Raw genomic sequence first — 86410 nt, 5'->3', positions numbered from 1 at the left:
CAGAAAGGACATTAGAGAGGCAAAAGCACAAAAATAGACCAAAAAAGGCCTGTCGGGACAGAAAAGCTTATGTGGGATACAGTGAATTCATCTCAACCGAAGCGTGGGTGCATTATTCAACGGTCTTATACTTTATCTGGATGGCGAAGTGATCCATGTCCTGGATACCGCTGAGATCGTCCGCGTTGCGCTCAAGTTGTTGGAATCCAGCGATGACAGGATCCGCCTGGGTGTTTCTCCGGAAATGATCGCCGGGATCAAAGCCCGGGACCTGGCCCTCGAGATCCTCTTGCCAAAGAGTGTTGAGATCAAAACATCCTTTGGCCACCAACTGAAGGTCATTAACATCCTCATACCGCTTTCCGGAGAATACGGCCCTGGTCCGGAAATGGCCTCCGCCCTCATCTTTTCCGGCTTTGACGGTTACGCGGACGGTCCCGACCAGAATAATTTTGCCCGCGAAGACCTGCTTGAACTGCAGGAGCTGCTAAAATTCTGATAGCTGATATCATAAGCACTCGCGCAGATCGGTTAGCGGAGCATCTCACCCCGCCAATTCAAGCAGCCACTGGCCCACATTTCCTGCTTGACACATTATTAAGCGGAATATTTTATGTTTTATCAGGTTAAGCGAATCAGGAAGTGAGGTGATATGTCCAAATATGCCCTATGCCTGCTGACGGCCTTTCTGTGTTGTGGAGCCTTGCTCCACGCTGCGGAGGACTGGGCCCAGCACACAAGCCAGAATTACGGTTACATTCTTCAATACCCCTCAGATTGGGAATTCCGTTCCGATCCCGAAACTGGTTTCCTGGAGCTGATCATGCAATCCGAAGTTTCCTCCCTGCCCAGTGTTTTCAACCTCGAAGTGCAGCCTCTGAGCGATTATGACCGGCACCTCGATTTCATGGATTACATGCAGAATGGCCTGGAAGCTGTGACCAGCGAACTGGCCCGCCAGGGACACATCAACATCAAAGTGCTTGCCTCCGAAGCGGATACATTGAGCGGCTTGGCCGCGCACCGGATCATCCTGAATTCCAACCATTACAGCAATCTAACCCTGAGAAGCACGCTCATCAGGATCCGCCAAAAAGACCGGCATTTCCTGCTCAAATGCTCCGGGGAGGAAAGAGCCGGCTTCACCCTGGCGGAACCGGCATTTGAACGCATCATCGGCAGTTTTGGCTTTCAAAGCCTTGGTTCGTCCTATCTGGACGACTACGTCCGGGTGCGGGCAGACCTGAGCGGAGCGGAAACAGTTTTTCACTGGAAGGGAGCGGTTTACAGCTTTATCCCAGGTGACAAGCGCAAGGAACTCTTCGCCGTGGAAGGGTATAACATCGTCCGGGCTGTGCCCAAAGAAAACGGATACAACCTGCTGGGCAAGGAAGTGGCCTTTTTCCTCGACCATCGCACAAACCAGGTGCTAGATAACTGGCGCAATCTCATCACGGGCAGGGATGTGCCTGTGCTGCATGTCTTTAACGACCCTGTGAACCAAGATCTTTCCTTCAATGAGGAAACCATGAGCCTGCTCCCCATGATCCTGCCCTCCATGGACCTGGGAGACAAGCTCGCCTTTTACACCGAAACTTTCCCCTATTATCCCAACCCTCTGCCCCGCAGGGAGTTTCCCCTATCTTCACATAGCGACATCTACCAGGCGGCGGAGTTCGTCCAATACATGGCGGAAAGATCTGATCTGGCTGATCCGGAGTTAAGCAGCGTGCCGGCGACCTACTCCTTCACCAGGATCTATCCCTGGCTGCCCTTCATGCAGATGGCCAACAGCACCGGAAACGTGATCTGGGTCTGCCGCGGACGCAAACTGGAGGGCGGTTTTGCAGACCTGCCGGAATACGTTCGCGAGCATGTATTGGCCGAAAACCCTGAATTTGCCACTGCCCCGGATGCTTGGAGCGAACCCAATGAAACCATCTGGACCCATTTCCGCAAATTGTCCGAACAGGATATAACCGCTCCATGATCCTTTTTCAGCCCTTACGATATGCATATCCCGACCAAGGAGAATAAATGAAACAAACCATACTGGCGCTTTTTATCCTGGCGCTTGGCTCCATGCTCTGCGCCCAGCTGACCATGCCTTTCAGCGACATCCGGCACAGTTCCCGGGACGAATCTGGCAATGTCCATTTGCGCTGGCAGGACCTGAGTATCGGGACCGTTCCCACCCAGAGTTACTCCAGCATCAATGCCGGCCCCTGGCAAGAGATCACCAATGCCGAATACGCGGCCGGCACCAGGGAAGCCCTTGTCCCCTATGAGTTTGGCCAGAGCCTGCGCTACAGACTGCGCATGGAAATGGGCTACATGGATGAAAGCGTCGCCTACATGCACCCAGCTTACCTGGATGCCGACACTTTCCCCCCGCAAACTGACAGGATGGCGCACATCGGCACTGACGCCACGGGCGATTCCGTGATGGTGTATGCCCAGAACCTCGATCTGACCGATTCCTGGTTCGCCTGTGGCCCCACCCGTTTCTATTCAACTTTGGCCAATGTCACGGGATTGTTTCCCACCATGAATACCCTCACCTCCTACAATGTGTATGCCACCACCATCGTCAATCCGGAAGCCCTCGCCGACTCTGTCGCCTTTGCCATGATCCACACTTTCAGCATCCCCGGCGTTGTCTCTTCAGGACTTTATAAGCTCGGGATGGACTCCACCGGCATGCCGACCTTTGCCCGCATTGGAGACATCCAGTCCCAGGTGAGTGGCGGAAAGCTTCATCTGGCCTGCAATATAAGCGATCTGGCCAACGATCCCCAGTTCGGCGCCTGGCCCAATTACAGCAACACATTAATGGTATCCAGCCTGACCATACTGGTTAATATTGACCTAATGACCCTGGAGCCAGAATTTGGCTTTGCCGATTACAGCACCCCCGGTGCGCTCTTATTCGAGGACAACGTCTACCAGGTATTCCAAAACACTCTGCCCCAGCACACCAATGGATCATTTGACCCTGACACTCTTCTTTACAGCTTCGATTACGTGGACCTGGATGAGGATTTCCCCCTGGTCATGGAGATCGAACTGCCCGGCGGCCAGATCCTTGAACCACAGGCCACAGCCTATGATTATGGCCAGCCTGTTCACTATGTGACCCAATTTCCCTATCTGCCGTTTCAAGGCACACTGCGATTCAGCGACAACGGCCTGGATTTTGTGACAGTGGACCTAACCTATGTAAGCTATGCCGATGAGACGATGCCGGCTGCAAAACTCCACTGCCGGATGCCCAATCCCCTGCGTGGTTCCGGGCCTTTTGAGCTCAGATTTTCCGGGCTCGTCAGGGCTCCGCTGCGCGTGGGCGTCTTCAATCTGCGGGGACAAAATCTGGGCGAGATCCACTCGGCCCCGGTCACCGCTCCGGAATTCCAGTTATCCTGGGATGGCAGGGTTTCCGGAACCCGACTGGCCGAGGGGGTGTATTTTTTGCGGATGCGGCAGGGAAGCACGGTCCAAAACCGAAAATTCATCATTATCAATTAAGGAAAAACCAGAGCGAATGTTTATTGATTATGCCAAAGTGCGCGTCAAGGCCGGAAACGGCGGCGACGGAGTGGTCAGCTTCCGCAGGGAAAAATTCATTCCCAAAGGCGGTCCGGATGGAGGCGATGGCGGCCGGGGTGGAAACATAACCGCCATCGGCGACGAGAATGTGAACACCCTCCTGGATTACCGCTACAACAAGCTTTACAAGGCCGAGAACGGCAAACATGGCGCCGGGTCCAAAAAATCCGGGGCCAGCGGCGCGGACACCTTTCTCCGCCTGCCCTTGGGGACTGAAGTCTTTCGCCTGGACGGGGATAAGCGGATCAAGGTTGCCGACATCACCCATCACAACGAAGAGATCGTCATCGCCAAAGGCGGGCACGGAGGCAAAGGCAACAGCAATTTCGCCACCCCGACCAATCAAGCGCCCCGCCATGCCACTCCTGGCCGGCAAACCCAGGAAATGGAACTGGAATTTGTGCTCAAGCTGATGGCGGACGTGGGCTTGGTCGGCTTTCCCAACGCGGGCAAATCCACCCTGTTGAGCGTGCTTTCCTCCGCCCGGCCCAAGATCGCGGATTACGAATTCACTACCCTGGAACCCATGCTGGGCGTGGTGCGCGTGAGCGATTACCAGTCCTTCGTGATGGCGGATATCCCCGGCATAATCGAGGGCGCGCATATGGGCAAGGGCCTGGGACACCAGTTCCTGCGCCACATTCAGCGCACCAGCATCCTGCTCTTCCTGATCGACATTGCGGCTCCCGATCCCGTTTCCGCCTTTCGCACCCTGCGTTCCGAGCTCTATTTCTACGATTCCTTCATGGACAAGAAACCCAGCCTGGTGGTGATCAGCAAGCTGGACACCGTCCCCGAAGACTCGAGGGATGAGGTTTTGCGCGATATCACCGATCAGTTCAAACAGGAATTCATGGTGGAAGTGATGCCAGTTTCCTCGGTGGGCCAGATCAATCTGGAACAGCTTAAGTTCAAGCTGTACAAAATGTTGAGGGAGCTGTGAGCGACAAACTCATCGCCTGGCTGTGCCTGAAATCCGCGCCGGGCCTGAAAATCCGGAGCATCCTGGAACTCCTGCAAAAGTATCCCGATCCCCAAAGCTATGTGGGCAAAGGCGATCACGCCCTATACTCCGATGCCGGCGTCGACCCGTCCGTCAAAGAGCACCTGCGCGGCGCGGTTCCGCACCCCAAACAGGAGCAGATCCGCAAACTCTGCGAGCATTACGGGATAAAGCTGCTCTGCCTTGGCGAGCCGGATTATCCGACCGGACTGGCCAACATCGTCACTCCGCCCTTGGTTTTGTACTATCGCGGGGACCTGGTCAAAGCCCTGAAACAGATTTGCCTGGCCGTGGTGGGAACCCGCAAGCCCACGGCTTACGGCAGGGACATGTGCGCCAAATTGCTTGGCCCGGTCTGCAAACATGAGGTAACCATCGTCAGCGGCCTGGCTTCCGGCATCGATACCTGCGCCCACACCGCCGCCCTCAAAAACGGCGCGCAGACGATCGCCGTCCTGGCCAGCGGAGTGGAAACCATCTATCCCGGCTCCAACAAAGACCTGGCCCGGCAGATCATCGAGCACGGTGCCCTGGTCTCGGAATTCGAACCCGGCACCAAACTCGATCCCTGGAATTTCCCCACGCGCAACAGGATCATCTCCGCCCTCGCGCAGAACGTCTTCATCGTCGAAGGACCCCTTTCCAGCGGTGCCATGCTCACGGCCAAATTCGCCATCGAGCAAAACCGCGACGTGATGGCCCTCCCCGGCGAGATCAACCATCCCAATGCCCAGGGGCCCAACTATTTGATCAAGAACGGAGCGCAGTGCATCACCAGCCCGGAGGATATCCTTTCCGCGCTGGGCTTCGATGCCGAGGTTAAAGACCAGCTTGAGATCATGCCCGAGATCTCAGCCGACGAGCAAAAAGTCTTCGACCTCTTCAAAACCGAGCAGCGCGAGATCACTTTCGACGAATTGCTGGTCCAGACCGGCCACAACTTCGGCAAACTCTCCACCATACTGCTCAATCTTGAGCTCAAAGGTTACATCAGCAAAACCGGGGGCAACACCTTCATTCTAGGATAAATTTCAATATTTATCAATATCTAAGGGGATTTCTGCACACTCGGAAGCCAACATAAAATGATCTCCAGTGTGCACTCATTTCATTCATTCTAGTCGTCATCTGGCAATGTAAGCCTCCATAATTATGGCTACCTCCTCGCCACACACGACCGCAAGAAATCGTGGGGGTCGGACCAACAGGGTCAGTATAAGAGCCGCTTGGCTAAGCAGCATAAGGATCCCACACCCATTCAAATAGATTACCGCTCATATCACAAATACCCAGTTCATTGGCTGATTTTGTTCCCACAATATGCGAAACATAGCCTGGAATCGAGATACATCGGCTCACCGGGCTACATCGACTTTGGTATCATCATTATCACCGACTTTGACGAGACGATCACCGCCCGGTGTATCTCACGTTTTTTCGATTATTATCAAAGCACTGACTAATGAATTTGCAAAAAGGGTGATACCGATTTGCAAAAACCTTGATACAGGAGTCTCACTAAAAACAGCGATTTGCAACGAAATTGATATTATTTGCAATTTCACTTGATACTCTATACATATCTTTCAGGAGCCCTCTCCGCCCTCCTTATCATTACGCTATCAATACGGACTCATTACGGACTTTGTCCGTAATGAGTCCGTATTGACACCGTATTGATAAGGGGAGCCATAGCCGCACTGATCATGTATTTAATTGTTAGCATTGGAGATAAACATCCAGGATGAATGATCTATTACATTAGTATAATTAACTGGTTGATGAATAGTGAGATATTAACCATAGAGCTGGTTCGCGGATCAGATCAGGAGGGTTTTGGCAAAAATCTCAGCCCTGGCCTGGCGGGAAATGCTGTGCAGGGGCAGAGAATTGGCGTAGTGATGGCTTCTGAGGCGAATGAACAATTCGGAGGCTGGTTTGCCAGACTTCAGCAGATCCTCCCAGTGACCGATAAATTCAGCCTTGTTCCAATATAGGTTGATGGCTCGCGCGAGGTCGTGCAATTCGGAGATCTCGGCAAAGGAGAGGGCATCGGAAGCCAGCACCTGGTAGGGCGGATCGTCCATCCATAAATAACCTCTTTGCGAGGCGATATCGCGCATCGGGGTGTGGGGCAGGATCTTCAGCAAACCGAGCTGGATCTCATGCGGAAAGAGGGCCGCGAGTTCATCGAGGGAATTGAAGATGGAGCTGATGTTTTCGCCGGGCAATCCGGCCAGCAGGTCGGCATGGACGCGGACCTGAGTGCGCTGGCGCAAGGCCAGGAGGATGTTTCGGGCTTTGGGCCAGTCGGAGGCGCGTCCGCAGTTTGTGGCGACTTCGGGGTTGGTGGTCTGGATCCCGATCTCAAAGCGGATGCGGCCGGGCGGGGCTTTTTCCAGCAATCGGATGTCCTCTTCAGCCAGCAGGCCCGGGTAGATCTCAAAGTGGAATTCGCAGGATTGGCCTCGCTCCAGGGCATATTTCCAGATCAGGCGGGCCAGGCCGGGATGGGCATTGAAGCTGCGGTCAACGAATTTGAGGGTGCGGGGTTCGAGAGCCACAAGCCTGTCCAGTTCAGCAAAAAGGCGTTTTCGGTCCGCGGACAGGGCTGGATCGAAGCGCGCTTCATTGCGCGTGTCCAAAGCGGAAAGGCAATACACGCAGCGGAAGGGGCAGCCGCGCGAGGTTTCGTAATAGATGAGTTTGTTTTGCAGTGCGGGTTTGTCGCTGGCACGATAGGGAAAGGGCAGGTCCTGCAAATGCGGCGCGGGGGCCTCATGGATGCCCCGGGGCAGGGAAAAGCCTGATTCCGCCAGCAAGCGGAAGATCCCTTCGCCAGGCCCTCTCAGCACAAAATCCGGAGATTCTTGCAGGCTCGGAGAGTCCGCTTCCGGACCGCCCAGGACGATCTTTGCCTTGGGTAAAAGTTTGCGCAGTTCGGGGATGAGCAGTTGGATCAGGCCGCGGTTCCAGACATAGGCAGAAAAGCAGATCACATCAGGCTTCAGGCCGATCAGGGTGGCCAGTATGTCCATGGGTTGCTCGGACAGGGCAAATTCCCTGATCCTCACCCGCATGCCCAAGCCGCGCAAAGAGTTACGCAGGTAATAGAGGGCCGGATTGCTCTGGTACCAGGCGCTGTTGAGCCCCACCAGGCAGATCTTCAGGCCGGGCCTACTTTTTGCTGACAGGGATCCAGATCTCCATCACGGAATCGGGCAGGCCATATTTGAAGCGCTGGTCGTAGAGCTCGAAATCCTGGCTGCCCAACATGACGTATTCGCTTTGGGGCAGCCACTGGTTGTAGATGAAGTGATAGGTCTGCTGGAGGTTTTCCAGGGTGCCAAGATGTTCGAAGACTGCGTGGTCGGATGCCGGGATCAGTAGGGATTCCATTCCGGCGGGAACGTCTTTCAGCTCGGTCACTTCGACTCCGGCCAGATAGGAAAACCAGTCTCCTCCGGGCTCGTCGCCCTCTTCATTAAAGCAAATTCCGTAGCAGCCCTGCGCAAAAAGAGCGTGCTGGACCGCTCGTGCGCGGGGGTTGAAATCTTCCCAAAGCCGGGGTATCTGATTGTCTGCCATAGTGGTGCGGCATTTCATCCCCACCACGGTGAAGGCTTCGCGATGCACGATTCTGGGTTCCATCATCTCTCCTTTGGCCTGCCCGGGCTTTTGCTGGGCAAATCCAAGGCAAATTCTCAGCCCGCTTGCCGAGTGTCAAGAACTTTCAGGTGGACGGGTAGCAAAAAAAGCATTTTACCTGCAATCTCCATTTGCCTGGACGCCAAAGCGCTATATCCTATCTTGTATCTGTCCGAATGAACCACAGGCGGGAGGTAAAATGCCGCTACCTTTTAACATGAACCGCATGCTGGATACAGAACTGCGCTTCCCCCAGCGATTTACGAACATGACACCCAAAAACTACGGCATGCTCTTCTGGAATGAGGGCAACAAAAAATCCTATGACAGCAACCATGCTGTGATCACAGACCACCTTGGCCCGGAATCATCCATCCGCGACATTGAGTTCTTCTATAAAACCAAAGGCATTGCCCCCCGCATCCATCAATCCTATCAAGCCAGGGAACTCGAAAAGATCGGCCCGGCCTTGGAAAATCACGGCTTCAAGATCGAGACCAGAGACGAGCAGTTCTTCATGCATGAGCATGAAAGCACCCTGAGGCCGGTTCCGGAATTGCGGATCGAGCGGCTGCACCATCTGAGCATCGACGTGATGGAAACCATCGCCATCGAGTTCGGAGGCGATTGGACGATCAAAGTGGTGGAGCGCCATCTGCTGCACCCTTCCTATCATCTGTTGGGTGGATTCATCGCCGATGAGCTGGCCTCGCTGGCCTCCGTGAGCGTTTACGCTGGTTATAGCAGGGTGGACGATGTCTACACGCGGGATAAATTCCGCGGGCGCGGTTTCGGCGGAGCCATGATCGACTATCTGGTGAAATACCATAATCAGCTCAGCGAGAACTACTTATACCTTTTTTCGGCTGATCCCGCCGCCATCCGCATCTATGAGAAGGCCGGGTTCACCAAATTGCCCCAGAATTTCCAGTGTTGGTCGGCTTGGAAGGAAATTCAATAAAGCAGCTTGGTTAGAATCCGTTCCTGCACTCTGGAGAGGGCATCCAGTATGCTAATGAAGAACCCGGTTGGAGGGTTTTTTGTCATTTTGTGGAATACTTTCATCAACCAATATCATCCTGAACGCAATTTAATCTTGACATCCACAACCCCTGATTTATATTTGAGCCTTACGTGTGAATAAGTTTATGTTGGCGCGGATGGCTGATCTTGCAGGCTTGCAGGCTGAAGGAGACCAAGATGAAAGTCCTTGCTTTACTGGCACTGCTGCTTAGCTTTGCCATCCTGAACGCCAATTTTGTCAAGAATCAACCCCTTAGCCTCGAACAGCCTGACGGCAGTACTTACGCTGCCTTCGTCACTGGCGACGAATTCCACCGCAACATCCACGATGGCGAGAACTACACCATAATGCTGGATCCCGCCACGGGATATTATGTGTATGCCCTTCCAGACGGAGATTCCATCCGGCCATCGGAATATGTGGCCGGCAGCATCGATCCGTCGTCTCTGGGCATCCCGCCCAAGCTGCGGATCGACCCCCGGATCGTGGAAGAGCGGATCGCCGCCCATCAAGCTGCTTTGGGCACCCCCGATGACCGGGCTCCAACCACCGGCACGATCAACAACATCTTCATCTTTGTCAGATTCGCTGATCAATCCGAATACACTGGACCGATCTCGGATTATGTATCCATGTGCAATTCCACCACCGGAGCCTCGATGCGTGGCTACTTTCTGGAGGAAAGCAACAGCCAACTGACCATTAACACCACCTTTTACCCGGCCCCGGTGGGTGGGATCATCCGCAGCTTCCAGGACAGCCACAACCGCGGTTATTTCCTGCCTTGGAGCGCCTCCAACACCATCGGCTATACCACTGACACACAAGGTTATACCAGGCTGCAAACCATGATGCGGGCCGCGATCGTTTCGGTGAGCGGCAGCATACCAGCCGGCCTGAATGTCGACGGGGACGGGGACGGCAACGTGGACAACATAACCTTCGTGGCCCAGGGTAACTCCTCTGGGATCTGGAACAGCCCGCTTTGGCCGCACCACTGGACCCTGCATCTGGTCACGGCGGTATACATCAACACCAAGCGGGTGTGGGACTACAACCTGCAATTCTCAAACTCCATCGCCCGCGGCGTTATCTGCCACGAGATGTCCCACACCCTGGGATTCCCGGATTTGTATCACTACAGTGACGATTATGACCACCTTACGCCGGTGGGGTCTTGGGACCTGATGGAATGGGATGCCGCCATACCCCAGCACCATCTGACCTACATGAAATGGAAATACGGGAATTGGTTTACCACCATCCCCACCATCACGCCCACATCGACCCCCACCACATACACCCTGACAGCCATAGACCAGAATCCCTTCTCCTGCTACAAGATAGCCTCCACCAACCCCAACCAGTTCTATGTTTTGGAGTACCGCCGCAAAACGGGCACCTATGAAAACTCCATTCCCGCCTCTGGCATCCTGGTGAGCAGGATCATAACGGTTCATGACGGCACAACCCTGCGCGGAAACTCAAACGGGCCACCCGACGAGGTCTATCTCTACAGGCCAGGCGGGACGGTCACGCTTAACGGGACCATCAATTCAGCCCATTTTTCCTCCAACGTATCCCGGACCGCGATCCATACTGGCGCCAATCCGGAACCCTGGCTCTATGTGAACACGACCACCCAGTCGGTGGGAAACCTGGTCATCACCGATATCAGTTCCTCCGGCGGCACCACAATGACCTTCAAAGTGCGCAACTCGGTGCCCAACGTCTGGGACGGCAGCAGCTCCACCAACTGGCATACTGGCTCGAACTGGAGCCTGAACTCCGTGCCGACCAGTTCCCAGGATGTGATCATTCCCAGCGGCCTGACCAATTACCCGGTGGTATCTTCCAATGCCAACGCGAAGAATCTGGAACTACGCAACGGGGCATCCCTCTCGATCGGCGGGGTCGCGCTGAATGTTGCCAACAACGCGGATATCTCGGGATCGCTCACCTTAAGTGCTTCGCTATCAGATCTCTACGTCGGGGGAGATCTGTTCTTCAGGGCAGGATCAACTGCCAGCATTCCCGCGGGCGGATACATCTTCGTCCAAAGCGACGTCGAGTTTCACACCTCCATAAACCTCGCCAGCGGATACCTGCGTTTCTATGGCAACGGCAATTCTTTCATCCGGACCTACACGGCCTCCACCATAGCGGGTCTGAGCCTCTATAAAACAACAGGTTACGTTGCCGTCAGTAATCTGTCCACGTCCCAACTGACCATCAACGGAAGCGTCCTCGTGTATGGTGGGAACATCCTGTATCATAGCTATTCCGGCACTACCGTGGTCAAAGGGAATTTCACTGTTTACGCGGATGCAGCCTGTAGCCTGAATTCCGGCACGATCAGCATGGAAGGCAACGCTTCGCGCAACATCACCTTGACCGATGCCGGGAGTTACTTCAACAACCTGAGGATCAACAAAGACAGCGGCTACACGGTCAACGTTCTTTCCAACATTGAGGTCAGGGGAAATCTGACCATCAACGGCGGTGTGTTCAATGCCAACGATCATACCTTGACCGTGAAAGGAGACTGGATCAACACGCTCGGCCAGGCTGCCTTTACGGAAGGCACATCACGCGTGATCTTCGCCGGCGATGCACATCAATACTGCAATTATTCGGAGAACTTCAACATCCTGGAAACAAATTGCACAGCCGCTTTGCGGGTAAACAGTTCCACCGCGGTGGTCACCTGCGCCGAGTATGACTGGACCGCCGGCGCGATCGACATCCTGGCCGGCACCTTCACGGCCAACGATCTGAGCGACAATGGAATAGCCGGAGGCTGGTATCTGAACGCCGGCGGAACGATAAATCTGTACAATATCGGGGGCTGGGTCGACCTGCGCGGAGACCTCCATATCTTTGGCGGCGAATTCAACGTCTATGGCGGCACCACTGCGTCCTACTGGCCCTTTGCGTCCAATGCCTCGTTATCCATGAGCGGCGGAGTGCTGGATTTCAAGGACCAGGGAATCTATATCTATGAAAACGTGGCGTATACTTTCACCGAAAACATCACTGGTGGCACGATCCGGGTTGCCAGGAACATCCAGATCGATCGTTCGGATTTCACACCCACCGGCGGGCTTATCGAGATGGTCGGAAGCATGGACGCCAGCGTCTCGCATTGGGCGGGTTCGAACCTCTACAGCCTTAAGATCAACAAACAGAGCACCCGTGAGGAAAGCGCGCTGATTGAATCGACCGCAACCGACAAAGAGGGCAACGTCATCGAACTGACCCGCGCCAACACAGTCAACGCCTCCAGCGATCTGGACATCAACGGCTATTTCATGCTCAGCAACGGGACCTTTGTCGCGCCGGCCCAGATGAATGTCCGCGGCAGTTGGTACAACTATGTCGGCGAAGCCGCTTTCAATGAAGGAACCGGCCTGGTGGTCTTTGACGGCAACGCCTCCACGACGATCTATGCCACTGAAGTCTTCAACGCCATCGAACTGAACAAGACCTCATCGACCCTGAATCTGAATCTGCAGAGTAGCAGAAACCTGACCTGCAATTCCTACAACTGGACCCAGGGCGGGCTGAACGTCACGGGCGGCACCTTCACCGCGCTCGATCTAGTCGATTCAGGCGTCATGGGAACGGTCAACCTGACCTCAGGTACCATCAATTATCATCAGGATGCCGGCCAATACATCGACCTGCGCGGAACGATCACCATTGAGGGCGGCACCTTCAACATCCACGGAGGCGTTGGGCCTGCATGGTTCTCCTACATTGACACAGCCACCCTGAACATGAGTGGGGGTATCCTGGATTTCAAGGACGTCGGCATTTTTGTCTCAGCCGCTCTCCCATTCAACGACAATATCAGCGGCGGCACCATCCGCACGACCGGCAACTTTGTATGCAACAGGAGCAATTTCAATCCAACCGGCGGCATCCTGGAGATGTATGGAAGCGTTGACCGCAACATATCCCACGTTGCCGGGGCAAACCTTAATGCCCTGAAGATCAATAAATCAAGCACCCGGGACGGGATTCCGGAAGCGTTGACAGAAACGGACAGGAATGGCCGCAGCCGCGAACTTACACGCAGCAACACCATTACCGCTTCGTCAGATCTGGACATCAACGGCGACCTAACCCTCCAGGCCGGAGTCCTCTCTGCCAACACCAGGACTCTGAATGTTGGCGGAAACTGGATCAATAACGCCGGAACCGCCGCTTTCAATGCCGGAACCAGCACCGTGGTCTTCGACAAGGCCAGCTTGGGGCAAAATGTTTCCGGGACCACCAACTTCCACAACGTGACCGACTCCCACTTTGGCAACGCCCTCGCCTTCCAGGGCAACACCGGGATCGCGGGCACGCTCACGGTCGGCAATATCGTAACCTTCAGTGCTGGCGGCACCATGAACAATGTCGTGAACACGGTTAGCGGAGCCATCCTCGCCTTCTATGGCACAACGATCCACAACATAGCTTCCTACACCGGCGGAGGATCCCTGCGAGCCTGGTCGAACAGCCATGTCGTCATCGCCGATCTCACCCAGAACGGGCTCTACGGATCGTTCATCGCCGACACGGGACACCTGGAATTCCACCAGGGGACGGATCAATACAATGATGTCAATGGCGACATGACCATCGCCAACAACGGCATCGTGGACATCTATGGCGGAAGCATGGATTGCTATATCGGTTACACCAATCCGATCACTTTCACACTCAGCTCCGGTGAGTTCAACGTCAAGGATCGCGGTATCTGGCTCACCTCCACCAATTCCGGCGATTATGCCATCAGCGGAGGAACCATCCGGGCCAACGGAAACTTCTTTGACAACCGCGGCAGCTTCGATCCCACCGGGGGAACTGTGGAACTGACCGGTTCAGGGGACAACACGGTCACCCTGTTGCCCACAAGCTGGTTCTGGACCCTCAAGGTGAACAAGCTGGCAACCCGCGAATCCGGGATTGATCCCATGTTCGAGACCGACCGCGAAGGAAACGTCCACCCCATAACCCGTACCCGCAACCTGACCATCAATGAATGCACCGTCAAGGGCGGATTCATCCAGGACGCGGCCAACGTCGTCTCCCTGGGTGGCACGCTTACGGTCAGCGATGGCTACATCACCAGCATCAACGGCGGCCTGTTGCAGACCGGAGGCTACAACCTGGTCTGCACCGGCAACCTGAACATCAACGGCACCCTGCTCGTCAGCCCCGGCTCCAGCCTGATGATGTCCCACACCAAGAACGTCAACATAAACAGCGGCGGAGAATTCCTGGCCTCCGGGACATCGACCCAGGCGGCCACCGTAACCCACAACGTGAGCGGCTATTACGGCTTCAACGTGGAAAGCGGGGCGACCGTCGGGGCCGCCTACACGGTCTTCGAATACATGAGCGCCAGCGGGATCAACGTCAAAACAGGCTCCCTGGTCAACACCAACTATGCTTTCGACTATTGCACTTTCCGGCTGGGCTTGTCCGGTGGCAGGCTGCTCCAGATCAATAACAGCCAGTCTTTCACCGTCACCGGGGCCTTCTTCCCGACCAACACCTGGAGCGGGGCATACAACGTCACCAAGACCGCGGATAGCGGCCTGGTCTACTTTGCCGGCTGGAGCGGCCCCTTTGGCGGGCCAGCTTTCGAGCAGGACAGCTACAACCGCGTCTGGTGGGAGGGAAGCGGAGTTCCGCCCATCGGAGACCTGGCCATCAGCTACGTCCCCTCCACCAACCGGATCCAGCTGAACTGGACCTATCCCCTGGCCGTAACAGAATTCCGGATCTACCGCGCAAGCACGCCGGACGGGACTTTCAGCCAGATCTCTTCGACCACCGGCACATCCTGGTCGCAGATCGTTCCCGGCGATATCTACTTCTATCGGGTCACGGCCATCGTGCCCTGATCCAAAACCCTGATTAAATCCCAACCAGAGGGGCCCGCGCTTTGCCGGCCCCTCATTTTTTGGCCTTTTCGCGGTTCCTCCTCCAGACGATAACCCCATCTGGCTCCCCTTATCAATACGGTGTCAATACGGACTCATTACGGACAAAGTCCGTAATGAGTCCGTATTGACACCGTATTGATAAGGGGGGCGAGAGTACTCCGGAGGCTCTAAAGTGGTTGACAATATCGGCACTTTCAGCGGACTTGCGCAAAAAAGCAAATCAAGAGGAAGTTTAATGAAGATTTTAGTGCTCAATTGCGGCAGTTCATCGATCAAATACCAGTTTATCGATATCGAGACCCGGAACGTTCTGGCTGAAGGCATCGCCGAAAAGATCGGCGAGGACATCGCGCTGTTCACCTACAAAAGCGAGAAATTCACCAAAAAGAAGCGCGAAATGGTGATCGAGAACCATGAACAGGGTCTGCAGCTGATCCTGGATTCGCTGCTGGACAAGGTCAACGGCGTGATCGGCGACAAGAGCGAGATCGACGCGGTCGGGCACCGCCTTGTGCATGCCGGGGAGCACTATTCGGACGCCGTGGTGGTAACGGACCACGTGGTGGACGTGATGCGCGAATGCATCTCCCTGGCGCCTTTGCACAACCCTGCCAACCTCAAAGGCATCGAGGCCGTCAAGGCCAGCATGCCTGAGGTTCCCCAGTGCGGATTGTTCGACACCGCCTTCCACCAAACGATGCCCACCCACTCCTACCTCTATCCGCTTCCTTTGGATTTTTACAGCACTCACAAGATCCGCCGCTATGGCTTCCACGGCACATCGCACAAATACGTGAGCATGCGGGCCGCGGAGTTTCTGGGCCGCGACATTTCCGGGCTGAAGATCATCACCTGCCATCTGGGAAACGGCGCTTCCATCACCGCGATCGACGGCGGCAAGTCCATCGACACTTCGATGGGCCTGACCCCGCTGGAAGGTTTGATGATGGGCACCCGCTGCGGTGACATCGACCCTGCTTTGCCGATCCACATGCAACAGCATCTGGGGCTTAGCGTCGATGAGGTGAACGGCATATTGAACAAGAAAAGCGGGATGCTGGGCCTCTCCCAGATCTCCAACGACATGCGCGAGATCGAGGATCAGATCCTGCTGCACAACAATCCGCTGGCCATCCAGGCCTTCGACGTATATTGCTACCGGATAAAGAAATACATCGGTTCCTACTTCGCCGCCATGAACGGGCTGGACGTGCTGATCTTCACCGGCGGGGTGGGTGAGAACATGCCCATCATGCGCCAGCAGGTCTGCTCTGATATGGAAGCCCTGGGAATCAAACTCGATGATGAGGCCAACGCCAAGTTCACCAGCGAGATAGAAGACCTCACCGGGGACGGTTCGCGCGTCAAAGTGCTCAAGATCCCCACCAACGAAGAACTGATGATTGCCCTCGAGACGCAGCGCCTGCTATCCAGCTAAGATATTGGCAAACAAGGAGCTGCGTCCGAAAGAAGGATGATTTATGCGCATCGACCTGCTCCTCAACAAACTCTGCCTGACCAAGACCCGCAGCATCGCCAAAACCGCCTGCGACAAAGGGTTGGTGAGCATTAACGGTAAAACGGCCAAGGCCTCGTCCGAGATCAGGGATGGGGACATCGTTCATATGAAGCTCTACGGTTTTGACCACGAACTCCGGATCGACCGCGTCCCCACTGGCAATGTGGCCAAGAAGGACGCCACCCTGTATTATACTTTGCTGAGTCGCAAGGAGATAGCTTCCTGAAGAGATTCCTCTTGGCACTCCTGGCTGCCCTGATCTGGATCTCGGCTCTTCCGGCTGTCTACCAGGTCGCCGCGGTCACGGACAACTTTGTATTGCATACCTCGGATGGCGTTCCCATCGGAAGCGCGGAGTTTTTGGAGGTCCTGAACCAGCGGATGGACGCATTGCAGATGAGCACCGGGGTCTACCTGGACAGCAAGGCGGACATCTATGTGGTGCCGGACCGCTCTTCCTACCAGTCTTTGGCCCGGGGCAAGGGCGCGATCGTGGAATTCAGCAACGCGTTCTACTCCCCGGCCGAAAAGCGCATCTACATCCGCAGCGCCGATCAGATCTGGGAAAACTACGGCGGGATCATCATCCATGAATACACCCATTGGTATCTGGACGAGATCCTGCTAAGCGCTCCGCTCTGGTTTCATGAAGGTTTGGCGACCCGCGAGGGCGGCCAGTTGGGTATGGACCGCTATCTCTACTATGTGCGCGAACGCTTCTGGGGCAACAAGATGGACCTCTTTGAACTGGCCTACCGCTATCCCTCTCAGCGCGCGGAATGGGAGATGTATTACCTGAGCTCCTATTTCGCGGTCAAGCATATGCGGGACAAGGACCCAGAGGCCTGGCGCGGATTCTGGACGATCGTGGCGGATAATTATCGCCAGGGGCAGAAAACCCGCTTCACGGCAGCTTTCGGCCAAGCCTACGGTTCCAGCCTGTACCAGTTCAATCTGGAATTTGCCGCCGCCAGCAAACGGCAGGCCTGGATCTATCTTATCGTGGGCGTTAATTCGATCATCTTCACCCTGCTGCCCCTGCTGCTGATCCTGGCCGCGCTCCGCCGCCGCAAGAGGATGAAAGCCCTGCCAGAACTGGAGATCGAGCCCGATCCTGAACCGGAGCGGAAACTGAACTACATCGTTGAAGGATCCGAAACCGGCAATTCCTCGGAGGATAAGAAGGATCCGTAGCCATCAAGATATCCCCTGGCAGAATTCCCAGCAGGCGGATATTATAGACAATACTGAAACATCCAACAATTGATCAAGCCCTTTTTGGGGCGACATGTGATAGCCTGCAGTGTGGCGTAGCGGAACTGCAGGTGAAAAGTAATGCTCTTAAGTAACCAGGCTGGTCAACTCCAGACAGTGATCGGAAGGCTCTAGATCCAGATTCTGTTAACCGGCATGCTCATCGGTGTCGTCAATAATTCAATACACTTTCTTTTCAATATCTTAAAACTGATGTTCAATCCCAAGCTATCACAACTTCACCAGCTTCATTACCCTCTGAGTCTTGCCATCCAGCTTTATCTGCAGCAGATAGATACCTGCGCCCATATTTCGTCCACTATCATCAAAGCCTTCCCATGTCAGGGCTTGTTCACCTTTGTTTTGGCTGCCCTTGCACAAGGTTCGCACCAATTGCCCTTTCAGGTTAAAGATACTTATCGCCACCTGGGAGGATTTGGCAATTGAATACCCAATGCTGATTTCATGAGAGAAGGGATTGGGATATACGCTAACAGGCATCGCTGCCGGATTTATTGGATCCTGTAAGGCAACCGGATAGTTCCATTCATTGCAGCCGATATCTATCGCCGTGCCGTATATTCGTTGATTGCCATATAGATCCAGTTCCTGAAGGAACAAGCCTGTGGAATCGGGAGTGCCGGCATCTGTGCAAATGGAATTGTTGCCCAGACGGTAGGACATGAAATCAGCGGCATTGCTGCCGCAGAATCCCGGATCGCCGGTCAGGACCACATCATTGAAAGTGATGTCATTCACTGCCGAAGTGGCAAAGCTATCAGGATAGCCCCTGATGAAATTATTCTCAAAACTCACATGCGACACTGTGTTGGGATAGGTGCCCTGGCAGAGTATCTCTACCGGGAGATCATTATCGAAGATGCAATTGGCTACCCGCAGATTACCATTAAGGATGTTAGCAACGTTGCTCCCGCTGTTATTGGCAAAAGTGCAGTTGCTGATAACAGAGGTTGAATCGGTAAAGGAAGCAATGAACACGGGAACATACCCGCCACTTTGGTTGTTGGCAATCAGAACGTTATTCATTATCAGGCGACTATCGGAATTAAAATGTGCTGCTCCGATACTAACCAAGGGCGTGCCCCCATAAGCCATAGTATTATTGATGATCTTCGAGTTTGCCAGAGTTAGTTTGTTGCCATAAAAGTAAAACGTTGCCCGGGGGCTATCTAACTCACTACCGGTATTGTGGCACCCTTCTATGGTTAAATTCCTGATCACCGCGTCTGGCATATTATTATAAAACCCACTCTGGTCATTTGAGCTCTGCCCCTTGATCGTTACATTCTCAAGAGTATAGTTGGTAGGATGATAGTTGTTTGTGACAAATGAAACACATTCTAACGACGCTAATGAGAAGGGGTTGATTATGATATTCTTTATAATAACATCGGTGAATTTACCGCCACCTATAGCACCTGGAAATGTATTATTATCACCAAACTCAATTTCCAGGTTCTCCACTCTACATCCCGATGCAGAGGAAACATTAACAGTAAACTGATATTCAAGGTTTTCGAGTACTGGGTATGATAATGAATCTCCAATCAGATACACATTAGGTTTCAGGTTAATAGGGAAAAACTGCCCATCATCTGTTGAATATACTCCTCTGGTTAAGTGTATGGTTTTGGGATTCAAACTATCCGATTCTACCGTCTGCAGAGCTTTGCAGATTGTTTTAATAGGAGCGGAAATACTCAAACCATCATTGTCATCATTACCGTGGGGCGAAACATATAGATCGTGATTAACCTCAGTTCTATAGCCTCGTTGGATGTCAATAACAGGGAATCCACCCGGCCAATCGGGAACACTTTTTGAATAATATATGTAGTAATCGGAGGTAGGGCATAAAGTTCCCATGTCCAGATAGATACTGGTCTCAAGTCTGGAGTTAGCAGCGATGATATCTTGAGCGTAACCTGCAGTATTATCATACACACTGCACCGGTTATCCTGGTCAAAAATTACCTGCCCATAATAGTCCATTAATATACCACCACCACCTGACGCATAATTACCTTTGATTTGAGTTCCAGCAGCATGGATTGTGCCTTGGTAAACAAAAATCCCACCTCCATTAAAAGCATTGTTTCCCTCTATAACGCAATTGGTTATTTCAAATGCTGCGGCATTAAAAATCACAATACCACCGCCGATATTTACCGGAGCTCCATTGTAATATGTAAGGGGTGAACCCGATCCATTAGTTAGGGTAAGTCCATATATACTGGCATCATTTACGCCTAGTATTGATTTTATAGCTGAACCGCTTTGATTTCCATCAATTATCGTGCTGTCCCGATAGGCAGGATTATCGGTGATTAGTTCCAAGCTGGCTATAGTAATATTCTTCCCCACGTAATCCACGTTTTCAATGTATCTGCCGGGATAAACCAATATCGTGTCCCCATGAGCAGAGGCATCCACTGCTGACTGGATAGTATTGAAGGGCTGGCTGCCATCCGGGGATACTCCCAGCGTGGCGGCAAAGCCCAATGAGGCAACGCTCATAAGGGACGCTATCAGTATGAGTTGCTTGCTTGTTTTCATTCTATCATGATTCCATTTCTTCATATCATTGGGGCGGAGAGTGCTCCGCCCCCAACGTTATACCTGGGTGTGAGAGCCGTGTTTCACATTTCTTCGGCTTTGCGCACCCATCCACGATTCCATGCATAGGACCTATTTCATCAAGACCATTTTCTTGGTTATACTCTTGCCATCATAGCTTAACTTGCTGTAATACAAACCGCTTGCCACCTTACGATTATGGCTGTCGGTACCATTCCAGATTATGCTGCTCCAGCCGGAATCAGCCCTGCCCTGAGCAAGGCACTTCACCAATTGTCCTTTTTGGTTATATATCTCCAGTTTGATGTCTGATGGCTCAGCCAGGCCGAATTTGATAGTTGTGCTGGGATTGAATGGATTTGGGTAGATGCTGATGGCAGGTTCTGAAATAGCCGGAACTTCATCGCTGCCCTTATCCAGCTTCAGCTTATAATAGTGATCCGTGCTATTGAGTTTCAATGGCTTGTTATCATAAGCTCCGCTTCCAGGATTCCATACCCTATAGGACTGAACCTTGTCCACTGCGGCTTTGTTCTCGTAATACGCTAGTATCTCCACTTCGGCATTGGGATCAGTGCCGTCCAATATGTACCCGGGGATTTCCACCAAGCTGTCACAGACCACCGTAGCACCTTTACATACATCATCTACATACAGAGCTACTTCACTTGGCAAGTCATCTGCATCCAACTCCACATAGAAAGGTACATAATCTGCCTTTTCAGTGTAGATATAGTGGCTGGTCAGCTCCTTTTCGACGGGTATCTGATTATCTGCGCCTGTGTTCCAGGTAAACTGAGCATCATTGAAGCACTTTATGATTACCATATCCCCATAGCTCAGGGTTGGTTTTTGACCTGTCTGCATGGCATATATCCAAGGGCTTCCGGGCATTACTTTCTCTCTGACCATGGTCCAGTTCTGAGTCTGAATATACCACAGATCATCAATAATGCTGGCAAATGCATCTTCCGCATTAGCTGTTTCTGCATGGAAGTATCCAAGCCAATTATCATTATACTGATTGTAGGGATCATTTTTAGCTGCAGGTAGAGCTTTAATTGTGATAGGATATTGGGATACGTCTGGGATGATTCCCGGGAAATCAATGTTAACCGGTGTTTGAAGCCCCTGAGCCATTTGGATCTTATAACCCTGCTGGGGAGTTATATTATGAGACTGATCACCAACCCAGTCAAGTAACTGCTCAGAATAGTGGATATCTTGTTGAGGGTCATCCTTTACTTTCCAAGTGATGTCATGTAAAACCATATTGTTCATTATCGGATTAAAGAACACGCCCGCAACATCCGGATCATTGGTAGCCGGATTCCAGATTCTATCCAAAGTGGGGTAGCTCATCCATTTGAGACCATTTCTATCTGAGTATGCGGGGAAGGAATAGTTGATGAATTCGTGTGCTTGTTCGTCATACTGCACCGCACCGATGTCTAATCTATCATATCTGGAAGGACTTACAATTCCGCCGTACCCAGTCATAATCAGAGGGCTTCGAATAACCTCATCCCAATTCAGGGTGTAAGAATGGGTAGATTCGTCAATAGTAATATATGGATTACCGTATGAGACACTTGTGTTGTCTAATATTAATGAACTCGTTTGGGTTGGAGTTAATGTAGTACTAAAATGCGAATAAGATACAGGAATCCGGTTATCCCCCATAAGTACAAGGGGATTATCGTCTTCATCGATGACTATAAACGGTGCATTCGAGGTACCATAATAGAGATTGTCACGATACAACGAAACTGAGTTTGACGCAGCTTGCATATTGGATAGACGTTGTAAGGTCAGGACTCCTCCGCAGTTAATAAAGCTGTTATTGCTTAAAACGGCAATAATATATTCAGATAGATAGAGATTACCTTCGAACTTTATTTCTAAAGGTTGAAAGCAGTTATAAAATGTATTCTCATTTATAGAACATAAATATGAAGATGAGGATATGCCTCCACGCAACGTTATTGCGCTTCTATCTCCTGCTGAAGATAACCCAACGAATTTGTTTTGTTCAATCAACCAATTACCAAAGGCTCTTGCAAGATATATTCCTGCGTCTTGAAATCTATTGTTTCGAATAACGACATCCTGATGAATAAAATAGCCTACCCCGGCACCAGTTGATCCAATATGTGTATTATCAAATAGATTATCGTATAGCTCTATGTTTGCGACACCACTTCCAAGAGCAACAGATGTACTTTCCAAGGTGTTAGGATTATTGCGTATAAATTCATTCCCGCTGATATAAACGTTACTTCCATGGCCCGCAAAATCAGCTTTTATACCATAAGATTGAGATGTATAGTGCTGCGTTATGCTAAAGGTGGAATTAATCACCTTTAACTGGTTTACCGTAAACATATGAGAATCAATTTCTAATGACAAATGATTGTTGTCAAATATACAATTGTTGATATCGAGTATGTTAAAGTACCCATAATTTCCTGATGGTAAAGTAAGAAAAATGCCACGATTTACAACACCATTAACCATGGCAGAGTGTTTTATTTCGAATCCTTGAAGCTTAAATAAACTACTCGTCGTTCCTTTCAGGGTTATAACCGGATCAGATGAATCGTAAGCTATTATTGCACAATCCTCAGGATCATTGTTTGTGCTTTGGATGATTATGTCTGATACTAGATGAGGACCATTACTACCCATGTAATTGAGATTTAGGTTCTCTTGGTAGCCTGATGCATTAGTGTAAACATTGATAACAACACTTGGACTCGGTAGATTGATGGGCAATGTATCATCGAAAGCATGATTGATAGCATCTTGTATGTTTATGTACGGGTGTTCTTCTGATCCATCGGCTCCATTTTCGTTTGCTTCGGAATTAACATACAAATCATAGGCAAAGCACACTCCACATAGTGCAGCAAAGAGACATATCAGCAGAGCCATTTTAACAATAGCTCCGTAACGGGGGGGGGGGTAAAAAGGTCTCGTCTGATTTTGATCATTTTTTTGATCTCCTAATTTATATTTTTGACCTGTGGTAATTCTTAATGCAGACAATCATCATTTCCCGTTTCAATTAACCTAACAAAGAGCATTTCCTAGTTCGTAAACCGATTTAGATTACATAGCTGAAATGCTATTTATTTATATGGCTGCGGTTTGTCAAGCAATTTCTTATCGCCCTCGTTACTCACAATCTATGTAAGGCCAAGCGACCAATTGCATTATTTTCACCTCGTTAATCCAAGTCAAGTTCTTTTTCATCAACAGCTACCTTGCTGCGACTCGACCGGTATCGATCTTTTCTGGATTTCCCTGATCTTTTCCAAGGGCTCTGACAGATAGATCCTGCCACTGGTCCAATCTTCAGAATACCCTTGCAGGATAGCGCCCAGAAGGCGCATGCAGCTCTTTTCGTCGGGAAAGATACGGATGCTCTTTTCCCTGCGCCGGAGCTCTTCATTGAGCCTTTCAAGCGGGTTGGTGGACTTTATCCTGCTCCAGTGGCCGGTGGGGAACTCCAGATACACGGAAATCTCATGATAAGTGTCGTCCAGCCAACTCCCAAGCTTATCTTTCCCTTTGGCTTCGACCACGCTGCACAAATGCCTCCAGGCAAGTTCAAACGATTCCCTCGTTCTTGAGCCCACCAGGTCTTTCAGGAGCGGCAACAACCATAATAGATCGGTCTTTGACACCTTGCTCTGGGCATTGCGCATCCAGTGGACGATACAACGTTGCCTGAGCTGGCCGGGAAAACACTCTTCTATCGACTTGATCAGGCCGTCATGCTCGTCACTGATCCAGAGCTCGCTACGCTTCAAACCACGCTCTTTGAGGCTTTGCAGGAAGTCCTTCCAGTTGTAGTAACTTTCACGGTTCCCCAAGTGAAGACCCAAAACATCACGATGGCCGTCTTCCTTCAGACCAATGGCAATCAATACCGCTGTCGGCCGCACACCCTTCTCTGTCCGGATCTTGGTGTAGATCGCGTCAAGCCAGATATAGGCATACCGATTGTCCAATTCCCTGTTCTTCCAAACTTCCACTTCCGCGTCGATCTGCTTTGCGCAACGGCTTACAAAGCTGCGATCAATGTTTGAAAGCCCCAGATCAACGAACAGCTGATTCATCCTGCGGGTTGAGACACCGGCAAAATAGGCCTCGCTGATGATGCTGATCAAGGCCCGGTCAACCCGCTGCTTGTTCACTCCGGATTTGACGCGCCAATCACCCACTCGATTTGAAAGAGAGCCTTAAAAATTATACTTCAGGTTAATGTGATTAGGGCGAGTTTAATTTTCTAGTACTTTTCCATAATCTGCTTGACACAATAATATGGTCTGGATTAGAGGTAACGGCATAAGTATTTTGCCAGAGCCTGGGAGTTGGTAACGGTTTTTTGAGGAACTTACTCCGGGTATCGGATAAGCTGGTCGAATCTATCGATGGCTGGAATCAAAATGAGAAAACATCATCGCGGATAAGGAGTATGGAGTGGAGCTTGGAGTTTTTCATCTCTATCAGCAGCCAACGTCTCGTTCTCAGGGAACCAGATCTCAAGCCAAACCCGCTTTCGCCTACGTTTTCATCCCATGTGCGGGCAGCTCCCATCATCACGGAATGCCTGCAGTTTGCCAACATACGGCGGATATCGCTTTGAGAGGCAGTGTTTGTCCCCAAGCCGGCAGTCAGTTTCAAAACCAAATCTGTGCGTGTTTCTTCGAAAAGGAACTCGCCGCAGCATGCTGAAAAAACACCAATAAGCAATTCAAACAGGAGCTTGAAGATGAAGAGAATCCTCTTGACCATACTTGTAATGGCGTTTGCCCTCGCGGCCTTCGCTCAAACCGTCATCACCATTGGCACCGACACCCAAAACCATTACATTCCGGTGCATCCCACCTTTGGATACACCTACAGCCAATGCATTTACCTGCAATCTGAGATCAACGTGCCCAACCAACGCATCGAAAAGATCTGGTATTACTGGAACGGATATGAATACGCCGACCTTACCGACCAGTGGGTCATCTACATGGGCCACACCTCAGCCTCCTATTTTCAATCCAGCACCGCCTGGCTGCCTCGGAACAGTCTGACCCAGGTCTTTAGCGGACAGGTCATCACCTCGACCACTGCTGGTTGGATCGAGATCGTGCTGGACACACCTTTCTTTTACAACAACACCCAAAACCTGGTGGTGGCAGTTGAGGAAAACGAACCTGGAAGCGACTCCTCAAACGGCTTTTTCCATTCCAGTTCATCATCATACCGCCGCAGCCTCCGTTTTTCGAGCGACATCATCAATCCCGATCCTGCGGATCCGCCCTCCGGGACCATGCGCTATGGCTATGCCAACATACAACTTCAGCTCAGCGCGATACCCAACGACCCTCAATTCAATCGCAGTCCAGCGGACATCGATTTCGGGCTGGGGAATGTGAATATGCCCTCCGAATGGCAAAACGTGACCGTGAGCAACATCGGAGGGGGAACACTGAGCTTGGCGGCAAGCGCCGTGAGCATCATCGGCACCCAGGCCAGCCAATTCCAATTCAGTACCGCCAATCTGCCTGCAGCTCTGTCCGCAGGGCAGTCCGTGAACATACCGGTGCGCTTCGTCCCCAGTTCTGAAGGGGCCAAAACCGCCACTTTACGCATTGTGTATGACGGCGTGAACTACGACACCGCGCTCAGCGGCGAAGGCCTTCCCGCGGGGCAGGTGACCATTGGTGACGGCAACAGCAACATGAACATTCCCATCTACCCCTATTATGGCTATACTTACAGCCAGAGCATCTATCTGCAGTCTGAGATCAACATGCCCAACCAGCGCATCGAAAAGATCTATTATTACTGGAACGGCAATGAGAACGCGACCTCGTCCGACCTGTGGGACATCTATATGGGTCACATCACTGCCGATTATTTCGATATGTCCCCTCAATGGGTACCCCTGAGCAATCTGACCCAGGTCTTCAGCGGCATTGTTTCCCTGCCCGCGGTTGAAGGATGGGTCGAGATCGTGCTGGCCAATCCCTTTTATTACAACAACACGGACAACCTGTTGATCGCGGTGGATGAAAATAGGCCCGGATATGACTCCAATTCTTCCTACTTCCATTCCACCGCCAGCCAAGACCGCCGCAGCATGCGTTATTCAGACGACAGCATCAACCCCGATCCGGCGAACCCGCCTATGAGCGGCATTGTCCAAGTCTTTGGCTATCCCAATATCAAGCTGCTGTTTGGCGATGCTCCCACCGATCCGATCTTCCAGTACTCACCAACCGACATAGATTTCGGGCTGGTGGCGCAGGACGAGCCAACTGATTGGGTGAATGTGACCGTCAACAACTACGGCGGCGGAATCCTTAACCTGCCCTCCAGCGCGTTGAGCATCATCGGCTCGCACGCGAGCCAGTTCCAGTTCAACCCCATCAACCTGCCAGCGACTCTGGCCGCGGGCCAGTCCGTCACCATTCCCGTGCGCTTCACCGCCACTTCCGAAGGGCTTAAAACAGCCACCCTGCGCATGGTGTATGGCAGCGTGAACTACGACGTAGCCCTCTCCGGGCAGGGGATGTCGGGCAATCTGGTGATCATCGGCAACGGGACCGGGATCGGCTCAGTGCCCGTTTATCCATATTATACCTATACCTATTCGCAATCCATCTACCTGGCCTCCGAGATCGGCATGCCCGGCACGATCGAAAGCCTGGCCTGGTACTGGAATGGAAATTCCGCGATCACGGAGCCCAATATCGACATCTATATGGGCCACACCAGCCTAAGCACTATGGGCAGCAATTTTCTGCCAATTTCTGGCATGACGCTGGTGTATTCGGGGCCCTACTCTGTAGGCACGACAGCGGATTGGCGCAACTTCATCCTGACCACCCCATTCAGCTACAACGGCACGGACAACCTGGTCATCGCGGTCAACGAAAATGGCGGGCCAGCCAATATCTGGTATTCACAGTTGGATGGATTCCACGTATCTTCGGTAACGGGACAGCGCAGCCGGTCGGTTTCCAATGATAACGCGGCTTATAACGCCTCGACAGTAACCGGCGGATACAACCTGACCATCGTCCCAAACCTGATGCTGAGCCTGAGTGGAGGGTCCGTGGGACAGCCTGATCCGCCGATTCTGACCCTACAGGCCAACGGAACCCTTTCCTGGGCAGCCATAGATGGCGCGGCCAGCTACAACATCTACAGCAGCAGCGATCCCCAAGGTACCTTCACCTATGAGGCTAGCACCAATTCCACTACTTGGCAGGCCCCGGATTTCCCGCAGGCGAGGAAATTCTATCGGGTTACCGCCTCGACGGAGCCGGCAGCCAAGATCCTGAAATGACCCCAAGGAAATCATTACCTCCTCGAATGAACCAATTACAACCCCGGTTTAGACCGGGGTTTTTTTATTCATTGAGGCGTTCCGTTTGGAAGACCTTATTCCCGGGGGCAAGAATCACTTGACGTAATCGGGGCATCAGCCAAAAAGGCGAAAATGATGACATTGGGAGAAGACATGTTTGCAGTGAGTTTTGGCAGCGACAACCATTCCGGAGTGCATCCCAAAATCTGGGAAGCAATGCGGAAAGCGGATGAAGGATATTGTGCGGCCTATGGCGACGATGAATTGACCCTGCGGGTCCTGAGAAGCCTGGAAGAGCTGTTCGGAGGAGGCTGCGAGGCGAGTTTTGTGACCACCGGCACGGGCGCGAACGTGATCGCCTTGCAAAACTACGTGCGGTCCTACCATGCGGTGTTCTGCGCCGCCACAGCCCACATCAACGTGGATGAATGCGGCGCGGTGCAAAAATTCACCCAGTCCCGGCTGAAAGTGATTGATACCCCGGATGGCAAACTCACTCCGGAACTGATCTTGCCAAACCTCTTAAATAACCGCGACCAGCACCATTCCCAAGGACGCGTCGTTTCCATCACCCAAAGCACGGAATACGGCACCCTCTACACTTTAGAGGAGTTAAGGGCCCTGGCGGATTTCGCCCACACTCACGAGATGTATCTGCATATCGACGGTGCCCGGCTGGCCAACGCGGCTGCGGCCTTGAACTGCACGATGCGGGAAATGACCAAGGACGCGGGAGTGGACATAGTGAGCTTGGGAGGAGCGAAGAACGGCCTGCTGTTCGGCGAGGCGATCATCAGTTTCCGGCCGGAACTCACTTCCGACCTGCGTTTCTACCGCAAGCAATGCACCCAGCTATTTAGCAAGATGCGCTATATTGCCGCGCAGTTTGAGGCCTATCTGGAAAATGATCTATGGAGAGAAAACGCGCTTAAAGCCAATGCCATGGCCGCTTTGCTGGCATCGCGTTTGCGGGAGATCCCGCAGGTGCGGATCACCCAGCCGGTGATGGTCAATTCTCTTTATGTGGTCCTGCCCCGGGAAACAACTCCGGCTTTGCAGGCAAAATACCATTTCTACATGTGGAACGAGGCCCTCAATGAGGTTCGCCTGATGTGCAGTTATAACACGACACAGGAGCAGATCGAGGAATTTATCCAGACCTTGCGAAAAATGCTCTAGCAACCGGCGGGCTAAACTACAGCCAGGTCCTTGAGTTTCCGGGCCTCGTCCCCTGCAGCTTTGGCAAACAGGGGGGTTTTTTCCTTGAAGATGATCCCCCGCGATGAATTGATCAGGATGTTGGGCATTTCCCGGGTGTCGGTCGCGTCCTGGAGAACGTCCTGGAGGTCTCCGCCCTGGGCTCCGATCCCGGGAATCAGAAAAATCCGGCCGGGCATTAGTTCCCGCATGCGCCTCAAATCCTGGCTTTGAGTGGCACCGACCACGGCGCCGACCTTATCGACGGCAAAGCCGTTGATCCAATCCGACACCCTTTCCGCCATGCCGCCCTGCAGAAAAAAATCCTCCGCCGAGGGATTGGAGGTCAGGGCAAGCGCGAAGGCAAAGGCCCCGTCCCTCTTCAGAACTGGCTTGAGGACATCTGAACCCATCAGCGGGTTGAGGGTGATGGCGTCAAAGCGGAGTTTGTCGAAAAAGCTGACGGCATACTGCTCCATGGTGTTGCCAATATCGCCGGCCTTGCAATCCAGGATCACGGGTATATCCTCGGGAATGTACTCGACCGTGAGCCGCAGAGCTTCCAGGCCCCGGCTTCCGTCGCTGAGATAGAAGGCCAGATTGGGCTTGTAGGCGCAGGCATGGGCATGGGTCTCGTCTATGATGCGGCGGTTGAACTCCCAGATCGGGTTGGCTTCCGAGAGCACGCAATCCGGCAGTTGGGTGACGTCCGAATCCAGGCCGATGCAGACGAGGCTTGCGGTGCTTTGCCAGCGGGCCTGGTATTTAGAGTAGAACGATCTTGACCGCATCGTTGCCATCCGTTTCTTCAAATTCCACGCTGATGATCTCTTCCTTGGAAGTGGGGACGTTTTTGCCCACGAAATCAGCCTTGATCGGCAGTTCGCGGTGTCCGCGGTCGATCAGCACGGCCAGTTGGATCTGTTTGGGGCGGCCGAAATCCATCAGCGCGTCGATGGCCGCGCGCACCGTCCTGCCGGTGTAAAGCACATCGTCGACCAGGATGATGATGGCGTCCTCGATATCGAAACCCAATTGCGAGCCTTTTATCACGGGCTGATGCGAGATGGTGGAAAGATCATCGCGGTAAAGGGTTATGTCCAATATTCCCACGGGAATGTCCTGGCCCTCGATCAGGCGCAGATAGTTGGAAAGCCGCTGCGCCAGAGGCACTCCCCTGGAGCGGATTCCCACCAGGCGGATCTTTTCCAGGCCGCGGTTCTGCTCGATGATTTCATGCGCCATGCGGTGGACGCTGCGCTCCATCTGCGCTTTGTCCATGATCGTGCTTTTTGTCTGCATCTTGACTCCTGATAGTGGTTTATTCCGGTTTGATGACGATCAGAACATCGCCCTTGCCGACCGTGTCGCCCGAAGTGAAAGGCGTCGAAACGACGGTTCCTTCGACCGGGCTGGGGATGTTGTTGTACATCTTCATGGCTTCCAGCACCAGAACTGTTTCGCCGACCTGGACTTTGTCCCCGACCTGTTTGTCATATTTGATGAACATTCCGGGCATGGGGGCATGCACCGGAGTGCCTTCAGCAGAATCTACAACAGGTTTGGCAGGTTTGGGTGCGGGAGCGGGAGCGGGATTGTTCTGGACTGGCGCGGGGGCCGGATTACTGGCTTTGGGAGCCAGGGCCGCGGGGGCTTGCGCAACCGGCGCGGTTCTCACCACGCGCGGATTTCCGCCTTTCTCTGACACTTCAACCTGGTAATAGGTGTCATCCACATATACATCGAACTGGCGAAGACCATCGGGTTTTTCGGTTGGCTGCTTGGCGGTTTTTTCAACCAATTGGCCGGCTCTGGCCTTTTGGCATAGCTCTTCCTGGCGCTTGACTTCTTCGATAGTGAGAGGTTTCATGTCTTCCGGCATGGGTTCCAGATCATACTTGATCCTGAGGAATTTCTTTCCGGTGAGATTGTATAGCGCCACGATCAATTGATCGTCCAGATCCTTGGCCAGGCCTTCGGTCTCGGCCTTCACCTTGTCCATGGCGGGTTCGATCACGTCGCCGGGGCGGACCGTGATGGGTTTTTCTCCGCGGGGATAACCTTTCAGGGCTTTTTTCTGTACTTCTGGGTCAATGGGCAAGGTCGTCTTGCCATAGAGTCCGTAGCAGAGGTCTTTTACCTGTTCGGTGATGCGGGAGTATTCGCCATCTTTGGTGTCAAACAGGGCATTGTTCACGGCTTGGATGCCCACGATCTGGCTGGTTGGCGTCACCAGAGGTATCTGGCCCAGTTCCTTGCGGACCTTGGGGATCTCGGCAAACACGTCGTCCAGCCTGTCGATGGCGTCCATCTGCTTGAGCTGGTTCACCAGGTTGGATAGCATGCCGCCTGGGGTCTGGTGGATGATGACGTCCGTGTCGATGATGGAAAACTTCGTGTTGTCCGCGAAATGCAGGTATTTGGGGATGTCCTTTTCCATTTCCTTGCTGATCTTGTTCAGCAGACGGATGTCGAACCCGGTGTCGCGGTTGGTGCCCAAAAGCGCGTTCACAAAGGGTTCCACGGCAGGATGCGAGGTCCGGTAGGCATAGGGCCCGAGGCAGGTGTCGATGATGTCCACCCCGGCCTCGATGGCTTTGAACAAGGCCAGATCACCCATTCCGCTGGTGAAATGGGTGTGGAAATGCACCGGAACCTTCACAGTTTCCTTCAGCCCCTTGACAATGTCGTAGGCGTCATAGGGAGCCACCAGGCCCGCCATGTCCTTGATGCAGACTGTGTCAGCACCCATCTCCTCAAGCTGTTTGGCTTTTTTCAGATAGTACTCCAGGTTGTAGGTTTCGCCACCCATGCGCTGTTCGGTGAGCGAATAACAGATCGTTCCCTGGAAATGTTTCTTGTTCTTCTTGATGATCTTGACCGCGGTCTGGAAATTGCGGAAGTCGTTAAGGGCGTCGAACACGCGGAAGATGTCTATCCCGTTGTCGCAGGCCCTTTGCACGAAGGCTTCCACCACATCGTCGGCATAGTTTTGGTAGCCCACGAGGTTTTGCCCGCGCAGGAGCATGGAAAAGGGGGTTTTCTTGATGTGTTTTTTAAGGACGCGGATGCGCTCCCAGGGATCCTCTCCCAGATAGCGGTGCATCGCGTCAAAGGTCGCTCCGCCCCATACTTCCATGCTGTAATAGCCAACCTGGTCCATGAGTTCGGCCACATGCAGCATGTCTTCCGTCCTGCCGCGGGTGGCGAACAGGGACTGATGCCCGTCCCGGAAGGACAGGTCCTGGATCTTGATCGGGTTTGCCGCCCTGGGACGGTCGGCTTCGTAGCGCATGGCGCTTTTTTCTACGATTCCATGTTCTGCCATGGTCTCTCCTTTTATCTGCTTCTTTTTATAATTCTGCGTTGGATGATGTCGCGGTATTGCATGGTTTGCTGGCGTCCGTAGGCCTGCCAGACGCTGGGCGCGTTTTCCAGCGGACGGTTGGGGTATTCAAGAACTGATTGTTCCGAGGTCAACATCGCCATCACTCCGGCGATGGCGGCAAGTTCCTTTTTGCTATCGCTCATGATCTGTTATCCCCGTGTTGCCCTTAGGCCGGTATGTTCCCATGTTTTTTGGGCGGCAGGCTTTCGCTCTTGCTGCTCAGGATTTCCAGAGCGTCGATCAGGCGCTTGCGGGTTTCGGAGGGCAGGATCACCGCGTCCACATAGCCGCGGGCGGCCGCCACATAGGGATTGTTGAACTGGTCTTCATAGATCTGGATCATTTCAGCCCGCTTGGCATCTTTGTCTTCGGCCGCGGCTATCTCCTTGCGGAAGATGATGTTGGCCGCGCCCTGTGCGCCCATCACGGCGATCTCGGCCTTGGGCCAGGCAAAAACCATGTCCGCGCCCAAGTGCCTGCTGCTCATGGCGATATAGCTTCCACCGTAGTCCTTGCGGGTGACGACCGTGAGTTTGGGAACGGTCGCTTCGGAGTAGCACCAGAGCAACTTCGCGCCGTGGCGGATGATTCCGCTATGTTCCTGATGCGTGCCGGGCAGGTAGCCGGGCACGTCAACGAAGGTCAGCAGCGGTATGTTGAAGGCATCGCAAAAGCGGATGAAGCGGGTGGCCTTGTCCGAGGCATCGATGTCCAGGCAGCCTGCCAGCACTGTGGGCTGGTTTGCCACTATGCCGACGACGCGTCCGTTGAGGCGGGAAAATCCCACGATCACGTTTTGAGCGTAATACTTGTGCGGTTCGAAAAAGAGGCCGTTATCCGCGATGCTGTGGATGATGTCGCGCATGTCATAGCTCATCTTAGGGCTGTCCGGAATGATCTCATCCAGTTCAGGGCATAGCCGCCAGGGATCATCCGCGCATTCTGTGCGCGGCGCGTCCTCCATGTTGTTGGCCGGCAAAAAACTGAGCAGCATCTTGATCTGCTGGATGGCGTCGGCATCGTTCTCACAGGCGAAATGGGCGTTCCCGCTCTTGCTGTTGTGAGCCATCGCGCCGCCGAGCTCTTCCTGGGTGGTTTCTTCGCCGGTGACCGCGCGGATCACGTCTGGTCCGGTGATGAACATGAAACTGGTGTGCTTGACCATGAAAACGAAATCCGTCATGGCGGGTGAATAGACCGCCCCACCGGCGCAGGGCCCCATGATCGCGGTGATCTGGGGGATCACTCCACTGGCGCGGGAATTGCGGTAGAAAATATCCCCGTAGCCGCGCAGTGCGTCAACTCCTTCCTGAATGCGGGCCCCGCCGCTATCCTGGATTCCGATCAGGGGAAGCCCGCTTTTCAGGGCCATGTCCATGACCTTGCAGATCTTGGCGGCGTGCATTTCTCCCAACGATCCGCCCCGCGAGGTGAAATCCTGCGAAAACGCGAAGACAGGGCGTCCGTCGACCAATCCATGGCCGGTGATCACTCCATCTGAGGGGATCTCGATGTTTTCCATGCCAAAATTATCGCAGCGGTGCTGCACAAACATATCCAATTCACGGAAGGTGCCGGGATCGAACAGCAGGTCCAAACGCTCGCGGGCATTGAGTTTGCCGCCCTGCTTCTGTTTTTCCACGGCCTTTTCGCCGCCCATTTGCAGGATCCTGGCTTCCTTCTCCTGCAGCTTCCTGATCGCGTCCTTGCTTGTTAACATCTCTGTTTACCTCTTGTTCAGGTATGATTCGGGTGTTTTGAAATTGGTTTTTTCACCAAATGCATATATTTTTCCATTTTTGAACAGAGCATTATTTCGTCAAGCAAAAGCGATGTTAAGCTGTCAAGTGCCGGTAAAACCGTGATAATTGCCCCCATGACAAGGCAAAAAAACCAGCCTCTTGTCCATTCATGGCGGCTAGTCTTGGCCTCTGCAGGCAAACTCCTGTGTCATCCCGGCGTCCTTGGCCTCCGCGGAGGAGCGCAGAAAGTGTGTGGGGTGGTTCGTCAGGGATCCAAATGAGTAGTTAGAGCACTGTCATCCCGGCGCAGGCAGGGATCCAGTTCTTTTAATACCAGTTAATTACGATCAGTTTATGTCTGACTGGGTCCGGGCCTGCGCCGGGAAGGCACAGCCTGTCGAACAAGAAATTAAGCTGTCGCCCCCCTTATCATTACGGTGTTAATACGGACTCATTACGGACAAAGTCCGTAATGAGTCCGTATTAACACCGTAATGATAAGGGGGGCCAAAGCAAAAAAGAGGAGTTGGATTGTCCCGAAATGGTCAATGGGAACTGCCCCGGGGCCGAAAGTACGTCAACAAGGTATGGACCCATTGTAGGACCGCTCAGTATTGGGATTCAAAACAACAACTCTTTGCCACTCTTGGCACCGCGATAATCCTCGGCGGCTAATACGGCCTTTCTTGAGGCGGGGTCGGCTGTTCCGCGCGGTTTTGACAATTTCCTTGACGAATCGGCACTTTTCAGGATTAGGTACTTTTTCAAACTAAGATCAACAGGTGGAATACATGCGCAATATCATCATAGCAGGCAATTGGAAGATGAACAAGGACGCCTTCGAGACAGAACAGTTCTGCCTCGATTTGGGAGACTATCTCAAGGATCACGATGAGGAAAGGGTTGTGCCCATCATCGCCCCCGTTTTTCCTTTTCTGGCCAAGGCCCAGTCTTTGCTGCAGGGAATTCCGGCGGCAGTGGCGGCGCAGGATGTAAGCGCCGAAACCGCAGGAGCTTACACGGGTGAGGTCTCGGCCGTGCAGTTGAACTCCCTGGGGCTTTCCTATTGCATCATCGGCCATTCCGAACGGCGCCAGTACCACGGGGAATCTGACGCCCTGATCCGGGAAAAGCTGTTCCGGTTGCGGGAAAACGACCTGATTCCGATCGTCTGCATCGGCGAAACCCTGGCTCAGAGAGAGGCCGGACAAACCGAGAAAGTGATCCTGACGCAGCTTGCCGGCTGTTTCGAGGAAGTGGAGCTGTCTTCCGGCCGTGAGGTCGTGATCGCCTATGAGCCCGTGTGGGCCATCGGCACAGGCAAAACCGCCACATCGGACCAGGCCCAGGAAGTGCACGCGCTCATCCGCGAATGGCTGGACAAGCAATTCGGGCAAGCCATCGCCGCCAATATCCACATCCTCTATGGCGGCAGCGTGAAACCCGGCAACATCCGCGAACTGCTGCTGCAGCCGGACATTGACGGCGGCTTGATCGGCGGGGCTTCTCTGATCCTGGAGGATTTTTGCGCCATGATCGACACCGCCTCCCAGGTGATCAAGATTAGGGGAGCCTAAGGTGCTGGATATCAAATATATACGCGCGAACATCGAAGCCGTGCGGACCGCGATACGCAACAAGAACGAAAAGGCCGATCTGGACGCCCTGCTGGCTGTGGACGAGAATCGCCGCAGGCTCCAATTCGAATTTGACAACCTGAAAGCCAGCCAGAACCAGGTTTCCCAGACCATCGCCCAAAAGAAGAAAGCGGGTGAGGATGCCTCCGGGCTTGTGCAGGAAATGAGCATCGTGGCAGACCGGATCAAAGCCGTGAACGCCTCCCTGAGCGAGGCCAATTCAGCCCTGGACGCGCTGTTGCTAACCATTCCGAACATCCCCCACCCCAGCGTGCCGATCGGCAGCAACGAAAGCAGCAATCTGGAGATAAAGAGCTGGGGAAGCAAGCCCGGCTTTGCTTTCGAGCCTTTGGACCACCTGGGTGTCGCGGACCGGAACGGACTGCTCGATTTGATGCGCGGGGCCAGGATAAGCGGCTCCGGATTCCCCATCTACACTGGTTTCGGGGCCAGGCTGGAACGGGCCCTGATCAATTACATGCTGGACCTGCATGTCGCAAAGCACGGCTACACCGAACTGGCCGTCCCGCTTCTGGTGACCAGAAAAACCATGACCGGCACGGGCCAACTGCCCAAGCTGGAAGCCGACATGTACCACGTGGACGAGGACGACCTGTTTCTGATCCCCACAGCCGAGGTCCCGGTGACCAACATCTATGGGGGAGAGGTGCTTCAGCATTCACAACTGCCTCTGAAATATGTGGCTTACACGCCCTGCTTCCGCCGCGAGGCCGGTTCCTACGGCAAGGACACCAAAGGCCTGCAGCGCTTGCACCAATTCAACAAGGTGGAAATGGTGCGCTTCGTGGAGCCGGAAACATCCTATTCCGCGCTGGAAGAAATGCTGCTGGACGCGGAGGAGGTGTTGCAAGCCCTGGGCCTGCATTACCGCGTGGTCCAGCTCTGCAGCGGCGACCTGAGTTTCGCCTCGGCCAAGACCTACGATATCGAAGTCTGGGCGCCCGGCTCGCAGAAATATCTGGAGGTCTCATCCGTGAGTAATTTTGAGGATTTCCAGGCCCGCCGCGCCCATATCCGCTATCGCGACGCGAGCGGCAAGGTGGGATTCCTGCATACTTTGAACGGATCGGGAGTGGCCACGCCGCGCCTGATGATCGCGCTGCTGGAGACATATCAGAACAGCGGGGGCGGCCTGGACCTACCGCAAGTTCTGGCCCCCTACCTGGGATGACTTCCTCAGCGCAGGGCAAAACTATTCATTGACAATAATATGGACTGGGCAAATAAGGAATATTCACCTTAGAAAGCTCATGCGGTCTCCGGACGGCGAAACAAGAAAAGATTACAAGGATAGGTCGCAATGGATAAAAGAGAGTTCGACATCTTTGAACTGGTCAGGTTAATCCTGAAGCATCGCAGGTTCGTGATCATATTTGTGGCCGTGGTGAGTGTCGCCGCGGTGGTCTACAGCCTGCTCACGCCCCAGATCTGGGAATCGCGGGCCACTTTCTATGTGGTGGGCGACCAAAGCAGCAGCCTGCCTTTCGACATCGCCGGCCTGGGCGGCCTGACGTCACAGTTGCTGGGATCAGAAGGCTCCCAGAATGCCATTAATTCGGTATCAGCAATGACTTCACGCGTCTTTTCTGAGGATGTGATCCGCCGTTTCAAGCTGATCGACTATTACCAGATCACCGAAGCGGATACTCTCAAGGCGATGGACATGGCCCTGAAACGCCTGCGCGAAAAGACTCTCAACATCGGCTACAGCACAGAGACCGGCCTGGTGGGCGTCCGCGTGCAGACCAAAAGCAAAAAGCTCAGCAGGGATATGGTGGATTACTATCTGGAGCGGCTGGATGTCTACAACCGCGAGCAGAAGGTCACGCGCGGCAAGATGAACCGCGAGTTCCTGGAGCAACGGGTAGGCGACACCCGCGCCCTGATCGATTCCCTGCTCCTGGAAGTGCGCGATTTCCAAACCAAACACAACTCCGTTGACCTGGAGGTCCAGACCAAGGCCATGATCGAATCATACGCCGCAGTGGTGGCTGCCAGGATGCAAAACGACGTCGAACTCGAGCTGGCGCGCAGCAACTATTCCGAGAATTCCCCCGTCTATGCGGAACTGAGGAAGCGCGGCGAGGCGCTTTCACAGCAGATCCGTGACCTCGAGGCCGGCAGTAGTGAGCTTAAACCGCGCTACCAGATCAATCTTTCCACCCTGCCAGATCTTGCTTCCCAGTTCGCTCAACTCCAGCTAAACCTTCAGATCCAGTCCAAGGTCTTCGAATTCCTCTATCCCCAGTTTGAGGCCGCGCGGCTGGAAGAACTGCGCGACATGCCCTCTCTGGAGATCCTGGATACCCCGCGCGAAGCGGGATTGCGGGCGCGGCCCAAACGTGCCGTGATCTGCATCATCGCCTTCCTGCTGGCCTGCCTGCTGGCCGTGGTCATCGTCCTGATCATCAATCTTCTCCAAAACAACAAAGACCGCCTGCAGGAGATCAAAAAGTCGCTCTGACAAGGCTTTGGCCATGATCCTCAAACGCCTGCCCCTGATCTTTGCCTGTGCCGGGCTCACAGCCGGGATTGTGGCCGCGGCGGCGGCGATGCAGTCCGTGGAAGCCCATCAGGTCGGCTTTGTGGGCCTCATCCTTGCGGGCTGGCTGCTCACCGGGCTGCTGTTTGGCTTCAGTGTGCGTAACAGCCTGCTGTTCAGCGCTTTGTTCTTTCTCAAGCCCTATCCCCAGAGTTTTATCAGCGTGCTGTTCATCCTGCCTCTCAGCCTCCTGCTCGAGTTTCAACAGGAAAAAAGGCGCAGCCTGTTGTTGCCCCATCCAGCGGCCCTGATAATTCTCTTTGCGGTAGCTGTTTACGGGTTCATGCGAGCCCGCAGCTTCGGCGATTCCTACCTCTATTTCCTCTCCACCGCGATCGTGCCGGGGATCTTTATGCTCCTGGCTGCCAACAGCCGGATCAGCAGAGCGGATTTTACCGCTTGGCTCAAGTTCATTGTCTACGTGGGAGTGGTGCTGGCGGTCATCGGGATCGTCATGGCCCTCCTCAATCCGGCTGAGCGATACGGTTCGCTGTGGATAACCGCCATGAATATTAATGGTTTTTACTTGCTGGCCTTCTTTTTCGCCATCGCCCTGGGGGTCGATTCCAGAGGCTCCGGAAGCCGGCATCTCTGGTACGCCTTTGCCTTTCTGATCCTGATGGGAATGCTCTACACCTACACGCGGATTGTCTTGGTGGGCGTTGCGGTCGGCTTTTTCCTGCTGATGCTGAGGATGAAACGGATGCGCTATGTGGGGATGGGGACCTTGCTGCTTTTACCTTTGCTGATTCCCTCTTCCATGATCAGCCGCATTCAATTGGGCTTCACTTTTGACTATTCGATAATCATCCGCCTGGTGGCCTGGTATTTTTCCATCCAGCAGATTATGCTCCATCCCTGGTTCGGGATCGGCATCAGTGTTTGGAAAGATTGGTACGCGGGCGCAGCGCCAATGGATATCCTCTACGCCGAGCATTCCCACAATATCTTCCTCAAGATCTGGCTGGAAATCGGCGTCTTTGGCTTCCTGGCGTATTTCTATTTGATCGCCGCGGTGCTGAGGCGCTATTATCTCAGGCTGGTAAAGCGCTCTGAGGACAATTTCCACCGCGTTGTCCTGATCGGCCTGGCCGCCCTGCTCGTGGCCTGCCTCACGGACATCTTCATCCAGCAATACCACGTCAGCCTGGTTTTCTGGAGTACTTTGGGCTTTGCCTACGCCCTCTCCAAAAATGAACCACAAATTGAGGAACAATGACAGAGTTTCAAAAACTCGTGGATATAATAGCGCAACTGCGCGATCCCGTTTCCGGCTGCCCTTGGGATGTGAAACAAACCTCCCAAAGCCTGGTGCCGAACTTCATCGAAGAGCTGCACGAAGCCGTGGAAGCGATCGAGGACGGGGATGGCGCTGCTTTGATGGAGGAACTGGGGGACCTCATGCTGCATGTGGTCTTCCAAGCCCAGATCGCCTCTGAGGAAGGCCGTTTCGACATCGCCGACGTCCTCCGCGGCATTGCCCAGAAACTCGTCCGCCGGCATCCGCATGTCTTTGGAGATCTGGATGTTGCGGACGCTGACGCGGTGAAGCTGAACTGGGAACGCCTCAAGAAACAGGAAAAGACCAAGCGCCAAAGCGTTTTGGAGGGTATTCCGCGCTCCCTGCCGGCCCTGATCTACGCTCAGCGGACCCAGGAAAAGGCCGCCTCGGTAGGTTTTGATTGGCCCAACATCACACCCATCCTGGCCAAGCTGAACGAAGAAGAGGCTGAATTGCGCGAAGCCCTTGACTCCGAGGACATTCTGCAGATCCGCGAGGAACTGGGAGACCTGCTATTCACTATTGTCAACCTGGCCCGCAAACTCCATATCGACGCGGAAAGCGCGCTCAAGGAAACAGCCCGCAAATTCCATAAAAGATTCAACTACATCGAAGAACACTACCGCAAAAACGGAGCCGACATCCATGAAGCAAGCCTCGAAGAACTTGACGCCGTCTGGGATCTCGCGAAAAAAGACTGACTATTTCAAATCCCTGCGCCTCTACCTGATCTTCAGCAGTGTGCTGATCTTTGCCGCCTTTGCCGTCTACACCCAGATCCTGATCCAAAACGCCAAACGCGAGCAGGAACACGTGCCCCGCATCTTTGCCAAATACATTGCCTACACGGATGCCTATCTGCGTCAGTCCGAAAAATACGCCCAAACCCTCGGCGAATTGAGCTCCAAGCACTTTGAATCCGCCCAGCAGCCCAATTACGAGGAGGCGATCAGTTCCTACATCCTTTTCGAGTTCATGCCCAACAACCCCATCCCCATCATCATCACGGACGCCAATCTCGAACCGCTGTTCTGGAACCAGGTTGGGGTCTCCCCGGATAGCAGCTTCGTCGACCTCTGCGAGGAATCCCAGCGGAAATTGAAGGCCTTCCTGCCTTTGATGAACTGCACCGAGATAAGCTACGAAGATGAGATCACCAACTTTGTCTATTACGCCCGCCCCACCTCTCTGCAGGAATTCATCAAGCAGATCGACTATTCCCTGGTGGTTACCGACAGACATAAAACTCCGCTCTACTGGCGCAATGTGGGCATTCCTGAAGCTGAGACCTGGGCTCAGATCAGCTCCGAGGAGCGCGCTGTCCTGCGGGAAAGGATCCTGGGAATGGATGAAATGCCGCTCGGCAATGAGGCCGACAACCTTGGCTACATCTACTTCAGCGCGCCCAAATCCCTTTCCCGCATCCGCTATTTCGTGATCCTGGAACTGGCACTGGCAATTCTTTTGATCGGCTTCAGCAGCTATGGCCTCTTGCTTTTGCACCGTACGGAAAAGGACACCCTCTGGATCGGTCTTGCCAAGGAAACCGCGCATCAATTCGGCACTCCGATCACATCCATGATGGGCTGGCTCGACCTGCTGCGGGAAACTCCGCCGGAAGGCTCATGCCGTCCGGATATGAACAAGATCCTCGACTACATGACCACCGACCTGGAGCAACTCAAGATAATCTCCTCGCGCTTCGGCAAAGTTGGCTCGCAGACCAAGCTCAAACCCCTCGAACTGCACAGGATCCTGGAAGAAACAGTGTCCTATTTCCACGACCGCATGCCGCATCTGAGCTCCCGCATCGAGATCCATCTGATCTCCAAGATCGAAGGTATCATGGTCATGCTGGACGCGGAACTCTTCAAATGGACGCTGGAAAACCTGATCAAGAACTGCGTTGACGCCATGTCCGGCAAGGGAGGGAACATAGTGATAACCGCCACCCACAACGCTAAACACGTCTTTCTGCACATCCGCGACGAGGGTAAGGGCATTCCTCATTCCCGCTGGAAAAAGATCTTCGATCCCGGGGTCACCACCAAGACCCGGGGCTGGGGACTCGGGCTCAGTCTGGCCAAACGCATCATCGAAGAATACCACCATGGCCATATCCGTGTCCTGGCCAGCACGATCAACGAAGGCACCACCTTCGAGATAAAACTCCATACCGACCACGCCAAATAGGAGGAAACAATGCATAACCTGCTCAGTTCAGCCCAAATGAAAGCCCTGGACCGGCGCACCATAGAGGAGTTCGGCCTTCCAGCCCGCCTCCTGATGGAAAATGCCGGCAGGGCCTGCGTCGAAACCATCTTTAATTCATATCGCCAGCATCTGCATGGTGGTGTTTGTGTTCTCTGCGGCAGCGGAAACAACGGCGGCGACGGGGCAGTGATCGCGCGCTGGCTGCATGAGGCAGGTTGCGAGGTGGGAATCCTGAGAATCGGCAAAGGCCCCCTCAGCACTGAAACCAAGGCCAACCTGGAACTGTGCCGCGCCCTGGACATTCCCATCCTGAACATCGCCTGTGACGAAGACCTGCCTCTGGCCCTGGAACTGCTCACAGCCAGCACTCTGGTTGTAGACGCGGTTTTTGGCATCGGTTTCAAAGGAAAGTTGGAACCCTGGCTGGATGAGCTTTTCTGCCTGGTCAATTCCTACGCGGAGTTCACCGTGGCGGTGGACATCCCCTCCGGTCTGAACGCGGACACAGGTTATTGCGGGAATTCCATTTACGCCGATGCCACGCTCTGCGTCGAAAGCCTCAAGCAGGGCCATATCCTGGGTCTTGGCAAAGAGGTTTGCGGCCAACTGCATCTTGTCAACATAGGCATCCCCAATTCCTATTACCGAGAACTGGACTGCGTCAAACTCTTCACTGAAGACGATTTCATGCCCCCCATGCGCCATTCCCACTTTCACAAGAACGATTTTGGCAAGGTCTATGTCTTTGGCGGGATTCCCGGCTACACCGGAGCATCCGTCATGGCAGCCCAGGCAGCTCTTCGTGCAGGCTGCGGCTACGTCTACGTCCTCCACCGGATCGAACTGATGGCGGTTTACGCGCTCAAACTCACCGAAGCCTTGTCCCTGGCCATTCCGGAAAATTCCAAGACCGGATTGCCAGACACCAAAACCTTGCTGCACCTGCTTTCCGACGCCTCATCCGTCCTGATCGGCCCCGGACTGGGTCGCGACGATTATGCCCTCAAGCTGCTGGAAACGGTGCTCAAGAACGTGAAAGTGCCTCTGGTGGTGGATGCGGACGGCCTCAACCTGATATCGGAAAACCCGGCGCTGCTGAAATTCGTTTCCCGTCCGAATGTCCTGCTGACGCCGCATTGGGGCGAGTTCGCCCGACTTGCGGGCATCGACAAGGATTTGCTGGAACAGGACTGCCTTTCGCCCTTGCGGAAATTCGTGGACCAGCACCAGGCCCGGGTGTTGCTGAAGAGCCATTTCAGCATCTACCACGATGCGGACTTCACCTGGGTCAACATCTCCGGTAACGACGGACTGGCCACAGGGGGCAGCGGAGACGTCCTGGCTGGCATCATAGCCTCGTTTTTAGCCCAGGGCCTGGAGATCCCGGACGCCGCCATCAACGCCTCATACCTGCTGGGTCACACCGCTGAACTGCTTGCGGAAGAAACAGATACGGCGTCCATTCTGCCCACGGACATCATCGACAACCTGTTCGTGAAAGAAAATCGAGAGGATTGATGTCGGGAAGGATATTCATCCTGCTGGTCCTGCTGGTCCTGTTCCAAGCCTGCACGGGCCAGGCCGATTCACCCAAATCACAAGAAGAAAAAGGAGACAAAGTGAGCAAGCTCGCTGCCATGAACACGCCCATCTTTTGGGCGGAGGGACATCCCGGGAAACTTGATCGGGAAAACTGGAAGATCGAGGTCACGGGCGCCTGCGAACATCCGCAAACCTTGACCTGGAAAGAACTTATAGCATTGCCGCAGGCCGAGGTCGACAGCCGTCTGACCTCCGTGACCCGCTGGTCTGTGCAAGGCCTGTGGAAAGGCGTCTCCCTTTCCGCCCTCCTTCGGGAAGTTGGTATGTTGCCCAGTTGCAAATACATACGGTTCTGGTCCGTGGGCCTGGTCTACGACACCTCCATCCCGGTGGAAATAGCCTTGCTGGAAAAATCCCTGCTGGCGCACAGCTTTGACGGCGAATTCCTGGACGAGGATTACGGCGGCCCCGTGCGTGCCTTCATTCCTTATCTCTGGGGCTATAAATCCGCCAAATCGGTCGTCAAGATCGAACTAATGGAGCTATACGTTTCCGGTTATTGGGAAGTTCGCGGCTACACGGACAGCGCTGAGATCGAACCCGGTCCCTGCCGCGATATCAATGCCGGCGGCGAGATCAAGCGGATCGAAGGCCCTGGGGAAGTGAAGTTTTAAGCTTGAACGTTTCCACCTCTCCCGAACAGGCACCCAAAGCTATTGCCAGTGCAGGCTTTTGCCTTATCCTGTATATACATGGATGTAATTTATGACCAACATGGAGATAAAAATGTTTGACGTAATAGCCGACACTACCCCAACTCCAAAGGCAGCCAGGACTAGTCGATCAAGGCTGAACCTCTTGCCGGGCCTGATCTTCAGCCTGATCTTTGTCGCCAGAATCGGGCTACTGGCCGCCCAGAGCAATCAGGCGGAGTATGACTTGGTGAAGACCTTTAAATTGCCCCAGGCCGCGGTGCCATTGAGCGAACTTAACCAGAAAGAAGAGGTCTATATGAAAGATGGAACTCCTTTCACGGGAATAGCTTATGAACGCTTTGAGAACAAGAGGCTGGCCCGCCTGCTCAGCCTCTATAAAGGACTCCAGCACGGCCCCATGTATCTCTGGTATCCTGACGGCTCCCCGCAGATGAGTGCCAATTACCGCCAGGGCAGGCTGAACGGCAGATTTCTGGGCTGGTACCGCCACGGCGGCGTCATCTACGACATGGTGATCAACCAAACAGGTTACGCGGGGGATTACGTTTCGGACGATGAAACCCGGCGCCTCACCGAAGGCGCGGATTCTGAGGGCGATGGCGATGCCAGGGAATCCAGTCAGGGCGAATAAGATACTGAAAGACATCGCTTTGCGGCAATATGGAACGCGTCTTGTGGCATCCGGTCTGAAGGTTTCGATTGGCATTACCCTGTTTCTGCTTCTCGGTTGCGCTTTGCTATCTGCCAATAAGACCGAGCTGCAGTTGCAGGAAGTTTCCCGCTTTGCCTTCACTTCCCACGACATGGCCACCCGCCGCGAAGCCGTGATCCGCTATCCATATGTCTATCTGCCAAACAGTTACGGCTTCCAGGTCAGCATTTGGGACAGCCTCGCGAATACCTTCACCGAGGTCGCCAATTACGGCGTGCAGGGCAGTGTGCATGAAATGGTCGCCTGGCAGGATTACCTCTTTCTGGCTGTGGGATATGGCTTTATGAGCGAAGTCCAGCCGGATATGGGGGCCCTTTACAAAGTGGACATTTCCGATCCGCTGCATCCCCAGGCCGCGGGACTTATGCCCGTGGGGGAGGAGGAGATCAAATACGGCAACCTGCATATCGTTGGCGACGCCCTGCTGGCTAATGACGAATACTATGGTGGTCTGCATAACCTCGTCCAGATAGACCCCGTAACCCTCAGCATAGTGGGCACTTATCCCGGCCACTACCATTTTGAGGTGATCCGGGGCCAGTATGTCATCTCCCGGCCTTACAATTCCAGCCAGTTCCACCTCTTCGACGTCGATCCCTCCTCCGGCCTCAATTTCCTGGGCTATCTCAGCCTGCCGCACTATACCGTCAACACTTTCCCCCTCATTTTCGACGTCCGGGACAGTTTTGTAGCCACCCAATGCGGCGAAGGGATCAGGATCTGGGACACCGCAAACCTCTTCAACTGGGAATTGCTGTCCATGGTTGAACAGCCATTTTCCGCGCGAGGGGTTTATGCCAGCGGCTGGTTGGTTGGGGCCAATTACGAAGTTGCCGAAGACCTCACCCGCTTCTACATCTACAACCTGACCGAGCCCGCCAACCCTGTCCTGGCCAGCACAACCAACTATCCTTCCGGCCTGGGCTACCCCACGGGCGGGGTGGAAAGAATGACCCCCCAGGGCACTTTCCTCTTCCATTGCAACATGAACCAAGGCTGTCTCTGCCTGGGTTTGGACAACAGCGGCAATCTGTCCTTCAGTGGCAGATGCTACCGCTTCAACCTCACATCCGGCCACGGCCGCAACTACGGTTCTTACATCCTGAGGTCCTCTTTCCGCGGCGGAGTGGCCTGTTTTGACGTCTCCGACCCCCAAAACCCTCACTACGCCTTCACCCTCTGGGATGGACTTTCCGTGCGCTTCGACATCTGCGGCGACCTCATGCTGGCGTTGTTTGACTCCAGTTCTGGAAACCCGCCCACCCAGAGGATCTATGATCTCAGCGACCTGCAAAACCCTCAGTTGGTGGCTTCCTACCCCCTAACCCAGTATGTTACGACCTTTTTCAATTACGATGAGCCCAATGCCTTTTACCAGCTTGACAATTCTGTCCCGAACATCTCAAAGTATTCCGTGCTGAACGATCAGGCCAGCCTCGTCTGCGGGGTTTACCTGCCCGAGCCGGTGCAGAGCCCCACCTTCGTGAACGGCCTGCTACATCTTCTCCGCCCCACTGCCAATGATGGGAACGGGCTCTATACCTGCAGTGGATTTCCAGAAAATGCCCCTCTGCTGGGTGAACTCATCCCCGCTTTCTTTCATCCGGACTACGCCGACATGTATAACGCCGGGGAATTCGCTTTTGTCAGGACTTTCAGCCACAGCCTGCCCGCCCTGTTTTACAATCCCACCACCACACTGATGGTCCGGCCTGACTATTTCGGCTTCGATTTTCGCAATTACGTATGCATCGGCCGCGAGACGGGAGTCAGTTTCTACGATTTCAGTGACGCGACGGGAATCCATGACTGGGTCGCCGAAGACCTCTTCCTGCCCCAATGCTCCTACACTACGGACATCGACTGGGACGACAACTACCTCTATCTCCTTTGCAACGACAACGTCGCCATCTATGCCTACACCATCACCACTGCTGCTGAAGACCCCGTGGCGCCCGCACCATTTGAGCTTTCGAGCTGGCCCAATCCCTTCAATCCCTCCTGCAGCCTGAAGTTCAGCCTGCCCCAAGCCGGCCGCGCCAGCCTGGACATCTACAACGCCAAAGGCCAGAAAGTGCGCTCCCTGCTGGACGGAGAACTTCCCTCCGGGGAAAGCACCTGGGTCTGGGAAGGAAGGGACGATTCCGGCCAGACCCTGCCCTCAGGATTGTATTTTGCCCGCCTCAGCACGGAGCAGGGAAGTTCGATTAGGAAACTGATGCTGATCAAATAAGGGAAGCCGGGGAAGCGTAAAACACATTAACGCGTTCCCCGCCTGGCCAAGAATTGCGCCATTCCCAACAAGGAGTAACATATGACCACAGTGATAAGGTACCTTATCCTGCTCGCGGTCCTGAGCCTCTGCATCGGCTGTTCCTGCAACAAAGCCGAAAAAGACACCGCGGAGGACCGGGCTTGGGATACACCACCCTCCGGATTCCAGACCAACGATTTTGCCTACAAGCTCTACCACGAGGCGGACCAGCCCGGCCAAAACCTCTTCTTTTCGCCCTACAGCATTTCCTCCGCCCTGGCTATGGCCTGGGGCGGCGCGCAGGGCGAAACCGCGGAGGGGATCAAGCAGGCCCTGACTTTTGTTTTGCCTCCCGAAGAACAGCATGAGGCTTTCCGCGCCCTGCAAAAGAGCCTGAACACCCTCGGCGCCGGGGGTAAGGCGGAATTGAACGCCGCCAACGCGCTGTTCGGAGCCCGGGCTAATCAGGATCGCCTGCTGGGAGACTATCTCAAACTCCTGCGCGACCAATATTCCAGCGAGTTGTTTTCGCTCGATTTTTCCGATGCCGAAGGCTCGGCGAAGTTCATCAACGCCTGGGTCGAGAAACGGACCAAAGAGCGGATCAAGGACCTGATCAGACCCAGCCACATCAGGGACAGCAACAACGGTTTGGTGCTGGTGAACGCCATCTATTTCAAGGGCAGCTGGCTGAAGCGGTTCGATCCCAAGCAAACACGCCCGGACAGGTTCTACACTTCCTCCCAGGTCAGGACTCCGGAAACGGCCAGACCCGTCCAGATGATGTCCCTCCGGGATAGCTTCGCCTACGCGGAACTTCCTGGATACCAGATACTTGAGCTTCCCTACGCCGAGCCGGACCTGGCCATGCTCTTCATCCTGCCGGAAGAGATCTGGCAGATGAAGATGGCCCTGAATCACGGCTCCCTGATGGAATGGCAGGAAAAGCTCGTGAGACAGGAAGTGCATGTCCAGATCCCCAGATTCAAATTCCAGCTAACCCTCGAAGGCCTGTCCGACATACTGAAAAACCTGGGCATGAACGCGGCTTTTGATCCAGACAGGGCTGACTTTTCAGGAATAATGAAGCTCAGCCCCGGCCAGCGGCTGTATATCCTGGACGTGATCCACAAAGCCTTTGTGGAAGTGAAAGAAGAGGGCACCGAAGCCGCCGCGGCCACCGGAGTGGTTATGGGCGTCACCTCCGTGGGACCGTCAGCGCCGGCCATTCCTGTCTTCCGGGCGGACAAGCCCTTCGTCTATATGATTCTCCACAAGCCCTCGGGCACCATCCTCTTCCTGGGCAAGTTCGCCGATCCGCCCCAAATGTAGACAGAGCCTTGTTTTTTCCCATTCCGCCCTCCCTTGACGGCGTTAATCACTTGTCTATCCACAGTCAATCACTTGTCTATTATAGACAAGTGATTGACTGTGGATAGACAAGTGATAGGCAGGGTGACAAGAGGGTAAGGGAAAATGAGGCCCGGCTTGAAGTTTCAGGCCATGTATTGGCCAAACCCCGCCGGAATCAGTCCTTTCCGCGCGGATGGCCCTTTTTGTAAGCTTCTTTCAGGTCCTCCAGTGTCACATGGGTGTAGATCTCCGTGGTGGAGAGGTTGGCGTGGCCGAGCATTTCCTGCACCGCGCGCAGGTCGGCACCGCGTGCCAGCATGTGGGTGGCAAAGCTATGGCGCAGGGTGTGGGGCGAATATCCCTTGCGCTGGGCCACGATCGCGAAGTAGCCGTTGAGGACTGTGTAGAGTTGGAAATCTTTGAAATCCCTGCCGCTTTTGGTGAGGAACAGCCGGTTTGAGCTGTGCTCCTTTTTCAGCTTATCCCGCGCGGGGAGGTAGTCCAGGATGGCGGAAAGGGCTTCTTTGCCCACGGGAACGATGCGTTCCTTGTTTCCTTTGCCGACCACGCGGGCCAGGCCTTTTTTCAAGTCGAGGTCGTTCATCTGCAGGTTGGCGAGTTCGGAGATGCGCAGTCCGGATGAATAGAGCAATTCCAGTATGGCGCGGTTGCGGATCCCGTAGACGCTGGATTGGTCAGGGACGCGGAGCAATGTGACCATTTCCTCCTCAGTGAAGACCTGGGGCAGCTTCTTTTCGAATTTGGGGCGTTTGATCTTGTCCATGGGATTTTTGGCGATGCGTCCGGTGAGCTTGAGATAGCGGAAAAAACTGTTCAGGGTGGCTGTTTTGCGGGCCAGGGTGCGGTTGCAGACGGGTTTGTCGTGCAGCCAGCGCAGGAAATCCCGGATCATCAGGACGCTGATGGCTTCAGTCTGCACATTGCTTGATTCAAAAAATCTTTCCAGGAAGCCCTGAAATTGTTCCAGATCGCGCTTGTAGGCAAGAATCGTGCAGGAAGACTTGGCCTCCCCGCGTATGTATTGCAGATAGTTTTCGACGTCATTTCGCATATCTTATTCCTTGAGGACGTATTTTTTTCTTGCCTGATTACTTGTCGAGAAAAAAATAGCGCTAAGCCAGTGGAGGTTTGATGAGCCAGTATATTTCAGCCAGCGCCAAGCTTGGCGGGAACGTCGAGATTGGCGTCAACGCCGTGATCCTGGACGAGGTCCGGATCGGGAACGATTGCCAGATCGGCCACAACGTTGTGATCCATCCGGGCAGCGTCATCGGGGAAGGCACGCGCGTTGACGACAACACGATAATCGGCAAAAAGCCGCTTTCCTCGCCGCGCAGCATCTTCAAGCCGCCCGTGGACCTGAAGCCTGCTGTGATCGGCCCTTTCTGCCAGATCGGAGCCAACGTGATCATCTATGCAGGGAGCGAGATCGGGGAGCGGAACCTGATCGCGGATCTGGCCACCATCCGTGAAAATGTGGCCATCGGCGACCTGAACATCATCGGCCGCAACGTCTCGATCGAAAACCACGTCCGCATCGGCTCACGCAACAAGTTTGAGACCAATTGCTATATCACGGCCTACTCCGAGATCGAGGACTACTGCTTCGTGGCGCCCTGCGTGGCCACCAGCAACGACAACTACATGGCCCGCGATCCCGAGCGGTTCCAGCATTTCAAAGGAATCACCATGAAACGCGGCTCCCGCATCGGGGTCAATGCCACCATCCTGCCTGGCAAGGTTTTGGACGTGGATGCCTGCGTCGCCGGCGGAGCGGTCGTTTCCCGGGACGCGCCTGCAGGAAAGATCGTTTTGGGTAGCCCAGCCAAGCCGGTGCGCGAGGTTCCCGAAGCCCAACTTCTCAAGAACAATCTGGATAAACAATGAAAGCGCTGCTGATCATCCCCACCTACAACGAGATCGAAAACATCGGCCGGATCATCCCCGCCGCGCTGTCACAAAGCCCGGACCTGGAGGTCCTGGTGATGGACGACAATTCCCCGGATGGCACCGCCCAGGTGGTCAAAGACCTGATGCAGAGCGAACCGAGGATACATCTGATCGAGCGTCCCGGCAAGATGGGGCTCGGCTCCGCCTATGTGACCGGCTTCAAATACGCTTTGGAGCGTGATTTTGACTTTGTTTTGGAGATGGACGCGGATTTTTCCCACAACCCGGATGACCTGCCCCGCCTGCTGGAAATGGCGCAGAAGAAAGACCTGGTGATCGGCTCGCGTTACTGCCAGGGCGTCAATATCGTCAATTGGCCCTTCAAGCGCCTGCTGATCAGCTATTTTGCCTCCAAATACGTCCGCGTGATCACAGGCATGCCGGTCAAGGATCCCACCGGCGGCTTCAAATGCTTCAACCGTAGAGTGTTGGAAGCCATCGACCTGGACAAGATCCTCTCCGACGGCTACGCGTTCCAGATCGAAATGAACTTCCGCGCCTGGGTCAAGGGCTTCCGCATCAAGGAGATCCCGATCGTATTCACCGAGCGCCTCAACGGGGTTTCCAAAATGAGCCGCCACATTGTTTGGGAGGCCGTCTGGATGGTCTGGAGGCTGCACCTGCTAAAACTTTTGAAAAGGATAAAATAAGGAGCCAATGATGAAAAAATCCCTGTTCCTGTTCCTGTTGCTGTTCGTTCTGGTTGCTGCTCATGCCCAATTTACGGAACCAAGGTCCTATATCCAGAGCGTGATTCTGGACAATGGCCAGATCCCCACCCTGACCTGGGCTGAGGAAAAATCCGCCGAGGAATACCTGGTGCGGGCCTGGATGCTGGAGCGTCCGGATGAGATCCTGAGCACGGACGAACACTCCGTCTGGCATCTGAACCTGCTCTCGTTCGGCGATGATATCGAGTATCCCGTCACGGCCGTCGTCATTTTGGAAATGGGGAACTTTGCCTCGCGTTGGGAAGTGGGCGAAACCATCCATCTGGAGGTAACGCACAAGGCCAGCGGGGAACTGGTCGAATGGGAGATCACTGTCCCTGAAGGATCAGGACCGATCACCATTTTGGACACTCCGCAGCTCATTCCGCCCTTCAGCAAAGCCCAGAAATAGCAATGCTGGAACGCATCAACGCGCCGCAGGAAGGGCTCGAGGACCTTGAGTTCGACCGCGCCCTGCGGCCCCGCAGCCTGAATGAATTCATCGGGCAGCAGCAGATCAAGCAACTGCTGGACATTTCCATCCGGGCAGCCAAGCTACGCAAAGAATCGCTTGACCATGTGCTCTTTTTCGGCCCTCCCGGGCTGGGAAAGACCACCCTGGCCAGCATCATAGCCCGCGAACTGGGAGTCGACATTACTATCAGCAGCGGGCCCGTGATGGAAAAACCAAGCGATCTGGCCGGCATCCTCACCAACCTCCAACGCCACGAGGTGCTCTTCATCGACGAGATCCACCGGCTCAGCCATGTCATCGAAGAGTATATCTATCCAGCCATGGAGGATTTCCAGATGGAGATCATCCTGGATAGCGGGCCCAGCGCCAGAACGCTCAGGATCGGGGTCGAGCCCTTCACCCTGATCGGCGCCACCACCCGGGCCGGATTGCTAACGCCGCCTCTGCGCGACCGTTTTGGCATTGTCCTGAGGCTGGATTATTACGATTTTGACTCCATCTGCCAGATCATCAAGCGTTCCGCCGGCATTCTGGAGATTCCCGCGGATGAAGACGGGATCAAGGAACTGGCCCGACGCAGCCGGGGCACCCCGCGCATCGCGAACCGCCTGCTGCGCCGGGTGCGCGATTTCGCCCAGATCATGGGCGACGGCATCATCACCCTGGATATCGCGCTTAAAGCATTGGAAATGCTGCAGGTCGACCACGCCGGCCTGGACGAGATGGACAAGCGCCTGCTGCTCACGATCATGGAAAATTACCGCGGCGGTCCGGTCGGCCTTAAAACCCTGTCCACAGCGATCGGCGAGGATTCCGGCACCATCGAGGAGATCTTTGAGCCCTATCTCGTGCAGCAGGGCTTCCTGGAACGCACGCCGCAGGGCAGGAAAGCCACCTTCAAGGCCTACAAACATCTGGGTGTGACGCCCTATTCCGAACAGCAGGATATCTTCTGATCCCGCCTGGTGTTTCAATTCCATATCAAAGCTGGATTAACTAACAAATAGAACAATATGGGATACAAGGCCAATATCAGCAGCAACCTGATCAACCAACTCCTGCGGATCGTCATCGGCGGCGCCACCAGCATCATCGTGGCCAGGGTTCTGGGCCCCACGGGACAGGGCTACATAGCTTACATCATCCTGGTATTCATGCTGATCGGGGATTTTGGCCATTTCGGCCTGAACAACTCCACCATGTATTTCAAGAAGCGCAGCGCCTACGACCCCAACCACCTCTTCAATGTCAATGTGACCGCCCTGGGCCTGATCTTTCTGGTTATCTCCGCCCTCGTTCTGCTGCTCCGTTCAACCGGGATTGCCCTCACCGGCTACAACTATCTCTATGTCTTTGGCGGGCTTGTCTTTGTGGCCTCAGACCTGTTCTTCACCAGCCTCCATTCCTGGTATGTGGGCGATGAGCGCATCCTGGAAAGCAACAGATACATCATCACCGTTTTCCTCGTCAAGAGCGCCCTCATCCTGATCCTCTGGCTGGCAGGATTCCTCACGCCGCTTACCTTCTTCGGTGCCACGGTTTTGGGAATGCTGCTCAACGCCCTTTATCTGGCGCGCCATACCGGGCAAAAATATACCCCGGCGATCGACACCAGGCTGCTCAAGGCCGAATTCTCCTATGGCGGAGTCCTCTGGTTGGGAGCGATCTTTTCCTTCCTTTATTTCCGGGCCGACCAGTTCATGATCAAGGGAATGCTGGGCATCAGCGATCTGGGTGTCTATTCCATTGCCGTGGTCCTGGCTGAACTGCTGTTTTTGGTTCCCGTGAGCATCAATTCCGCCCTTCTGGGCAAGCTCTACAACATCGATAAACCCTCTCTGGCGAGGGGCATTATGGCCCGCACGCTGAAGCTGACCCTGTATGTCAGCGTGGCATTGGCTCTGGTGGGGATCCCGCTATGCCTGCTCATTCCAGCGGTTTATGGCCAGGCATATTCCGGCGCGGTGCTCAGCACCATGATCCTGCTGGCCGGAGCGGTTTTCGCCTCCGTGGCCAAGGTCGCGATGCAGTATTTCTTCACCCTGGGGAGGCCCAAAGTCCATCTGTACTCATCTTTGGCCACCCTGGCAGTAAACGTCACGCTCAATTTCATCCTCATTCCCAGATATGGCATCACCGGTGCCGCGATAGCTTCCGCCATTTCCTATCTGGGATATGGACTCTTCTATATAGCCATGTTCAGATTCCGCGAAGGATTCAGCTTCCGCGACATGTTCCAGCTCACAAGTGAGGATCTCCAAGCCCTATGGAAAAAAGCCTGACCGACAAAAGCCTCAACCGGGGTTATCTCTGGCACGGGGGAAAGTTCCACGCCCAGATTTCGGAACAGATCTTCCCTGAAGACTGCTCTGAGGTACGTTTTGCCAGTATCCTGAAAGAGTCCGATGGCTGTTTCCGCCTGGTTTTGGATCGTGAACACCACATCTTCGCCGCTGTGGACCGGATCCGTTCCCTCCCTCTGTTTTATGCCTTGCATAACAACGCTTTGCTGCTCAGCCACGATGCCTTCGAACTCCGCTCCCGCTTGAAAACTCCGGGCCTCGACCAAAACGCCCTGACCGAGTTTCTGCTGGCTGGCTACACCTGCCTGGGCGACACTCTCTGCCCCGGCTTGAAACAGCTGGAGGCCGGCCAATACCTGGTTTGGGACAAACTCACCCAGACCCTCGAAGTGCGTGACTACTTTATTTACAGGCAAAACTTCGACCATCCGGCCGACCCGCTGGCAGAACTGGACAAGATGCACGAGAGAGTCTTTTCCCGGCTGATCGAAAGCGCCGCCGGGCGCACCATCGTGGTTCCGCTCAGCGGTGGCTTGGATTCGCGCCTCATTGCTGTGATGCTCAAGCGTTTGGGCTATCCGAAGGTTATGTGCTACACTTTTGGCAGCTCCCTGCAGGACGAATGCGTCACCTCGCGCAAGGTGGCCAGATTCCTCAACCTGCCCTGGACCATCATTGAAACCAACCGCCGGATGTGGTATCAGGCCTACCATTCAGACGAAATGCGGCGCTATTTCCGCTTTGGAACCAATCTGAGCTCGCTGCCCCACGTGCATGACTGGCTGGCTGTGAAACAGCTTCAGGAGAGAAAACTCATTCCGCCAGACGCGATCATCGTTCCGGGCCATTCCGGCGGAATGTTCCAGGGTGCCGATCTGCCCCTTTTGTTTGAGAACCGGGAGGAGATCACGGCGCGCGAACTTCTGGATGCGATTCTGAAGGAGCACTACGACCTCTGGTATTGCCCCAATGACAGGCGCAACAAGCTTTTTGGGCAGCGGGTGGGCGATCAGCTCCAGATCCCGGAAAACGTGAAAGTGGAGATCGCCGCCTCGATCTTCGATGAATGGGACTGGCGCCAGCGCCAATCCAAGCTTTACGTGAACTCCCTGCGCATCTACGATTTCTTCGGCTACGACTGGTATCTGCCGCTCTGGGACATGGAATACATCGATTTCTGGACCCGTGTGCCCCTCCAACTGCGGATGAGGCGCGAATTGATGAACCAATATGCGAAGAAATGCCAGTCAGTCCCCATCCCCGCCTACAACGATTATCCTCTCTCCAGAAGGATCCACAACAGATACGCGCGCATGCAGGCCGGCAATCTTCCGGACCAGCGCTACGGCAGATTCCTGGATTACCGGAACCGCCACGATTATCTTTTCACCAAGGTTTCCAGCCTCCTGGCCCCCAACCTGGCCTATCCCGACTTCGTCAATCCGGACCTGAACGTCCTGGACGCCAACATCAACGCCCTCCAGGCTTTGTACTACATCAGGGAACTGGTTTCCGGCCGCCTGGACCAGTAGATCTTTCTAGTCAAACCAAGCCCGCGAGATCCCCTTTTCCCCTTATGCGCTTCTCCCCGTCTCATAACTCAATGAGGAGATAGATCTTACGCCGAACGCCTAAAAATACCGCACCAAGATGTAGACCGTGCTCAAGCCCAGAGAGAGCAGGGTGAAAATGATGCTGATCTTGGTGAATTTGAGGAAGCTGATGTGATAGCCGCTCTGTTTGGCGATGCCGACGGCGATGATGTTGGCCGAGGCGCCGATCAGGGTCCCGTTCCCGCCCAGACAGGTTCCCAGGGATAATGACCACCAGACTGGGTCCATCATTTTGGGGTTGTTGATCACGGTCCCGATCTGCTTGAGGACGGGGATCATGGTTGCCACGAAGGGCACGTTGTCGATGCAGGCGGAGAAAACTCCGGAGATCCAGAGGATCGCCAGGGAGGTGGAACGCGGCTCTGCATGGGTCGTGGCGATGACCTGCCGGGCCAGTTTGTCGATGAACCCGGTTTTGACCAGCCCCTCCACCAGGATGAACAGCCCGGTGAAGAAGAACAGGGTCACCCAGTCAATATCCCCGGCCATCACAGGCTCCATCTTTTTGCGGTTGCTGAGCACCATCAGAAACAGTCCCGCGGTCATGGAAATGGTGGCCGTGCCGATGTGCAGGAATCCGTCCAGGGCCAGTCCGGTGAGCATGAGCACCAGCACGGTGAGGGAAATTCCCAGCTGCTGCTTGTTCGTGATCAGGTTTTCTTCCTGGTAGCTCATCAGCTTGGCCCGGTCTTTCATGCTTACGCGCAGGTTTTTCCTGAACAGCAGATAGATTATCCCCAGGCTGAAGCCCACCGCGACGATCACCAGAGGTGCCAGGTTATAGACAAAATCGAGGAAATTGTAGCCTGTCGCGCTGCCGATGATGACGTTGGGCGGATCGCCGACCATTGTCGCGGCCCCGCCCATGTTCGCGGCCACGGACATCGTGATGATGAAGGGTATGGGCGAGATCTTCAGTTCCCCGCAGATCAGCATCACCACCGGCACCAGGATCATGATCGCGGTCACGCTGTCCAGGAAGGCGGCGAAAAACGCGGTCACGACATACATCATCATCATGATCAGGAGCGGATTTCCCCGCGCCAGCTTGGCCGTCCTGATCGCCACATACATGAACACCCCGGTCTTGCGCAACACGGAGATCACCAGCATCATCCCGATCAGGAAGAAGATCACGTTCCAATCCACCGCCCGGAAAGCCTCGCCCTGCGTGATGATCCCGGTCATGACCAACAGGAAGCCCCCGATCAGGGAGGCCAGCATCTTGTTGATCCATTCGGTGATGATCAGGATGTAGGAGATCACGAAGATCGCCATCGCGGCGAGCATGACAAGAGTCTGGCTCAAGCTTTGATCACCTTTCTGAATACGTCCATGGCGGTGAGGACACCAACCAGGGTTTTTCCTTCCACAACGCAGAAATAGCGCTGCCGTTTCTGGATCATGTAATACACCGCTTCGATGATCGAGGCCCCGGGGGAAAGGGTTTTGGCATCGCGGCGCATGACCTCGCGCACCAGGATTCTGTCCTCCTGTTCAAAGAGGCTTTCCAGAGGCTCGTAGGAACGCAGGAAGGCCAGATCGTCGATCATCATCACATAATGCGGTACTCCCACTTTGAGCACATCCAGGATGTTGACCTCACCCAGATAGTGCTTATGGTCATTCACAACCGGGATCATGGAGATCTTGTGTTCGTTCATCAGGCTGTCCAAAACACTCAGCGGCGCGTCCGGCGAAACGCAGATGGGGTCCACGACCATGATGTCCGCGATGCAGATGTCTTTGCCCACCTCTATGTTGCTCTTGCGCAGGTAATTGACCACCCCGTACCCGTCGCTTTGGGAGCGGAGTTGGGTCATGGCCTCGCTATCCAGGGAAAGCTTCAGCAAAGCGGAAACAACGTTCAGATATAGCTTGGAGGATGATTTGTCCGTGAAGATCAGGGCCACCCAGTTCACCTCGACGCCCTCGTAGTCGATCGGATTCTGCAAAAAGGTGATGCCAATGATAGTGTCCTCCAGCCCTTCGATGCGCACGTGGGGGATCGCGATCCCGGAAGGATAGGCCATGGAAGATTCCTTTTCCCGGTCCGCTATCGCGGGCAGCAGCGGCTTGCCGCAGAGGGGGCTGGCATAATGCTTCTGCTGGCAGATGCGGTCGATGATGTCCTGATACACCTGCTCCCTGCCCAGCACGCGCGGTTCGATATGGATGGTCTTGGGATCCAGTAAGTTTGCCAATAGCATCTGTTTACCTCGCTCAAATTCTTTAACGATGGCATTATTTCCGCCCGCGTTATCCGGTCAATGATTTTGTTCCGCCCTCTTTTCACCCTGCCTATCACTTGTCTATCCACTGTCTATCACTTGTCTATTATAGACAAGTGATAGACAGTGGATAGACAAGTGATTAACACCGTCAAGGGAGGGCGGGATGGGGAAAGTGATGGGATACAAGGCTTTAAATCTATAAATGGCTGTGCTGTGAGCGGGTCAGACGGGCCAGCCGATAAAATTGTTTGACAAAAGGAGGAGGGTGGGGGAGCATGGAATAAGGAAAAAAACACCGCCGGGATCTCCCGGAGGAGGAAAGCGATGAACAGACGTTTGACAGTTTGGATTTTGGGTTTATTAATGATGGTGGGAGTGGCCAGCTTGGAGGCGACCCAGCCCTTCTGGAGCCTGGAACCCAGCACTCAGGAGATCGTGCGAGCTGACTCGATGACCGGGTTCTTGATCTCCAAGTATGTCATCAACCTGGCGATCAACGACCAGACGCAGTTCATCCAGGGCAGCGTGACTGCGTATGTCTATGCCCAACAGAATCTTACCGGCATCGACTATGAACTGGAGGGCGATTCCCTGAGCGTGAACAGCGTCCTCGTGGATGGCGTCGCCAGCGCTTTCACGCATCAGGACGGGATCATCCACATTCCGCTCTCTGTCTCGCAAGGCATCTTCACCACCACGGTCCACTATTCCGGTGTGCCGAGCCGCAGTCCGGCGCCCTACAACATCGGCATGATCTTCACCCCCAATTTCATCTACACGCTATCCAACCCGGACGCCGGGCGCTATTGGTGGCCGAGCTATGACCATCCCTGGAAGAAAGCCTGGGTGGATTGGCACATCACCGTGCGCGAGGACTGGCTGGTGGCGGCAAACGGGGTCCGCTACGCCATAACGGACAATGGCGACGGCACCCGCACGCACCACTGGACCTGCAATTCCAACGTGGCGACCTACGTGATGGGCTTCGCCGCCGGGCCCTATATCGAGTTTGCCCAGCAGGCGGGCGCTCTGCCGGTCCAGAATTTCGTGACGTCCGGGCAGCTAAACAACGCCCAGACGGACTTTGCCAACGTTCCGGCCATGATCGCCTTTTTCAGCGACATTTTCGGCCCCTATCCCTTCCAGAAATACGGCCACATGGTGGTTCCCATGACCACCTACGCGGCGATGGAACACCAGACCATGACCACCTTCGGCGCCGCCTACCTGACCGGCAACCAGCAGTATGAATCGATTGTGGCGCATGAACTTGCACATCAATGGTATGGCAATTACGTGACTCCCATCACCATGCGCGAAGTCTGGCTCAAGGAGAGTTTTGCCACCTATTCCGAGTTTCTCTGGGAAGCGCATCACGAGGGCTGGGAAGCCGGCTGCGACTACCTGCGCGACAATATCCAGCAGTATTACATCTCCTGGGAGAACAACAACGGGCCCCAAACCATCTTTGACCCTGAATACAACATGATGTTCGCCCCGCCCACCTATGAAAAATCCGCTTCCGTCCTGCACATGCTGCGCCTCAAGCTCGGCAACGCGGCCTTCTTCCAGTTCATCCAGTCCATCCTGACCACCTATCCCGGCACCAACATCAACACGGCGGAATTCATCGACCTGGCGGAACAGGCCGGCGGATTGGACCTGACCCAATTCTTCCAGCAATGGATCTATTCCCCGGGCATACCCAACGCCACTTTCACCGTGCTGCACAACGATTCTGGCCTGGGCAAGATCATCGGCACGACTACCAGTCCCACCGCGACCTGGTTCGATATCGACGTTCCCATCAGCGTTCCGGGCTCGGCGGTGGCGGATTCGGTGGTTATCCGCGCGACTCCAGGTGGCTTCGTAAACTACTTTCCCATAGGGCTTTCGGATGACATGAGCGGCATCAGGATCGATCCCAACCATTGGGTTCTGACCCGCTCCTTCAGCCAAAACGCGATGCTGCTGGAAACCTGCCTGGCCTACAATCAGGCTGTGGACCTCACCTGGAGCGAGTTTGGGGCCGGCATCGACCTGAATGGCTACCATGTTTACCGGCGCGAGCTACCCTCCGGGGCTTTCATCCGGATCACGGACAACCCCGTCCTGGGATTGGCCTATACAGACCTAACTGTCACCAATGGAAACAGTTATGAATATTATGTGGTGGCCGTGGACACGGAAGACTTCCATTCGCTGCCCTCCAACGCGATGCTGGCCGAACCGATAGATTTTCCCTTTGACCAGGGCTTTTTGGTGGTGGACGAGACCCGGCACGGCAACGGGGCCAATATTTCGCCCACCGACGCCGAGGTGGACGCGTTCTATGATTATGTGCTGCAGGATATTAACTATACGCAGTGGGATGTCGATGAACAGCCCGGGCTGTCCATCAACCACTTGAGCCACCATCCGCTCGTGCTCTGGCACTGCGACGACTTTTCGGACATGCAGCTGATCAACCATCTGAACATGCTGGGAAGCTATGTCCTGAGCGGCGGAAAGCTGCTTATCTCGGGCTGGAAGTACCCCAGCCAGTTCGACACGGCTTTCCTGAACAAATTCCTGCCCGGGATCACGCCCGTGCTGAACAATTCCGCGGTTCTGGTCTCAGCCCAGTCTGCTGCATATCCAAATCTGCATCCCGACCCTGCCAAACTGGCAACGGCCTGGAACGGCATGCTGCCCATGAGCTATGTGTTTTTGGGCGCGCCGGACCCGCTGTACCGGGCCGAGATCCTCAACGGCGGCGTGAATGACAACGAGCCTCTGGCAATCCGGGTGGAGCATACCGGAACCCTGGCCCTGCTTGGCTTTCCGCTCTATTTCATGCTCCAGGATGAGGTCCGGGCTTTCCTGAACCAGTTTCTGCCGGAATTTTATCCTCCCCTGGCCTTGTCTGATCAGCCAATTCCCGGTCCGGCCCTGGCTCTGAGCTGCCATCCCAACCCTTTCCAGCAAAGCGCGGAGATCAATTTCAGCCTGCCGGCGGACAAGACCCCGCTGAGCCTCGACGTCTACAATCTCAGGGGCCAGAAAGTGCGCAATATCGCGACGGGGGCCTATTTCCGGGGTACGCATCAGGCCGTTTGGAACGGTCGCGACGATCTGGGCCGAAAGGTTGCGGCGGGGATCTATCTGATCGAACTGCGCGCTTCGGGACAGCGCAGGAACCTGAAGATCCTGCTCTCCCAATAAGCGAAATGACCTTCCGGCCGGAATTTGGCTTTACGAAATCAGGCCCTTGAATAAATTGGCATCCGAGGATTGACAGCCATGCTGAAGCTGTAATCTTCTGGACTTAAAAACAATATTCACAAAGCATTGAGGAACAAGCGATGGCACCATCAAAACAGCTTTACAGGCTGCGGGAAATGCGCGATAATGCCACTTTGGGCGGAGGCTTAAAACGCGTCCAGGAACAGCATGACAAGGGCAAACTGACCGCCCGGGAGAGGATCGCCCTGCTCGTCGATCCGGACAGTTTTGAGGAATTCGACCTCTTCGTCACCCACCGCTGTACTGATTTCGGCATGGAGGAACAGGTCTTCGCCGGAGACGGCGTCGTGACCGGCAGCGCCACCATCAATGAACGCCTGGTCTACATTTTTGCTCAGGATTTCACGGTGTTCGGCGGCTCGCTTTCCAAGACCTACGCGGAAAAGATCTGCAAGATCATGGACATGGCCATGAAGAACGGCTGCCCCGTGATCGGACTCAATGACAGCGGCGGAGCCCGCATCCAGGAAGGGGTGGACGCTTTGGCCGGCTACGCTGAGATCTTTTGGCGCAACGTGATGGCCAGCGGCGTGATCCCCCAAATATCCGCGATTCTGGGTCCCTGCGCTGGCGGAGCGGTCTATTCTCCGGCCATCACGGACTTCATCCTGATGGAAAAGCACAACAGCTATATGTTCGTCACCGGCCCCAAGGTGGTCAAGACCGTCCTGAACGAGACCGTCAGCACGGCCGACCTCGGCGGCGCGGGGGTGCACAGCAGCAAAAGCGGCGTGGCGCATTTCATCACCAACAGCGAGGAAGAGACCCTGCTGCTGATCAAAAAGCTGCTCAGCTACCTGCCTTCCAACAACATGGAGGATCCGCCCTATAACCCCACCCACGATCCGATAAACCGCTCCTGCGACCTTTTAGACGACCTCATTCCAGAAAATCCGAACAAACCTTACGATATCCTGGACGTGATCCAGGAGATCGTCGATGACCGGGAATTCCTTCAGGTGATGATGAACTATGCCCAGAACATCGTGGTCGGCTTTGCCCGCATGAACGGCTTTCCCGTTGGCATAGTGGCAAACCAGCCCAAGGTCCTGGCCGGGGTATTGGATATCGACGCTTCGATCAAGGCCGCCAGATTTGTCCGCTTCTGCGACGCCTTCAACATCCCGCTGATCGTGCTGGAGGACGTTCCCGGCTTCCTGCCCGGCACCAATCAGGAACACAACGGAATAATCCGCAACGGCGCCAAGATGCTCTACGCCTTTGCCGAAGCCACTGTTCCCAAGATCACTGTCATCCTGCGCAAGGCGTATGGCGGCGCCTATTGCGTGATGAACAGCCGGCACATGCGCGCGGATATCGTCTATGCCTGGCCATCTGCCGAGATCGCGGTCATGGGCCCCAAAGGCGCGGTGGAAGTGATCTTCCGCAAGGATGCCCAGAGTTCCGATGATCCCAAGCAGACCCTGCTGGAGCGGGAGGAGGAATACCGCGAGAAGTTTTCCAATCCCTACGTGGCGGCCGAACGCGGCTACATCGACGACATCATCGAACCTTCGCGCACCCGTTTCCGGCTGATCCGGGCCCTGGAAATGCTGGCCAACAAAAAGGACACCATTCCTCCCCGCAAGCACGGGAACATACCGCTTTAGGAGAGATCGCGATGCCCAAAACCATTTCCCTCCTGATCCTGGCCCTGCTTGGCGCTGCCTTCCTCTTCGCGCAGGTGGATGACACTCCCCCACCTACCATCGAGGACCTGCAACTGCAGATCCAGGCCATGTCCGACAGCCTGCTGCAATTCCGCGAGCAGGAGATCTACAGCGAATACGGATTCCGGGACACGGACAAACTGGAAGACGTTGCCGCGAAGCTGCAGATCGCCAACATTGCCCAGTGGAAAAGCTATCTGGAGATCGAGCCGGAAAACGAAGTGCTGGACAAAATGAGCCTGCGCAAGCTGGGGATCTCGCCCTATCGAGCCTTGCTGGCACAGCAATACAGCATCTACGGCTTCACCGAACTCAGCACCCTGGATGAGCTCGCGGCCCAGAAACAACTGCCGATCAAGAAACTGCGCCAGTTCGCGGGCATAGAAACCACGGACAAGAGTTACGACAACCATTCCCTGCAAGCCTTGGGAAAGACAACCCTGGACATGGTCGAGTTTGAGGAAACCTTCAATGAGAACCGGATCGGCTTCGGGCTTTCCATCACCGCCGTGGGCGTTCTGATGGTGTTTTCCGCCCTGGCGATCACGGCATTGGTCATCAGCCAGTTGCGCCACCTGAACAGAAAACCCAAACAGGCAGACCGGAATTTGGTCCTGGACGCCAAAGGCAATGTCATCGCCCAGCCACATGACATGAACAGCGACGTGATCGCCGCGCTCATAGCCGCCCTGCACCTCCACAAACAGAGCATCGAAGACCAGCGCAGGCTGTTGCTCACTTTCCGGCGCGCGCATTCCGACCAATGGCGCAGCAGCGCGGTCCTCAACATGCCGAACCGGGACATCCTGCGCACAAGGAGATAGGACAATGAAAACCTATAAACTGATCATCGGCGGGCAAAGATATGAGGCCCAGGTACTTGAATACTCGTCCGACCATGCCAAGATCAACATCAACGGCACCGACTACCTGATCCAGATCGAGGACGACACCCAGTCCCAGATCCCCGTTCTGCCCCAGCAGGAAAAGGCAGTGCCTTTGGCCGCGGCTTTTTCCAGCGGTTTTTCCGCCGATACCGGAGAGATCCGCGCGCCGCTGCCGGGTGTGATTTCCTCACTACGGGTGCAGGAAGGTGACGCGGTGAAAAAGGGCCAGACCATCCTGGTTTTGGAGGCGATGAAGATGGAATCCGAGATCGCCGCCCCGGTTGATTGCGTGATCGGCAGCATCCACGTGAAAGAGCACGCTCCGGTGCAGGAAGGCGACCTGCTGATGACCCTGGAAGGGGTCGAGATCAGCGCCAAACAGGTCGCCAAACCCGCGCGCCAGCAGGCTTCCCCGGCCCCGGCGGAAACAAAGACGCGGGACGGTATCATCCGCGCCCCGCTGCCCGGCACGATCATCGAACTCAAGGTCCGTCCCGGCGAGACGATCAGCGAGCAGCAGGTCCTGCTCATTCTGGAAGCGATGAAGATGGAATCCGAGATCCATAGTTCCCTGGCCGGCAAGGTCAAACAGATCCATGTGCAGAAAGGCGATTCCGTGCAGGAAGGCGATCCCCTGGTCGAACTGGAGGCATAGAAAGTGGACGAACTGTTCCAGATCCTCAATACCACGGGCTTCGTGAACTTCAGCTGGGGCAACATCCTGATGATCGCGGCCGGCATCGTCTTCATCTGGCTGGCCATCTCCAAGCAGTTTGAGCCTCTTTTATTGGTTCCCATCGGCTTCGGCATCGTGGTGGGAAACATCCCCGGCATGCTGCAACAGGGCCTGGGCGTCGTGAGCGAAGGTTCGGTGCTCAGCTATCTCTATTTCGGTGTAAACAAGGGTGTTTATCCCGCGCTGATCTTTCTGGGGATCGGGGCGATGACGGATTTTTCCACCCTGATCGCCAATCCCAAGCTGATCCTGCTGGGCGCCGCGGCCCAGGTGGGAATCTTCGGAACCTTCATCGGAGCGCTGCTTCTGGGCTTTAATGTTCTGGAGGCCGGTTCCATCGGCATCATCGGCGGAGCGGACGGACCCACATCCATTTTCCTCTCCTCCAAACTGGCCCCCCACCTGATCGGGCCGATCGCTCTGGCAGCCTATTCCTACATGGCTCTGGTGCCGGTGATCCAGCCCCCCATCATGAAACTGCTCACAACTCCCAAAGAACGAGTGATCCGGATGAAACCGCCCCGCCAGGTGACCAAGAAGGAAAAGATATTCTTTCCGATCGTTGCCTTTATGGTGACTGCCATGATCGCCCCGGGCGGCGTGGTGCTGCTGGCCATGCTCTTTCTGGGCAATCTGCTCAAGGAATGCGGGGTCACTGAGCGCCTTGCTTCCACGGCCCGCACGGCTTTGATCGATATCGTGACCGTGCTGGTGGGCTTCACGGTTGGCGCCAAAACCACTGCGGACGTATTTCTAACCCCCCGTGCCCTGGGGATCTTTTTCCTGGGAGCCTTTGCCTTCGCGGTCGCCACCGCCATGGGCGTGCTGTTCGCCAAACTGATGAACCTGTTTGTGAAGGACAAGATCAATCCCCTGATCGGAAACGCCGGTGTATCCGCGGTTCCGGCCAGCGCCAGGGTTTCCCAGATGGTGGGCCAGAAATACGATCCCACAAACTTTCTATTGATGCACGCCATGGCCCCAAACGTAGCCGGAGTGGTGGGTTCAGCCGTGGCGGCGGGTGTGCTGCTGGGGATCTTGGGCAGTTAAACCTTTATTCAGAAAAGCTTTACACCAGCGACTTCAGCCGCCTGGCCAAGGCTTCGATCTGCTTTTCCCGTTCCAGTTCCAGCGGGATCGAATATTCCTTTTGCCCTGAAATAAGCAGGCGTTTCAGGCAATCATAGATGCTTTCCGCGGATTCCATGGCGCAGATGAAGTCCTGGCCGTGGGCGCGCAGCAGCTCCGCGGCTTCTTTGTGATCCGGGACCATCGCCAGGATGGGCTTTCCGGCGCGCAGGTATTCAAATACTTTGGAAGTCAGCGTCCCGCGCGGCGAACTGCTGTTTATCACGAGCAGAAGGACGTCGGAGGCCTGCATCCGGGCCAGGGCCTCTTTATGCTCAAGCTGGGGAACTATCTCGATCATGCCGTCAATCCCGCTGGTGGATATCTCAGCCCGGGTTTCCCGGAAAAAGTTGCCATAGAGCCGGATGCGGGTGTTTGCTGGCAGCAAATTTTCTTCGCGGAGGCGCTTTACGGCCGCGTAAAAATGCTTCAAGCTCCGGCGCGCGTAGATGTTGCCAAAATAGGCCAGGGTAAATTCATCAGGTTTCTCAACTTCTGGAAGGTCCTGATAATCCCCGGCATCCCAACCGTTGTAGACGGTTATCATCTTGTCTGCCAGGTCTTTGCCAAAGGCGGCCGCGGCATCTGTCCCGATTCCCCGGGTTGCGGTGACGATCAGGCTCGCGTGGCGATAGATCTTTGCCTCCCAATGCCTTGAGAACCTGCGGTGGAGGGCTGAGACCTGCAGTTCGTAATCCGTCAGTAGGTTCCAGTAATCGCGCAGATCGACCACCAGGGGAATCCCGCTTGCCCGGGAAAGCTTGTAAGCTCCGAGCGCGGAGGAGAAAGGCCCCAGGGATACGTAGATGAAATCGTAATCCGCGGTGGCCAGCGCTTTCCGGCCAGCCCTCACCAGATATGGGTTCCAGCCGATCTTGTCGTCGATCGGATAAAGGCGTCGCACCCACAGCTTGATGTGTTCCGGGGTGTTCATGTACAGGCCGGAAACCTTCTTTGCTCCGCCGGTCCGGGCTCTTTTGACCAGAGCCATGGGATCCAGCGAGGCGGTGCGGAAGATCCGTTTTTCGGCGCATTCGCCCAGCAGGGATGCGTCTCGGTAGAGGTATTCCAAATCCCGGAGCGTGATCACGTCGCATTCGATGCCCATCCGGGCCAGGTATTTGACCGTCTTGACGTTGCGCAGGACTGCCGGGCCACCCAAAGGGGGATAGAAATAGCTGATATAGAGGATGCGCATCTTATTATGGGACAAGCTGTTTGACTACGCTGAAGAGGCGGGGCTCGATCGCTTCCCAGTTGTAGTTGTTTTCGATCAGATCTCGGGCGCGCCGGCTCATTTCCTGATATTCGCTTGGCTTCAAGCGTAAAAGTTCGCCTGCGGCATTGGCGATCGCGGCCGGCTGGAATTCGCAACAGAGGCCGACCCGGTTTTTCTCCACCAGATCTCGCATCAGGGGCGTATTGATCGAAATCACGGGCAAGCCGGCGGCAAGGTATTCCAGAACTTTGAGCGGAACGGCCTTGCGCATCCTGCGGTTCAGCGGATTGAAGATCCAGAGCCCCACCCGGCTTCGCTTGAGCAACAGCCCGATCTTTTCGGCCGGGATCCAATTCTGGTAATAGACGATGGCATTGAGGCTCAGGGTGTTGATCAGGGTGTCGAATTCCCGCTTGACCTCATCCGAAAAGAACTTGCCCAGGATCAGGACGTTCAGGCTGGGAAATTCGCGCTTGAGCAGGCTCACGCTGCGCAGGACCTTGAACACGCCGCGGTCGGGAGTGATCCCGCCGATGTAGATGAGGTCGAAATTCAGGCTGCATATGGTGCTGAGGTCTGCCGGCGTCTCGCAGGAATAGTCCCAGACGTTTTTGACGGGATAATTGGGGATGGTGACGGCCCTATCCCGCAGACGGGAAGGGACAAGCTGGTCCAGGATCTCGTCGGATACCGCGATGGTGGCGTCGGAACGCCGCTCCAGCCAGCGCTCGAATCCCAGATAGAGGGTCTTGAGCAGCCAGCTGAAAGGTGGCCGGCTTCGCTCAGAAAAGGCGTCGGCAAAGAACTCATGCACGTCGAAGATCACCTTTGTGCCCAGTTTCCGGCGCAGCGCCAAGCCCACAAACATGGTCAGCGGTTCCACGCAGATCACCACGTCCGGTTTGATCTTCCGGGCTTTCTGATAGAGCAGGAACAGCGCGTACCAACTTGATTCCGTGTCCACGACCACCTGATAGGGATTGACCGCGTCGTTGCGCACCCCGCTCGCGCAGATCAGATGCACCTCGCCCTGCTTGGCCAGGCTGCGCGCCATTTTGTAATACAGGCGCACGTCGGTCGTGTGGTGGGAGTTGCTCACGATGCATATCTTCATTTTCAAGTCCTTCTCTCCAAACGCTTGTTTGTTGCAAATGCTTTGCTGTCAAGACTTTTTTCGCCTCTGATCTCAACCGGGGGAGAGCCTGGCACCGGATTTTCCTACTGACACCCTTCTTTCCTGATCGGGATGAACACGGCGTTAGGCCTCTTGGATCAAGGCTTCCGGACGTTTTGCCTGCCGCAGATCCACAGAACTTTATGCCATGGCCCCCCTTATCAATACGGTGTCAATACGGACTCATTACGGACTTTGTCCGTAATGAGTCCGTATTGACACCGTATTGATCAAGAGAGGGCAAGGGATAAATGCATGGCGAAAATATAGTTATCTGTGATCAAATGAATATAATAGTGCATCGTATGAGGAGGCGAAGGGCGCTTGGGACAGGAAGGGAAAAACACGCAATTGGCTCTTAAGGTACTGATAAGAATGATTTTAAGAATACCTGTAAGCCCAGTCCATCCTAAATTTGCCCCACCTCGCGTAAAGTAGATTGACAACAATCACCCTATTACAAAACTGGTTTTTCCAAAAAAGAACAGGATTATTAAATGGATGAACTGCGCAGTGACCTGGCCAATCTGAGAGAATATTTTGCCGCGAATTTCCCTCCCGGGCAGCGGGCGGAGGCTCAGACCGCGTTTCTGAAAAAGCTCTCCGAACTGATGCACCGCCACTACCGGGGCAAGATGCAGACCCTGCCCAAGGCTGGGATCTGGGATTTCAATTGGTTCAATGTGTGGTACACTCCAGGCGTATCCAGCGTTTCCACCACCATCCGCGACGACCAGGACGCATCCTTTGAGCTGAGCAACCGGGGCAACCTCGTGGCCGTGGTCTCAGACAGCACAAGGGTTTTGGGCGATGGAGACTGCGGCGTGGCCGGCGGAATGGGGGTCATGGAAGGCAAGGCGATGCTGATGAAGTATCTGGCCGGGCTGGACGCCATCGCGCTTTGCGTCAACGACCGCGGTCCGGACGGCAAGCCGGATCCGGCCAAACTGATCGACTTCGTGAAAATGCTGGAGCCCAGCGTGGGCGCGGTCAATCTGGAGGATATTTCCCAACCTAACTGTTACCGGGTTTTGGATGAACTGCGCCAGTCCTGCGCCATCCCGGTCTGGCACGACGACGCCCAAGGCACGGCCTGCGTGACTTTGGCCGGCTTGATCAACGCTTTGCAGCTGGCTGGAAAGAAGATCGGAGAGATCCGCGCGGTGCTCTTTGGAGCTGGAGCTTCCAATACCACGATCGCCAGTTTCCTGCTCCAGAGCGGGCTCGATCCGGACAAATTGATCATGTTCGACAGCAAGGGCGGACTCCATGCGGGACGCGAAGACCTGGCCCGGAACCCTGATAAATTCAGGCAATGGGAGCTCGCGCGGATCAGCAATCCGGGGCGGATGCAGACAATGGAAGAGGCAATTGAGGGGGCGGATGTTTTAATCTCGCTTTCCACGCCTGGACCGCGCACCGTGAAACCAGATTGGATCAGGCGCATGGCGGCCCGCTCGATCGTTTTCGCCTGTGCCAATCCGGTCCCGGAGATCTATCCCCATGAGGCCAAAGCCGCCGGGGCCTTCATCGTGGCCACCGGACGGGGCGATTTTGCCAACCAGATCAACAATTCCTGCGGCTTTCCCGGCATCCTGAAAGGCTCTCTGCTCGTGCGTGCAAGCAAGATCACAGACGCGATGGCGATCCGGGCGGCCCATTCCCTGGCTGATTTTGCCGCCGCGCGCGGTATCTCAACTGACAGCATCATTCCCCGCATGGATGAGTCAGGGCTTTTTGCCCATGTGGCAGCGGATGTGGCGATGCAGGCCATACAGGACGAAGTGGCGCGGCTGCCCCTATCCCGGGATGAGGTTTATGCCTTGGCCGACGCTCAGATCCATGCTGCACGTTCCCTCTGCCAGAGCATGATGGAGGATGGAAGCATCGATAAGCCGCCACGGGATCTGGTTCTACAAGCCTTGGAACATGCCCGGAAGAGTGTTCTGCCGGCTTAGAGGGCGTTTTTTGAATAAGAAAGTAAGCAACATCCTGATCTTTGCCCTCAAGATGGGGATAACCGTACTGATCCTGTGGAGCATTTTCCGCAAGATCGACATGGCGATGGTCTTTGCCAGCATGTTCAATCTGCCCCCCTGGCTGCTGCTGTCCCTGCTAAGTCTGTCTTTGTTTCGTCATTTGGGGCTTGCCCTGGTGTGGGGCTGGTCGCTGCAGATCAATCCCCTCTACCGACCGAACTGGCCTGAGGTTGGCAGATCATATCTGATCGGCCAGGCGCTGCGTTTCGCCCTGCCCGGAGGTTTGGGCTTGGTGGGTAAAACAGCCTTTATAGACAACAGCAGTGTGCGGGATTCAGCTTATGCCTTTCTCTATGAGCGCACCCTGGTGACCTGGGCACTGCTGCTTTTTGCCGCTCTGTCCTTGATCTTCCTCCCCATTGGCATACCTCTCGGGCTCAGATTGGCGCTGCTGATCGGGCTGGCGACTTTTCCCATCTGGGGCTATTTCCTGCTGGCCCTGAACAAGCACTGGAAGGACCTCCGCAAAGCCTCTCTGCGCCCCGCCCCGCGCATTGTTGGACTCCTGATCCTGACCACGCTGCTCAATTATCTGCAGTACTGGCTGATCCTGATGCGGACCCAGCCCGTCAATTTTGCCGAAGTGCTGACGCGGATGAGCCTGTCCAACATCTCCCACAGCATCCCGATCACCTATGCCGGGCTGGGATTCAAGGAAATTTTCGCCATCCATTTCCTGTCCGAGATCGGCCTCGCCCAGGAACAGATTGTGGGCAGCACCCTGATGGTCTTCATCATCCATGAGGTACTATCCGGACTGGTGGGCGCGCTGATTTTCTTCACTTTGAAAAAGCTTCCGGGACACCTGCATTGGCGGCGATAAACATCATCGGGGCCGGCCTGGCTGGCAGCGAGGCCGCGCTGTATCTGGCAGACTTGGGCCTTCCGGTCCGGCTCTACGAGATGCGGCCGGACAAAATGACCCCCGCCCATCAGACAGGCCTGGCGGCGGAACTGGTGTGTAGCAATTCCCTCAAATCCACTCTCCTGGATACCGCGTCCGGCTTGCTGAAGGAAGAGGTTCGCCTGCTGGGATCGAAGCTCCTCCCTATCGCCGAAAGCTGCTCCGTGCCGGCGGGTCACGCTTTGGCCGTGGATCGGGAGCTGTTTGCCCAAACAGTTAGCGATCGTATAGAACAGCACCCCCGGATCGAACTCATCCGGGAAGAAGTATCCAAATTTCCCGAAGGGGCCTGCATACTCTGCACCGGACCGCTCACCTCCGATGACCTGATGCGTGAACTGCAAAGGCTTCTGGGCTCTGAACAGCTCTATTTCTTCGACGCCATTGCACCCATCGTGTCCGCGGACAGCCTGGACCTCAGCAAAATATACCGCAAAGACCGCTATGACAAGGGCGACGCGGATTATCTGAACTGCCCTTTCACCCGGGACGTGTACTACGCCTTCGTGGATGCCCTACTGGCCGGCGAAAAGCACCAGGCGCGGGAGTTTGAGAATGAGTTTTTCCGGGAACTGGAGTTTTCTTACTACGAGAACTGCACCCCCATCGAGGAACTGGCCCGGCGGGGCAAAGACACTCTGGCGCACGGGGTTATGCGTCCCATGGGCTTGGAAAAGGATGGCAAGAAACCCTTCGCGGTGCTGCAACTCAGGACGGAAAACAAGGACCAAACCGCCTACAATCTGGTCGGTTGCCAGACCATGCTACGCTATCCGGAGCAAAAAAGGATCCTGAGGATGATCCCCGGCTTGGAACAGGCGGAATTCCTGCGCTACGGCTCCATCCACCGCAACAGCTATCTGAATGCGCCGCAGGTCCTGTATCCCAACCTGACTTTGAAAAACGCCCGCAACGTCTTTGTGGCCGGGCAACTGAGCGGGGTGGAGGGCTATATGGAATGCGTCGCCACCGGGCTTTTGGTAGCCAAGATCCTGGCCGAAGGGATCGGTATGCTGCCGCCGGAAACGATTCTGGGCCAGCTCTGGCGGCGTTTGATCGATCAGGCCACCAAAGGTTTTCAGCCCCTGAACGCCAATTTCGGCTTGCTTCCCGCGTTGGAAACCCCCATCAGGGACAAGAAGGAAAAGAAACTGAGCCTGTCCCGGCGCAGCCTGGCGGCTCTGCAAATATATCTGGGAGAAGAAGATGACTAAACCAAGCTCGGCCTGCGGACTTGATTGCCTGGCCTGCGAATGCTATCTGGCCACCAAGTCCGGAGACACGGAAAAGAAAGCGGATATCGCCATCCGCTGGAGCAAGAATTACGACACCCAACTAACTGCTGCAGAAATCAATTGCGATGGCTGCATGAGCGAGGGCGTTCATTTCAACTGGTGCAACAACTGCCCCATCCGCGCCTGCGTGGTGGGCAAAGGATTCCAAAGCTGCGCGGAATGCGGGGATTTCCCCTGCCAGACCAACGCATTTCTCTACCAGGCGGTTCCCGCGGCCAAGGAAAACATCGAATCCCATAGGAGTTAAACATGGAAAAGATACTCATCCTTTGCGTTTTCGGCTTGCTGATAGTAATCGGCCTTCTGCGCGCCGAAGACGTTATCGATCCCGCCACATTCTGGCAGGAAGGCTACAGCGTGCAAAAAACCGCCATCACTCCGGAGGCCGGCGCAACCAGCATCCGCGCCCAGGTGGACAGTGATTGGCAGGATTTCCCATTGGTGGAGTTCCCCCAATCGTTTTGGGACTGGAACAGAAACCAGCGCAGGGAATATCTGGACATCTTCCGCGAGATGCTCACCAAGGGCCGGGAAGCCACGCGCAGCCCGCAACTCGCCGGACCGCACAACGGGATAGTCGCCACCTACGGCGCCGCGCGCAAGGACTCCCGCTTCAAGCTCAACAACGCCATCAAGGGCATGGGCTTTTTGCCGCCAGAGGACAAAATCGCGGAACTGATCGCGCTGCTGCGGGCCAACATGGAAGAGGGCCTGGACGTCAAGCTGGACATCCTGGACAGCCTGTATATCAACGCGGAAAAGAACTTCAGCCCGAACCGGCTGGTTTCTCTGGAACTCTATTCTGAGCCGGGCTACAACACCCAGACCTTCATCAACCAGATGCTGAATCCCGCCTGCGTAACGGTCTGGATGGACATCCCCACCTTCAAGGTCAAGCAGATCGCGCGTTTGCTGCATCCGCTGGATCCCAAGCTCAGCACCTACGAACGCCAGGTGGTCCAGTATGTCAACCTCATGCACAGCTTTTTCCACGGCGAATATCCCCGCGACTGTATCGCCGTGATCTATTACAATGTGGAGATCTACGACAGTTCGCCTGGCAGGAAGGACGCCCGCGGCACCAAGATCAGCAACTGAGTAAAACCTTTACAGGAGAGACATGCGCGACGAAGAAAAAGACTATCTGGTGGAGGAATACGACCTCGAGCAGGAGTCCTGGGAAGACCTGGAGAAGCAGGACAAGACGGCTTTTCTGGCGGCCATCATCCGCCAGGGCGAAAGCGAAACTGACGTCAACGATTCCCTGGACGAACTGGAAAGGCTGGCCGACACAGCCGGGATCGAGGTTTTGGGCCGCTACACCCAGAGGCGCAACCACCCCGAGCGGGGCAGCTTTTTCGGCAAAGGTTTCCTGGAAGAGACAAGCTACAAGATGCATCAGGCCGGGGCGGACGTCCTGATCGTCAACGAGGAACTGAATCCGATCCAGGCCCGCAATATCGAAAAGGACCACAGCATCCGCGTCATCGACCGCACCGAGGTGATCCTCTCCATCTTCCACGACCATGCCCGAACCCGCGAAGCCAAGCTGCAGGTGCGTTTGGCCGAATTGCAATACCAGCTTCCCCGCCTGCGCAGGCTATGGGGCCATTTTGACAAGGAACGCGGCTCGGCACGGTCGGCCGGCGGCACAGCCACGCGAGGAATGGGCGAAAAGCAGATCGAGATCGACAAACGCCTGATCCGCCAGCAGATCCGCAAGATCAACCAGGCCATCGAAACCATCAAGCATCAGAAAGAAACCCAGCGCAAGCAGCGCGGCAAAACCAAGAAGATCTGCCTCGTCGGCTACACCAATGCCGGCAAATCAACTCTGTTCAACGCCCTCACCGAGGCCGGCGTGCTGGTTGAGGACCGCCTTTTCGCCACTCTGGACTCCACCTCAAGGCAGCTCAAGCTCTCAGTCTCATTTCCGGTCGTGATCTCAGACACGGTGGGCTTCATCTCGAACCTGCCCCACCACCTGGTTGCCTCATTCAGCGCGACTTTGATGGAGGTCAACGACGCTGATCTGCTCCTGCATATCGTGGATGTTTCCGACCAGCGGCACGATTATTACATGGAACAGGTGAACTGTGTCCTGGCCGAGATCGGGGCCGCGTCCATCCCGCAGGTCCTGGTCCTGAACAAGACTGATCTGGTTGAGGGCACCTACCTCACCCTTGTTAAGAGGCGCCATCCTGAGGCGATCACCATCTCCGCGCTGGAAAGGGAGCGCATCGAGGACCTGCTGCAAACCGTAGAGGCCAGCCTGTTCCAAAACCAGCTCTGCAAGATGCTTTTGCCATACGACAAGGGCGCCCTGGCCTCGCTGCTGCACGAGATAGCCGTGATCCAGGCCGAGGAATACCGCGCGGACGGGATCTATCTGGAAGTGCTGCTCAACAGCGAGGATGTCCACCGCGTCCAGGACTATCTATTGACATAAAGCGGCGGGTGTTTTTTCCTGCCCACAAATATCATTCACACCCCAAGGAGAAGCAATGTTCAAGCTGATAACGGCGGAAGAAGCAGCCGCCATGATCGAACCGCACAGCCGCGTCGCCATCGGAGGATTCCTGGCTGTGGGGGCCCCGGAGACCATCATTGACGCCATCGTGGCAGCCGGGACCAAAGACCTGCATATGATCGTCATCGCCTCGGACTGGGAAAACCGCGGCGTGGGCAAGCTGGTGGTGAACCATCAATTGAAAAGCGCCCAGGTTTCCCACACCGGCACCAACCGGGAGATCCAAAACCAGATGAATTCCGGCGAGATCAAGGTCGAGCTGATACCCCAGGGAACCCTGATGGAAAGGTGCCGTGCCTACGGGACCGGACTGGGCGGGATCCTCACCCCCACGGGTCTGGGAACCGTTGTGCAGGAAGGCAAGCAGATCATCAACATTGACGGCAAGGACTACATCCTGGAGCCCGCGATCCCCAGCGATTTTGCCATCATCCGCGCCTGGAAGGCCGACAAGGCGGGAAACCTGATCTACCGCAAAACCGCGCGCAACAGCAATCCCATCATGGCCATGGCGGGCCGAACCACCATCGCCGAGGTCGACGAGATCGTGGAAGCAGGCGAGCTTGATCCGGAGCAGATCGTAACTCCCGGCATCTTCGTCAATTACATCATCATGAGCAAGGAGAATTGAGATGGCCATGGACAAACGCGCACAGATCGGAGCCCGCATCGCCCGCGAGCTGAAAGACGGAGATTACGTGAACCTGGGCATCGGACTGCCCACCGAAGTGGCCAACCACATTCCCCCGGGAGTGCATGTCGTCTTCCAATCCGAGAACGGCATCATGGGCGTGGGACCCGCTCCGGAAGCGGGATTTGAGGACGCCGACATGATCAACGCCGGCGGGGGTTTCATCACAGCCCTGCCGGGAGCTTCTTTCTTTGATTCCGCCACCAGTTTCGGCATCATTCGCGGCGGGCATCTGGACATGACGGTGCTGGGCGCCCTGCAGGTCGACCAAGAGGGAAACCTCGCCAATTGGATGATCCCGGGCAAGCTCATTCCCGGCATGGGCGGCGCCATGGACCTGGTGACTGGGGCCAAGCAAGTGATCGTGGCCATGGAGCATTGCGACAAGCACGGCAATCCCAAGATCCTGAAACAGTGCACTTTACCCCTCACCGCCAAAGGCCGGGTCAACCTGATCGTGACGGAAATGGCGGTTCTGGAGGTGACTCCCGAGGGCCTGGTCCTCAAAGAGGTGAGCGAAGGTTTTTCCGTGGATGACGTGCTCAAAGCCACCGAGGCCGAGCTGATCATCCCGGCCAACCTGAAATAGTTCTCAAAACATTTAACCCCTGGCGGCCGCGATACAGAACTCGCGGCTGCCTTATCTATTCCATATGGAGGAGAAGTGGAAGAAGTATTGACCCTGGGCATCAGTTCCTGTTTGCTGGGCAACAAGGTGCGCTACGACGGGCAGCACAAGTATGACAACTGGCTGGTGGAAACCCTTGGCAAATATGTATCTTACGTTCCTGTCTGCCCCGAGGTCGAATGCGGCCTGCCCATCCCCCGCGAGGCCATGCGCCTGGTTGGCAGCGCGGACAATCCCCTCTTGCTGACCACTCAGACCGGCATCGACCACACCCAGCGAATGCTGGATTGGAGCGCTAAAAGGCTCCAGGACCTGGCTGGAAAGGAACTCTGCGGCTTCGTCTTCAAGAGCAAATCCCCCTCCAGCGGCATGGAACGGGTCAAGGTCTATCCAGCCAAAGGCGGAGCGGCCGAGAAAAAGGGCGTGGGAATCTTTGCCCGCCAATTCATGAAAGCCTTTCCCCTGTTGCCCGTGGAGGAGGAGGGCCGGCTGCACGATCCCGTGCTGCGCGAGAGTTTCATCGAGCGCATCTTCATCATGCAGCGCTGGCTGAAGCTGCGCAAAAGCAAATTCACCCCCGGCAGCCTGGTCGATTTCCACACCCGCCACAAACTCCTGCTGATGGCCCACAACCCCCAGCTCTACAGGGAAATGGGCAAACTGGTGGCATCCGTCAAACAGCACGACCCGGAGGAATTTGCCCGCCTCTATCTGGAAAACCTGATGCGCGCCACCTCATTCCACGCCACCCGGGCCAAGCACCAGAACGTGATGCAGCACATCCTTGGCTATTTCAAAGAGGACCTGACCCCGGCGGAGAAAGCCGAAATGCTCGAACTGATAAGCAATTACAGGTCCGGCCTGCTGCCCCTGATCGTGCCCGTCACCCTGATCAACCACTATGTGCGCAAATACGGCCAACCCTATCTGGCCCAGCAATACTACCTGAACCCCCATCCAATGGAGCTGGCCCTGCGTAACCACGTCTGAGTATCAACCCGGCCCAGATTGGCCAATTTATGGCCATAGATAGTTTAAAAGCAGAACATTAGCTTTGGCTCGGGCAAATATAATTCACAGTATAGTGTCAAAGCTATTCCAGACTGCAGCTTAAGCATGCCATACCCCTGTCGCCCCCCTTATCATTACGGTGTCAATACGGACTCATTACGGACAAAGTCCGTAGTGAGTCCGTAATGATAGCGTAGTGATCGGGAGGGGGAGGAGTGGTTCAAAACTTGAGTAAAAGCTGGATTTGTATGCCCATGTCCTGACAGGCATAAGCGGCGGGAGATTCTGCTTGACAGCCAGTGGCTCAGAGGAAAATGGCTAATAAGGCCTGATCTTGATCAGAAACCTGCTGCCGGATGCAGCCGGCCTCTACTGAAAGCAAGATCCCAAAAGGCTTTGCAGATTATTTAACGGGAGCGATGATGCCCACCCTTGCGGACAATATCAAACGGGTGCAGGAAAAGATAGGGAACAAGCTGAGCCAGCTTGGCCGGGCCCCGGATGAGGTGACTTTGGTCGCGGTGACCAAGACCCATCCGGTGGAGACGGTCGAAGATGCACTGCGCCTGGGAATCGGCCACATCGGCGAAAACAAGGTGCAGGAAGCCCTGCGCAAGATTCCCATGCTGAACGTTCCCTACCAGGCTTTTCACTATATCGGGCACCTGCAATCCAACAAGATCAACAACCTGCTGAGCCTGAAACCCTTTCTGATCCAATCCGTGGACAGCCTCTACATCGCCCAGAAGCTGAACCGCCACCTGGGAAGCAAAAACCTCACCCAGGATATCCTGATCCAGGTCAATACCACCTCCGAAGAATCAAAAAGCGGGGTCAGTTTTGACAACGCCCTGGATATGATGTGGCAGATCGCGGCCCTGCCTTGCCTGCGGGTCCGGGGCCTGATGACGATCGGGCTGATGAGCATCGATCCGGAACGCACGCGGCCTTATTTCAGGCAGTTGCGGGAACTGGCAGCCAAGATCGGCCAGCAGGCGATTCCGGGGGTGGAGATGAAGTATCTCTCCATGGGCATGAGCGACGACTATCTGGTGGCCCTGGAAGAAGGCTCGAACATGCTACGGCTGGGCTCGGCCCTGTTCGGGGCGCGTAATTACGGAGATCCGCGATGATGTATCTGATCATGTTCCTGACCGTTGTGGTGGCCTACTGCTACGGCTGCTTTTCCACGGCCCGGCTGCTGGCCAAGACCGCGCGGTCATTGAATATTTATAAGATCGGCACCGGCCTGGCTGATACCGAAAACATCTACGCCAATGTCAGCAAACCGTTGGGCATCCTGGTGGGCGCTCTGGACATCCTAAAAGCTCTGCTGTTCCTGCTGGTGGTGGAATACGGCCTCAGAGCGCTGTTCCCCACGGGGGAATTCAGCCTGCTCCACGACAAGAGCGTCATGCTTGTCTACGGCCTGGCGATGCTGATCGGGCACTGCCTGCCCGCCGTTCACAGGTTTCGCGGGGGCCGGGGGATATTCACCTACACGGGCTTTCTGCTCTATTTCGCGCCGGGTCCGATGCTGGTGGCCCTGATAGTGGCCTGGCTGATCGTGCTGATCTGGAAGCAGATCCGCTTCGCGCAATATGTGATCGTGATCCTGCCGGTGCTGCTGACGCACGTGTTTTACACCTTCATTCCCCTGTTCCGCAAGGAGTTGCCGCCCTATTTCGTGGCCATCATCTGGGGCATCGCGATCCTGATGGGGGCTCTTAACTTCATCGTATCCAAGAAGATGGGCGAATTGTGACATGGGCAGCGGACAGTCGATAACCACACCCAGGTTGAGTGGCACGGCGGAAATGAATGGGCTCCGTCCCTGGCTGAGCCCGATCGACAAGATCACTCTGGCCTTTTGCGGCTGGATGCTCCTCTACATGCTGGTGGGCATCATCCTGGGCAGGGCGGAGAGTCCTGAATTCTACTATCCCAGCTATCTCTCGATCTTTACTGGAGTGCTGCTTCTGGCCTGGCTGGAAAGGAGCCTTGGCGCGGCCATGAAACCCGGATTGCTGAAGGCCCTGCAGTTCGCGCGGGGGATATATCCCGTGGCGCTGTTCGGTTTTTTCTACACTTCGCTGCACTCCGTGAGCCTCATCGCCTTCCAGGACTGGCTCGATCCCTGGTTCATGAGCATCGACCACAAGCTCTTCGGCTACTATCCTTCCCTGGTCTGGGGCCAAAGATACGACACGCCGTTCATGCAGGAGCTTTTCCACTTCGCCTATTTCTGCTACTATCCGATGATCGGCGGCCTGCCGGTCTATTTCTGGTTCAAGAACAGAAAGGCCTTTGGCGAACTGATCTTCAACCTTACATTTGTGTTTTACGCCTGCTATTTCTTCTACAGCCTCATCCCGGTTGTGGGGGGCAGGTATTTTCCTGAAGCATACCAACTTGCCCACGCGTACCGCCACGGCCCTTTCACCCACATCATGGCCTTCATCTACAACCACAGCGGGCATTGGGGCGGGGCATTTCCCAGCTCTCACATCGCCATCACGCTCGTGCTCACCATCGCCGCCCTCAAATACGCGCGCAAGCTGGGCTACCTGTTCGTGATGATCTCCTTTTTCCTTTCCCTGGCCACGGTTTTTTGCCATTACCACTGGTTCATCGACGCGGTGGCCGGGATCTTCGCCGGCGTGCTGGGTTATTTCGCGGCTGATTGGGTCCGCACCAAACTGCAAAGAGAGAAGTTATGAAACACCTGCTGCTTTTTCTGGCCCTGGCTTTGAGCCTGGCCCTGTCGGCCCAGCAACCGGCGCTTCCCGTCACCACCTTCGATTACGCCATCCCGGACAACAACGTTTCCCCGATCTGCATCGGCATGGGCGGGCTGAACGTGACCAACGCCGGGGATTTTTTCGCCAGCTATTCCAATCCGGCTTTGATCGGCGCCAACACGTACAGTGCCCTGCTGACCTCATTCCGGCTGAAAAATGAAGAAAACCTGAGCTTCTGGGAAGCAGCCTCGATCAGCAACGCGCTGCGGGACAAGCAGTTCAAGTATTTTACCCTGTTGGCGAAAAACACCGCCTGGACCTATCAGCCCGTCGCCAGCGTGCATATCGTCGATACTTACGCAAACCGGAGTTACCGCTATTACGACTACCAAATGGACAAAGTGCAAGTATCCCTGGCGGGGCGTGACGATTCCTGGCAGCCGGTCAGCTTCGGCCTCAATCTCAAATACCTCACCGGCAGGCTGGTCTACCAGGTTTACAACGTGCCCGGGGAAAACGATGTTTTCATCGACGACAAGATCAAAGGCTTTTCCACAGACCTGGGCGTGACCATGGACGCGGGCAGCATGACCTTCGGTGTGAGCGGCTACGACCTCTTTTCGCGCCTGTACTGGGAAAACTACCCATCGGTCCCAATCCAGCGCCGGATGGGCATCGGAGCGCAGTACAATTCGGACAACATGATCCTCAAGGCCGGCCTGCAGGGCAAACTGAGCCAGTCTACGGACACCACCTACCACTTCGGATTCCAGTATCTCTGGGACTGGAACAGCCCCGGTTCCCCGGGCAGGGAGAATGTCAATCAGGGCATAGTCCTGCGCCTTGGCATGTACAGCCACGATTTCTATGGGACGAGCAACATCAATTACACCTTCGGCACCGGCTACAACTACAACGTCTTCCGTTTCGACTTCTCCATGAACAACCAGGGCATGAAGATCAAAGACAGCGAATACCTCTTTTCCCTGGGAGTGGGAATGCCTTAAGCCATGGGCGGATTGAGCTTTTTAAACTCCGGGCTGCTGCTGTTCACGGCAGCCACCATCCTGCCCCTGATCATCTGGCTGCTGGCCAAAAAGAAACCCAAACGCGTCGTCTTTCCAACCCTGCGCTTCATCAAGGCCAGCCAGGAACAGGAGAAAAAGCGCACCCGCCTGAAAAACATCCTCCTGCTCATCATCCGCATGCTGATCATTTTGCTGGTGACCCTGGCGGCGACCCGTCCGCTGCTTCAATCCAAACATCTGAAACCTGCCCAAAAACACCCGCCCACGGCCATCGCCATTCTGCTGGATACCTCTTTCAGCCTGGATTACGTGCGTGAATCCCGGAGCGACCTGGACCGGGCGAAGGACGCGGTCCGGGAGATCGAAGCCCTCTGCACGCCGCAGGACAGGCTGGTCCTGATCACTTCCGATGAGGCTTGGAACCGCCTCCACGCCCAGATCTATGCCGGCTCTTTTCCCCAGGGCCTGATAAGCCAGATCGGGGTGACCTATTCTCCGTTGCCTCTGGCAAACATGGTCAGCCTGGCCGAGGAAAAGCTGCGCGAAACCCAATTGGCAAATCGCGAGCTCTATCTGATCACCGACGGCCAGAAGCAGGAATATCCAGTTCCGGAGGGGCAAAACCTCAATGTCATCAACATCGCCCAAGACCGCGAGTTCGACAATCTGAGCTGTTCTGGCGCGGCCGTGCTGCCCCAGCTGGTGGAAAAATCCCGCCGCCAGAGCATTGAGTTCAGGCTCAGCAATCACGGCGCGGAGGACCGCAATGAAGTGCTGGTCAAGGTTGTGCTCGGAGATGCCAAGGTCGCCGAGAAATTCGTCAACCTGCCCGCGCGCCAGACCGTCAACCAGAGCATCGTGGTCGACATCCGCCAGGATGGCTGGCAAAGCGGCTACGTCGAGGTCATGGACGACCGCCTCGAGCACGACAACCGCAGCCATTTCGCCTTTCCTTTCCAACTCGCGCCCCGGGTGGCAGTCATCTCAGACCGCGCCGCCTTGCCACTCTATCTGAGATCGCTGCTGCAGGTTTACACTGGCCCCGGTGGCCGGATCGACGTCCTGGATCCCCAGAGCATCAACCTGGCCACGCTGAACCAGTACCAGACCTTCGTTTTGCAGGCTTCGACCCATCTTTCCCCCAAACTGCGCGAGTTGGTCGAGACCCTGCGGTCCGGCGGCCGCGGAGTGCTCTTCTGCCTCGACCAAAACCTCAGCCCGGAGCAGAAAACCTGGCTGGGTGGACTCTTTGGCGTCAGCATCGGCGCTTTCCAGGCCCGGGAAGGGAGCATCGGTTACGTAAATCCCCACCATTTCACCACTTCGCTGATGGCAGGCAAGAACATCCAGTATAAGGGGATAACGGGTTTCTGGCAGATCTCCGGGACCGATGCCACGACCCTTCTGGCCGGTGGAGGCGATGTTTTCGCCCTGGCCAAAGACAACTTCCTGCTTTGGAACTTCGATCTGGCCAGCCAGCGCTCCGCATTCTTCTTGGATGCCGCCTTTGCCGTTTTTGCCTATCGCAGCCTGGAATACACCAGTTCCATCATTGCCTCAGGAGAAAGCCATGCCTTGGGCGATGCCGTCAGCGCCCATCAGGTCGTGCTTCCCGACGGAAGCGTCCTGGTCCTGGCCAACCGGACACACACACTCGCCCAGCCTGGAATTTACACCCTCAGGAAGGCCGACGGCTCCGAAACCCTGCTGGCTGTGGACACGCCCCGCCAGGAAAGCGAATTTGAGCCCATGGACTACAAGGGCCTGAAGAACGTCAAACTCTTGGGCGCCAACTGGCAAAACGCCCTCTTTCACACCCGCTTGGGACACGATCTCTGGAAAATACTGATGGCGGCGGCACTGCTGCTGGTTGTTTTGGAGATCATCCTGGTCAAGGCCGAGGAACTGCGTCCCACCTCGGCAGCCAAGAACCCTTCTACAGGGAGCACAACATGATCCTGGAAAAGCTAAACGACCCCGCGGAGATCAGGAATCTCAAGCCAAACGAGCTTGAGCTCCTGGCCCGGGAAGTGCGCAAACGCATTGTGGACGTGGTTTCCCACACCGGCGGGCACGTCGCGCCCAGCCTCGGAGCGGTGGACCTCACCATCGCCCTGCTGAACGTTTTTGACCCCATCCATGATCGCGTCGTCTGGGACGTTGGCCATCAAAGCTACGCTTGGAAGATCCTCACCGGACGCAACGACCGTTTCGACACCCTGCGCAGCCTGGATGGGATCAGCGGTTTCACGAACCGGGATGAAAGCCCCTGCGATGCCTTTTCCACAGGCCACAGCAGCACTTCCGTCTCCGCCGCATTGGGCCTTTCCTGCGCCCGCGACCTGCTTCGGGAAAAGGGCCACAGCATCGCCGTGATCGGGGATGGAGCCCTCACCGGCGGCATGAGCTTCGAAGCCCTCAACCATGCGGGCCACCTCCAGAAAGATAAATTCCTGGTGATCCTCAACGACAACGCCATGTCCATTTCCAAAAACGTGGGCGGCCTTCAGAAATACCTGGCCCGCATGATGGCCAGCCGGCCCTACAACACGATGAAACAGCAGATCTGGGATCTCAGCACCACCCTGCCCGACAATCTGCGCCGCCGTTTCATCCTCGGCGCCCAGAAGCTCGAGGAATCGATGATGAACATCCTCGTGCCCAGCATCATCTTCGAGGACCTGGGCCTCAAATACGTCGGCCCCATCGACGGCCACGACATCGAACTGATGTGCACCATGCTCCGCCGCATCCAGCGCCACATGGTGGGCCCGGTCTTTTTGCATGTGGTCACCCAAAAAGGAAAAGGCTACGCCCCGGCGGAGAAGAACTCCTCGCTGTTCCACGGCGTGGGGCCCTTCGAGGTGCGGAACGGAAAGCAGGCCTGCAGCGGAACCGAAAGCTGGAGCGAGGTTTGCGGCCGCAATCTGTGCTCAATTGCCGCTGCGGATCCCAATGTGGTCGCCATAACGGCCGCCATGACCTCCGGAACGGGGCTGGCGGATTTTGAAAAGAGATTTCCCAAACGCTTCTTCGATGTCGGCATCGCCGAACAGCACGCCGTCACTCTCGCAGCCGGCATGGCCTGCAAGGGCATCAAGCCGTTCGTGGCAATCTATAGCACCTTCCTCCAGCGCGCCATGGACCAGGTCATCCACGACGTCGCCCTGCCCCGCCTGCCAGTGGTTTTTTGTGTCGACCGGGCTGGATTGGTGGGAGAGGACGGAGCCACGCACCACGGCGCCTTCGACGTTTCCCTGCTCAGCGGGATCCCCAATCTGGTGCTCCTTTCACCTGCCACCGCGGAAGAACTGGATGCCATGCTGCGCTTTGCCTCCACCTACAAAGATGGCCCCGTCGCCATCCGCTATCCGCGTGGAGCCGCGCCCTGCGGGGGCAAGGAACTGGGAAAATTCACTTTGGGCAAGGCCCAGACCGTGCATAAAGGCGCGGAAATCGCTTTGCTGGCCGACGGAGGCGCTTTGCCGGTCGCATCCCAGACCTGGGAACTCCTGACCCGGGAAGGCCGCAAACCCTGGCTGGTAAACCTGCGCAGCCTCAAACCCCTGGACGAACCACTGCTCCGCAAACTGGGGGAAAGCTGCACCCATGTCTTCACTTTCGAGACCAACGCCATCATTGGCGGAACGGGTTCCCGCGTCGCGCAGTTGCTCGCGGAGTATCCCTGCAGGGTGATCAATTTCGGCTATCCGGACAGTTTCATCGCCCATGGCAAGATCTCCGAACTCAACGCCCGGATCGGTTTTACTCCGGATAAGCTGCTTGCTGAGATCAAAAAACACCTGCCAGCCTGATGCACAGCCAAAGTGATCCCATCTGCGCCCAGATCTCCCCACCGGGCCACGCCGCCATCAATGTCCTCCGGATCAGCGGTCACGGCAGCATCGGCATCGTGGCGCAGTTTTTCCAGCCCCGGGCCAAATTGCTGAAAGCCCCATCGCACCGCGTTCTGAGGGGCACTTTCCACGACCGGGAGGGCAGGGCCCTCGACCAGGTTCTCTGCACCGTTTTCCGCGCCCCGCTCAGCTACACGGGCGAGGACAGCGTGGAAATATCCTGCCACGGGAATCCGCAGATCGCCTCCAGGATCCTGCAAAACCTGCTTTACGACGCCCGTCTGGCCGAACCGGGGGAATTCACCCTGCGCGCCCTGCTGAACGGAAAGCTCGATCTGATCCAAGCTGAGGCGGTCAACGACCTCATCACGGCCAAAAGCAGCAAGGCCGAAAGCGCCGCCCTGATGCAGGTCCAGGGAGGATTGTCCCAACATCTGCAGGCGCTTTTGACAGCCATCACCGAAGCCCGCCTGCGCTGCGAACTGGCCATCGATTTTGCCGACCAGGACCTGCCCCAGATCGATCTGGATGACCTCCAGGAGAGGATCAATGGCATTCTGGAACAGGCCAAAGCCATGCACAGCGAGGGTTCCCAGGGCCGCTACATCCGCGAGGGCATCCGCGTCTGCCTGGCCGGAGCGCCCAATTCCGGCAAATCCTCGCTGTTCAACGCTTTCCTGAAGTTCAACCGCGCCATTGTCACCCCCCATCCCGGCACCACGCGCGATTACCTCGAGGAATCGGTATCGCTGCGCGGCTACACCCTCGTTTTATACGACACCGCGGGCCTGCGCGCCAGCTCGGACCTGACAGAAAAGGAAGGCATCGACCGCAGCCGGGACCTGATGCAAAGCGCTGATCTGGTGCTCTATCTGGTGGAGGCGGGATCCGGTCCAGCCAGTTTGGAAGAAGTCCCCTTGCCTGAAGCGATCAGAACCAAAACCCTCTGGCTGTCCAGTAAATACGACCTCGTGGCGGATGAAAACGGCGCGGAGACTAACCCTAAAGTCCGCGACGGTTACTCGCCCCAGGCCGGAATCCCCGTCTCGGTGGTCAGTCCGGGCGGCCTGGATGCCTTGCAGGAAGCCATCCTGAAGCGTTTCGAACTGCCTCTGGACGAACTGGACCATCCCCTGCTCACCAACGCGCGCCATCTGGCGGCTCTGGAACGCTGCGTCTCCGCCCTGGAAAAAGCGCAACTGGCCTTGCGCAAAGAGGCCGGCTTCGAATTCATCGCCTTCGACCTGATCACCGCCAGCAAGGCCCTGGAAGAGATCCTCGGCATCGTCACCACCGACGACCTGCTCCAGCAGATATTCTCTTCCTTCTGCATCGGCAAATAAGGCTCTCTTTCAAATCAAGCGGATCAATTAAGGCTCATCAAGTAAAATCAGCCCGGAGGGCGACAGATCATAGCGGTGGATGCAGAACGACCGTAGGAAGTGCAGCCCCCCGACCCAAGCCCCAACGTAGATGTGATCCCCGGAGAGTGCGACACAACAATAAGACACAGGATTGTTTTCTTCTGTCGCGCCCTCCGGGGCTCATGGATGCTGACGTTAACTGAAACGGGGGGCTCCGCTTTCCACCCCACAAGCTCGCTTCGCTCACTTGCGAGGACCCCGGTTTGCTGCGCACCCACCGCTATGATATGTCGCCACCTCCGGGGCTCACCCACTAAGTTTAAAAGAGAGCCGCGAATAAAT

Annotated in this window: 66 protein-coding genes; 50 read left to right on the top strand and 16 right to left on the bottom strand. The window is 55.4% G+C overall.

Translation table 11 applies throughout. The features are described 5' to 3' along the window. Nucleotides 1–148: 148 nt before the first annotated feature. From K0B87_00330 to dprA, 5 genes are all read left to right on the top strand, one after another. The gene (locus K0B87_00330) at nucleotides 149–499 is read left to right on the top strand and encodes a hypothetical protein (GenBank protein MBW6513192.1); all 351 of its coding nucleotides are present in this window, start codon (nucleotides 149–151) and stop codon (nucleotides 497–499) included. Nucleotides 500–652: 153 nt separating this feature from the next. Then, the gene (locus tag K0B87_00325) at nucleotides 653–1990 is read left to right on the top strand and encodes a DUF1838 domain-containing protein (protein ID MBW6513191.1); all 1338 of its coding nucleotides are present in this window, start codon (nucleotides 653–655) and stop codon (nucleotides 1988–1990) included. Between the two features lie 47 nt (nucleotides 1991–2037). Beyond that, the gene (locus K0B87_00320) at nucleotides 2038–3525 is read left to right on the top strand and encodes a T9SS C-terminal target domain-containing protein (GenBank protein ID MBW6513190.1); all 1488 of its coding nucleotides are present in this window, start codon (nucleotides 2038–2040) and stop codon (nucleotides 3523–3525) included. Nucleotides 3526–3541: 16 nt separating this feature from the next. Next, nucleotides 3542–4549 carry a GTPase ObgE gene (gene obgE, locus K0B87_00315; protein ID MBW6513189.1) on the top strand — a complete coding sequence of 336 codons (1008 nt, stop codon included), beginning with the start codon at nucleotides 3542–3544 and terminating at the stop codon, nucleotides 4547–4549. Beyond that, nucleotides 4546–5637, top strand: coding sequence for a DNA-processing protein DprA (gene dprA, locus K0B87_00310; protein ID MBW6513188.1), 1092 nt, complete (start codon nucleotides 4546–4548; stop codon nucleotides 5635–5637). Before obgE ends, dprA begins: the two co-directional genes overlap by 4 nt. 202 nt (nucleotides 5638–5839) lie before the next feature. Here dprA and K0B87_00305 read toward each other — a convergent pair whose 3' ends face one another. From K0B87_00305 to K0B87_00295, 3 genes are all read right to left on the bottom strand, one after another. Further along, the gene (locus K0B87_00305) at nucleotides 5840–5968 is read right to left on the bottom strand and encodes a formylglycine-generating enzyme family protein (GenBank protein ID MBW6513187.1); all 129 of its coding nucleotides are present in this window, start codon (nucleotides 5966–5968) and stop codon (nucleotides 5840–5842) included. Between the two features lie 461 nt (nucleotides 5969–6429). Beyond that, nucleotides 6430–7764: a DUF4080 domain-containing protein gene (locus K0B87_00300; protein ID MBW6513186.1), complete on the bottom strand. Its 1335-nt coding sequence runs from the start codon at nucleotides 7762–7764 to the stop codon at nucleotides 6430–6432. A gap of 22 nt (nucleotides 7765–7786) precedes the next feature. Further along, nucleotides 7787–8260, bottom strand: coding sequence for a GyrI-like domain-containing protein (locus K0B87_00295; GenBank protein ID MBW6513185.1), 474 nt, complete (start codon nucleotides 8258–8260; stop codon nucleotides 7787–7789). Nucleotides 8261–8456: 196 nt separating this feature from the next. Between K0B87_00295 and K0B87_00290 the strand changes: the two genes are divergently transcribed. From K0B87_00290 to K0B87_00270, 5 genes are all read left to right on the top strand, one after another. Continuing rightward, nucleotides 8457–9218 carry a GNAT family N-acetyltransferase gene (locus tag K0B87_00290; protein ID MBW6513184.1) on the top strand — a complete coding sequence of 254 codons (762 nt, stop codon included), beginning with the start codon at nucleotides 8457–8459 and terminating at the stop codon, nucleotides 9216–9218. Nucleotides 9219–9457: 239 nt separating this feature from the next. After that, on the top strand, nucleotides 9458–15184 hold the full coding sequence (locus K0B87_00285; GenBank protein MBW6513183.1) for a M6 family metalloprotease domain-containing protein: 5727 nt from the start codon (nucleotides 9458–9460) through the stop codon (nucleotides 15182–15184). Nucleotides 15185–15461: 277 nt separating this feature from the next. Continuing rightward, on the top strand, nucleotides 15462–16664 hold the full coding sequence (locus K0B87_00280; protein MBW6513182.1) for an acetate kinase: 1203 nt from the start codon (nucleotides 15462–15464) through the stop codon (nucleotides 16662–16664). Between the two features lie 43 nt (nucleotides 16665–16707). Continuing rightward, complete coding sequence (locus tag K0B87_00275) at nucleotides 16708–16971, top strand: RNA-binding protein (GenBank protein MBW6513181.1); 264 nt, start codon at nucleotides 16708–16710, stop codon at nucleotides 16969–16971. 11 nt (nucleotides 16972–16982) lie between these two features. Beyond that, a complete protein-coding gene (locus K0B87_00270; protein ID MBW6513180.1) occupies nucleotides 16983–17939 on the top strand; it encodes a hypothetical protein in 957 nt (318 codons plus the stop codon). A gap of 291 nt (nucleotides 17940–18230) precedes the next feature. Here the strand turns inward: K0B87_00270 and K0B87_00265 are convergent, their stop codons facing one another. The 3 genes from K0B87_00265 to K0B87_00255 all read right to left on the bottom strand — a co-directional run bounded on the left by K0B87_00265 (nucleotide 18231) and on the right by K0B87_00255 (nucleotide 24799). Further along, on the bottom strand, nucleotides 18231–20576 hold the full coding sequence (locus K0B87_00265; GenBank protein MBW6513179.1) for a DUF1565 domain-containing protein: 2346 nt from the start codon (nucleotides 20574–20576) through the stop codon (nucleotides 18231–18233). Nucleotides 20577–20708: 132 nt separating this feature from the next. Then, nucleotides 20709–23645, bottom strand: coding sequence for a T9SS type A sorting domain-containing protein (locus K0B87_00260; protein MBW6513178.1), 2937 nt, complete (start codon nucleotides 23643–23645; stop codon nucleotides 20709–20711). Nucleotides 23646–23851: 206 nt separating this feature from the next. Next, nucleotides 23852–24799, bottom strand: a complete 948-nt coding sequence (locus K0B87_00255) for an IS256 family transposase (GenBank protein MBW6513177.1) — start codon at nucleotides 24797–24799, stop codon at nucleotides 23852–23854. A 578-nt stretch (nucleotides 24800–25377) separates the two neighbouring features. On the opposite strand from K0B87_00255, the gene K0B87_00250 reads away from it, so the two are divergent. Both K0B87_00250 and K0B87_00245 read left to right on the top strand, forming a co-directional pair. Then, complete coding sequence (locus K0B87_00250) at nucleotides 25378–27954, top strand: choice-of-anchor D domain-containing protein (protein MBW6513176.1); 2577 nt, start codon at nucleotides 25378–25380, stop codon at nucleotides 27952–27954. A gap of 174 nt (nucleotides 27955–28128) precedes the next feature. Continuing rightward, nucleotides 28129–29154: an aminotransferase class I/II-fold pyridoxal phosphate-dependent enzyme gene (locus tag K0B87_00245; GenBank protein MBW6513175.1), complete on the top strand. Its 1026-nt coding sequence runs from the start codon at nucleotides 28129–28131 to the stop codon at nucleotides 29152–29154. An 11-nt stretch (nucleotides 29155–29165) separates the two neighbouring features. On the opposite strand, the gene pyrF is transcribed toward K0B87_00245, so the two are convergent. From pyrF to K0B87_00220, 5 genes are read right to left on the bottom strand one after another with little or no spacing between them, the layout of a single operon-like run. Beyond that, nucleotides 29166–29972, bottom strand: a complete 807-nt coding sequence (gene pyrF / locus K0B87_00240; protein ID MBW6513174.1) for an orotidine-5'-phosphate decarboxylase — start codon at nucleotides 29970–29972, stop codon at nucleotides 29166–29168. Next, the gene (pyrR, locus tag K0B87_00235) at nucleotides 29938–30474 is read right to left on the bottom strand and encodes a bifunctional pyr operon transcriptional regulator/uracil phosphoribosyltransferase PyrR (protein MBW6513173.1); all 537 of its coding nucleotides are present in this window, start codon (nucleotides 30472–30474) and stop codon (nucleotides 29938–29940) included. Before pyrR ends, pyrF begins: the two co-directional genes overlap by 35 nt. Nucleotides 30475–30493: 19 nt before the next feature. Then, entirely contained in the window at nucleotides 30494–32500 is a 2007-nt protein-coding gene (locus K0B87_00230) for a pyruvate carboxylase subunit B (GenBank protein ID MBW6513172.1), read from the bottom strand. A gap of 11 nt (nucleotides 32501–32511) precedes the next feature. Then, entirely contained in the window at nucleotides 32512–32703 is a 192-nt protein-coding gene (locus tag K0B87_00225; GenBank protein ID MBW6513171.1) for a hypothetical protein, read from the bottom strand. Nucleotides 32704–32726: 23 nt separating this feature from the next. Further along, a complete protein-coding gene (locus tag K0B87_00220; GenBank protein MBW6513170.1) occupies nucleotides 32727–34280 on the bottom strand; it encodes a methylmalonyl-CoA carboxyltransferase in 1554 nt (517 codons plus the stop codon). Nucleotides 34281–35093: 813 nt separating this feature from the next. Between K0B87_00220 and tpiA the strand changes: the two genes are divergently transcribed. The 11 genes from tpiA (at nucleotide 35094) to K0B87_00165 (ending at nucleotide 48554) form a co-directional block, all read left to right on the top strand. Next, nucleotides 35094–35879 (top strand): triose-phosphate isomerase, encoded by a 786-nt coding sequence (gene tpiA, locus K0B87_00215; protein MBW6513169.1) that lies wholly within the window; start codon nucleotides 35094–35096, stop codon nucleotides 35877–35879. A gap of 1 nt (nucleotide 35880) precedes the next feature. Then, nucleotides 35881–37131, top strand: a complete 1251-nt coding sequence (serS, locus tag K0B87_00210; protein MBW6513168.1) for a serine--tRNA ligase — start codon at nucleotides 35881–35883, stop codon at nucleotides 37129–37131. Between the two features lie 129 nt (nucleotides 37132–37260). Then, complete coding sequence (locus tag K0B87_00205) at nucleotides 37261–38424, top strand: hypothetical protein (protein MBW6513167.1); 1164 nt, start codon at nucleotides 37261–37263, stop codon at nucleotides 38422–38424. A gap of 13 nt (nucleotides 38425–38437) precedes the next feature. After that, complete coding sequence (locus tag K0B87_00200) at nucleotides 38438–39721, top strand: O-antigen ligase family protein (protein MBW6513166.1); 1284 nt, start codon at nucleotides 38438–38440, stop codon at nucleotides 39719–39721. Then, nucleotides 39718–40485: a nucleoside triphosphate pyrophosphohydrolase gene (gene mazG, locus K0B87_00195; GenBank protein MBW6513165.1), complete on the top strand. Its 768-nt coding sequence runs from the start codon at nucleotides 39718–39720 to the stop codon at nucleotides 40483–40485. The genes K0B87_00200 and mazG overlap by 4 nt, the downstream gene beginning before the upstream one ends. A 40-nt stretch (nucleotides 40486–40525) precedes the next feature. Beyond that, entirely contained in the window at nucleotides 40526–41977 is a 1452-nt protein-coding gene (locus tag K0B87_00190; protein MBW6513164.1) for a HAMP domain-containing histidine kinase, read from the top strand. Nucleotides 41978–41986: 9 nt separating this feature from the next. After that, nucleotides 41987–43516 carry an NAD(P)H-hydrate dehydratase gene (locus tag K0B87_00185; GenBank protein MBW6513163.1) on the top strand — a complete coding sequence of 510 codons (1530 nt, stop codon included), beginning with the start codon at nucleotides 41987–41989 and terminating at the stop codon, nucleotides 43514–43516. A 101-nt stretch (nucleotides 43517–43617) separates the two neighbouring features. Further along, complete coding sequence (locus K0B87_00180; protein MBW6513162.1) at nucleotides 43618–44214, top strand: molybdopterin-dependent oxidoreductase; 597 nt, start codon at nucleotides 43618–43620, stop codon at nucleotides 44212–44214. Between the two features lie 112 nt (nucleotides 44215–44326). Beyond that, nucleotides 44327–44887: a hypothetical protein gene (locus K0B87_00175; GenBank protein MBW6513161.1), complete on the top strand. Its 561-nt coding sequence runs from the start codon at nucleotides 44327–44329 to the stop codon at nucleotides 44885–44887. Between the two features lie 43 nt (nucleotides 44888–44930). Continuing rightward, on the top strand, nucleotides 44931–47201 hold the full coding sequence (locus K0B87_00170; GenBank protein ID MBW6513160.1) for a T9SS type A sorting domain-containing protein: 2271 nt from the start codon (nucleotides 44931–44933) through the stop codon (nucleotides 47199–47201). An 81-nt stretch (nucleotides 47202–47282) separates the two neighbouring features. Further along, the gene (locus K0B87_00165) at nucleotides 47283–48554 is read left to right on the top strand and encodes a serpin family protein (GenBank protein MBW6513159.1); all 1272 of its coding nucleotides are present in this window, start codon (nucleotides 47283–47285) and stop codon (nucleotides 48552–48554) included. Between the two features lie 196 nt (nucleotides 48555–48750). On the opposite strand, the gene K0B87_00160 is transcribed toward K0B87_00165, so the two are convergent. Then, complete coding sequence (locus K0B87_00160; GenBank protein MBW6513158.1) at nucleotides 48751–49647, bottom strand: tyrosine recombinase; 897 nt, start codon at nucleotides 49645–49647, stop codon at nucleotides 48751–48753. 80 nt (nucleotides 49648–49727) lie between these two features. Between K0B87_00160 and K0B87_00155 the strand changes: the two genes are divergently transcribed. Genes K0B87_00155 through K0B87_00130 form a run of 6 tightly spaced genes read left to right on the top strand, consistent with a single transcriptional unit; the run spans nucleotide 49728 to nucleotide 55566 of the window. Continuing rightward, nucleotides 49728–50483 (top strand): N-acetyltransferase, encoded by a 756-nt coding sequence (locus K0B87_00155; GenBank protein ID MBW6513157.1) that lies wholly within the window; start codon nucleotides 49728–49730, stop codon nucleotides 50481–50483. After that, entirely contained in the window at nucleotides 50480–51196 is a 717-nt protein-coding gene (locus K0B87_00150; protein ID MBW6513156.1) for a polyprenol monophosphomannose synthase, read from the top strand. Before K0B87_00155 ends, K0B87_00150 begins: the two co-directional genes overlap by 4 nt. 10 nt (nucleotides 51197–51206) lie before the next feature. Beyond that, nucleotides 51207–51668 (top strand): hypothetical protein, encoded by a 462-nt coding sequence (locus tag K0B87_00145; protein ID MBW6513155.1) that lies wholly within the window; start codon nucleotides 51207–51209, stop codon nucleotides 51666–51668. A gap of 2 nt (nucleotides 51669–51670) precedes the next feature. Then, nucleotides 51671–52687 carry a Holliday junction branch migration DNA helicase RuvB gene (gene ruvB / locus K0B87_00140; GenBank protein ID MBW6513154.1) on the top strand — a complete coding sequence of 339 codons (1017 nt, stop codon included), beginning with the start codon at nucleotides 51671–51673 and terminating at the stop codon, nucleotides 52685–52687. A 57-nt stretch (nucleotides 52688–52744) separates the two neighbouring features. Continuing rightward, the gene (locus K0B87_00135) at nucleotides 52745–54013 is read left to right on the top strand and encodes a polysaccharide biosynthesis C-terminal domain-containing protein (protein MBW6513153.1); all 1269 of its coding nucleotides are present in this window, start codon (nucleotides 52745–52747) and stop codon (nucleotides 54011–54013) included. After that, nucleotides 53998–55566: an asparagine synthase C-terminal domain-containing protein gene (locus tag K0B87_00130; protein ID MBW6513152.1), complete on the top strand. Its 1569-nt coding sequence runs from the start codon at nucleotides 53998–54000 to the stop codon at nucleotides 55564–55566. Before K0B87_00135 ends, K0B87_00130 begins: the two co-directional genes overlap by 16 nt. 99 nt (nucleotides 55567–55665) lie before the next feature. Here K0B87_00130 and K0B87_00125 read toward each other — a convergent pair whose 3' ends face one another. Together K0B87_00125 and K0B87_00120 are read right to left on the bottom strand one after the other, a co-directional pair. Then, nucleotides 55666–56937, bottom strand: a complete 1272-nt coding sequence (locus K0B87_00125) for an ArsB/NhaD family transporter (GenBank protein MBW6513151.1) — start codon at nucleotides 56935–56937, stop codon at nucleotides 55666–55668. Nucleotides 56938–56951: 14 nt separating this feature from the next. Beyond that, nucleotides 56952–57857 (bottom strand): PTS sugar transporter subunit IIA, encoded by a 906-nt coding sequence (locus K0B87_00120; protein MBW6513150.1) that lies wholly within the window; start codon nucleotides 57855–57857, stop codon nucleotides 56952–56954. A gap of 348 nt (nucleotides 57858–58205) precedes the next feature. Here K0B87_00120 and K0B87_00115 point away from each other — a divergent pair, with 348 nt between their 5' ends. From K0B87_00115 to K0B87_00095, 5 genes are all read left to right on the top strand, one after another. Next, a complete protein-coding gene (locus tag K0B87_00115; protein ID MBW6513149.1) occupies nucleotides 58206–61085 on the top strand; it encodes a glutamyl aminopeptidase in 2880 nt (959 codons plus the stop codon). Between the two features lie 140 nt (nucleotides 61086–61225). Further along, entirely contained in the window at nucleotides 61226–62776 is a 1551-nt protein-coding gene (locus K0B87_00110; protein ID MBW6513148.1) for an acyl-CoA carboxylase subunit beta, read from the top strand. A gap of 11 nt (nucleotides 62777–62787) precedes the next feature. Further along, a complete protein-coding gene (locus K0B87_00105) occupies nucleotides 62788–63660 on the top strand; it encodes an OadG family protein (GenBank protein ID MBW6513147.1) in 873 nt (290 codons plus the stop codon). 4 nt (nucleotides 63661–63664) lie between these two features. Beyond that, on the top strand, nucleotides 63665–64378 hold the full coding sequence (locus K0B87_00100; protein MBW6513146.1) for a biotin/lipoyl-binding protein: 714 nt from the start codon (nucleotides 63665–63667) through the stop codon (nucleotides 64376–64378). Between the two features lie 69 nt (nucleotides 64379–64447). Next, the gene (locus K0B87_00095) at nucleotides 64448–65509 is read left to right on the top strand and encodes a sodium ion-translocating decarboxylase subunit beta (GenBank protein MBW6513145.1); all 1062 of its coding nucleotides are present in this window, start codon (nucleotides 64448–64450) and stop codon (nucleotides 65507–65509) included. A 19-nt stretch (nucleotides 65510–65528) separates the two neighbouring features. Here K0B87_00095 and K0B87_00090 read toward each other — a convergent pair whose 3' ends face one another. Together K0B87_00090 and K0B87_00085 are read right to left on the bottom strand one after the other, a co-directional pair. Beyond that, the gene (locus K0B87_00090) at nucleotides 65529–66785 is read right to left on the bottom strand and encodes a glycosyltransferase (protein MBW6513144.1); all 1257 of its coding nucleotides are present in this window, start codon (nucleotides 66783–66785) and stop codon (nucleotides 65529–65531) included. A 4-nt stretch (nucleotides 66786–66789) separates the two neighbouring features. Then, nucleotides 66790–67920 carry a glycosyltransferase family 4 protein gene (locus K0B87_00085; GenBank protein ID MBW6513143.1) on the bottom strand — a complete coding sequence of 377 codons (1131 nt, stop codon included), beginning with the start codon at nucleotides 67918–67920 and terminating at the stop codon, nucleotides 66790–66792. A 557-nt stretch (nucleotides 67921–68477) separates the two neighbouring features. Between K0B87_00085 and K0B87_00080 the strand changes: the two genes are divergently transcribed. The 16 genes from K0B87_00080 to mnmE all read left to right on the top strand — a co-directional run bounded on the left by K0B87_00080 (nucleotide 68478) and on the right by mnmE (nucleotide 86047). Continuing rightward, entirely contained in the window at nucleotides 68478–69938 is a 1461-nt protein-coding gene (locus tag K0B87_00080) for an NADP-dependent malic enzyme (GenBank protein MBW6513142.1), read from the top strand. A gap of 10 nt (nucleotides 69939–69948) precedes the next feature. Next, a complete protein-coding gene (locus tag K0B87_00075) occupies nucleotides 69949–70842 on the top strand; it encodes a flippase-like domain-containing protein (GenBank protein ID MBW6513141.1) in 894 nt (297 codons plus the stop codon). Further along, on the top strand, nucleotides 70830–72137 hold the full coding sequence (trmFO, locus tag K0B87_00070; protein ID MBW6513140.1) for a methylenetetrahydrofolate--tRNA-(uracil(54)-C(5))-methyltransferase (FADH(2)-oxidizing) TrmFO: 1308 nt from the start codon (nucleotides 70830–70832) through the stop codon (nucleotides 72135–72137). Before K0B87_00075 ends, trmFO begins: the two co-directional genes overlap by 13 nt. Beyond that, nucleotides 72130–72465, top strand: a complete 336-nt coding sequence (locus tag K0B87_00065; GenBank protein MBW6513139.1) for a DUF3795 domain-containing protein — start codon at nucleotides 72130–72132, stop codon at nucleotides 72463–72465. The genes trmFO and K0B87_00065 overlap by 8 nt, the downstream gene beginning before the upstream one ends. A gap of 2 nt (nucleotides 72466–72467) precedes the next feature. Further along, nucleotides 72468–73316 carry a hypothetical protein gene (locus K0B87_00060; GenBank protein MBW6513138.1) on the top strand — a complete coding sequence of 283 codons (849 nt, stop codon included), beginning with the start codon at nucleotides 72468–72470 and terminating at the stop codon, nucleotides 73314–73316. 22 nt (nucleotides 73317–73338) lie between these two features. Beyond that, a complete protein-coding gene (gene hflX / locus K0B87_00055) occupies nucleotides 73339–74667 on the top strand; it encodes a GTPase HflX (GenBank protein ID MBW6513137.1) in 1329 nt (442 codons plus the stop codon). Between the two features lie 55 nt (nucleotides 74668–74722). Continuing rightward, entirely contained in the window at nucleotides 74723–75379 is a 657-nt protein-coding gene (locus tag K0B87_00050; protein ID MBW6513136.1) for a CoA transferase subunit A, read from the top strand. 7 nt (nucleotides 75380–75386) lie between these two features. After that, nucleotides 75387–76028: a CoA transferase subunit B gene (locus K0B87_00045; GenBank protein ID MBW6513135.1), complete on the top strand. Its 642-nt coding sequence runs from the start codon at nucleotides 75387–75389 to the stop codon at nucleotides 76026–76028. A gap of 75 nt (nucleotides 76029–76103) precedes the next feature. After that, nucleotides 76104–77057 carry a DUF523 and DUF1722 domain-containing protein gene (locus tag K0B87_00040; protein MBW6513134.1) on the top strand — a complete coding sequence of 318 codons (954 nt, stop codon included), beginning with the start codon at nucleotides 76104–76106 and terminating at the stop codon, nucleotides 77055–77057. A gap of 443 nt (nucleotides 77058–77500) precedes the next feature. Then, a complete protein-coding gene (locus K0B87_00035; GenBank protein ID MBW6513133.1) occupies nucleotides 77501–78211 on the top strand; it encodes a YggS family pyridoxal phosphate-dependent enzyme in 711 nt (236 codons plus the stop codon). Next, on the top strand, nucleotides 78208–78843 hold the full coding sequence (locus K0B87_00030; protein MBW6513132.1) for a glycerol-3-phosphate acyltransferase: 636 nt from the start codon (nucleotides 78208–78210) through the stop codon (nucleotides 78841–78843). The genes K0B87_00035 and K0B87_00030 overlap by 4 nt, the downstream gene beginning before the upstream one ends. Before the next feature lie 52 nt (nucleotides 78844–78895). Beyond that, nucleotides 78896–79798, top strand: a complete 903-nt coding sequence (locus K0B87_00025) for a phosphatase PAP2 family protein (protein MBW6513131.1) — start codon at nucleotides 78896–78898, stop codon at nucleotides 79796–79798. After that, nucleotides 79795–80826 (top strand): conjugal transfer protein TraF, encoded by a 1032-nt coding sequence (locus K0B87_00020; protein ID MBW6513130.1) that lies wholly within the window; start codon nucleotides 79795–79797, stop codon nucleotides 80824–80826. Before K0B87_00025 ends, K0B87_00020 begins: the two co-directional genes overlap by 4 nt. A gap of 12 nt (nucleotides 80827–80838) precedes the next feature. Then, complete coding sequence (locus K0B87_00015) at nucleotides 80839–82803, top strand: BatA domain-containing protein (GenBank protein ID MBW6513129.1); 1965 nt, start codon at nucleotides 80839–80841, stop codon at nucleotides 82801–82803. Further along, a complete protein-coding gene (gene dxs, locus K0B87_00010; GenBank protein MBW6513128.1) occupies nucleotides 82800–84662 on the top strand; it encodes a 1-deoxy-D-xylulose-5-phosphate synthase in 1863 nt (620 codons plus the stop codon). The genes K0B87_00015 and dxs overlap by 4 nt, the downstream gene beginning before the upstream one ends. Further along, nucleotides 84662–86047, top strand: coding sequence for a tRNA uridine-5-carboxymethylaminomethyl(34) synthesis GTPase MnmE (gene mnmE, locus K0B87_00005; GenBank protein MBW6513127.1), 1386 nt, complete (start codon nucleotides 84662–84664; stop codon nucleotides 86045–86047). Before dxs ends, mnmE begins: the two co-directional genes overlap by 1 nt. The last annotated feature ends 363 nt before the right edge of the window (nucleotides 86048–86410 follow it).

Source organism: Candidatus Syntrophosphaera sp., from assembly GCA_019429425.1.
GTDB lineage: Bacteria > Cloacimonadota > Cloacimonadia > Cloacimonadales > Cloacimonadaceae > Syntrophosphaera.
This window is presented reverse-complemented; position numbering and strand designations above follow the sequence as displayed.

Excerpts from the sequence above, each read along its gene's own strand:
- K0B87_00045 (MBW6513135.1), top strand. The coding sequence starts at position 75,387 with ATGGACAAACGCGCACAGATCGGAGCCCGCATCGCCCGCGAGCTGAAA.
- K0B87_00125 (MBW6513151.1), bottom strand. The coding sequence starts at position 56,937 with ATGCTCGCCGCGATGGCGATCTTCGTGATCTCCTACATCCTGATCATC.
- K0B87_00020 (MBW6513130.1), top strand. The coding sequence starts at position 79,795 with ATGAAACACCTGCTGCTTTTTCTGGCCCTGGCTTTGAGCCTGGCCCTG.
- K0B87_00110 (MBW6513148.1), top strand. The coding sequence starts at position 61,226 with ATGGCACCATCAAAACAGCTTTACAGGCTGCGGGAAATGCGCGATAAT.
- K0B87_00280 (MBW6513182.1), top strand. The coding sequence starts at position 15,462 with ATGAAGATTTTAGTGCTCAATTGCGGCAGTTCATCGATCAAATACCAG.
- dxs (MBW6513128.1), top strand. The coding sequence starts at position 82,800 with ATGATCCTGGAAAAGCTAAACGACCCCGCGGAGATCAGGAATCTCAAG.
- K0B87_00100 (MBW6513146.1), top strand. The coding sequence starts at position 63,665 with ATGAAAACCTATAAACTGATCATCGGCGGGCAAAGATATGAGGCCCAG.
- K0B87_00050 (MBW6513136.1), top strand. The coding sequence starts at position 74,723 with ATGTTCAAGCTGATAACGGCGGAAGAAGCAGCCGCCATGATCGAACCG.
- K0B87_00230 (MBW6513172.1), bottom strand. The coding sequence starts at position 32,500 with ATGGCAGAACATGGAATCGTAGAAAAAAGCGCCATGCGCTACGAAGCC.
- K0B87_00325 (MBW6513191.1), top strand. The coding sequence starts at position 653 with ATGTCCAAATATGCCCTATGCCTGCTGACGGCCTTTCTGTGTTGTGGA.
- K0B87_00035 (MBW6513133.1), top strand. The coding sequence starts at position 77,501 with ATGCCCACCCTTGCGGACAATATCAAACGGGTGCAGGAAAAGATAGGG.
- K0B87_00265 (MBW6513179.1), bottom strand. The coding sequence starts at position 20,576 with ATGAAAACAAGCAAGCAACTCATACTGATAGCGTCCCTTATGAGCGTT.
- obgE (MBW6513189.1), top strand. The coding sequence starts at position 3,542 with ATGTTTATTGATTATGCCAAAGTGCGCGTCAAGGCCGGAAACGGCGGC.
- ruvB (MBW6513154.1), top strand. The coding sequence starts at position 51,671 with ATGCTGGAACGCATCAACGCGCCGCAGGAAGGGCTCGAGGACCTTGAG.
- pyrR (MBW6513173.1), bottom strand. The coding sequence starts at position 30,474 with ATGCAGACAAAAAGCACGATCATGGACAAAGCGCAGATGGAGCGCAGC.
- K0B87_00205 (MBW6513167.1), top strand. The coding sequence starts at position 37,261 with ATGGATAAAAGAGAGTTCGACATCTTTGAACTGGTCAGGTTAATCCTG.
- tpiA (MBW6513169.1), top strand. The coding sequence starts at position 35,094 with ATGCGCAATATCATCATAGCAGGCAATTGGAAGATGAACAAGGACGCC.
- K0B87_00090 (MBW6513144.1), bottom strand. The coding sequence starts at position 66,785 with ATGCGCATCCTCTATATCAGCTATTTCTATCCCCCTTTGGGTGGCCCG.
- mazG (MBW6513165.1), top strand. The coding sequence starts at position 39,718 with ATGACAGAGTTTCAAAAACTCGTGGATATAATAGCGCAACTGCGCGAT.
- K0B87_00245 (MBW6513175.1), top strand. The coding sequence starts at position 28,129 with ATGTTTGCAGTGAGTTTTGGCAGCGACAACCATTCCGGAGTGCATCCC.
- K0B87_00200 (MBW6513166.1), top strand. The coding sequence starts at position 38,438 with ATGATCCTCAAACGCCTGCCCCTGATCTTTGCCTGTGCCGGGCTCACA.
- K0B87_00025 (MBW6513131.1), top strand. The coding sequence starts at position 78,896 with ATGAATGGGCTCCGTCCCTGGCTGAGCCCGATCGACAAGATCACTCTG.
- K0B87_00250 (MBW6513176.1), top strand. The coding sequence starts at position 25,378 with ATGAAGAGAATCCTCTTGACCATACTTGTAATGGCGTTTGCCCTCGCG.
- K0B87_00220 (MBW6513170.1), bottom strand. The coding sequence starts at position 34,280 with ATGTTAACAAGCAAGGACGCGATCAGGAAGCTGCAGGAGAAGGAAGCC.
- K0B87_00320 (MBW6513190.1), top strand. The coding sequence starts at position 2,038 with ATGAAACAAACCATACTGGCGCTTTTTATCCTGGCGCTTGGCTCCATG.
- K0B87_00290 (MBW6513184.1), top strand. The coding sequence starts at position 8,457 with ATGCCGCTACCTTTTAACATGAACCGCATGCTGGATACAGAACTGCGC.
- K0B87_00115 (MBW6513149.1), top strand. The coding sequence starts at position 58,206 with ATGAACAGACGTTTGACAGTTTGGATTTTGGGTTTATTAATGATGGTG.
- K0B87_00160 (MBW6513158.1), bottom strand. The coding sequence starts at position 49,647 with ATGCGAAATGACGTCGAAAACTATCTGCAATACATACGCGGGGAGGCC.
- K0B87_00175 (MBW6513161.1), top strand. The coding sequence starts at position 44,327 with ATGTTTGACGTAATAGCCGACACTACCCCAACTCCAAAGGCAGCCAGG.
- K0B87_00225 (MBW6513171.1), bottom strand. The coding sequence starts at position 32,703 with ATGAGCGATAGCAAAAAGGAACTTGCCGCCATCGCCGGAGTGATGGCG.
- K0B87_00030 (MBW6513132.1), top strand. The coding sequence starts at position 78,208 with ATGATGTATCTGATCATGTTCCTGACCGTTGTGGTGGCCTACTGCTAC.
- K0B87_00085 (MBW6513143.1), bottom strand. The coding sequence starts at position 67,920 with ATGAAGATATGCATCGTGAGCAACTCCCACCACACGACCGACGTGCGC.
- K0B87_00130 (MBW6513152.1), top strand. The coding sequence starts at position 53,998 with ATGGAAAAAAGCCTGACCGACAAAAGCCTCAACCGGGGTTATCTCTGG.
- mnmE (MBW6513127.1), top strand. The coding sequence starts at position 84,662 with ATGCACAGCCAAAGTGATCCCATCTGCGCCCAGATCTCCCCACCGGGC.
- hflX (MBW6513137.1), top strand. The coding sequence starts at position 73,339 with ATGCGCGACGAAGAAAAAGACTATCTGGTGGAGGAATACGACCTCGAG.
- K0B87_00165 (MBW6513159.1), top strand. The coding sequence starts at position 47,283 with ATGACCACAGTGATAAGGTACCTTATCCTGCTCGCGGTCCTGAGCCTC.
- K0B87_00145 (MBW6513155.1), top strand. The coding sequence starts at position 51,207 with ATGAAAAAATCCCTGTTCCTGTTCCTGTTGCTGTTCGTTCTGGTTGCT.
- K0B87_00285 (MBW6513183.1), top strand. The coding sequence starts at position 9,458 with ATGAAAGTCCTTGCTTTACTGGCACTGCTGCTTAGCTTTGCCATCCTG.
- K0B87_00155 (MBW6513157.1), top strand. The coding sequence starts at position 49,728 with ATGAGCCAGTATATTTCAGCCAGCGCCAAGCTTGGCGGGAACGTCGAG.
- K0B87_00105 (MBW6513147.1), top strand. The coding sequence starts at position 62,788 with ATGCCCAAAACCATTTCCCTCCTGATCCTGGCCCTGCTTGGCGCTGCC.
- K0B87_00275 (MBW6513181.1), top strand. The coding sequence starts at position 16,708 with ATGCGCATCGACCTGCTCCTCAACAAACTCTGCCTGACCAAGACCCGC.
- K0B87_00120 (MBW6513150.1), bottom strand. The coding sequence starts at position 57,857 with ATGCTATTGGCAAACTTACTGGATCCCAAGACCATCCATATCGAACCG.
- K0B87_00095 (MBW6513145.1), top strand. The coding sequence starts at position 64,448 with ATGATCGCGGCCGGCATCGTCTTCATCTGGCTGGCCATCTCCAAGCAG.
- pyrF (MBW6513174.1), bottom strand. The coding sequence starts at position 29,972 with ATGGCAACGATGCGGTCAAGATCGTTCTACTCTAAATACCAGGCCCGC.
- K0B87_00080 (MBW6513142.1), top strand. The coding sequence starts at position 68,478 with ATGGATGAACTGCGCAGTGACCTGGCCAATCTGAGAGAATATTTTGCC.
- K0B87_00065 (MBW6513139.1), top strand. The coding sequence starts at position 72,130 with ATGACTAAACCAAGCTCGGCCTGCGGACTTGATTGCCTGGCCTGCGAA.
- K0B87_00295 (MBW6513185.1), bottom strand. The coding sequence starts at position 8,260 with ATGGAACCCAGAATCGTGCATCGCGAAGCCTTCACCGTGGTGGGGATG.
- K0B87_00150 (MBW6513156.1), top strand. The coding sequence starts at position 50,480 with ATGAAAGCGCTGCTGATCATCCCCACCTACAACGAGATCGAAAACATC.
- K0B87_00185 (MBW6513163.1), top strand. The coding sequence starts at position 41,987 with ATGCATAACCTGCTCAGTTCAGCCCAAATGAAAGCCCTGGACCGGCGC.
- K0B87_00135 (MBW6513153.1), top strand. The coding sequence starts at position 52,745 with ATGGGATACAAGGCCAATATCAGCAGCAACCTGATCAACCAACTCCTG.
- K0B87_00060 (MBW6513138.1), top strand. The coding sequence starts at position 72,468 with ATGGAAAAGATACTCATCCTTTGCGTTTTCGGCTTGCTGATAGTAATC.